This is a genomic window from Leucobacter sp. GX0328 (genome assembly GCF_053567315.1).
In genome coordinates, this window is sequence record NZ_JBSGPC010000002.1 from 55,574 (window position 1) to 166,899 (window position 111,326).

Sequence of the window (111,326 nt, forward strand, 5' to 3'; positions counted from 1 at the left end):
CGATGCGATGGCCGATCCGCCGATCATATAGACGCCATCCTCGGTGCCGCTCTTGCCGGCGGCCGCGACCCAGAGCGCGTTCTGGTAGGCGCCCGCGGCGAGCGACAGCAGGTGGCTGTGCATCTTCGTATGCGGCTCCTCCTGCCAGCCGGGCACCACCATCGGGGTATTGAACCCGAGGACGACGAGATCGGCGCCCTGCAGCGCGAGCATGCGGTAGACCTCCGGCCAGCGGCGGTCGTTGCACAGCGCCATACCGATCTTGAGCCCCTGGGACTCGAATACTCCGAAACCGAGATCGCCGACCTCGAAGTACTTCTTCTCGAGGTGCTGGTGCGGGAGCTCTGCGCGGTTGTCGTCGTGGCCCGGCAGATGGATCTTGCGATACTTGCCGGTGATGCTGCCGGTGCTGTCCACCAGGATCGAAGTGTTGTAGTGGTGGCCGTCCGGAGTGAGTTCTGCGTAGCCGAGGTAGAAGCCGCACTTCAGCTCTGCCGCCGCAGCGAAGAGCGGCGCCGTCTCGTCGCTGGGCATCTCCCGCTCGAAGTACTGGTCGGCTTCGCCCTCGTCCTCGAACCAGTAGCGCGGAAAGAACGTCGTGAGGGTGAGTTCGGGGAAGACGACGAACTCCGCTCCGCGCGCGCACGCCGTGCGCAGGTGGGCGACCAGGCGGGCCACCACATCGGTACGGCTGTCCTCAGGCTGAATGCCGCCGATCTGGACGACTCCTAATCCGAGTGTGCGTGGTGACATGTGCTTCCTCCTCGAAGCTTCGGGTTCGCGGGCCTGCGGGGCCGCCTGCACCGGTGCGGCGCGGCCGTCTGCACTGGTACGGGCAGGGGCCGCCTGGCCTAGGCGAACGATTGTGCTGCACTCACTCTAGGTACGGCGCTCGCCATAAACTCTGGTGATTCGACTAAAGTTCAGAGCAGAAAAACAGTCGATCGACCAAAGGAAGTGAATGGAGCTCATCGCGCTGGCGACACCGTTGCCGCTCGGCCGCATACTCGATGCGCTCGAGGATCTGCCGGAGCAGGTCTCGCTGCACCGGCGCCCGGCGCCCGTGCAGCGCATCGCAGTCGAGACGCGAACGCTCGCGGGTGCCGCCGAACTGCGGGATGCGTACGGGCAGGCATGCGCAGCCGGGGCGGAGCTCGTCATCGTCGTGGGCGCGAAGCCCCTGCTTCCGGAGCTGGGGCCCACGGACACCCCCGTCATGGCGGTTCGAGCCGAAGCGACACCGGCCTCGATCTCCCGCCTCGTGAAGCAGCTCAAGTACGACTCTCCGGTGCCCGGTATCCTCGAGGACGAGCAAGCGCAGAGCGAGATCGTGGATATCGTCGATCGCGCCGCGGACTCGCTACGGGGCCACATCATCGTGGAGGACCAGGACTTCCAGATGCTCGCGTACTCGCGTTTTGCGGCGCCGATCGACGAAGCGAGGCGCAACGCCATCATGCAGCGGCGCATGCCCGGATACCTGCAACAGGTGTTCAACGCGCAGGGCGTTCAGGCCAGCCTGATCCGCGGCGAGGACGTCCTTGAAGTCGCGCCCGATGCAGCCGCGGGCCTCGGGCCGAGACTGGTCGTCGCGATCCGGTCGCGCGGACGGCTGGTCGGGACGATCTGGTTCGCCCGCGCGTCGCCGGCGTTCGCCGAGGACGACACCGCGACGCTGCAGGCGGCAGCAGCGCAGATGAGCGAGATCCTCGTGGCCGACCTGCGGCGGCGCGAGGACGAGCGGATCACCCGGGACGACGCGGCGCTCGATCTGCTGGCGGGGAGACGAGTGGAGGCGGCGCTGCTGGAGCTGGGCGTCACCGGGCGCTCGTTCGGCCGCGGGGCGCACGTCATCTCCTTCACCGTTGCACCCGAGCATCCGGAAGCCCAGTCCATTCGCCTCGCCGACTTCCGCGTGCTCGTCGCCAACTCCTCATGGTCGGTGCAGAACGAGGCGGTCACGGTCGCCGACGGCGACCGCCTGCACATCGTGCACTTCGACTGCGGCGGCGACCCGCACGAATGCGACGCGACAGGCGCGCGCCTGCTCGCCGGCTACTTCGTCGAGAGTCTGCAACGCGTCGACATCGAAGTCGCCGTCGGTATCGGAAGTCATGCGAATGCCCCGCACGACGTCGCGGGATCCGCCGCCACCGCCGACCGCGTGCTGAACGCGCTGCTGCGCGAAGGGCGGAGCGGGGTCGCGACGCCGGGAGAGTTCTGGGCTCCACTGCTGCTCGATCAGCTCCTCGCCCAGCAGCTGCCGATCCGCGGCCGAGTGCCCCGCGGGCTCGAGCAGATGCTTGCGAGCAATGTCGCGAAAGACCGCGACCTGCTCGCCACCGTGCGGGTGGCGATCGATCACTGGGGCGATATCGGGCGAGCGGCGCGGCGCCTGCATGTGCACCACAACACCGTGCGATACCGGTTGCAGAGATTCGCGGATCTCACCGGTGTCGATCTCGATATCCCGGACATGCGCTTCGCCGTATGGGCGCTGCTGCGGCAGCCCGAGACGGCCCCTGCGATCGCGCCCTGAAACGGCGACGGCCGCCGGGCCTCGAACACCGAGGTCGCGGCGGCCGTTCGGCGGGCGCAGCCCGCGATGATCCCTATGCCAGCGACGCCGTCAGCGAGATGTCGACCGCGGCGAGCGCCTTCGATACCGGGCAGTTCACCTTCGCATCGTTCGCGATGCGCGCGAAGTCCTCTGCGCTGATGCCGTCGACGGTGCCGACGACGGTGAGGCGGATCGCGGTGATACCCGTGCCCGGGGTGAAGTCGACTTCAGCCGCGGCGTTCAGCTGCGTCGGGGGAGTGCCGTTCTCCGTGAGCATGTTCGAGAACTGCATGCAGTAGCAGGTCGCGTGCGCCGAGGCGATGAGCTCTTCCGGCGTGGTCGTCGAGCCCGATTCCTCACCGCGGGCCTTCCAGCTCACCGAGAACGTGCCGGCTCCCGAGGAGTCGAGGCTGGTGGTACCCGAGCCGGTGAACAGCTCTCCGTTCCAGACGGCGCTGGCCTTGTTCACGATGGTGTTCGGCATAATTCCTCCAAGCGAGAGCGTGCTGAGTTCGTGCCGGGCCCGTGGCGACGGTACCCGGTCATCGCCACGCTAACAGAAGCGGGTGGCCGAGAGGCAGACTCTTCCCCGCAATCCCGGCCGATCATGCTGTGAGCGAACCGTCGGCCGCGATTCCGGGCCCATCGTCAGTGGCGGGGGCTACCCTGGACGATATGAGCAGCTCAGCGACCGGCCCGTTCGATGCGCCGCAGTTCGACAGTGCAGGCGAAGGCGACGAGATCACGATCTCGGCGAGCGCGCTGCGGACTCTCGGCGATCAGATGCAACGGTTCCTGCTCGAGTACCGCTTCGCGATGCAGGAGGTCGAGACGAAGCTCGCGATCCTGCGCGAAGAGTTCTTGCACATGCACGAGTACAACCCCATCGAGCACGTGTCGAGCCGCGTGAAGAGCGTCGACAGCCTGGTCGAGAAGATGGACCGCCGCGGCGTCGCCACCGACTTCGACGCCATTCGCGGTCAGATCTACGACATCGCCGGCGTGCGCGTCACGTGCGCCTTCATCCGCGACGTCTACCGCCTCTTCGACCTGCTCACGCAGCAGGACGACATCACCATCCTCGAGGTCGAGGACTTCATCAAGCACCCGAAACCGAACGGCTACAAGAGCCTGCACACCATCATCTCGGTGCCGGTGTTCCTATCGAGCGGCCGCGTCGATGTGCCGGTCGAAGTGCAGTTCCGCACGATCGCGATGGATTTCTGGGCGAGCCTCGAGCACAAGATCTACTACAAGTACGCCCGGCATGTGCCGAGCACCCTGCTCGACGAGCTGAAGAACGCGGCCGACACTGCGGCCGAGCTCGACACCCGCATGGAGCGACTGCACGTGCAGGTGCACGGGCTGCCCGAAGCGGCCCCGGCGCTCTCGCTGCGCGAGGTCGAGGAGCAGGTGCACCGCACCTGAACGGACGGCGCGCAGGCGGCACGCATTACAGTCGAACTGTGACGAGCGAAGAACACCTTCCGGGAGGGTCGGGCGGAGTCTGGCGCATCCAGAACTCCGACGGCACCGTCAGCGTGCACCGGCCCGTCGGCCCATGGACGACGGCGGTGCATGCGCTGCTCGCCCACCTGCACGAGCGCGGCCTCGACGGCATCCCGCGGGTGCACGGATTCGACGACGACGGGCGCGAAGTGCTCGACTACTTGCCCGGACTCACGCTCGACCCCGAGAAGCAGCAGCCCGATGACCGCGCGCTCGCCGCAGCGGCCGCCTGGCTCAGACGGTTCCACGACGCCGTCGCCGACTTCGACGCGCGGGGCCTCGAGTGGCGCCAGGGGGCTCGCCCCCTCGACCCCGGCGAGATCATCTGCCACAACGACCCCGGCCTCTACAACTGGGTGGTCGTCGACGGGGAGTTCTCGGGCATGATCGATTGGGATCGGGCCGGCCCCGGTCGCCCGATCGACGACCTCGCCTTCCTCTGCTGGTCGGGAGTTCCGCTGTTGCGGGAGATCCCGACCGCGGAGGCCGCGGGTCGCATCGGCCTCGTCTGCCAGGCGTACGGCGGGGTGGCACCCGGTGAGCTGCTCGATGCCGTCGACACGCGCATGGCGCTCATCGCCGAGCGGTGGCGGGCGGGAATCGAACGGGGCGACGCCGGCACCATTGCGCTGCGCGACGCAGGAATCATGGACCGCCATTTCGCACGGGTCGCGGGCTTCGCAGCGCGGCGCGAGACGATCGGCCGGGCGTTCTCCTAGGCGCCCGATGCGGAATATGAGCTGTGGCAGGGTTAGGGTGGGGGCGTGAGTAAGGACCCATTCGAGGAGCTCTTCGGCCCGGCGGAGCCCGCAGCCGGCGAGTCGCAGCCCGTGCCCGCACGCGACCGGCTCGCCTTCGAGCAGGCCGAGCGCATCAAGACGTCGCCTCTGCCGACCACGAAGCCCGAGCAGCCCGAGGGCGCCCCGGGCCCAGCGCAGCCGCCGGCGAAAACTCCTCGCGGCGGAGGCAGCACGCGATCGGCGAACGCGAAGCCGTGGATCATCGTCGGCCTCGTGACGGTATTCGCACTCATCGCATCGATCGTCGTGATGAATCTCGCGCGAGCGGGCGACGATGCGGCCACGGCCGAGACCACTGCCCCGGCGAAGACTTCGGAGCCCGCGACGAGCGCGAAGCCCACGACGGAGACCGAAGGCAAGGCCGACGGCGAGAAGAAGGACACAACGAAGACCAAGGAGGCGGCCGACGAGCCGCCGGCGGTCGACCCCGGCCCGACCGGCGACATGAACGTGCCCCTGTGGGGCATCACGGCGCAGATCTCGGGCAAGTTCGGCTGGCCCCAGTACGAGATCAGGGGCGAACAGCTCGTGCTCATCGGTTCGCCGCTCATCGACCAGCTGCCCGATTCCTGCTCGGCGATGCGCGAGCAGTGGGGCATCGAGCGCACGGCGACCGGCTCGTACACGGTGCTGAAACCGGCGCACAGCTGCGCCGCGGCCCCTGAACTGTACGACGAGATCTGGGGCCTTACCGCGGCCATGGTCTCGACGATCCAGCCCGGGTAGCGATCCGCGCTACGGCGTCGGCGCCGCGAAGACGCCCGGCCACAGGGCGAGCGCGACCGCGTAGCCGGCGAAGCTCACGATGTCGAGCACCCAGTGCGCGACGATGAGGGGCAGCGATCGCCCCCATCTGCGATACGCGTAGCCGAAGACGAGACCCATCACGACGTTGCCGATGAACCCGCCGAAGCCCTGGTAGAGGTGGTAGCTGCCGCGCAGCAGCGCGCTCGCGACGATGGTCGCGAGCGGCCCGACGCCGAGCCGGCGGAGCCGGTCGAAGAGGTAGGCGACCACGATGAGCTCCTCGCCGAGGGCCGCCTTCAGCGCCTGCAGCACGAGCACGGGCACCGTCCACCAGTAGGCGTCGAGCGCCGCGGGCACCACGGTCGTGTTGATGCCGATCTGCTTCGCGAAGACGTAGAAGACGAGACCGGGGACGCCGATGATCGCGGCGAGGGCGAAGCCCGCACCGGCCTCGCTCGGCCAGCGCCACCGGCCGCCCGCGCTCGGTGCTCCGAGGCCGAGTCTCCCGAGGCGAGGCGCGCGTTCGCGCCAGAGCAGGAACACGACGAGCGCGACCGGCGCGAGCCCGAAGACGAACGAGAGCAGCTGGAAGATCAGATCGAATACCGGCCGCTCGGCGAGCGATGTGTTGATGCTCGCGGTCTGCTCGGCCAGCGCGGTGTCGCGCGTGACCCGTTCGACGATACGTACGATCGCGTACACGCCCGAGGCCCCGAACGAGAGGGCGAGCACGATAGCGACCTCCCACCGGAGGCGATTGCGGATTGCGGGTCGGTGCACTGCCCCAGCGTATCGTCGAAGCCTCGAGGAATGTCGGATTCGCACAGTTCCCGAGCGGTCGTCGGGTCGCCTTTTGCAGGGTTCTGCACAACCGAATCACGATGGAGTCACGGCTCCAGGAAGTTCGCAGGTGCGGCTCCACCGGAAAGCTAGGGTGGTCCCCGTAACAATCGATACCCATCGGCGAATAGGCGCGACAAAGACTGTCCGCCGCGACCGGATGGGGATTTCAAGGAGGAAACGAAGTGAAGCGATCACGGAAGGGTCTCGCGTTCATCGCGCTGGCCGCTGCCGGCGCACTCGCGCTGTCGGGCTGCTCATCGAGCGGTGGCAACAGCAGCGAGGGGACCTCGGGCAACGTCATCACCGTCAACAACACGGAGCCGCAGAAGGCTCTGATTCCGGCGGCCACCTCTGAAGTCGGCGGCGGCAAGGTCGTCGACGCGCTCTGGGAAGGCTTGGTCTACTACGATGCCGACGGCGCGACGCAGATGGGCGTCGCCGAGTCGATCGAGCCGATGGACGATGCGAAGACCACCTGGGAAGTCAAGCTGCGCGACGATGCCGTGTTCTCGGACGGAACCCCGGTGCTCGCCAAGAACTTCGTCGACGCGTGGAACTACTCCGCGAACATCGACAACGCGCTCGACAACCAGTCCTTCTTCGGCACGATCAAGGGCTTCAGCGAGACCGAGCCCGTCGAGGCCATGGAAGGCCTGAAGATCGTCGATGACCACACCTTCACCGTCGAGGCGAGCCCCGACTTCCCGGACCGACTGGGCTACTCGGCGTTCTACCCGCTGCCCGATGTCGCATTCGAGGACATGGAGGCCTACGGGCAGGCGCCCATCGGCAACGGACTCTACAAGTTCGCGAGCGACGACGCCTGGAAGCACGACGAGTCGATCAGCCTCGTGAAGAACGACACGTACGTCGGCCCCCGCAAGGTGGCGAACGACGGAATCGAGTTCAAGGTCTACGCATCGCTCGACGCGGCGTACACCGACCTGCTCGCCGGCAACCTCGATGTCCTCGACCAGATTCCCGACACCTCGTTCGCCGTGTTCCAGGACGAGCTCGGCGACCGGGCGATCAACCAGGCGGGCGCACTGACTACGACGCTCTCGATCTCGACGAACCTCGAGCATTTCAGACTGGACGAGGAAGGCAAGAAGCGGCGTGCTGCGCTCTCGATGGCCCTCGACCGCGAAGAGATCATCGACGTCATCTTCGAAGGCACGAACGTGCCCGCCGAAGACTTCACCTCCCCGGTGGTCGACGGCTACGCCGAGGGGCTCGCCGGCTCGGAGAAGCTCGACTTCAACCTCGACGAGGCCAAGAAGCTGTGGGCAGAAGCCGACGCGATCAGCCCCTTCGAAGGCACGCTCGAGGTCGCGACGAACTCCGACGGCCCGCACCAGGTATGGGTCGAAGCCGTAGCGAACCAGTGGTCGACGAACCTCGGTATCACCGCCGCACCGAAGCTCTACCCGACGTTCGCGGCGTTCCTCGACGATCGTGAAGCCGACACCGTCGGCGGGCCGTTCCGTGCCGGTTGGCAGGGCGACTACCCCGGTGCGTACAACTACATGCAGCCGCTCTACTACACGAACGCCAGCTCGAACCACGGCTTCTACGCGAACCCCGCGTTCGACCAGGTGCTCGACGAGGCGGTGCAGGAGAGCGACCCGGCAGCCCGCAATGAGAAGCTGAACCAGGCGCAGGAGATCCTGTTCGAGGACATGCCTTCGATTCCGCTCTGGTACCAGGGAACCACGGGCGGCTACGGCGAGAACGTCGACAACGTCACGTTCGGCTGGAATTCGGTGCCGATCTTCAACGAGATCACGAAGAAGTAGCGCACCCACCCAGAAACGGAGGCCCCGGGCGCTGAGCCCGGGGCCTCCGCGCTGGACGAGACGTCGAATCCGTCTCGTCCAGCCCACGTACCGGCGGGATCGGACAACGTCGTCCGCGGCCCGGCTCGCATAGCGATTGCGAAAGATCGACAGACATGTTCAACGACCTCACGGAGAAGGGCAGCGCAACATGCTGAGATACCTCTTCTTCCGAATTCTCCAGGTGGTCCCGGTGCTCCTCGGCACCACCTTCCTCATCTACTTCATGGTGTTCGCCATGCCCGGCGACCCGATCGCCGCGATGTTCGGCGACAAGCAGCCGAGCGAAGCGGTGCTCGAGCGCCTGCGCGAACAGTACCACCTCGACCAGCCGTTCTTCGTGCAGTACCTGCTGTACCTGAAGGGCATCCTGGTCGGCGACTTCGGTACGAGCTTCTCCGGCGAACCCGTATCCCAGATCCTCGCCCGGACGTTCCCCATAACGATCAAGCTCGCCGCGATGGCGATCGTCATCGAACTCGTGCTCGCGGTCGTGATCGGACTCTTCTCGGGACTGCGCAAGGGCAAGCTGTTCGACAACGTGAACCTGATCATCGGGCTGCTATTCCTGAGCATCCCGATCTTCGTGATCGCGTTCATCGCCCAGTTCGGGCTCGGGCTGAAGCTGGAGTGGTTCAGCCCGACCGTCGGCTCGGGCGCACCGACGCAAGACCTGATTCTGCCCGCGATCGTCCTCGGTACGAGCCTGTATGCGACGAGCATGCGACTCACACGTTCCTCGGTGATCGACACGCTCAATCAGGACTTCGTGCGCACGGCGTACGCCAAGGGCCTGAGCCAGCGACGGGTCGTTCCCGTGCACGTGCTGCGCAACTCGCTGATCCCGACGATCACGAACACCGCGACCGACTTCGGCGTCCTCATGGTCGGTGCGACCGTCACGGAGGGCATCTTCAACGTCCCCGGTGTCGGCAATGTGCTCTTCCAAGCCATCCTCAAGGGCGAGAATGCGACCGTCGTCTCATTCGTCACCCTGATGGTGCTGATCTATCTCGGCGTCAATCTCGTCGTCGACCTCCTCTACGCCGTACTCGACCCGAGGATCCGTTATGCCTGAGCCGCAGCGCCCCGCCCTCGTCCATTTCGTCGCTCCGTTCGAAGAGACCCCGGTCGACGCCGTCGACGCCGTCAAGATCGACGACAAGAAATCGAACCTGTGGCTCGATGCCTGGCGCGACATGCGCCGGCGCCCCATGTTCTGGATCTCGGCCGTGATCATCTTCGTGGTGATCCTCATCTCCCTGTTCCCCTCGGTCTTCGCTCACGTGGACCCGAGGGCCTGCACCTTGGCGAACTCGAACGGCGACCCGAGCGCCGGGCATCCGCTGGGATACAACAAGCAGGGCTGCGACGTGTACTCGCGCATCATCTACGGCACTCCCACATCGGTATCCGTCGGCCTGATCGTGATCATGATCACCTTCGTCGTCGGAACGATCATGGGCGCCCTTGCCGGATTCTTCGGCGGGCCCCTCGACTCGATCCTCTCCCGCATCGGCGATATCTTCTTCTCGATCCCGTACATCCTCGCCGCAGTCGTCGTGATGAGCGTGCTCTCGGCGCACCGCAACCCGCTCGTCATCGCGCTCGCGATCGGCGGGTTCTCGTGGCCCATCACCGCCCGCATCGTGCGAGGCGAGATCCTGCGCGTCAAGAACGCGGACTTCGTGATGGCGTCCCTAGCGCTCGGCCTGTCGCGTTTCGCGACGCTCCTGCGTCACGTGCTGCCGAACGCGCTCGCCCCGGCGATCGTCGTGACGACGCTTTCGCTGTCGTCCGCGATCGTCGCGGAATCGGTGCTCTCCTTCCTCGGCGTCGGCCTGCCGCCCGGGCAGTTCATCAGCTGGGGCAACGACATCAGCGCGGCGCAGCTCTCGCTGCGCACCGATCCGATGCCGCTGCTCTACCCCTCACTGGCGCTCTCCATCACGGTGCTCGGCTTCGTCATGCTCGGCGAAGTGGTGCGCGACGCCCTCGACCCGAAGGCGAGGGCCCAGCGATGAGCGAGACGACCGAGAACAGCAAGGGAGCCATGGTGGAACCGCTGCTCAGCGTTCGCGACCTGCGCGTCGCGTTCGGCAAGAAGAAGGACCCCAACGAGGTGCTCCACGGCGTCGGCTTCGACGTCTACCCGGGTGAGACGGTCGCGATCGTCGGCGAGTCGGGGTCGGGCAAATCGACGACCATGCACGCCGTCATCAACCTTCTGCCCGGCACCGGGCGCATCACCGACGGTTCGGTGCTCTGGAAGGGGAGCGAGATCGCGAACCTGCCGCGACGCGAGATGGAGCGGCTCCGCGGCCGCGAGATCGGGCTCGTGCCCCAGGACCCGATGTCGAACCTCAACCCGGTCTGGTCGATCGGGTTCCAGGTCGAGGAGGCGATCCGCGCCAACGGCGTCGCCACGGAGCGCAAGGAGGTCAAGCGGCGCGCCGCCGAGGTGCTCGAGCAGGCCGGTCTGCAGAACGCTGCGCAGCGGATGAAGCAGTACCCGCACCAATTCTCGGGCGGCATGAAGCAGCGCGCGCTGATCGGCATCGGTCTGGCAGCGAATCCCGACCTGCTCATCGCAGACGAGCCCACATCGGCGCTCGACGTCACTGTGCAGAAGGTGGTGCTCGACCATCTCGCGTCGCTCACCAGCGAGACCGGCACGGCAGTCGTCTTCATCACGCACGACCTCGGCCTCGCGGCCGAGCGCGCCGAGAAGCTCATCGTCATGTATCGGGGCGACATCGTCGAGTCCGGGCCGAGCCGCGAGATCCTGCAGAACCCGCAGCATCCTTACACGCGCCGACTGGTCTCGGCGGCGCCGAGCCTCGCCTCGCGCCGCATCGGAACCGAGCCGACCCTGCCGACCGCGCCCACGTCGACGTTCGACCTCGCGGCCCTCGCCGAGACCGAACGGCCGCAGGCGGGTCATGGCGAGCCCGTGATCGAGGTCTCCGGCCTCGGGAAGATCTACAAGCTGCGCAAAGGCAACTTCGGGTCCGAGGATTTCCACGCCGTCGCCGATGCCTCGTTCACCGTGAACCGCGGCGAGACGATGGCGCTGGTGGGCGAATCCGGTTCGGGCAAGTCGACCATCGCCAAGATGGTGCTGCAGATCGAGAAGCCGTCGTCGGGTTCGATCCGCATCGCGGGTCAGGAGACCGCGGGCCTCTCGGGCCGCAAGCTCTTCGATCTGCGGCGCACGCTGCAGCCGGTGTTCCAGGATCCGTACGGATCGCTCGACCCGCTGCACAACATCGGCAACACGATCATCGAGCCGTTGAAGATCCACGGCGTGGGCGACCAGACGAGCCGCAAGGCGCGCATGCTCGAGCTGCTCGACCAGGTGGCGCTGCCGCGCGAGCTCGCGACGCGCTACCCGAACGAGCTTTCGGGCGGCCAACGCCAGCGCGTCGCGGTCGCGCGCGGTCTCGCACTGAAGCCCGACATCCTCGTGCTCGACGAGGCGGTCTCGGCGCTCGACGTGCTCGTGCAGGCGCAGGTGCTCGACCTGCTCGCCGAACTGCAGCGCGATCTGGGGCTCACCTACCTCTTCATCACGCACGACCTCGCCGTCGTGCGCCTAATCGCCGACCGCGTCTGCGTCATGCAGCAGGGCCGCATCGTCGAGCAGTCGACGACCGACGAGGTGTTCGAGTCTCCGCGCACCGAGTACACGAAGAATCTGCTCGCGGCGATCCCTGGCGCGCAGATCGAGCTGGGAGCGGGTTAAGCACCCGACGAGCCGCGCACGGGGAGTGCGGGCGAGCGGCGGCGGGCGGCCCGTCGCATCGCGCCCGCATTCCCCGATTCCGGTCGAAGCTGGGAGACGAAACGCCCCGCGATCCGTTAAGATTGTACGTCGGCCTTCATTGTGCCATGCGGGAATCGATCCCCATCGCGCCCGGCATCCCGCCACGCCGACGCTCCGCCCGTCTCGTTAGGACTCCACTTCTATGGCTCTCGCAACTCGCGAAGACCTCCGTAATGTCGCAATCGTCGCACACGTCGACCACGGCAAGACCACTCTGGTCAACGCCATGCTGACGCAGACCAACTCGTTCGACGCTCACGAAGAGGTCGGCGACCGCGTGATGGATTCGAACGATCTCGAGCGCGAGAAGGGCATCACGATCCTCGCGAAGAACACGGCCATCTCGTACGAGGGGCTGCACGCGGAGAACGGTGCCATCACCATCAACGTGGTCGACACCCCGGGCCACGCCGACTTCGGCGGCGAGGTCGAGCGCGCCCTCTCGATGGTCGACGGCGTCGTGCTGCTCGTCGACTCGGCCGAGGGCCCCATGCCGCAGACCCGTTTCGTGCTGCGCAAGGCGCTCGAAGCGAAGCTCCCCGTGATCCTCGCGATCAACAAGACCGATCGCCCCGACGCCCGCATCGAGGGCGTCGAGAGCGATGCGCAGGATCTGCTGCTCGGTCTCGCCTCGGATCTCGCCGAGGATCACCCCGACATCGATATCGACTCGGTGCTCGAAGTGCCGACCGTCTACCTCTCGGGCCGCGCCGGCGCAGCGTCGCACAACCGCCCCGCTGACGGACAGCTGCCCGACAACCCCGATCTCGAGCCGCTGTTCGAGACCATCCTGGCCCGCGTGCCCGCCCCCGTCTACGATGACGAGCACCCGCTGCAGGCGCATGTCACCAACCTCGACTCCTCGCCGTTCCTCGGCCGTATCGCGCTGCTGCGCGTGCACCACGGCGAGATCAAGAAGGGCGAGACCGTCGCCTGGATCAAGCACGACGGCTCGGTGCAGAACGTGCGCATCACGGAGCTCATGCTGACCAAGGCGCTCACCCGCTACCCGGCCGAGCGCGCCAGCGCGGGCGACATCGTCGCCATCGCGGGCATCGAGGACATCACGATCGGCGACACCATCGCCGACGCCGCCGATCCGCGCCCGCTGCCCATCATCACGGTCGACGAGCCGGCGATCTCGATGACCATCGGCGCGAACACCTCGCCGCTCGTCGGCAAGGTGAAGGGTCACAAGCTCACCGCCCGCATGATCAAGGATCGCCTCGACCGCGAGCTCATCGGCAACGTGTCGCTGCGCGTGCTCGACACCGGCCGTCCCGATGCGTGGGAGGTGCAGGGCCGCGGCGAGCTCGCCCTGTCGATCCTCGTCGAGAACATGCGCCGCGAGGGCTTCGAGCTCACCGTCGGCAAGCCCCAGGTGGTCACCAAGGTCGTCGACGGCAAGACGCAGGAGCCGTACGAGCACCTCACCATCGACACCCCCGAGGAGCATCTCGGCGCGATCACCCAGCTGCTCGCGGCGCGCAAGGGCCGCATGGAGAACATGGTGAACAACGGCACCGGCTGGGTGCGCATGGAGTTCATCGTTCCGTCTCGCGGCCTCATCGGCTTCCGTTCGGAGTTCATGACCGAGACCCGCGGCACCGGCATCGCGAACGCGATCGCCCACGGCTACGGCGAGTGGGCCGGCACCATCACGACCCGCCACAACGGTTCGATCGTCGCCGACCGCGCCGGTGTCGTCACCCCGTTCGCGATGATCGCCCTGCAAGAGCGCATGAGCTTCTTCGTGGAGCCGACCGCCGAGGTGTACGAGGGCATGGTCATCGGCGAGAACTCGCGCGCCGACGACATGGACGTGAACATCACCAAGGAGAAGAAGCTCACGAACATGCGTTCGGCGAACGCCGACAACTTCGAGTCGATGACGCCGCCGCGCATCCTCACTCTGGAGGAGTCGCTCGAGTTCGCCCGCGAGGACGAGTGCGTCGAGGTGACCCCTGAGGTCGTGCGCATCCGCAAGGTCGCGCTCGACGCGACGACCCGCGCCCGCGCGGCATCGCGCCTCAAGAACCAGAAGTAGGTTTCCTCGGCCGAAGGCCCCGCACCCCGCCCGTTCGCGGCAGGGTGCGGGGCCTTCGCGCATGCTCTAGGGTCGAGTCATGGCACTGATCTACGAGACCACCATGAGCCCGTCGAAGCTCGAACTGCTGGCGGCCTGGCTGCCCGAGCAACCCTGGTTCACCGGCGATATCGCCGCGCTGACACCGGTCGGCGCCTACCGGTTCGACGACCCCGATGGCGAGGTCGGCATGGAGGGCCATCTGCTCACCGCCGGCGACGGCACCGTCTACCACGTGCCCCTCGTGTACCGCGGCGCTCCGACGGAAGCGGGGGAGCGGTTTCTGCTCGGCACCTCTGATCACGGGGTGCTCGGCGAGCGCTGGATCAGCAATGCCGTCGGCGACCCCGTGTTCCGTGCGGTGCTCGCCCGCACCATCGCGGTGGGCGGGCGCGAGGCCGACGAGGTCGGCGTGAACCCGGCAGGCGAGCATCGCGACCGCGAGATCAAGGTGAGGGTGCGCGGCTCGGGCGAGTCCGGTGCCGTCGTGCCCGACGTGACCTCCGCCCAGGTCGGTCTCGACGGCGACGTGTCGGTGCTCGAGAGCGAGTCGGCGACCCTCACCGTGCGGCGTGTGCTCGACGCGTCGTACGTCGAGCCCGAGGGCGTGCTGACGCTGCGCGCGACCTGGCCGGGGCAGGTGCTGCCGGTCGTCATCGCCACGCTGGCGGTGTAGTCGAAGGGGAGTTCCGCCTCAAGGTGCAACCGGAAGCTTGCTGCACGGCCTGTATCCAGCGCGCTCATCATGAGATCGAACCCGAAGCCGTACCTTGCTATGGTCATCGGTGATGCTAGTCTTCGCAATTCCCGTCATTATCATTTTGGTGACGCTTCTTCTGAAGATCGCGGTCCACCCAATTCGGACGCTGTTTCTCGTCTTGCGGGTACTCTTCTTCATATTCGCAGTCGGTGCGTGGGTAATGTTTTTCATTCTGCGCTCCGAGCTGGACCGGCCGGTGGTCTTTCAAGACCTGCTGCTGCCCATCTTGTTCACCATTCCCTGGCTTCTGACGTTCATTCCATCGCGCCGGCAAAAGCAGAGCCAATAGAACTGCTCGAAGCGGGTCGAAACCGATCAGTAAGCGCTGGGTGATTGCCTGCAAATTGCGTGTCGATGGCAAGCCGGGCGTTTGGCGCGAACTTTCCGACGGCGCCGGTGTCATCGGTACCTGGCAACCTGGTCAGCAACTGCACCACGGAGAGGACTGCATAATGCTCGCCTTCTATACGCACTTGAGTTGGACTGACGAGGCCGGCACGGCACACCCTCTGCCCGGCTGGGACTCGGGCCTCGGAACACTCGCCGCACCTGCCTACGTTCACGAAGACGGCAGCTACGTCTACTGCGCCGAGCGCTTCTCCGGTGGGGTCTGCGAGTGCCCGGAACCGCACGAGTGGCGAAGTATCGCTGGGCCGGGCGCACTCCTATCTCATGCCGGCGATGACTTCCCGACGACCTACACAATGCATGTCGACGCGCTGATCGCGATTTACGAGCGGGCGGACGAGTACCGCTTCCGCGCCCTCACGCTCAGCGGAGAGCCGGTCGACGCGGAGCAGCGCATCGCCGAGCTACGCGCGCTGCCAGCGGGTACGGTGGTCACAGTAGACGAATGGGATCAGTCGTAGGTTTCGCACCCCAGCGAGCACTGGTTGTAGAAGTCGACGAGTGGGCTGCCCGCCCGACAGGCGTAGTGAGCGATGCCCGAGACAAGACGAACCGATGGGCTGACATCGGTCTCTAGCCGCGCGTCGCCTGCACAGTCTTCCAAGCGTCGCGCGCGAAATCTCCGCTGATCGTATGCGTCACCGCGATGAGCAGGTCGCCGTCGATCACGATTGCGTCTACGTACCTGTGCTCCGGCGACTGGGACTGTTGGAATGCAGCTTCTGCCCCGTCTGCATCCACTTCGACGTATACGGAGTCTCGGAGGGCGGCAAGGAGCTCGGCCTTCGACGCCTCGTCTATGAGTGCGACGCCCATGTAGGCAATCGCGTCGGAGCGATCGATGCCCCACCCGCAGTATTGCGGCTCGACTCCCGCTCTGATCGTCGCCATCGTCACCGGTCCGAGCAGGCTGGCGAGCTTCTCTTCCGCCGGTGCCCCTTCCATATACAACTGCAGTTGATCGCTGTAGTCGCGCACGATCTCGAGAGGGAGAATCGCGTTGCATCCCGCTGGAACCGGCGCGCCTGCCTCCTCGGCAGAGCTGGTGGGCGCATCCGTGTTCAGCTGAGGCGGCACTTGCGTGCTCTCTGCCTGCTGCGAGATCTTGGGCCGTTGTGGATCGGGCGACGTTTCGGCGCACCCGGTGAGTGTCAGTCCGAAGAGTGCGGTCGTGGAGATCAGGGCAGATAAACCGGCTAGCCGAGGACGAGTTGCGGTCATGGCGCCAGCTTAGCGAGCTCCTCCCGCTGATTCATTCGGTCCGCGGGCGTTAATACCGAACCATTATCGGAGCCGTGCTCCGGCTCCCGGCGAAACGAGAAAAGCCCCGGAACTTCCGCATCATTCTGCGGATGTTCCGGGGCTTTCTGGTCGGGATGACAGGATTTGAACCTGCGACCCCGTCGTCCCGAACGACGTGCGCTACCAAGCTGCGCCACATCCCGATTGCGTTTTCACGCAGGCTCCAGCTTAACGGGTTTCTGTGCGAGTGAGAAATCGGTGCGGTACCGGCGGTCCGTGCGCTGCACCCCGGGCGCGTCATAGCATCACGGACTGCAGCGCATCAAGGGGCTTTCCGGTACGCGAGGGCGGCGGGAGACTCGGAGGAAGCGCCCTGCCGGCGCGGAAACCTGCAGCTCCACAGTGCGTGGAATGCGATGTCAGAGAGGAGTCGCCCATGGCGAGCAAGGCGCCGCAGATGCCACATGAGGTCTCCGATGAGGTCGGTGCTTTCGACCGTTTCGCCGAACGGGCATCGGCACTTGCGAGTAGGGCGTGGTTCTTCTGCTTCTGCGTGCTGCTCGTACTGCTGTGGGCCCCCTCGATCTTCCTGATTCGCAGCATCGACACCTGGCAGCTGATCATCAACACGGTGACGACGATCGTCACCTTTCTGCTCGTCGCGCTGCTGCAGAACAGTCAGAAGAGATCCGACCAGGCGGTGCAGCACAAGCTCAACGCGATATCGGATGCGCTGAGCGACTTCATGCACGAGGACGGGCACGAACGGGATGCCGAAGAGCTCCGAGACGCCGTCGGGATCGAGAACCGAGAGAGCTCCGGCGGTCAGTGAGCGGGCCCGGCGGATCGGAAGGAGCGGTGGGATGGCCGAAAGCGCTCGGAGCGTACGCAGCGATCGTCTCGTCGAGCAGATCGCGGAAGCGGCAGCTCGGCTCGGTGCGACGATCGCCGTCGCCGAATCGTTGACGGGCGGCCAGCTCGCCGCGGCGCTCGCCGCCGGGCGCGATTCCGGCTCGTGGTTTCGCGGGGCGGTCGTGGCGTACCACCCGGAGGTGAAGTTCGGGTTGCTGGGCGTGCCCCGCGGCCCGGTCGTGAACGAGCGCACGGCCGCGTCGATGGCACTGGCTGCGCGAGATCGGCTCGGGGCGGACTACGCCGTGAGCGCGACCGGGGTGGGCGGGCCGGGTGCCGAGGAAGGGAAGCCCGAGGGCACCGTCGTCATCGGGGTCGCGACGCCCGACGGGAGCGTCCGCTGCTCCGAATACTGCTTTCCCGGATCGCCGATCGAAGTACTGCATCGCACCATCGAGTGCGGGCTCGAACAATTGCGGATCGAGATGCGCGCCGGCGCGACGAAGGGCGAATGACGGATGCATCGAGGAGTGCCGGCCGTTCGGTTTCGGGCCGCCGGCGCCCCCACGTTGATGCGGCGAGCCTGCGGGCTACTCGGGCGCTTGCGGCACGAGAAGCGGGGTGTCTCGAGACCGATCGGTCCCGAGACACCCCGCTTCATGCTGTCCGGGCTACCTCCTGCCGATTCTGCGGGTCTCGCGGTATCCGAAGGCGAGTGCGCCGATGCCGGCGAGTACGAGCAGCGCGTCGAGCAGCAGCACCGACCCCTGCGAAGCCGAGCCCGTCGTGGCGAGCAGCCCGGGCGCCGGGGTCTTCACGACCGGGGTCGCGGCGGGCGTCACCGGCGGCGGGTTCACGGCCGGCGGGGTCGCCGGCGGCTCCACCGGGGGAACGACGGGCGGAGTGACGGGGGTCGTCGCGCTCGAGCAGTCGTTGCCGGGGTCGGTGTCGCCGCCGCCGACATCGGCGAGAGCGACCGTCGGCACGACCGGTACGGTCACGCACGCCGTGTTCGTGAGATCGGTCGTGCCCTCGGGCACCGGACCGACGACCGCTTCGAGCACGATCGACGCACTCGCGCCCGCCGCGAAGCTGCCGGAGTACGCGAATGCGATGAGCGCCCCGCCGCCGGCCGAGACCGACCAGCCGGCCGGCAGGCTCACGACCTCCCCGCTCGAAAGGCCTGCGGGGAGCAGGTCGTTCACGACCGGGTCGATCGCCGCGGCCGGGCCCGCGTTCGTGATGGTGAGGCTGTACCGGATGGTGTCGCCCTCCCAGACGCCCGCACCCTCCGCGCTCGCGGTCTTCACGATGCCGAGGTCGTACCCCTGCGGCGGCGGGCACGCTTCGACGTCGTCGCTGCCCTCGGCGAGCACGGTGCCCGAGTCGTCATCGCCCGAAGCGAGGGCCGCGGTGTAGGTGCTCGCGTCTTCGACGTAGAACGTGCGGGTGAGCTCGGAGCCCGGAGCGACGAAGGCGTCGGTCGTTACCGGGCCGTCGCTATCGCTCAGCGTCAGCGTATACGAGGCGCCCGGCTGCAGGCCGGCGAGCACGACTTCGATCGCGCGAATGCCGGCATCGGGTGCTCCCGGTGCCGGGCAGGGCCCCGTCGTCATCACGAGCGTCGGAGCATCGGGGCACGGCGCGAGGTCGACGGTGAAGGGGCTCGCCTCGATCGTGGTCGTGCGGTCCAGGAGCGTGGCGGTGTAGGTGCCCTCGCCGCTCAGCGGCAGGTCGAGGTCTCGCTGCGTGCTCTGCGCGGTGAAGCTCTCGGAGAAGGCGGGCTCGCCGTTCGGTCGTACGACGCTGACGGTGTAGTCATCGCCCACCGTCAGGTTGCGGAGCACGATCTCGCCGGTCGTCGGTAGGCCGCCGCCGGGCACGGTGCACTGATTCACGAGCAGCGCCACTACCGGGGTGCCGGCCGGAACGGGGCAGGGGGTGACGGTGAACGCTGCGCTACTGCCCTGGCCGCTCACCGCATCGGTGACGGTCGCGGTGTACTCGCCGTCGCCGCTGATGTTCATCTGCAGGGTCTCCGTCGCGCCGCTCGAGGTGAACGAGGTCGCGGAGACGACGGCACCGCCCTTCTTGACCACGACCGAGTAGGTCCGGTCGACGCTGAGACTGCTGAGTTCGAGCGTCACCGTCAGCGGCAGAGTCTCGCCCGCGGCGACGCACTGGTCGACGACGACGTCGACAGCGGGGGTCGGGATCGGGGCCGTGCAGTTGTTATTGAAGACGGCCTGGCCCGCGGCGTCCCAGTTCTGGCCGGGGAAGTGGGCCTCGACGCCGTCGTGGGTGTAGTCGAACGGCGGGATGATGTCTCGTCCGTTCTGGTGATGCGCGCCGGCGTGGCCGCTGGCGTCGCCGTTCGCATTCGGCGAGATCACGATGAAGCCGCCGTTGCCGAGAGCGTGGCAGATGGTGATCTTCTTGCCCGGGTTGTCGTTGCCCTTGTTGCCGGATGCGTCGGCGGTGCTCAGGGCGGCGGTGGTCGGGGCCTGCATCGACCGGGTCGATGCGGCCGGGTCTGCGCTCGCAGTATCGTCCGCACTGTCGGCGGTGGTCTTCTGCTCCGCTTCGGGAGCCGCCTCCGCGGGCGCCGGGGCCTCGACCGTGGGCGTCTCGGACGGCGCTGCCGGAGGCGTCTCGACGGGAGCCGGTGCGAGTTCGGGGCCCGGTGCGGGCTCGGGAACGGGGGCCGGCTCTGGTGCCGATGCGGGCTCGGGGGCTGGCTCGGGAGCCGGTGCGGGTTCGGGTGCCGGGGGCGGTTCGACCGGCGCCGTTTCGACGGCCGGTGCCGCCGCATCGGCAGCGACCGTCGCTGCAGCGGCGGGGTCTACGGGCGGCTCATCGGCGAACGCCAGCGTCGCCGGCGCGAAGGTGAGGGCGGCGGCGATGAGCGCTGCGAGGCCCAACCGCCGGTGCTTGCCTCGCGTCGACTTCGTCGTCGACCGTGGAGACGGGTCTGCGAAAGAAGACTTTCGCGCATTACGTGGCATCAGAATTCCCCTTGTTCGTGGTCCAGTGGGTTCCCCGCCGAAGTCAGTACGGCTGACCCGGTTATGCGGCACCTTAGAATTCGGTTGCCGTCGGGCTCGGGCGCTCGTCAGAAGTCCGGTACTCATTGCCAGGTGTTTCGCCAGGGATCGCCGAGCGGCGCTCGGCGGGCAGGGCAAGTCGCACGAAGAGGCGTACCCAGGAGCGGAGCCCGCCCGGGGTCAGAGCGCCGCGAGCTGCCGGCGGCTCGAGAGGCCGAGCTTGCGCAGAATATTCTCGATATGGAATGCGACGGTGCGGTAGCTGACGCCGAGCTCGTCGGCGATCTCCGCATTCGTGCGGTCGGCCTGCGCGAGCCGCATCACTTCGGTTTCGCGCCGGGTCAGCCGTGCCGAGCCGCGGCGCGGCGGCAACACGCTGACGAGCCGCAGCTCCGCGGCGACCCGGGGGTCGTGCAGTTCGCGTCGCGACGCCATGCCGAGCTTCCCGAGCACGTTCGTCATGTGGAAGCCGACGGTCGAAACGCTGATGCCGTAGCGGGCAGCGATCTCGGCGTTCGATGATCCCTGGGCCGCGAGCAGCACCACATCGCGTTCGCGGCCGGTCAGGTGCTCGGCCCCCGGCACCGAAGACATGACCTCGGCGCGCCGATGCTCGATCGGCCCGAGCGCGCTGTCGACCCCCGCGCGACTGCGATCGAGCAGCCCGCCGATGCGCACTGCGGCGGGCACCATGTTCAGCCGCGTGTACGTGTCGAGTGCGCTGCGCAGGTAGCGGCGCGCTCGCCGCAGGTCGCTTCCGACGTCGAGCATGAGCCGGCCTGCGTCGGCCGCCGCCCGAGCCGTCGCCACGGGGAAGGCCGAGTCGTGCCCCACCGAGTTCGCCGCCGCCACATAGGCGCGGATCGCCTCGCGTGTGTGCCCGTAGGCCTCTTGCACCCGGCCTTCGAGCCAGTCGAGCGACCCGTGCACCCCTTCGTAGGCGGGGGAGCGCAGCGCGCGGAGCCGGGCGAGCTCGCGATCGGCTGCTTCGGCCCGGCCCAGGGCCGCGAGCGCGTCGACCTTGAACGCGAAGATGTTCTGCGACCGCAGCAGCCGCTCCGAGAACTCCCCGTCGGCGGCGAATACCGCGAGCTGCGCCGCCGGGTCATCGGTCATGCGCGCATAGGCGACCTGCGCCCACATCTCGAACTCGGCCCCGAAGATGTCGTAGTCGGTCGTGCGCGTCTGCTCCATGAGCTGCGCCGATGCCTGCCAGCCGGCCCCATTGCCGGCCTCCGCAGCAATGACCGCGAGCAGGGCGTAGAACGACGGCCTGCTGACGGCATCCATCGCATCGAGGATCGTGGCAGAGGACTCCTGCACGATCGCGGGGATCTCGGTCGACTTGCCGAGCAGGTAGGCGCAGTAGAGGAACATCGTGCGGCCCGTGCCCTCGCCCCAGCCCGCGACACCGGCTGCGAGCATGGCCTGGGTGCACTCGAGGTCGTTGTAGGCGAGCGCGATGCGTCCCTGGCTCGCGTGCACCCCCGCTCGAATGACGTACGCATCGAAGAGCGTCGCGGTCCGTTCAGGGGCGGCCTCGATGCGCTGCGCGAGCGTGACGTATTCGAGGTGGGCGAGCTCGAAATCGCCGGCGGTGCTCGCACCGTAGAAGATCAGCCCCGTCGCGCGCAGTACGATGTCGGAGGCGCTCGGCAGCCAGCGCAGCCGTCGGTCGACGGCTGCCCAACGCGCGGCCGGCAGCGCGGCGAGCTGCAGTGCGAGCTCCCGGGCCTGACGCAGCGGAGCGAACCCGAAGTCGCTGCGCAGCGTCGCCTGCGGGGCCATCATGCCGAGGATCAGCAGCACGTGGGCGCGGATGTGCAGAGCTTCGAGCAGAGCCGTCTGCTCGGCAGGGGCAGCGCTGCGGAAACGACCGCCGCCGGTGCCGCAGAGTTGTGCGGGGAGCTCGGACAGCATGCGCGCGCCGAACTCGCGCGCCCAGGCGTAGTCGCCCCGGAATTCGCGCATGTGCAGCAGGGCGAGATCTCGCAGCGGCGACGGCGGCATCGCTTCGAGCGTCGGCACGAAAGGGAGGAGCCGGGGCAGCGCCGAGAGCGCCATGGCGAGCGTGTAGAGCTCGAGGACGAGGCCCTCGGCGATGCGCGGCGCCGGCCGGCGTGCGGCGTCGATCGCCAGCTGCATGATGCCCAACACGCGCTCGACGAGCCTGCGCTCGGCCGATTCGGTCACGACTGCGCGCAGCCGCTCGAGGGTCGGTTCGGCAGGCGCTGTGCCTGCGATCCCGTGCGCTTCGAGCGCCCAGACGAGCGCACGATACCTGCTCTCGGCATCGCTCGCGGGCAGCACTTCGGCCGCCGCCCGCAGGATGCGCGCGCGCCGGCGCGCCGACAGGCTCTTCGCGATCTCCTCGGCGAGCAGATCGTGATGCACGACGTACCCTTCGACGGTTGCATCGGCGCCGCGCCGGCCGCTGCGGCCGGCCGCCACGAGCACTCCGTCGGCGATCGCCTGTGCGGGTGAGGCACCCGCGTCGAGCGCCCCGTCGAGCTGCGCGAACGCGCTCTCGGACAACGGGGCATCGAGCACCGATGCGATCTCGACCGCTGCACGGGCTCCCGGCCGGAGCCGCTGCACGTGCTCGTCGATCGGCGACTCGAGGGCGGGCATGGCCTCGGCGATCAGTGCGTCGGTGATGTCCTCGTCGAAGCGGGGCCGCTGCACCCGCTCCGCTGCCTGCCTCCGCTGCCACACCGAATGAAGCGACGCGAGCACGTGGTCGAGCAGCAGCGGCAGCCCCCGCGACACGGCCGTCAGTCGAGTCGCGAGGGCGAGCGAGAGCTCGAGGTCGTGCACGCGCGAGATGTAGGTGCGCGCCTGCGAGGGGTCGAGGGGGAGGAAGTCGATGCGGCGCTTCGCGCCCCACGGGTGCCGCGCCGCCGTCGCGATGATCTCGCTCGTCTGCGGCGTGCGCGGCGTGCGGCCCGCGAGTACGAGGCACAGCCCGGTCGGCCAGTGCTGCGAGACCACTGCGCGCAGCACCTGCAGCGAAGCGTCGTCGATCCACTGTGCATCGTCGATGATGAGCAGCAGTCGGCGCCTGCTCGACAGTCCCTTCGTGAGCGCGCGGCGGCAGTCGTTCGCGGTGCCGTTGATCGCGGCGTCGGAATCGGGGTCGGTCTCGGCGTCGGGATCGGGGCGGGCGCCGCCCGCGGTGACGATGATGCGGCGTGCGAGCGCGAACGGCACCTGGTGGTCGTGCTTCGTCGCGCTGACATGGACGACGCGCCACCGGTCAGCGTGCGTGCGCGACCACGCCCGCGCCGCCTCGTCGAGCTGCTCGGCCCACACCGTCTTGCCCGAACCGGAGGCCCCGGTCGCGCTGAAGAGCGCGGTGCGCGCCTCGAGCGCCTCGGCGAGGACCGCTGCGGGCGCGTCCTGCCAGTGCAATGCGGGCAGTACCGCGCGATGCCGGTTCGGCTTGCGCATCGCCGCCCCGATGGGGTTCTCCACGAGCGTGGCGGCTCCCAGCGGCGGCGTCACCGTGGTTCCCATGGAAGCTCCTCTGCTTCCCCCCTGAGGTCTCCAGAGTACCTCCGAAGCATACGCCGGTCCACAGCGGAGGCTGTGAACCGGCTCTCCGGCGCTTCGGCGTGCGCCCGCAGCCTGCGATCAGATCGCTCGGCGGCGCACCGCACGCACGACGAACATCGCCGCACCGCTGAGCAGCGCGAGCAGTGCACCGCCGAGGGCCAGGCCCTGACCCGCACCGCCGGTGACGGCGAGAGCGCCCGGCTGCTTCGCGCCGGCGTTCGCTGCGGGTGCGGTCGGCGCTTCGGCGGGAGTCTCGCCCGGAGTCTCGCCTGCACCTTCGGCGGGTGCACCGCCGGCGCCGTTCGCATCGTCGGACTCGGCGGTACCGTCGTCGTCGCCGTCGCCGGGTGTCTCGCTGCCGGGCTCGGCGTGGTCGGTGGGGGTGTGGATGATGTCGACCCACTGGGCCGGGTCGCCGGCGTCGACGACGCGGTAGGTGAAGACGCCGGAGTCGAGCTGCACGATCGGGACGATGCGCTGCCAGAGCACGTCGCCGGCAGTGCTCTTCGCGTTGATCCAGCGGGCCAGCTGGCCGTTCACGATGCGCATCTCCCAATCGCCCTGGAGCTTCGGGGTGTCATCGAGATTGAACATCGTGTAGGTGCCGTCGGCGTGGAAGTACGCGTTGCCGACGAAGTTCGCTGCGCGGGGGTCGTCGAGGGCGACGTCGCTGCCGTTCTGGTCAACTGCGCCGGTGGTCGCCCACGGGGTCGCTGCGAGAGCCGCGGCCGCTGCGTCGATATCGACGGGCAGCGCCTGCGGCGCGGAGGCTTCGACGGCGGTTTCGTCTGCCGCAGCGGTTTCCGCGACCGTGCTCTCCGTGCCGGCAAGCCCGGCGATCGCCGTCTCGGTCGTCGCAGTCCCGGCACCGGTCTCGGCGGCGGACGCTCCCGCGGCGGGCAGCACGCAGAGTGCGGCGGCGAGAGCCGAGGCGGCGATGAGCGGCAGGCGCGCGGGCTTCTGGCGGTGGGTCATGTACAGTCCTTCGGTCGGAATCGGGGCAGCGCACTGCCCGGAGGGTCGATCCCAAATTACGGCCGGCGCGAGCACGGGGCATCAACCGATCGGTTGAACCGGCCCGCGGCGCGCTTCCCGGTGACGACCGGCAGCGTTCGCCGCCCGGTACGGACCCCGCTACAGGCGGATCAGCCCGCGCTTCACCGCCACCGCGATCGCGGCCTGGCGATTGTCGGCCCCGAGCTTGATGAAAGCGTGGTGCAGGTGGGTCTTCACGGTCGCCTCGCTCACGTGGATCGTGCGCGCGAGATCCCGATTCGACAGCCCGGAAGCCGCGAGCGTCAGCACCTCGAGTTCGCGGGCCGTGAGGGCTTCTTCGGCGAAGCGGCTGCGGTGCAGCAGCCGCTCGGCGATCGGCGCGGATACCGCGTCGCGCCCTTCGGCGGCGGATCGGATCGCGGCGAACAGCTCGGCCGGTCGGCTGTCTTTCACGAGGTAGCCGGCGGCACCGGCATCGAGGGCGCGCACCACGTCGGAATCGGAATCGTAGGCGGTGAACACGATGACCCGCGTCCCGGGAGAGGCCTGCACGATCGCACGGGTCGCGTCGAAGCCGTCGGGCGCATCGGCTCCGAGGTCGAGGTCGACCAGGGCGATCGCGACCTCCGCGCCCGACACCGCGGTCACCGCTCCGTCTGCGGAGCCGGCTTCGGCGACGACCTCGAAATCGGGCTGGGTGTCGAGCAGGGCTCGCACGCCATGGCGCAGCACGGGGTGGTCGTCGACGAGCAGGATGCGGATCACGGGTGCGGAACCTCCGGGACGGGAACGGGCTGCGGGGTCTCGGGCGAAGGGAGCACCGCGCCGACGACGGTGCCCCGGCCGGGCGCCGAATCGATGGTGAACTCGCCTCCGCGGCTGCGTACCCGCCACTCCATGGCGCGCAGCCCGAACCCTTCCGTCGTACCGTCGTGTTCGAAGCCCGCGCCGTCATCGGCGATGTCGACGCCGACGGCATCGGAGAAGTAGGTGAGCGTCACGTGCACGGCAGCGGACCCGGCGTGCTTGCGCGCATTGATGAGTGCTTCGCGGGTCACCCGCATGAGCGCGTGCGCCACCGGCTCCGCGACGTCGCGCTCCTCGCCGACGAGTTCGTACGCGGCACCGGCCTCGGCGGCCTGCGCCCCGAGCAGCGCCGACAGCCGCTCGGCGTCAGCGCGCGGCGACGCCAGTCCGTGCATGAGCCGGCGAGTCTCGACGAGCGCTTCGCGCAGCGCCTCGCGCACCTGCTCGATGCGCGCCGCGTCGCGCCCGCCGCCCTCCGATTCGAGCAGCAGCAGCGCGCCGGCGGTGCGCTGCACGACGGTATCGTGCAGTTCGCTCGCCACACGGCCGCGTTCGGCGAGCGCCCCGGCCTCGCGCTCGCTGCGCGCCAACTGCTCGCGGGCCTCGACCAGTTCGTCGATGAGCCGCTGCTGCTCGGACAGGGCGCGATCGAGGGCGGATTGCGCGTACGAGAGCACGAGCCCACCGAAGAACGGGCCGAGCACGAGCCCGAGATCCTGCCCCGACGACATGAGGTAGAGGCCGCAACTGACGGCGACGACGATGAGGCCCGAGACGACGAGCGCGGCCCGGCCGCTCAGCACGCGACGCACGGCGAAGAAGAGCGCGAACGCGCACCACCCGAACGACGGCGCCAGCACCACGAGCGGCAGCCAGCACGCGATCGCGACGAGCAGCCCGACCCCGAGACGGGTGCCGAGCATACCGGTCGGGTGCGGGATGCGGGGCCTGCGCGGTCCGGTCACGGCGCAGGCGTAGGCGATCCCTGTCGAAGCCGCGAGCGCGAGCACGACCGTGCCGATGCCCGCGCTCGAATGGTAGGCGAAATAGCGAATGCCGCAGACGACGAGCAGCACCGCGAAGCCGATGTCGACCGCGAGGTCCATGGCCCGCAACCGGGCGAGCGGCTGCGGGTCATGGCGCGGGTCGGTCATCGGCTCGGGCTTCCGGGATGAGCCGGGGTCAGCCTTCGGTGCGCTCGTACTGGCGGGCGCGGCCGCGGATGCCGGCGAAGCGGAACGGGGCCCGGGTCACGCGCGGGGTCTCGAAATCAGGAGCGCTCGGGTAGCTGCGGTCGTGCAGCTCGCGGTATTCGGGGATCTCGAGCGACGCGCGCGCATCGAGCGAAGCGGTCACGGCCGCGGCCGCCTCCGGGCGGAAGTAGCCCGGCTGCACGACGCCCGTGAAGAACTCGCTGACGCTGCCCGAACCGTAGCTGAAGAAGCCGAGGCGACGGCCCGCGAGGTCGGGGTCGTTGTGCAGCAGCGCGGCGAGCGCCGAGTACAGCGACGCGGTGTAGCTGTTGCCGAGGCGACGGTTGTAGATCGACCCGGTGAAGAGCCCCGTGTCGCGCGCCTCGCCCGCGGCCTCCTGCTCGGCCCGCGTGAGCGCCGCGCTGATCGGGCTCCCGGTGTGCTTCGCGAGGTGCCGCTGCCCCTTCTGCGCCATCTTCGTGAACGGCTGGTGGTAGAGCAGCCGGTCGATGTCGTCGATGCCGGAGCCGCCCTGCGCCTGCAGATCGTCCCACGAGCCGCTCAGCGCGTCGAGGTAGGCCGATACCGACAGTGCGCCCTCGACGACGGCGGTCGAGAGGTCGTTCGGCCGCCAGAAGTCGTCGACGTCGGCGGTGTAGAGCCCCGTCGCCCGTTCGATCTCGACGAGTGCCGGGTCGGCGCTGACGAGCATCGCGACCGCGCCCGCGCCCTGCGTCGGTTCGCCGGGGGAGTCGAGCTCGTACCGGGCGACGTCGGCGGCGATGACGAGCACCCGCTCCTCGGGGAATCGGCTGACGATGCCGAGCGCCGCCTGCAGCGCAGCGGTGCCGCCGTAGCAGGCCTGCTTGAACTCGGTGACGCGGACGTGGTTCGGGAGCCCGAGCAGCTTGTGCACCGAGACGCCGGCGGCCTTCGACTGGTCGACGCCCGTCTCGGTCGCGAACAGCAGCGTGCGGATCCCCTCGAAGCCGTTGCGCTCGATGATGCGCTGGGCGGCCGTGGCACCCATCGTGACGATGTCCTCATCGGGGGCCGGGAAGCCCATCTCGTCCTGCCCGAGACCGAGATGGTACTTGTTCGGGTCGGTGCCGTTCGACTCGGCGAGGCGGGCCAGGTCGATCACGTGATGCGCCGACGAGATTTCGAGGTCGTGAATGCCGATCGCGGTCATGCTGACGGCTTCTCCTTCCGCTCCATGAGCAGGTGGGCTGCCATGAGCTCACCGGGGTTGGTCTGGGCTGCGAGGAGCGACAGCTCCCCACAGAGGACGGTGGCGGCCATGAGCGCCGCGAGCCTGCGCGCATTCGCGCCGGGCTCGCGCTCCTCGCGGCAGCCGAGCCGATCGAGGTTGACGTTCACATGCTCCAGGTGCTTGCCGTTGCCCACGGTGCCGACGATGAGATGCGGCAGGGTGCATGAGAAATAGAGCCCGTCGGGGCGCTCCTCGGCGTAGGTGATGCCCTGCGACCCCTCGACGATGTTCGCCGCATCCTGGCCCGTCGCCAGATAGAAGGCGAGCAGCATGTTCGCGTAGTGGGCGTTCGCCGAGCGGATCGCGCCCGCGATCGTGCTGCCGACGAGGTTCTTGCGCACGACCAGGTCGGCGATCTGCCGGGCCGAGCTGCGCAGGCGGCGCTCGACGACCTCGTGGGGCAGCACGATCTCGGCGACGACATTGCGGCCGCGCCCGAGGATGCCGTTGACAGCGGTCGCCTTCTTGTCCGAGCAGAAGTTGCCCGAGATCGAGCCGTAGTCGATGCCGAGGCCCCACGACAGGATGCGCTCCATCAGCGCATCCGCCGACTTCGTGACCATGTTGTGGCCCGAGGCGTCGCCCGTGAGGAAGGCGAAGCGCACGAACAGCAGGTTGCCGACCACCTCGGTATGGGCCTCGAGCAGCTGCGCGTGGAGGCTGCCCGCCGAGGTGACCTCCTGCAGTTCGCCCAGGCGCGCCCGAATGGTGCGCGCCGCGGAGTCCGCGAGCACGGCGCCATCGGCGACGAAGATGACCGAACGCGTCATGCGCTCCCCGAGCACGACGGTGCGGATGCCGCCCTCGATCTCGCGCGAGATGCTCGCGCCGCGGCCGACGGAAGGCCACAGCGGCGTCTCGTACGTCGCGAGCGGCACCGAGATCTCGGCGAAGGGCTCGTCGGCGGTGATGGCGTCGCCGCTGACGCGCAGCGGGCCGACCCAGCGCGTCGGGATGAGCGTGGGCGGCGTCTCGGAGGGGCGATCTCGGTCGGTCACGGCGTCTCTCTATCTGGAAGGGTTCGGGGCATGCGGCGGGTTCGGGGCCGGCAGCGGTCGAGGGTCATGCGGTCGACCTCGTGGCGAGCGCCGCGAGGTCGATGCCGCGCAGTCGGCAGAACTCGCCGAGGCGGCCGCGTACGAGCAGGTCGGTGCGGGCGAGGTCTGCGGGGGTCTGCGCGCCGAGCAGTGCGAGGATCGCGGTCGTCTGCGCGCGCCAGCGTTCGATCGCGGTGATCAGCGCCTCGGCGCCGCCCTCGAGCACGACCTCGAGGAAGGTGCCGGCCACGCCGACCGCCCGAGCGCCCGCGGCGAGCGCTTTGACGACGTCGAAGGGGGTGCGCACGCCGCCGGAGGCGAGGAGCGCGGGGCCCTCCGTGGGCGCGTCGAGCAGGCAGGCGAGCGCCGACTGCCCGAAGCCCGAGAGCATCGAGAAGTCGTCGCCCGCGAGCTGGGCCGCGGATTCGTGGCGGGCGTTCTCGATGCGCAGGAAGTCGGTGCCGCCGCGTCCGCTGACATCGGCGTATCGGGCTCCGAGTTCGACGAGGCGCCGCAGCGTCTCGCGGCTGAGCCCGAACCCGACCTCTTTCACGACGACCGGCACCGGCGAGGCCGCGACGATCTGCTCGACCGAGCGCTGCCACGACGAGAAGTCGCGAGACCCTTCGGGCATCGCCGTCTCCTGCACCGCGTTGATGTGCAACTGCAGCGCATCGGCCTGCAGCAGTTCGACCGCGCGCACCGCGTCGTCCGCGCTGCGGCCCACGCCGATATTGGCCATGACGAAGCCGTGCGGGTTCTCGTCGCGGATCACCTGGAAGCCGGAGGCGGTCTCGGGGTGGTCGAGCGCGACCGAGACGGAGCCGCTCGCCATCGCGATGCCGGTCTCCCGTGCGGCGATGGCGATCTCGCGGTTGATGCGGGTGGTCCACTCGGTGCCGCCCGTCATGCCGTTGACGTAGAAGGGCAGCGGCCAGCGGGCGCCGTCGACGCCGGCTCCGAGCTCGACGCCGAGGTCGACGAGCGAGGCGTCGATGCCCGCGAGCGCGTGATGCACGAACTCGAGGTCGTCGAACTCGTTGAGCGAGCGGGCGTCGCCGTGCTGCGCGGCGGCCAGGCGCACGTGGTCGTCCTTGCGGGTCGCGCGGACCGCGTCGGGCGCCGCGGCGTTCGAGGCGGGCTCAATCATGCTGCCCCTCCGCACTCGCGAGCGCCGGTGCCACGGTGAGCGGCAGCCGCAGAATATCGTTCGATTCCCACTCCCGCAGGATACCGCCGAAGTCGCCGCCGGTGGAGACGAGCGCGATGCCGCAGTCGCCGCCGCCCGCGCCCGACGGCTTGGCGGCGGCGGCGTGCGTCTCCGCGGCTTCGCACAGCCGGCGCAGCTGATCGGTCTCGATCACGATGCCGCTCGTCTCGCCGAGCTGCTGCAGCAGGCGCCGCGCGCGCGACACGGCGCGCAGAGAGCGCGACGGGTCGTCGCCCGCAATGCCCGCCACCAGTTCGGCGACGCAGTCCCGGCTCTGCTCGATGAACGAGAGCTCCTGCCGGCCCGTCGCCGCGGTGCCGGCCGACCGGCCGACCTCGGCGACGAGACGGTCGGTCGAGGCGGGGGAGCCGGTCCACCCCACCAGGAGCTCGAGCGACGCCGGGGCGGCGAGCGGGGTCACCGCGAAGCCGGCCCAGGCCTCCCCCGACCGCAGCGTCGCCTCGACGCCGTGCGCCGCGCGATGCGCGCGCAGAGCGCCGCGGTCGGGGGAGCAGTAGCGCACCCATCCGCCGAACGTGCTCGCCGCGAGGTCTCCGCCCGAAGCGCGCGGCGAGATCTCGATCGTCGCCAGCAGGGCGAGCCGGCAGCGCTCCTCGAGGCCGAGGCCGAGGCCGTAGAACTCGTTCAGCACGGCGATGACCGCGACCGTGACGGCGCCCGACGAGCCGAGGCCGAACTTGCGCCCGCTCTCGTCGTCGAGCTCGCTCACGATCTCGAGATCGAAGTAGCGCGGGGCCACGCCGCGTTCGGCGCGCAGCTCTTCGACCGCGTCGATCGCCGAGAAGACGTAGTCGAGCTGCTCGCGCTCGTGCACGATGCGGCCGGTTTCGCGATCCCTGACCCAGGTCAGCGGGCTGCCCCCGTAGACCCGAGAACGCACGTGACCGGCCCCCTTCGCCTCGACGAGGCGCGCGGTGAGGGTGCGGTCGACCGCGACGAGCACGGCGGGCTCGCCCGGCTCGACGACGGCGTACTCGCCCGCGATGTAGAGCTTGCCGGGAATGCGGGCCTCGATCGTGGGGCCCTCGGTCATGCGGTCTCCGCGCCGGGCAGCAGGTGCGCCCCGCGGCCCGGGCCGACCGCGCGCACCCGGCCGTACTCGCGCAGCGCGTCGGCGACCGTCGCGGCGTCTTCCGGCTGCACCAGCACGGCGATGTTCGGGCCGGCGTCGGCGGTCGAGTATGCCTCGATGCCGCGCTCGCGCAGCCCGACGACCGCGTCGAAGATCGCGACGCTCGTCGGGGTGAGATAGCGCACGGGCGGGTCGTTCGACTGGATCACCGCGTGCATGCGCAGCGCATGCGATTCGGTGATGCGGCCGATGCGCGTGAAGTCGCGATCCCTGCAGGCCTCGAGCATCGCCGCGAGGCTCGCCTCGGTGCTCCTGACCCAGCCCTCGTAGAACGGCGAGGTGAGCGCGCTGCTGCGCATCGCCACGCGGCTCGATACGGCCTTCTGCCGCTCGTCGACCGTCACGATGACCATGTGCATCTCGGGCGCATCGACGGGCTCGGCGAACGACGTCCCATCGCCCTCGCCGGCGTGCCAGACGGCGATGCCGTCGATGACCGAACGCGCGGCCGATCCCGAGCCGCGGCGCGCCAGCCGGCTGAGCGACGGGGTATCGCCGGGAAGTCCCGCCGCTGCGGAGGCCGCCGTGGCGAGCGCCGCGAACCCCGAGGCCGACGACGCGAGCCCCGCGCCCGTCGGCGCCTCGTTCTGAGAGACGACGCGGGCGTGCGCGGTCGACCCGGCGCGCTCGCGCACGAGGTCGAGGAAGCGGGTCACGCGGCTCAGGCTGTCGCCGCTCTGCTCGACGCCGTTCAGCTCGAAGGAGTCGTGCGCCGCGCTGCCCGGCGCATCGTCGAACGCCACGGTCGTCGTCGTCGCGTAGGCGTCGAGAGTCAGCGAGAGGCTGCCGGCGGCCGGGAGCATGAGGGCCTCGTCGCGCTTGCCCCAGTACTTGACGAGCGCGATGTTCGGAAAGGCGCGGGCGGTGGCGGTGCGTGCGGCGGTCATGCGGCGGGCACCGTGGTCGTCCAGGTGCGGCGGGCACCCGCGGCGCGCAGCGCCAGTGCGATGTGCTCGGCCTGCTCGGTCGATTCCGCGAGCGCGAGCACGCAGCCGCCGAGGCCGCCGCCCGTGAGCTTCGCGCCGTCGGCGCCCGCGGCGTGCGCCGCCGCGACCAGGGCGTCGAGCTGCACCGTGCTCACGCCGAGCGAACCGAGCAGCCGGTGCGCCTCGAGCATGCGGGTGCCGAGCGCCGGGCGGTCGCCCAGGGCGAGATCGAGCACCGACCCCTCGGCGATCTCCGCCAGCTGCGAGATGGTGCGGTCGACCGTCGCCGGGTTCGCCGCGCGCAGCTCGCGCACGCCCGCGACGGCCTGCGCCGTCGACCCCGGCACTCCGGAGTCTGCGAGCACGAACGTCAGGGGCGCGCCGACCCCCGTCGGGCGCACCTCGCCGCCGTGGAACCGGATCGGCCCCGAAGCCGCCACCGCACGGGCGTCGATGCCGCTCGGGTTGCCGTGCGCAACGCGCTCGGCGCGCTGCACGACTTCGTGGAACTCGTCATCGGCGAGCTCGACGCCGCGCAGATCGGCGACCGCGCGGGTGATGGCCGCGGCGACCGCGGCGCTCGAGCCGAGACCGCGGCCGTGGGGGATCGCGCTGCGCACGAGCACCTGCACCTCTTCGCTCGCCGCTCCCGTGCTCGCGAGCGCGACGCGCACCGCGGTCACGACCGGGCGCAGCTCATCGGGTGCCGACGACGCGGTGCCCGCGAAGAGCTCGCTCTCGATGCGCATCTCGCCGCCCGGCGTCGGGCGCACGATGGCCTCGACCCCGAGCTGGTGCAGCGGCATCGCGATCGCCGGAGCGCCGTAGACGACGGCGTGCTCGCCGAAGAGGATCGCCTTCGCGTGCGCGGTGCCCGTGCCGGTGCGCGCGGGGGCGACGGCCTCGGCGGTGCCGTGGAACGCGCCGGCAACGGGCGCTTCTGCGGCGAGCGCCGCATCCGCCGCATCCGCCGCGCTCGCCGCAGGGCGCGGGCGCATCGATTGAGAGAGTTTCATGCCTATCCGTTTCGATCGACCTTCGCCCCGGTGGCGCCGCGTCGATGTGGAGGTCGACGCGGCTGCGGTGACGATGAAGGAAGAGGTGGACGGACGCGCCGTCCCTCCTCCGCAAGTCCAGCTGTCTAGTTTAGAGCATGAACCCCGAATGCGAGCATATGCTTGCCGTATGAGCACGCGAGCCGAGACCGTCGAGTTCCTCATCGACCAGTTGAGCGCCCTGCCCGGCATCCGCACCCGCCGCATGTTCGGCGAGTACTGCCTCTACTCCGACGAGAAGCCCGTCGCCTTCGTCTGCGACGACGAACTCTTCGTCAAGCCCACGGAGGCGGGCCGCGCCTACATCGGCGTGCCCGATGAAGCGCCCGCCTATCCCGGATCGAAGCTCTACTTCCGCGTCTCGGGCGACCTCTGGGAGGAGCGCGACTGGCTCTCGGGCCTCATCGCCGAGACCGCCGCGGCGCTGCCGGAGCCGAAGCCCCGCAAGCCGAAGCCCCGCAAGCCGAAGGCCGCGAACGCGGCGAAGGCGGCCAAGGCCGCCGAAGCTCTGCGAACGGAGTAGCCGCAGAAGTTCTGCACGCTGCCCGGATCGCGGAGCGGGCGCGATCGCCTAGGCGGGCGCGGCGCTGCCCGCGAGCAGTGCGGGGAAGACGAAGTCGGTGTTCAGCGGGGCGATATCGTCCCGCCGGGAGCTCGGGTCGACCCATTCGAGGTGCTCGATCTCGGCCCGCGGTTCGGCCGTGAGCGCCGCCTCGAGCAGCGGGTGCTCGAATACGGTCGCCTCGACGACGTGGCCCGGCTCGTTCGCCGCCGCGGCCCGGAAGACGCCGAGCGGGCGCAGCAGCGCGCCGTCGAGCGCCAGTCCGAGCTCCTCGGCGCACTCTCGCACCGCGGTGTCGCGCGGATGCTCGTCGGGCTCGTGCTTGCCGCCCGGCAGCATCAGCGAAGCGGTGCCGCGCTTGCGCACGTTGAGCACGCGGCCGGCGGCGTCGCGCATGACGACCGCGCTGACGCGGATGATGCGTTCGCCGCTCATGCGCGGGCCTCGGGCGCGTCCCCGGCGGCGACGGCCTCGGCGCCGGGGTCGGCCGACAGCGCCGAGTAGTCGGCGAGGGTCAGCCGGTCGGCGATCACCGGGAACTCGGCCCGCACCTCGTCCACGCGGCCCGTATCGATCTCGACGACGATGGTCTCCTCGCCGTCGCCGCACTCGGCCACGACGCGCCCCGTCGGGTCGGTGACCCGGCTGAACCCGCCGAGCTGCACGCCGCCCTGGCTGCCGCAGGCGTTGCAGGCGAGCACCCACAGCTGGTGCTCGACCGCGCGCGCCTGCGTGAGGGTGCGCCAGTGCTCGCGCCGCGCCGCGGGCCAGGCCGCCGGCACCGCGACCGCCTCGGCCCCGCGCGCGCTGATCTCCTGCCACAGGCCCGGGAACCTGAGGTCGTAGCACGTGGTGCTCGCGAGCTCGCCGATGGGGCTCGGTACGACGCTCAGCGTGCCGCCGGGGGTGAGCAGCTCGGTCTCGCGCGACTGGTATCCGAACACGTGGATCTTGCGGTAGACCTGCGCGATGCGCCCTGCCGCGTCGATGAGCGCGGTCGTATTGCTGAGCCCGCCGTCTGGGCCGCGTTCGATGAAACTGCCGAGGTGCACGGACGAGCCGAGATCCTGCGCCACCCGACGCGCCATGGTCACTGTCGGGCCGTCGAAGTCCTCCGCGAGCTCGTCGTAGCGGTCGAACGAGAAGTAGCCGGGGCTCCACAGCTCGGGCAGTACGAAGAGGTCGACGCCGTCGTGCGCGCGCAGCAGCGCCTCGACGCGCGCGATGCGGGCCTCCCGGCTCTCGTCATCGGGGCTGGCGATCTGCAGAAGGGCCACAGTGCTCGTACTCATGCTCCCAGCCTACGACCCCTGCGCTGCATTCTGCAGGGATCGCCGGCCTCTGCGGTCGGGTGCAAGAATGGCAGCATGAGCATCGACACCGCCGAGCTGCCCGAACCGGAGGGGCCCGAGGATCGCCCGTCGCCCCCGGGGAATCCCGGTTGGCTGAGCGAAGACGAGCTCGCGTTCGTGCGCGGCCGATTGCCGGTCGTGTACGTCGAGGCCGTGCCCGTGCGGCTCGACGGCCTCGGGCGGGTCGCCGAGGTCGGCCTGCTGCTGCGCGGCACCCCGGAGGGCGGCATGACGCGGGCCCTCGTCTCGGGCCGTGTGCGCTACGGGGAGACGCTGCGCGAGGCGCTCTTCCGCCACCTCGAGAACGATCTCGGCCCGATGGCGTTCCCGCAGATGCCGTCGGCGCTCGTGCCGGCGCAGGTCGCCGAGTACTTCCCGATGCCCGGCATCTCGGCGTACGTCGACGAGCGCCAGCACGCGGTCTCGCTCGTGTACGTCGTGCCGGTGACGGGGTCGTGCAGCCCGAGGCAGGATGCTCTCGAGGTGACGTGGATGTCGCCGGAGGAGGCGCTGTCGCCCGAGATGCTCGACGAGATGTCGGGCGGCCGCGGCGCGCTGCTCAGGCAGGCATTGAGCACCGTCGGCTGCTGACCCCGTGAGTTCATTCGGATTTGCGATCTCATTCGGATGGAACCCGGTCGAATCGTCCGAGTGAGCTCGCAGATCCGAGGGAACACACGGGCTGCAGCGGGTCGGCCGGCGCCGACCCTTGCTGCGAGCGGCGGACGCTCACGGCAGTGGGCGACTCCCGCGAGGGTTCGGGACCGAAACCGGGTTGGGAGCAGCGGAGAAGTCCGCGGGCATTCCCTCCCCAGCCGCCTTCGGCCCTCGGCAAGCCCTGCGGAGCCGGGCGCGGCAGCCGCACGGTTCGACCCGGCGAGGTGGAGGTTCCCTTCGAAGCGCGGAGCCGTATGCACCACCGTGAGGGGCGCAATGGTGCTTTCGGCTCCACATGAGCCGATGATCGAGCTCGTGGGGGTATTGCGCCCCTACCCCTGGTATTGCCAGGTGATGATGTGCTCGCGCGAGAACCCCTTCGTGCACTGCCCGCAGGAGGTGACGCGGGTGGGTCTGCGGAACCGGTAGTGCCGATGCCCGGAGGGGCAGAGCCCGGCCCAGGGGGCGTGCTCGTGGGCGATGTCGCCGTCGTGGGTGCGACCGCCGACATAGCCGATCTCGCCCGCCGTGCGCTTCCACTTCGCCCCGTGGCCCGCGGCATGGCCGACCATGGCGTGGGCGATCTCGTGCAGCAGCACCTGGTGGATCTCGTCGTCGTCGAACTTCGCGGTGAGGTACCGGGACACCGTGATACGCCGGTCGGTGTAGTTGCAGAGGCCCGCGCGGCGCTTCGCGTGATCGAAGTCGAACGTCCACGAGCCCTCGCCGAAGAGGGGGTCGAGGTGCATCTTGATGAGCGCCCCGGCCCAGACCCGTACCCGTGCGAGGTCAGCCACGTTCGAACAGCTCCTTCGCGGGGAGCGGCGACGCCTGCGCGGTCGCGTCGGTGACGGCCTTCGCGCCGCGCACGAAGTCGTCGAGCTCGCGACCCACGAGCATGCGGGCGGGATGCGGGCCGCCCGCGAGCAGGCGCGGCAGCCAATCGAGGGGCTCGAGCTCATCGGCGGCCGTCGTCCCCGGTGCGCCGGCGGCGACGAGCACCACGTTGCCGAAGCGGCGGCCCTTGAACACCTGCGGTTCGGCGATGGCGGCGACCGCCCCGAAGAGCGTGCGCAGGGTCGCGACCTGGCCGCGCACGAAGTGCTGCCCGGCGCCGTCGGCGGCGTTGATGACGACGACGCCGTCGGGGGCGAGGAACGGGCGCAGCAGCTCGTAGAACTCGGTGCTCGAGACGTGCGCGGGAGTCTGCGCCCCCGCGAAGATGTCGACGACGACCGCGTCCATGGCGCCGTGCATGCCGGCGGGCAGGCGCTCGAGCACGGCTCGCGCATCGCCGCGCCGCACGCGGATGCTCGCGCGGCGCGGCAGCGGGGCCGCCCCGCGCACCAGGTCGACCAGCGCGCCCTCGAGCTCGATGACCTGCTGCCGGCTGCCGGGCCGGGTGGCCTCGACGTACCGGGGCAGGGTGAGGGCCCCGCCGCCGAGGTGCATGACCGAGATCGGCTTCCCCGGGGGCGCGATGAGGTCGAGTACGTGCCCGATGCGGCGCACGTACTCGAAGAAGAGGTCGGAGGGGTCGCGCAGGTTCACGTGCGACTGCGGGGTGCCGTCGACGACGAGCTGCAGGCTGCCCGGCACCCAGCGGTCCTCTTCCATCGCCGCGACGAGGCCCGACGAGAGCACGACGGGCTCGGGGAGGTTCACTCGGGTTCCCGGCCGGCGAGCCCGAGCTCGTCGATCTGCCGCAGCATGTCGGCGTTCGAGGGTTCGACCTGGTGGCTCGAATCGGGGTAGACGATCACCGGGATGTTCGTGCGGCCGCTGATCTCCCGTGCGATCTCCGCTGCGGCGGGTTCGGCGACGAGGTCGACGTAGCGGTACGGGGCGCCCGCGCGATCGAAGATGAGCTTCGCGCGGCGGCAATCGGCGCACCAGTCCGCGCCGAAGATGATGGTCTCGGTCATGCCGTCCAGCCTACGCTCGGCCGCCGGCACGATGGTTCGGCGCTGCCAGAGCCGCGTTGCGTAGGCGGAGCAGTTGTCTGTCTGTGAGGAGGTTCCATCGCCGCCAGACGAGTTTCCCGATGATCAGCGCGATCGCTGCGGTCAGGGAGATCGCGCCGGCGACGATCGAGACGATCGTGCGGTCCGTTGCCGCGACGTCGAGTACCGCGGCGAAGGTGAAGGTCCAGATCATTCCGAGGAAGAGGAGCGTGAAGCACAGTATCGTGCTTCGTTCGAGAGGACCGCCGGATGAGAAGTCTGCGGCGAGGCGCAATGCGAGTGAGAGGCTGATGATTCTCAGGGCGGCTGAGAGCACGGCCGCCCACACGCCGACCTCATGCAGCACGATATCGAAATCGGTGCCGAGGCCGAGGGCCAGGATGCAGAGCAGCACTGCGATGCGCCTATCGGCTCGAGGGTGAGGATGACGGATGCGCCAGAAGTTCTTGACGCGCCTCCGAGCGTTCTCGTTCTCGAGAATTCCCGGGTCGCGCCAGAACGCTGTGAAGAAGCTGCACGTCTCGAAGATGAGGAAGAGCACGAATGCGAGTAGCGATAGGGCCTGCAGCCACGTTCCTTCGAGGAGGAGCGAGTAGCAGATGAATGCATTGAGCGCTGCGAAGAAGACGAGTACGAGAGTGAGGGCGAGCCCGAGGGCCCGGGCGTCCGCGTATTCGCTCTTGATGTCGAGGACATCGTCGGCGTTCGCCTGCGCAGGTGCTCGAACGATCTGCCGCCACTGCTGGAACAGCCGTTCGCAACGACCTGCCACGCGGAGCAGCGAAACCGTGATGGCGACGCCGACCGCTGCCACGCCGGCGACCGCTGACCATGCGGTGCTGTCCCGGGTCTCCGGCTCGGAGAAACCGAGCGAGGACGGATACTCGGGAATGCTCGAGTATGCGATCATCGTGAGCAGCACCGCGAGCATCAATACGATGATGGAAACGGCGATCAAAGCGGGCAGCGCCTGTCCGGGGTGCGAAGTTCGCGAGGTCATACGAGGATTCTCGCGCAATAGGTCAATTCGGTGCGCGTGCGGGCTCGAGGCGAGGGGCCGGCCGAGTCCAGAGCGCGCGGGCGAGAATCGCGGCGGCGGCGCCGAGCAGGGCGCCCCCGATCGTGTCGCTCAGCCAGTGCGCTCCGAGCGCCGTGCGGCTCCACATCATGAGCACCGCCCAGGCGACCGCGGCGACTCCAGCGGCTCTGCGGGTGCGCGCGGATACCCCTTCGGCATATGCGAGGACGAGTGCGATCGACACCGCGAGCGCTGCGGCGCCCATCGAATGCCCCGAAGGGTACGAACTTCCGTGGGTCGGGTAGAGCGCTCCGCCCGGTCGGGGTCGGAGCACGAGCGACTTGAACAGCTCGGAAGCGAGTACGCCGAAGACGAGTGCGGTCGCGAGGGCCGCCGCGTCGCGCGGGCGGCGCTTCACGAGCAGCAGCGCGGCGCCGAGTGCCCCGGTCGCGGCGACTCCGGTGGCCGCCCCGATCTCGGCGCAGAACACGGCGACGGCGTACGGTGCCGATCCCTGCGCAACCGCCGCGACGCCGCGCCACCACGAGTCGATGCCGAGCGGCGATGCGTCGACGAATCTCAGGTACGCTCCGAACGCCGCCACCGCTGCGATCGCGATGATCGCGACAGGGATCGCCGCGGCCGGGAGAGATGGGACGTGCGGGCGGGCGGGGGAGCGGTGCATGCCGACACGATAGCCCGCGGCCGGAACGCCGGGCTGGGAACAGGGGAAGCGCCGATCCCCGGCGAGCCGACCGTCGCCCGCATCTCTGCACCTGTGCCGCGCCCGCTCGGTCGGGGCCCGCGCACCGCCGCTCGGACGGGTATCGGTAGCGCGGCGCAGAATGATAACGACTCGCGCTAGACAGGTCAAGACGAGCGTGTTAGTGTTGATAGCTGCACTACGGACACCAGTGTGCCTTCATATAGCGGAGGGCCTCGGGAGCTGGCGCGAAAGCGCAGATGAGCCTCGCCCGCGTGATCCGATGCACTTCTCGCAATACCAGGTCAACCGGCCCGACGGGGCCCACGGAGGTAGTTTCCTTGGCTGCTGCGCGCAACGCATCGTCAACTGATAACCCGAAGAACGGTCGCAACCACTCGCGACTCTCCTTCGCCAAGATTTCCGACACGCTGTCGGTGCCGAATCTTCTGGCACTGCAGCTCGAGAGCTTCGATTGGCTCGTCGGCAATGATGTGTGGAAGGAGCGCGTCAAACAGGCCCAGGCCGAAGGACGCGACGACATCGCACTCAAGAGCGGACTCGAGGAGATCTTCGACGAGATCTCACCGATCGAGGACAACGCCGGCACCATGCAGCTGTCGTTCGAGAACCCGATCCTCGACGAGCAGAAGTTCACGATCGAGGAGTGCAAGGAGCGCGGCAAGACCTACGCGGCACCCCTCTACGTCGAGGCGGCGTTCATCAACGCCGAGACCCGCGTCGTGAAGAGCCAGACGGTCTACATGGGCGATTTCCCCATCATGACCGACAAGGGCACCTTCATCATCAACGGCACCGAGCGCGTCATCGTGTCGCAGCTCGTGCGCAGCCCCGGCGTCTACTTCGAGCGCGCCCAGGAGAAGACGTCGGATAAGGACGTCTTCACCGCACGCGTGATCCCGAGCCGCGGCGCATGGCTCGAGTTCGAGGTCGACAAGCGCGATCAGGTCGGCGTGCGCATCGACCGCAAGCGCAAGCAGTCGGTCACCGTCTTCCTCAAGGCGCTCGGCATGACGAGCGAGGAGATCCTCGAGGAGTTCGCCGGCTACGAGTCGATCGCGCTCACCCTCGAGAAGGACGGCATCCTCACGCAGGAGGAGGCGCTCAAGGACATCTACCGCAAGCAGCGCCCGGGCGAGCAGGTCGCCATCGAGGCAGCGCGCGCCCTGCTCGACAACAGCTACTTCAACTCGAAGCGCTACGACCTCGCGAAGGTCGGCCGCTACAAGATCAACCGCAAGCTCGGCATCGACGCGCCCATCACCGATTCGGTGCTGTCGCTCGAGGACATCGTCGCGACGATCAAGTACCTCGTCGGCCTGCACGCCGGTACCGAGACGCTTCCGGGCGTGCGCGACGGCAATGAGGTCGAGGTTCGCCTCGACACCGATGACATCGACCACTTCGGCAACCGTCGCATCCGCGCCGTCGGCGAGCTCATCCAGAACCAGGTGCGCACCGGCCTCAGCCGCATGGAGCGCGTGGTGCGCGAGCGCATGACCACGCAGGACATCGAAGCGATCACCCCGAACACTCTGATCAATACGCGCCCCGTGCTGGCCGCGATCAAGGAGTTCTTCGGCACCTCGCAGCTGTCGCAGTTCATGGATCAGAACAACCCGCTCGCGGGCCTGACCAACAAGCGCCGCCTCTCGGCGCTCGGCCCCGGCGGCCTCTCGCGAGACCGCGCAGGCGTCGAGGTGCGAGACGTGCACCCGTCGCACTACGGCCGCATGTGCCCGATCGAGACCCCTGAAGGCCCGAACATCGGCCTGATCGGCGCGCTCGCGACGTTCGCGCGCATCAACGCATTCGGTTTCATCGAGACGCCGTACCGCCGCATCGTCGAGGGCAAGGTCACCGACCAGGTCGACTACCTCACCGCGCACGAGGAGGACGAGTTCCTCATCGCCCAGGCCGGCGCTCCGCTGACCGACGACGGCAAGTTCGCCGATGCCCAGGTGCTCGCGCGCCCCCGCGGCTCCGAGGTGATGCTCGTCGATTCCGAGCGCGTCCAGTACATGGACGTCTCGCCGCGCCAGATGGTGTCGGTCGCGACATCGCTCATCCCGTTCCTCGAGCACGACGATGCGAACCGCGCGCTCATGGGCGCGAACATGCAGCGCCAGGCCGTGCCGCTGCTGCGCAGCGAGTCGCCGATCGTCGGCACCGGCATGGAGGGCTACGCCGCAGTCGACGCCGGTGACGTGATCACCGCGCAGCGCGCTGGCGTCATCGCCGAGGTGTCGGCCGACTTCGTCACCGTCCAGGAGGACGAGGGCGGCACGAAGAGCTACTTCATGCGCAAGTTCGACCGCTCCAACCAGGGCACGAACTACAACCACCGCGTCATCGTCAAGGTCGGCGAGCGCATCGAGGCCGGCGAGGTCATCGCCGACGGCCCCGCGACCGAGGACGGCGAGCTCGCGCTCGGCAAGAACCTGCTCGTCGCGTTCATGTCGTGGGAGGGTCACAACTTCGAGGACGCGATCATCCTGAGCCAGAACCTGGTGAAGGACGACACCCTCTCGTCGATCCACATCGAGGAGTACGACATCGATGCGCGCGACACCAAGCTCGGCAAGGAGGAGATCACCCGCGATCTCCCCAACGCCAGCATGGAGGCGCTGAAGGATCTCGACGAGCGCGGCATCATCCGCATCGGCGCCGAGGTCAAGCAGGGCGACATCCTCGTCGGCAAGGTCACCCCGAAGGGCGAGACCGAGCTCTCTGCGGAGGAGCGCCTGCTGCGCGCCATCTTCAACGAGAAGAGCCGCGAGGTGCGCGACACGTCGCTCAAGGTGCCGCACGGCGTCTCGGGCACCGTCACCGCCGTCAAGGTCTTCGACGCGGAGAACGACAACGACGACGACCTCGGGTCGGGCGTCAACCAGCGCGTGGTCGTCTACATCGCCCAGAAGCGCAAGATCACCGAGGGCGACAAGCTCGCCGGACGCCACGGCAACAAGGGCGTCATCTCGAAGATCCTCCCGGTCGAGGACATGCCCTTCCTGGAAGACGGCACCCCGGTCGACGTGATCCTGAACCCGCTCGGCATTCCCGGCCGCATGAACTTCGGCCAGGTGCTCGAGATCCACCTCGGGTGGATCGCGAAGCAGGGCTGGAAGATCGACGGCAACCCGGAGTGGGCGGCCAACCTCTCGGAGGCCGCGCGCCAGGCCGCAGCCGGCACCAAGGTCGCGACCCCGGTGTTCGACGGCGCGACCGAGAAGGAGATCGCTGGTCTCCTCGACTCGACGCTCCCGACCCGCGACGGCGACCGCCTCGTCGACTCCAGCGGCAAGACGCGCCTCTTCGACGGCCGCTCCGGCGAACCGTTCCCGTACCCCGTGTCGGTCGGCTACATGTACATCCTGAAGCTGCACCACCTCGTCGACGACAAGATCCACGCGCGTTCGACCGGTCCGTACTCGATGATCACCCAGCAGCCGCTGGGCGGCAAGGCGCAGTTCGGCGGCCAGCGCTTCGGCGAGATGGAGGTGTGGGCGCTCGAGGCGTACGGCGCGGCATACGCGCTGCAGGAGCTGCTCACCGTCAAGTCCGATGACATCCTCGGCCGAGTCAAGGTCTACGAGGCCATCGTGCGCGGCGAGAACATTCCGGAGCCGGGCGTGCCCGAGTCGTTCCGAGTGCTCATGAAGGAGATGCAGTCGCTCTGCCTGAACGTCGAGGTGCTCGGCGCCGACGGCCAGGCCGTGAACCTGCGCGACAACGACGACGAGGCCCACCGCACTGCGGAGGAGCTCGGAATCAACCTCTCCAGCCGCTTCGAGACCTCGTCGGTAGACGAGATCTAAGCGATCGCCAGACTTACAGTTTTCTTTTACCCCAAGGAGAAACATTGCTCGAGGGAACAGATTTTAACGAGCTGCAGATCCGCCTCGCGACCGCTGAGGACATCCGCAGCTGGTCGTTCGGCGAGGTCAAGAAGCCGGAGACCATCAACTACCGCACGCTGAAGCCGGAGAAGGACGGTCTGTTCGGCGAACAGATCTTCGGCCCCAGCCGCGACTGGGAGTGCGCCTGCGGCAAGTACAAGCGCGTGCGCTACAAGGGCATCGTGTGCGAGCGCTGCGGCGTCGAGGTCACCAAGTCCTCGGTGCGCCGCGAGCGCATGGGCCACATCGAGCTCGCCGCCCCGGTGACGCACATCTGGTACTTCAAGGGTGTGCCGTCGCGTCTCGGCTACCTGCTCGACATGGCGCCGAAGGACCTCGAGAAGGTCATCTACTTCGCCGCCTACATGATCATCGACATCGATGACGAGGGCCGCCACGAAGACATGGCTGAGCTCGAGGCCGAACTGCGCCTCGAACTCAAGTCGCTCGCCGATCAGCGCGACATCGCGATCGCCCAGCGCCAGCAGCAGGCCGAGCAGGATCTCTCCGCGCTCGAGGCCGAGGGCGCCAAGGCCGACCAGCGCCGCCGCGCCGAGCAGTCGGCCGAGAAGGAGATGTCGGCGATCCGCAAGGGCTTCGACGACGACATCGCGCGTCTCGAGCGCGTCTGGGAGGACTTCCGGGGCCTCAAGGTGGGCGACCTCAAGCCCGAGGACGCGGTCTTCGCCGACCTCATGGACCGCTACGGCGACTACTTCGAGGCCTACATGGGCGCCGAGGCGATCAAGAAGCGTCTCGAGACCTTCGATCTGGAGGCCGAGAGCGAGGCGCTGCACCTGCAGATCGCCGAGGGCAAGGGCCAGAAGAAGATCCGCGCGATCAAGCGCCTGAAGGTCGTCAACTCGTTCCTCATCACGGGGGCGAGCCCGGCCGCGATGGTGCTCGACGTCGTCCCGGTCATCCCGCCGGAGCTGCGTCCGATGGTGCAGCTCGACGGCGGTCGCTTCGCGACCTCCGATCTGAACGACCTCTACCGTCGCGTCATCAATCGCAACAACCGTCTGCGCCGCCTGCTCGATCTCGGTGCCCCCGAGATCATCGTGAACAACGAGAAGCGCATGCTGCAGGAGGCCGTCGACGCGCTGTTCGACAACGGCCGCCGCGGCCGCCCCGTCACGGGCACCGGCAACCGCGCGCTGAAGTCGCTCTCGGACATGCTCAAGGGCAAGCAGGGCCGGTTCCGTCAGAACCTGCTCGGCAAGCGCGTCGACTACTCGGGCCGTTCGGTCATCGTCGTCGGCCCGCAGCTCAAGCTGCACCAGTGCGGTCTTCCCAAGCAGATGGCGCTCGAGCTGTTCAAGCCGTTCGTCATCAAGCGCCTCATGGATCTGTCGCACGCGCAGAACGTGAAGGCAGCGAAGCGCATGGTCGAGCGCGCGCGCTCCGAGGTGTGGGACGTGCTCGAGGAGATCATCCGCGAGCGCCCCGTGCTGCTGAACCGCGCACCGACGCTGCACCGTCTCGGCATCCAGGCGTTCGAGCCGCAGCTCGTCGAGGGCAAGGCCATCCAGCTGCACCCTCTCGTCTGCACCGCGTTCAACGCCGACTTCGACGGCGACCAGATGGCGGTCCACCTGCCCCTGTCGGTCGAGGCCCAGGCCGAGGCGCGCGTGCTCATGCTCGCCTCGAACAACATCCTGAAGCCGTCCGACGGCCGCCCGGTGACCCTGCCCTCGCAGGATATGATCATCGGTCTGCACTACCTGACCACGGTCAAGGCGGATGCGGCCGGCACCGGCCGCGCCTTCGGCTCGATCTCCGAGGCGATCCTGGCGATGGACGAGGGCACCCTCGACCTGGCCGCTCAGGTGAAGATCCGCCTCGAGGGCTACGCCGACGCGTCGGGCGTCATCTCCGAGAAGCCCGTCATCGTCGAGACGACCCTCGGCCGTGCCATCTTCAACGAGGCGCTGCCCGCCGACTACCCCTACTTCGAGCGCGTGGCGGACAAGGGCAGCCTCTCCGGGCTGGTCAACGACCTCGCCGAGCGCTACCCGAAGGTGGAGGTCGCGGCGACGCTTGACCGCATCAAGGACGCCGGTTTCCACTGGGCCTCGCGCTCGGGCATCACCGTCGCCCTCTCGGACGTCGTCACGCCCAGCAACAAGGGCGAGATCATCGCGACGCACGAGAAGCGCGCCGCGAAGGTCCAGCGCGACTACGACCGCGGCATGATCAGCGATTCGGATCGCCACAAGGCGCTCACCGAGATCTGGACCGAGGCGACCGACGAGGTCGCTCAGGCCATGCGCGACGCGTTCCCCGAGGACAACACCATCTTCCGCATGGTGTCGTCGGGCGCCCGTGGTAACTGGCTGCAGATCCGAAACATCGCCGGTATGCGCGGCCTCGTGTCGAACCCGAAGGGCGAGATCATCCCGCGCCCGATCATCAACTCGTACCGTGAGGGCCTGTCGGTGGCGGAGTACTTCATCGCGACCCACGGTGCGCGCAAGGGCCTCGCGGATACCGCGCTCCGTACCGCCGACTCGGGCTACCTGACCCGTCGTCTGGTGGACGTCTCGCAGGACGTCATCATCCGCGAAGAGGACTGCGGCACGAAGCGCGGTCTCGATCTGCCGATCGCGGCGGAGGACGCCGCGGGCGTGCTCGTGCGCGACGAGAACGTCGAGAACTCGGTCTACGCGCGGACCCTCGCGGTCGACGCGGTGGCCGCCGACGGCGCCGTCATCGCGACGGGCGGCGAGGACGTGGGCGATGTGCTCATCGAGAAGCTCGTCGCCGCGGGCGTGAACGAGATCAAGGTGCGCTCGGTGCTCACCTGCGAGTCGGCGGTCGGCGTCTGCGCCACCTGCTACGGCCGCTCGCTGGCCACCGGCAAGCGCGTCGACATCGGCGAAGCCGTCGGCATCATCGCGGCCCAGTCGATCGGCGAGCCGGGCACCCAGCTGACGATGCGTACCTTCCACACGGGCGGTTCGGCATCGGCGGACGACATCACGCAGGGTCTGCCCCGCGTGCAGGAGCTCTTCGAGGCGCGTACCCCCAAGGGCGCATCCCCGATCGCGGAGGCCGCAGGCCGCATCACGATCGAGGACACCGAGAAGAGCCGCCGCATTCTGCTCACGCCGGACGACGGCACCGAGGAGAAGCAGTACCCCGTGCTGAAGCGCGCCACGCTGCTCGTCGAGGACGGCGACCACGTCGAGCTCGGCCAGCCGTTCCTCCAGGGCACGCTCGACCCGAAGGACATCCTGCAGGTCGGCTCGACCGAGGCCGGCAAGCACATCCCGGGCGAGCGCGCGGTGCAGAAGTACCTCGTCGAGGGCGTGCAGGGCGTGTACCGTTCGCAGGGCGTGCCGATCCACGATAAGCACATCGAGGTCATCGTGCGCCAGATGCTGCGCAAGGTCACCGTCGTCGATCACGGCGAGACCGACCTGCTGCCGGGCGAGCTCGTCGACCGTGCGCGCTACCAGCGTCTGAACCGCGAGGCTCTGCTCGAGGGCAAGCGCGCCGCGACCGCTCGTCCCGAGGTCATGGGTATCACCAAGGCCTCGTTGGCGACCGAATCGTGGCTGTCGGCCGCATCGTTCCAGGAGACGACCCGCGTGCTCACGCAGGCTGCGATGGAAGGGTCGAAGGATCCGCTCATCGGCCTCAAGGAGAACGTCATCATCGGTAAGCTCATCCCGGCCGGTACCGGCCTGAGCGTCTACCGCGATATCGAGGTCGCGGCCACGGAGGAGGCGAAGGCGGAGCGCTACCCGAACCGCCTGTTCTCGACCGAGGGCACCTTCGACGAGAACGATCTCTCGTTCGTCGACTTCGACAGCTTCACCGCCGACGAGTTCAACCCGGGCAACTACAGCTAGCGCTGCAGTTCTCCAGCGAAAAGGCGTCCGCACGACCGTGCGGGCGCCTTTTTCGCGCCTTGCCGACGGCGGAACACGAAATCCGGGGCGCCGCATTGTACGGTGACGGGCAGATATATGTGTTCGAGGGATCGGACGCACCGCCCGACGAGAGGTACAGCGATGAGCGAGGACCGCGACACCCCCGCGCCGACGAGGGCAGCCGAGGCGCCGGAGACCGCAGGCAATCCCGGGGCGCCGGTGGAAGAGGTCGAGGCGAGCCGCACGGAGGTGCTCGAGGCCGTCGAGCGTGCGAAGGGCGCGGGCGACACCGCGAACCCCGCCGCTGCAGATGCGGGCGAAGCCGGCGATGCGGGCGACGCCGGCGACGCGGCGGGCTCCGCCGCCGAGGCGAAGCCGGCCGAGGCCGCCGATGGTGCGCAGCATGCCGACGCCGAGCAGCGGCACCGCGAAGAGGTGTCGCAGGTCGACACGCAGTTGGACCTCGAGATGCCCGGCAAGACGGATCGGCCCCGCATCGCCGAGACCGACGAGATGCCGAGCGCAGCGGCGAGCCCGCTCGCGAAGAAGCTCGAGGAGACGCCGGTGCGCGACGGCGAGATCCGCATCAGCGCCGACCACCCGATGGCCGCCCTCTACACGCAGACCCCGGCACCGCCCGAGATCAAGGGCAACCGCGGCGCGGGCGTGCTGATCTCGGTGCTCGCCGCCATCGGCTTCGCCGTCGTCTACGCGGGCGCGACCGCACTGCTGCTCGCGACGAGCTACCCGCCGTCGACGTTCCTCGAGCAGGGGCTGCTGCCGGCGGTGCTCTCGATCGGCTTCGGCGCGGCCGTCGCCGGCTTCCTGCTCGGCATGATCGTGCTCGTGCTCATCGCGGGCCGCGCGGGCTGGTGGGTGTACGCGATCGGCGGCTTCTTCGTCGGCGTCGCGGTGTGGGCCGCCACCGCCGTGGGCACGGCGCTGCACGATCGCTTCGTGCTCGGCCAGAACGTGTCGCTCGACGTCTTCGACCTGGTGCAGGATTACGGTCTGACGATTCCGGTGCTCGTGGCCGCGGTCGTGGCGCGCGAGGCCTGCGTCTGGTTCGGCGCCTGGATCGGTGCGCGCGGCCGCCGTATGAAGGCGCGCAACGCCGAGGCGCTCGCCGAGTACGAGCAGGCGCTGGCAGAGGTCCAGGCGCAGCCGCGATGACCCCGAGCGCCCCTCGTCGTGTGACACGCGGCTATGCGGCGGCGCTCATCTTCGCAGCCGTCATCGTGGCGACCGCGCTTCTCGTCGCCGTGTGGGGGCTCCTATCGGCGTTCGCCGGCCGCGACCCGGTGACGAGCCAGGTGAGGTTCTGGGCGGCCCCGTTCATCGTGCTGCTGCTGCTCGGCGTGCTCGCGGCCGCTCTGTGGCAGCAGACGCTGGTGCTGCTGCGCGGTCGGCACCGGCCCTCCTGGGGCATCATCGTCTCGCTCGGCGGGGGCGCCTACCTGCTGTGGTGCCTGCTCGGCATGCTCTTCGGCATGGACATCGCCGATACCTGGACCAGCCCGTTCGCGGGCGCCCTGGCCGCGGTCTGGGCGTTCGCATCGCTGCTCTTCTGGGCCGTGCTCGCCAGGCGGGTGTACACCGAACGGCCGCCTCCGCGGTGGCCGTGGGAACGCGATGGGGAGAACGACCGGCCGTGACGAATGGAATCGAGGGGCGCGTCGGCGTCGCTGTCGATGCGTGGCTGCGGTGGGTGCCGGGCTGGGCTCCCGGGTCGCAGCGCACCCGCGCCAGGCTGTGCCGGCGATGCACGGGCTCGCCCGTCGTGGCCGCTGCAGGGATCGGCCGGGACGTGCCGCATCAGGTGACGCACGCGCTCGTATCGCGCATGCAGCGCATCATCGACAAGGAGGTCGACGAGTTCACGGAGCGCGAGCTGCCGACGCTGCACGCCGAACTCGCGGGGGAGGACCTGTGGCGGGCGGGCGGGTACGACCCGTCGCACGGTCTCGAGCCCGAGCTCGACGGCGTCGATCTCGACCCCGACCCCGATGAGCAGGGGCAGCCGTTCCTCTTCACGCTCGCGGGGCTCGCCGAGGATTCGAAACCCGAGCCGCCGCTGCCGCGCCCGCCGCTCAGCGCGGAGGAGAAGCGCGCACTGCGCCACGAGATCGAGCTCGCCGACGCGCACGCGGAAGACGCCGGGCGATCCCTGTGCCTCGCCCTGGTGAGCCATCGGGGCCGTATTCAGACCGCGATCGCGCGCTTCGTCGAGCCGCAGATCGAGAGCATGCTCGACGAGCTGTCCAAGCACCTCGAGCCGCCGCAGTAGGCGGGGAGCGGCGCCGCGGGCCGAGCGCGGGCGCAACGATGCGGGCACCGATCGCAACAATGCGGCCCTTGCGGCGGGATTCAGGCCCCGCGCGCGGAGGAACCTCTAAACTGGGAGGCGGTGCTCGGATCAGACCCGGCACCTCGACGAGCGAGGCGACGACGTCCAGGGCGCGCCCGCACGAACCCCAAGGAGCGCATGGTGGCATTTATCGACGCGGTGATCGCCCGCGAGATCCTCGATTCTCGAGGCAACCCGACCGTTGAGGTCGAGGTCGGGCTCGACGACGGCTCGGTCGGACGGGCAGCGGTGCCCTCCGGTGCATCGACGGGCGCATTCGAAGCCTACGAGCTGCGCGACGGCGACCAGGATCGCTACCTCGGCAAGGGCGTGACGAAGGCCGTCGACGCGGTGTTCGACGAGCTCGGACCGGCGATCGAAGGCTTCGCAGCCGACGACCAGCGCATCATCGACTCGGTGCTCATCGAGATCGACGGCACCGACAACAAGTCGCGCGTCGGCGCGAACTCCATCCTCGGCATCAGCCTCGCGGTCGCCCAGGCGGCGGCCGACGCGGCCGACCTGCCGCTCTACCGCTACCTCGGCGGCCCGAACGCATCCACCCTGCCCGTGCCGCTCATGAACATCATCAACGGCGGTGCGCACGCCGACACCGGCGTCGACATCCAGGAGTTCATGGCGGTGCCGCTCGGTGCCGAAACCTTCTCGGAAGGCCTGCGCTGGGGCGTCGAGGTCTACCACGCGCTCAAGGCGCTGCTCAAGGAGCAGGGCCTCTCGACGGGTCTCGGCGACGAGGGCGGCTTCGCCCCCGATCTGCCCCACAACTCGGCAGCGCTCGACCTGATCGTCGAAGCGATCAAGCGGGCCGGGCTCGAGCCCGGACGCGATGTCGCCGTCGCTCTCGATGTCGCATCGTCCGAGTTCCACGAGAACGGCGTCTACAAGTTCGAGGGCCAGGACCGGACGGCCGAGGAGATGACCGCGTACTACGCCGATCTGCTCGACCGCTACCCGCTCGTCTCGATCGAGGACCCTCTCGACGAGAGCGACTGGGACGGCTGGAAGCACCTCACCGACGCGCTCGGCGACCGCGTGCAGCTCGTCGGCGACGACCTGTTCGTCACGAACCCCGAGCGTCTCGCCGACGGCATCGAGAAGGGCACCGCCAACTCGCTGCTCGTCAAGGTCAACCAGATCGGCACCCTGACCGAGACGCTCGACGCCGTGCAGCTCGCGCAGCGCTCGGGCTACACCGCCATCCTGTCGCACCGCTCGGGCGAGACGGAGGACGTGACGATCGCCGACCTCGCCGTCGCGACAGACTGCGGCCAGATCAAGACCGGTGCACCCGCGCGCTCGGAGCGCGTGGCGAAGTACAACCAGCTCCTCCGCATCGAGGAAGAGCTGGGCGGCGCAGCCGAGTACGCGGGGCGCGCGGCGTTCCCGCGCTTCTCGGCCTGATCGCCGAAACGCGCAGAGGGGCGGGCGAGCACGGTGGGACGCCGAACGGATGACCTCGGGGCATGGGCCTCGAGCGTGCGCTTCAGCGGCTTCACCGTGCTCGTCGTCGCCCTGATCGCGGCCGGCGCGGTCATCATCAGCCCCAGCCTGTCGACGTACGTGCAGCAGCGGCGCGAGGTCTCAGAGCTGCGCGCGAGCGTCGAGGAGCACCGCGGAGCGGTCGAGGACGTCGATGCGGAGCGCGCGCGCTGGAAGGACCCGGCCTACGTGCGCGCGCAGGCCCGCGACCGCCTCTTCTACGTGATGCCGGGTGAGACCCAGCTGAATGTGATCGACGACATCATGATGCCGGTCGAATCGTCCGAGGAGACGAGCGCCGAGCTCTCGCGCATCGACCGCAACTGGGCCCGCACCCTCGTGGGCTCGTTCATGATCGCCGGGACGACGGATCAGGCTCCGGACGCCGCAGCAGATACTCCGGCAGCAGAGACCCCCGCCGCGGAGACCCCGGCGGCAGAGACCCCCACAGACGAGGAACCCGCACCATGACCCGCCCGCCCTACGACCCGCCGACCGAAGCCGATATCGCGGCGGTGAGCGAACAGCTCGGCCGCGAAGCCCGCGGCGTCGTCGGTATCGCCGCACGCGCCGCAGACGGGTCGCCTGCGGTCGTCGCGACCGCCCCGCGCCTGCCCGACGGGTCGCCGTTCCCGACGTTCTACTACCTGTGCCACCCCGGAGCGGTGGCCGCGGCCTCGCGTCTCGAGGCGGTGGGCGTCATGAACGAGTACAACGACATGCTCGCGGAGAGCGAGGAGCTGCGCGAGGAGTACGCTCGAGCCCATGAGCAGTACATCGCCGACCGCGACGCCGTCGGCGAGGTGCCCGAGGTGGCCGGGGTCAGTGCCGGCGGCATGCCGACGCGCGTGAAATGCCTGCATGCTCTGATCGGCCATGCGCTCGCTGCGGGGCCCGGGGTCAACCCGATCGGCGATCTCGCTCTCGAGCGCAGCGGCTGGGGCCGATAGTCTCCGCATAAGTCGGCCAGTCTTCGTCGAACCGTCGCATTTTCGTCGGAAATTCGAACGATTACCGCCGATGTGGCTTCATCGACGGCTTTCCGGGGGTACTATAACCTGGTGGGCTGTAAGGGCCCGCTTTTTTACGTGCCTGCATATTTTTCTGATCAACGCATCAACAAGGAGACCGCTTCGTGGCGAAGAAGATTCTGATCGTTGGCGGTGGCTACGCTGGTTTCTACACCGCGTGGAAGCTCGAGAAGCTCCTTCGCGCCGGTGAGGCCGAAGTGACGATCGTCGACCCGCTGCCCTACATGGCCTACCTGCCCTTCCTCCCGGAGGTCGCCGCAGGTTCGATCGAGCCGCGTCACGCGATCGTCGCGCGCCGCCGCCATCTGAAGAGCACCGCGAACATCGCGGGCAAGGTGACGGGCATCTCGCACGCCACGAAGACGGCGACCATCACGCCGAACGACGGCGAGGCATTCGACTTCTCGTACGACCACATCGTCGTCACGACCGGCTCGGTCTCGCGCACCTTCCCGATCCCCGGCATCGCCGAGAACGCGATCGGCATGAAGACCATCGAAGAGGCCGTCGCCGTGCGCGACCGCCTCGTCGGCAACTTCGAGCGGGCCGCGTCGCTGCCCCAGGGCTCGGCCGAGCGCGAGCGCCTGCTCACCGTCACCGTCGTCGGCGGCGGCTTCGCCGGCATCGAGACCATCTCGGAGCTGCGCTCGTTCGCGACCGCGCTGCTGCGCCGCTACCCCGAGATCACCTTCGACGAGACCAAGTTCCACCTGGTCGAGGCCATGGGCCGCATCATGCCCGAGGTCACCGAGGCTCTCGCCGACTGGGTGGTCGCCGACCAGACCCGTCGCGGCGTCGACATCCACCTGAACACCCAGCTCGGTTCTGCCGTCGACGGCAACATCGAGCTCTCGACCGGCGAGAAGTTCGAGTCCGACCTCATCGTCTGGACCGCCGGCGTCATGCCCCGCCCGTTCCTGCGCGGCACCGACCTGCCGATCGGCCCCCGCGGCCACGTCATCGGCAGCCCCGAGCTGCGCATCACGACCGAAGAGGGCGAAGCCCTCGAAGGCGCATGGACCGCGGGCGACACCTCGCAGACCCCCGACATCTCGTCGACCCCCGGCCCCGGCGGCTTCTGCGTGCCCAACGCGCAGCACGCCGTGCGCCAGGGCCGTCTGCTCGCGAAGAACATCGCGGCCGACATCCGCGGCGAGGGCGTCACGCAGTACAACCACAAGAACCAGGGTGCGGTCGCCGGTCTCGGCGTCAACACCGGCGTGTTCAAGTCGGGCGGCGGCTTCGCGCTCAAGGGCTACTTCGCGTGGCTCGCGCACCGCTTCTACCACGGCCTCGCGATCCCCACGTGGGAGCGCAAGTGGCGCGTGTTCGGCGGCTGGGTCGGCCACTTCTTCCTGGGCCGCGACATCGTCAACATCGAGGCGGTCACCGAGCCGCGCGCGATCTTCGAGGAGTTCGCTTCGCGCCCGAAGCCCCCGGCAGCCGACTGATCGCGGCATGAGCCTGGGCCGATCCAGGCATCGAACGGCGCCCCGCCGAGCACTTCCGCTCGGCGGGGCGCCGTCGTATCCGCGCGGGTTCCCGCCGTCGCACGGACGGGAGCGCTGCTCCCCAGTACGCTGATGGAATGACGACGAGCGAACGGACCGGGCGCGTGCGCGGCTTCTGGGTGACGCCGTCGATCCGCGCCCGCACCGTCGGGCGCGCGTATTTCGCAGTGCAGGCCGGCGCAGGGCTGCTGTGGTGGGTCGGAGTCTTCGCGGTGCCCGGAGTGCGCGAGGCGACGCTCGGCGGCATCGAGGCCGTGCCGATGGCGATCGCCGATGTGCCGCTGTTCGTGGTCGCATCGGCGATCGCCGCGTCTCTCGGGCCGCGGGGAGCACCCGTCGCGGCGGGAACGGCAGCGATCTGGACGCTGCTCGTGACCCTCGGGCTCGCCGTCTACGCGACGATCACGGGAAGCGCGGGGTGGGGCGCGCTGCTGATGGCTGCGGCGTCTATCGGCGGGCTCGGATCTTGGATGCTGCTCGTGTTCGATCGGATCCCTGCGGACCGCGTGCTCATCGGCGCGCTCGGCATCCGGACGTCGCGTTCGGCCCCGCCGGGCTTCCAGCTCGCCCGCACGCTGCTCCAGCTCCTGGCGTTCTGGCTCATCTTCCTGGCGATACTCCCCGGGGCGATCCTATTCTTCGAGCACCGGTGGGGCCTGCATGCCGACTTCCCCGACCAGGCGGGCCCCGTCGGCGCCGCACTGCTGCTGCTCGCCAGTGCGCTCGGGCTGTGGGCGGCGTTCGCGATGTCGCTGAACGGCGACGGCACGCCGCTGCCGTCGGCGACCGCGAACCGTCTCGTGATCGCCGGACCCTACCGCTTCGTGCGCAATCCGATGGCGCTCGCGGGCATCGCGCAGGCGATGGGCGTCGGTCTGCTCGTGGAGTCCTGGCTCGTCGTGCTCTATGCGCTGGCGGGCATCGCCTACTGGAACGAGCTCGTGCGGCCCTTCGAAGAGGCCGATCTCGAAGCGCGCTTCGGCGATGACTACGCGCGGTACCGTGCGCAGGTGCGGTGCTGGGTGCCGCGCGTACCGCCCACCGCCGGCAACTGAGGGAAAGCGCGTAATCGGTGGCGTCGTGCGCGACCGACTGGCATGCTGTGGGGCAAGGGATACGTGGGCGCCGCCCGGCCGAAGCGGGCCGAGCGGCGCGGCGTCCGTAGATCAGCGGGCGCAAGACCGTAAGGGGTGCGATGGATGCGATCGTCTTTCTGCTGATACTCGGGGCGACGGGCGTCGCCGTGTTCGACGACCGGAAGTGGGTCGTGCTCGGCTCGTTCGCCATCGCTTTCGTCGCGGCCGCGGCGCTCTTCATGCATCACGTCACCGACCAGCTGCCGGTGAGTCTCTGATGACCGCCGCGCAGCAGGTCGCCGTCGAGCGCACTCCGTTCGGCGCGCTCCTCGGCGCGCTCTCGTTCTGGGCGCACGTGGCATTCGTCGTGGCGTATCTCGGCATTCTCAGCACCGCGATGTTCTGGTTCCAGTTCGGCCAGGGCGAGTATCCCTGCCCGCTCTGCATCACCCAGCGCATGGCGATGATGCTCGTCGTGATCGGCCCGATCTCCGTCGTCGTCCGCGCGCTCAAGGGGCGGGGGTCGCTCCAGACGGTCGCTACGGGCGCGGGCATCTCGATCATCAGCGCAGTGCTCGGCATGGCGATGTCGTCCCGGCAGGTGCTGCTGCACATCGCCCCGGGCGACCCCGGCTACGGCACCGCCGTCATGGGCATGCACCTCTACACCTGGGCGCTCGTCACCTTCGTCGTGGTGCTCCTGTTCTGCGGCGTCGTGCTGGCCTGCGGCGAGACCTTCGTACCGGTCGCCCCGAAGTCCCCGGCGCTGCGGGGCATCGCCCGAGTCGTCATCTGGCTCTTCATGGCGACGATCCTCATCAACGCGGTCGTCGTGTTCGCGGAGTCGGGCTGGCACTGGTACCTGCCCGATGACCCGACCGGCTACCGTCTGTTCGGAGGCTGACCGGCCGCTACGCCTCGTGCGAGTGCTTCTCGAGGAACTGGTACATCTCGGAGTCGTCGACGCCCGGGAAGGTGCCGGTCGGCAGCGGCGAGAGCACATGCGCGTGCATGCGCGCGCTCGGCCAGGCCTTGCCCTGCCAGCTGTCGAGCAGGGCCGCCGAGGGGGCGCGGCAGCAGCTCGGATCGGGGCAGGTCGACGATGCGCGCACGTGCGTGTCGCGGCCGCGGAACCAGCGGGCATCGTCGAAGGCGACGCCGCACGAGATCGCGAACGGCTCGTGCTCGGCCTCTCCGGTCTGCACGCTCTCCCAGAACGTGCCGTTCGGGGTGTCGGTGTACTGGTAGAACTCGCTCGTGCGGTTGCGGCGGTCGAACGCCGTGCGGCCGCCCCACTTGCGGCAGAGCATCTCGCCCTCGATCGAGGCCGACGGGTCGGCGGGGAAGGGCATGCCGTTGTTCTCGTAGCCGCGCAGCAGCGTGCCCTCGCGGTCGGCGCGGTAGTGGTGCACCCGGAGATCGAGATGGCGCGTCGCAAGATTCGTGAAGCGGTGCGTGGCGGCCTCGTGGGTCACGCCGAACGCGTCGCGCAGATCCTCGATCGCGAGGTTTCGGTTGCGCTTGGCCTGCTGCAAGAACTCTGCGGTGCGCATTTCGGGCATGAGGCAGGCAGCGGCGAAGTAGTTGATCTGCAGCCGCTGCTCGAGGAACTCGGCATAGCTCGCGGGTTCGCGGTGGCCGAGCACGCGGTGCGCCATGGCCTGCAGCGACAGGGATCGCAGGCCGTGCCCGCCCGGGATCGACGCGGGCGGCAGGTAGATGCGCCCGTTCTTCAGGTCGGTGATGCTGCGCGTGTTCGAGGGCAGGTCGTCGACGAAGATCAGAGTGAAGCCGAGCAGCTCCGCGAGCACTGCGACCTGGCGGTGCGTCACGGCGCCCGTCGTGTGGCCGATGCGGCGCATGAGGTCGGAGGCGATGACCTCGATCTCCTGGATGTAATTGTCGCGCTCGCGCATCTGCATGCGGATGACGGTGTTCGCCCGGCGCGCCTCCTCGGAGGTCGTCGCGGCGACTCGCGTGCGGCGGGCGAGCTCGCGGTGCAGCCCGACGAGCGCCTCGAGCGTGTCATCGTTCAACGAACGCGGGGTGCGCACGTGGGGGAGCGACAGGCTCGTGTAGGCCGGGGCGCTCTGCGCGCGCTCGAGCTCGACCTCGAGTGCGCTGCGGCGGTCGGGGGCCTCGCCCTTCATGAGCTCGGTCGTCGAGATGTCGAGTTCGCGCGAGATGGCCTGCAGCAGGCTCAGCTTCGGTTCGCGGCGGCCGTTCTCGAACAGGGAGAGCTGGCTCGCGACGACCCCGACGCGTTCGCCGAGCTGATCGAGCGTGAGGCCGGCACGAGTACGGAAGTGCCGGATGCGCTTGCCGAGCAGCAGACGGTCGAGGTCCGCCGAGCTCATGGAGGGTGTCGAGTCCTGGGTCATAAATTGACTATACGGCAAGAATTCAATTTTTTCTCTAACGAAATGGTGTCTTGGGGGTGAATGGCGCCCGCAAGATAGTTCTAAAGGCACATTCTTACCAACCCAGGAGTCGCACCATGAGCACGGCAGTCCTCCAGCAGTCCATCGCAGACCTGGTCCTCGAAGACGCGCCCACCACGAACCCCGAGGTTCTGCAGTGGGTGCTCGATGTCGCGAAGCTGACCCAGCCCAGCGATGTCGTGTGGTGCGACGGCTCGCAGGCGGAGTGGACCCGCCTCACCGACGAGATGGTCGAGGCCGGCTCGCTGATCCGCCTCAACCAGAACCTGCGCCCGGGCAGCTTCCTGGCGCGGTCGCACCCCGCCGATGTCGCACGCGTAGAGGATCGCACCTTCATCTGCTCGGAGCGGGAAGAGGATGCGGGCCCCACGAACAACTGGGTCGCGCCGGCCGAGATGAAGGCGGAGCTCATGCCGCTCTTCGAGGGTTCGATGCGCGGTCGCACCATGTACATCGTGCCGTTCTCGATGGGTCCCGTCGGCGGAGCCATCACCCAGCTCGGCATCGAGCTCACCGACTCGCCCTACGCCGTGCTCAACCTGCGCATCATGACCCGCATGGGGCAGGCCGCCCTCGCCGGCATCAAGCCGGGCGTCGAGTTCGTGCGCACCGTGCACTCGGTGGGCGCGCCCCTCGAAGCCGGGCAGGACGACGACGCCTGGCCCTGCAGCGACACGAAGTACATCACGCACTTCCCCGAGACGCTCGAGGTCTGGTCGTACGGCTCCGGCTACGGCGGCAACGCCCTGCTGTCGAAGAAGTGCTTCGCTCTGCGCATCGCCTCGGTGATGGGGCGCAAGGAGGGCTGGCTCGCGGAGCACATGCTGCTGCTCAAGCTCACCAACACCGATACCGGCAAGGCATACCACCTGACCGCGGCTTTCCCGTCTGCCTGCGGCAAGACCAACCTCGCCATGCTCCAGCCCACCATTCCGGGCTGGAAAGTCGAGACCATCGGCGACGACATCGCCTGGCTGCGCCCCGGTGGCGACGGCCGTCTCTACGCGATCAACCCCGAGGCCGGCTTCTTCGGCGTCGCGCCCGGCACCGGCGAGTCGACCAACCCGGTCGCCATGGAGACGCTGTGGGGCAACACCATCTTCACCAATGTCGCGCTGACCGACGACGGCGACGTGTGGTGGGAGGGCAAGACCGACGCCGTGCCCGAGCATCTCATCGACTGGCGGGGCGATGACTGGACGCCCGATTCGGGCCGCGTCGCCGCGCACCCGAACTCGCGCTTCACCGTGCCGATCCAGCAGACTCCGACGCTCGCCCAGGAATGGTACGAGCAGCACGGCGTGCCGGTCGACGCCATCCTCTTCGGCGGTCGCCGCGCCACGAACGTGCCGCTCGTCACGCGCTCGCTCTCGTGGGAGCACGGCGTGTTCATGGGGGCGACCATCTCGTCCGAGAAGACCGCTGCTGCCGAGGGCACCGTCGGGGAGCTGCGCCGCGATCCCTTCGCGATGCTGCCCTTCTGCGGCTACAACATGGCCGACTACTGGGGGCACTGGCTCGAAGTTGGCGAGAAGCTCGGCGAGCGGGCTCCGAAGATCTTCCAGGTGAACTGGTTCCGCAAGGGCGCCGACGGCCGCTTCCTGTGGCCCGGCTTCGGCGACAACTCGCGCGTGATCGACTGGATCATCCGCAGCGTCGAGGGCGAGCATGCCGGTCGCGAGATCGCCCTCGGCACCGTGCCCGCCGCCGGCGAGCTCAACCTCGACGGCGTCGAGATGCCCGAGGCCGATCTCGAGGAGCTCTTCGCGGTCGATGCCGAGTCGTGGTTCGCCGAGGCCGACATGACCGAGGAGTACTTCGCCCGGTTCGGAGATCGCCTGCCCGCCGAGATGCGCCAGCAACTGGTGAATCTCCGGGCCCGCCTGGGCGCGTAGCGCACCGGCTCCAGAGACCGTAGACCCCGCCGTTCTGCCCGACGGCGGGGTTTACTATTCCCGCGGCGTTGCTGCAGGAGACGCCATCGAAAGTGGTTTAGGTATCTTGACCATTATTAATTTAGGCGCCTAAACTAGATGTGTGACGCATCACACCATCACCTCCGCGCACGGCGGCCCGCGCAGTCCGAAGCCGCTCCGCTTCAAGATCGGCATCGGGCTCCTCGTTCTCTATCCGTTCCTGTACCTCGTCATCCCGATCGGGCCCTTCCTGCCGATCGCAGTCGGGGCCAGAGTCGGCGTCATCGCAGGCGTGCTGGCCGCCGCAGAAGCGATCTTCGTGCTCGGAGTCGCCTGCGTGGGCAAGGAGGCCTACCGGGCGATCAAGGCCAAGCTCGGGCTCGGGAAGAAGAAGCGCGCCCGTGAAGCAGCACGGCGCCTCGCCGCGGAGGCTTCGGTCGAGACCGAGACCGAGACCGAGGTCGAGGCCGACGTCGACCGCGATGAGCCGGCGCGGGCCGCGGGCGGATTCGGGGCGTCCCGCGATACGGTGGAGAGGGCTGCCGGTGACATCGTCGAACCGGCAGCTGCTCTCGAACACCACACGGAGAACGACCATGCCACAGCAATCGCCCGAAGCCCACGCGTACGCGATGCAGATCAATCAGCTGATCGTGGAGCTCTGGATGGCGACCGAGGGGCAAGCGCCGCGGCCTGAGGATTTCGAGCTCACCGGGCAACAGCACGCGGTACTCGAACTCATCGCCGCCGACTCGTCGCTCACGCCGCGTCTGCTCGCCGAAGCCCTCGGGGTCTCGAAGGGAGCGATCAGCCAGCATCTGACCGCGTTGGAGAACGGTGCCTACATCACCCGCACGCGCAGTGCCGTGGATGGCCGGGTGCAGGTGCTCCAGCTGGGAGTGCGCGGCGAGGAGTACCGCGAGAGCATGAACCGCTATGAGCAGTACATCGCCGACACCGCCGCGGAGAAGCTCTCCGCCCGAGACCTCGCGGAGATCGTCGCGGCCCTCGAGAAGCTCAAGTCGGCCTTCGCGCCCTGACCTGCGCCGGCGCGGGTCGCGGGGCAACGCTGGCGCGTTCCCTCCCGAGCGATCCGCGCGTGGGCAGCTGCGGTGGCGGCTGGGGCCACCTCGCAGGCAAAGCGGTGCTTTGCAAGACGCGAGGTGCCCTGCCCCTCGCTGCGCTCCGTGGGCAGCCGCGGTGGCGGCTGGGGCCACCTCGCAGGCAAAGCGGTGCTTTGCAAGACGCGAGGTGCCCTGCCCCTCGCTGCGCTCCGTGGGCAGCTGCGGTGGCGGCTGGGGCCACCTCGCAAGCAAAGCGGTGCTTTGCAAGACGCGAGGTGCCCCCACAGGGATTCGAACCCTGACTGTGCCGATTTTAAGTCGGCTGCCTCTGCCAGTTGGGCTATGGGGGCGGCGGGACCATCCTCCCACATCGCGCACGATGCGATCGCACGGTCCAGAAGAGACGGCCCATGCGCCGACCCTGGGCGCTACCGGGTGCGCAGCACGGCGCGAGTGCTCGCCTCCGGGCCGAGATCGAGCCGGCGCAGCAGCTGCGCATTGAGCGCGACCACGACGGTCGAGAGCGACATGAGGATCGCGCCGACGGACATCGGCAGTACGAAGCCGATCGGCGCCAGGATCCCTGCTGCGAGCGGCACCGAGAGCAGGTTGTAACCGGCGGCCCACCACAGGTTCTGCCGCATCTTCCGATACGCCGCGCGCGAGAGCTGGATGACGGAGAGCACCGAGCGCGGGTCGGAGCTCGCGAGGATCACACCCGCCGAGGCGATCGCGACGTCCGTGCCCGCTCCGATCGCGATGCCGACGTCGGCCTGCGCAAGCGCGGGAGCGTCGTTGACTCCATCGCCGACCATCGCGACCATGCGGCCCTCCTGCTGCAGCCGGGCGACCTTCGCGGACTTGTCCTCGGGACGTACCCCGGAAAACACGCGGGCGATACCGAGCTCCTTCGCGACTTCCTGCGCCACGGCGTCGGCATCGCCGGTGATCATGACGACCTCGACGCCCAGTTCGTGCAGAGCATCGACGGCCTCGCGCGACTCGGGGCGGATCTCGTCGGCCAGCTTCAGGCCGCCGATCACCTCGCCGTCGCGGAGCACGTGCAGGATGATGGCTCCCTCCTCGCCCCACTGCGCGGCGGCGTCGATCGCGGCCCGGCCCTCCTCGTGGAGCAGATGCGGGCCGCCGACGCGGATCTCGCGGCCGCCGACCATCGCGGTGACACCGACCGCGGGCGACGAAGCGAACCCGGTCGCGGGTTCGAGCGTCAGGCTCCGGGCCGCGGCGGCGGAGACGATCGCCCGCGCGAGCGGGTGCTCGCTGCCGGCTTCTGCGGAGGCCGCGAGCGCGAGTACCGCGTTGGCCCCCAGAGCGCCGGCCGGGGCCACCTCGATGACGGTCGGGTCGCCCCGAGTGAGCGTGCCGGTCTTATCGAACAGCACCGCGTCGACGCGGCGCATCGACTCCAGCGCGAGGCGATCCTTCACGAGCACCCCTCCGCGGGCGGCGCGCTCCGTGGCGATCGATACGACCAGGGGGATCGCCAGGCCGAGCGCGTGCGGGCAGGCGATCACCAGTACGGTGATGGTGCGCACGACGGCGTCGTCGGGCTGCCCGAAGAGGGTCCACACGACGGCGGTGATCAGGGCGGCCCCGAGAGCGAACCAGAACAGCAGCGCGGCCGCACGGTCGGCGACGCGCTGCGCACGCGAGGTCGAATTCTGAGCGGTCTCGACCAGGCGGTTGATGCCGGCGAGAGCGGTGTCGTCGCCGGTGGCCGTGACGCGCAGGCGCAGACCCGAGTCGGTCGCCACGGTGCCCGCGGTGACCGGGTCGCCGACTCCCCGGGAGACGGGGCGCGATTCGCCCGTGAGCATCGACTCGTCCATATCGGCGCGACCGTCCACGATCTCGCCGTCGGCCGGAACGCCGCCGCCGGGGCGCACGATGACGATATCGCCGACACGGAGCGCACCGGGAGAGACGGTGACGACCTCATCGCTCTCGATGCGCTCGGCTTCGTCGGGCAGCAGCGCGGCGAGGGAGTCGAGCGCCGAGGCGGTGCGGGCGAGGGAGCGCATCTCGATCCAGTGGCCGAGCAGCATGATGACGATCAGCAGTGCGAGCTCCCACCAGAACTCCAGCTCGTGGTGCACGAGCCCGAGGGTCGCCGCCCAGGAGGCGATGAAGGCGACGCTGATCGCCAGCGCGATCAGCAGCATCATTCCGGGCCGCCGGCCTCGCAGCTCCGACCAGGCTCCGGTGAGGAACGGGCGACCGCCCCACACGTACATGACCGTGCCGAGCACGGGCGCGACCCAGGTCGCCCAGCCGGGCACCGAGTACCCCAGCAGCATCGCGAACATGGGGGAGAGGGAGACGACAGGGATCGCGATGACGAGGTTGATCCAGAACAGGCGACGGAACTGCGCGACGTGGTCGCCATGCCCGCTGTGCCCGCTGTGCCCGCTGTGGTCGCCGTGCATGCCGCCGTGCCCGGTCGAGTGCTCGTGCGCCGTCACCGGTGCCGTCGAACGTTCGCCGTGCGGTCGGCTATCGCTGCCATGGTGGTGCTCGTGGTGCTCGTGGTGCTTGTGCTCGTTCATCGCTCTGCATCCTCGTTCCGGCCGCCGCGTCATCGGCGATCAGTAGCTCCAACCATATACCCCTATGGGGTATTCCGGGGGCAGTGGGGCGGGAACCATTCTCGCGTCGCTGTTCCGGCTTGCCGCAGCATGCGCCCGTGACGCCATTCGCGCCGGGCGACGAGCGGCACGGCGGGGGAGCGGCGGGTGGAACCGCAGCAGTCGCCCGCTTCGCAGAACAGATCGTTAGAGTGGGCGCATGAGAACCCGCGCCTTCGCCGCCACCGCGCTCGCCGCAGCCGCAGCCGCAGCTGCTCTGATCGTGCTCGCCGTGTCGGGGTGCACGGCCGGCCCGGCCGAGACGGTGGTCGACGCGCATGCGGGCAGTGCGACGGTCGCCCCGGGCGGCGAGCTCGTCGTCGATTTCGGCGAGGTCAACTTCTCGGTGGGCGACTCCTGGGAGATCGTGACCGCGCCCGACCCGATGGTGCTGTCTCCGGGCGAGATGGAGTCGGAGTACATCGGGCCGAAGAACAGCGTCGGCGGGCCGAGCGAGATGGTGTACCGCTTCGAGGCGATCGCACCGGGCACGACGGTCATCGAATTCGAGTACCGGTTCCGCGGCGGGGTGCCCGAAGACGCAGCCGACCAGGATCGGGCCCGCATCGAGGTCGTCGTCGAATAGCGCCATATACCCGTGAAGCGCTGAGCGCAAGGGGTATCGGCAGGCGCTGCCGCTCTTCGAGACTGGAGGTTCTCGAACTGGAAGGGGCGCAGGATGGACACTCAGAAGCACGTGAAGAGGGCGGCCGCGGCGACGGCGTGGAATCCGATGCGGATGCTGAACGGATGGGGCGTGAGGAGCTCGCACGCGTACAGCCTCGGACTGATCTCGGTCGGAGTCTCGTTCCTCGCGTGGATGCTGTCGCGCGGGAAGGGCGATGCCCGACCGCAGTCAGATCGCTGGGGCCTCTTCCTCGGCGAATGGGCGCCCACATTCTTCGCGATCGGAGTGGGCCTGAAGCTTGAGGAGGAATCATGAACGGCATATTCATCGCGATCATCATCATCGCGATCATCCTGGCGCTCGTCGGCGGCTTCGTGAAGGCGGTGAACTTTCTGCTCTGGGTGGGCCTCGTGCTGCTCATCATCGCGGTGATCGCGTGGCTGCTGCGCACCATCTCCGGGCGTAACCGGTAGCGGTATCGACGCGGCCCCGAACACAGGGTTTACCGGGGCTGCGTCGATATGATTCAGGCATGTCTCCCGGATGGATTGTCGCGCTCATCGCGATCGGTGTTCTCGTACTGCTGGTCGGCTATGTCTGGATCACGTACAACTCGCTCGTCACGCTGCGCGTGCGCGTCGACGAGGCGTGGAGCGACATCACCGTGCAGCTGAAGCGCCGGGCCGATCTGATCCCGAGCCTCGTCGAGACGGTGAAGGGCTACGCGGCTCACGAGCGCGGCGTCTTCGAAGAGGTCACCCGTGCGCGAGCCGAGACGATCTCGGCTCAGGGGCCGGCTGAGGCATCTGCGGCCGAGGGCCACATGCAGTCCGCGCTGAAGAGCATCTTCGCGGTCGCAGAGGCCTACCCGCAGCTGCAGGCGAGCCAGAACTTCCTGCAGCTGCAGAGCGAGCTCGTCGACACCGAGAACAAGGTGCAGGCGGCGCGGCGCTTCTACAACGGCGGGGTGCGCGAGTACAACACGAAGATCCAGGTCTTCCCGAACACGATCTTCGCGCGCGGCATGGGCTTCACCGAGCGCGAGTTCTTCGAAGTGGACGACGTCGCGTCGATCTCGGAGCCCCCGCGCATCCAGTTCTAGGCGGTCGCCGTGTATCGCGCAATCCGACGCAACAAGGTCAACAGCGCGCTGATCATCCTGCTGTTCATCGGCATCGTGGGCGGGCTCGGGTGGCTCGCGGCATCGATCTGCCGATCTCCAGGGATCATCGTCGCCGTACTCGCCGGCGCGATCCTCTTCGCCGTCTTCCAGTACTTCATGGCCGGCCGGCAGGCGATCTCGATGAGCGGCGCTCGCCGCATCACCGAGGCGGAGCACCCGCGGCTGTACCGCATCGTCGAGAACCTCGCGATCACGACCGGCACGCCGATGCCCGAGGTGTACATCGTGAACGACCCGGCGCCCAACGCCTTCGCGACCGGACGCGACCCCGAGCACGCCATGGTCGCGGCGACGACCGGACTGCTCGACATGATGACGGACGCCGAGCTCGAGGGCGTCATGGCGCACGAGCTCGGGCACGTGCGCAACTACGACATCCGCGTCTCCATGATCGTGTACGGCCTCGTCGTCGCCGTCGGCATGATCTCCGATGTGCTCGTGCGCATGGCGTTCTTCGGTCGTAACAACAGCAACGGCAATCCGGTCGTGCTGGTGTTCGGGCTCGTGGCGATGCTCGTCGCCCCGATCATCGCCACCGTGGTGCAGCTCGCGGTCTCGCGCCAGCGGGAATACCTCGCCGATGCCACCGGTGCGCTGACGACGCGGCACCCCGAGGCGCTCGCCAGCGCACTCCACAAGCTCTCGGAGTACGGGCAGCCGATGCAGCGGCAGCAGTCGAGCATGGCGCACCTGTGGATCGCCGACCCGCTGCGCCCGGGCGTCGTGCAGCGCCTCTTCGCGACGCACCCGCCCATCCCGGAGCGCATCCGCCGCCTGCTCGACATGGGCGGTAAGTTCTAATCATGCGTTGAACGCCCGCCAGTCGAAACCGAAGGAGGCCGTCCGGTCGTGTCGAAGATGTTTCGATCCCTGTCGGAGCGCAACTACCGAATCTGGTTCGGCGGCGCTCTCGTCTCCAACATCGGCGCCTGGATGCAGGCGACGACGCAGAGCTGGGTGGTGCTCACCGAACTGACCGACAACAACGCAGCGGCCGTCGGCACGACGATGGCGCTGCAGTTCGGCCCGCAGCTGCTGCTCGTACCGTTCAGCGGGGCAGTCGCCGACCGCTTCGACCGACGCCGGGTGCTGCTCGTCACGCAGAGCCTGCTGATGCTGCTCGCGGCAGGCCTCGGCGCGCTGCTCATCACCGGATCCGCCGAACTGTGGCACCTCTACGCGTTCGCGCTCGGCCTCGGCATCGTGAACTCCTTCGATACGACTTCGCGGCAGGCCTTCGTGTCCGATCTCGTCGGCACCGACAACCTGGCGAACGCGGTCGCGCTGAACTCGGCGTCGTTCAACTCGGCGCGCCTCGTGGGGCCGGCGGTCGCCGGCGTCCTGATCGCGGCCGTCGGGTCGGGCTGGGTGTTCGTGATCAACGCCGCGTCGTTCCTCGCGGTGCTCGGCGCGCTGCTGCTGATCGACACGGTGCATGAGCGGCCGCTGCCCGGCGCGCGGCGGGAATCCCAGGCGCAGCAGCTGATGGCGGGGTTCCGCTACGTGCGCCGCAGGCACGACCTGGTCGTGATCTTCATCATCGTGTTCATCGTCGGCGCGTTCAGCATGAACTTCCCGGTCATCTCGTCGACCATGGCGGTCGAGTTCGGGAGGGGCGCGAGCGACTACGGGCTGCTCTCGTCGGTGCTCGCGATCGGATCGCTCGCAGGGGCGCTGCTCGCCGCGCGGCGCACGGATGCGCGCATGCGCGTGGTGATCCTCTCGGTCGGCGCGCTCGGCGCCGTGAGTCTGCTCGCCGCGTTCATGCCCACGTTCTGGACGTTCGCGGCGACCCTGATCTTCTTCGGCTTCGCAGTCTCGACGATGCTGACGACCGCGAACGGGTTCGTGCAGACGACCGCCGACCCGGTGGTGCGCGGGCGCGTGCTCGCGCTCTACTTCGCCGTGCTGCAGGGAGGCACGCCGATCGGTGCCCCGCTCGTCGGCGCCGCGGCCGACGCGCTCGGGGCGCGCTCGACGCTCGTGATCAGCGGCGCGGCGGGACTCATCACCTTCTGCATCGGCGTGGGGTGGCTCATCACCGAACGGCAGCTGAGATTCCATCGCCGCGGGGGCCTGCGGCTCGGGGTCACCCACGCCGGCCGGCCGGGCATCGACGACGACCCGTCTCTGCAGTCCGAGACGCTCACCGCGCCGATCTCGGTGCTGCGCCGCGCCCCCGCGTCGAGCGGCCTCGGCGATTCCGCGCCGCAGGAGGGGGCGATCACCGCGACCGGCACGATCGACCTGAACGATGTCGACACCGGACCCGTCGGCACCGGCGGAACGCGGGACTAGACTCGGTCGCCGAGCCGGGGCATCGAAGCGCGACCGGCCCTGTTCTAGACGCAGTGCGTGCTGAGCGAGCCGATGCCCTCGATGGTCACCGTGACGTCCATACCGGGCATGAGATAGAGCGGCGGCTTGCGCGACCGGCCCGCGCCGCCGGGCGATCCGGTCGAGATGACCGTGCCGGGCAGCAGCGTCAACGACTGCGACAGCGCGGCGATCAGCTGTGCGACCGGGCGGATCATGTTGCCGGTCGTCGAATCCTGCACACGCAGCCGGCCGACATCGGTCGTGAGGCGCAGCGCCTGCGGATCGGGGATCTCGTCGCTCGTAACCACGACGGGGCCGATGGGTGTGAAGCCGTCGAACGACTTGCAGCGCGACCACTGCGGCTCCTGGAACTGGATGTTGCGCGCGGTGATGTCGTTGATCGCGGTGTACCCGAAGACGTAGTCGAGTGCCTCTTCGACCGGCACGTCCTTCGCCGCCTTGCCGATGATCACGCCGAGCTCGCCCTCGTAGTCGACCTCTTCGCTGAGGTGCAGCGGGATCGTGACCTCGCCGTCGTGGCCCGCCAGCGAGTTCGGGAAGAGGGAGAAGAGCACGGGGCCGGAGTCGTTGTCGAGATTCAGCTCGCTCGCGTGCTCGCTGTAGTTCAGGCCGACGGCGAGCACGATCGGGGGTCCGGTGACCGCCGGGCCGTAACTCGCGCCCTCGAGCGCCGAGCCCGCGGAATCGGGCTGCGCTTCGTACGCCGTGCGGACGGTGGCGAGGGCCTCGGGGCCGGCCTCGATCAGCTCTTGCAGCGTGGAGAACTCTGCGCCGAGCTCGGACATCGTGAAGTAGCGGTCGCCTCGTACGGCGACGAGCAGAGCAGGCGAATCGGGGGCGATGTTCAAGTGCGCGAATCTCACACCTCAAGGGTAGCCGACCCCGGCCCGCGGGCGGGAACGCGCATGATCGACGAGTTCCCTGAGAGCGAACGGATAGACGGCGAGCGCCAAACTCGGTCAGGATGGAACGCATGAGTGAATCAACCAGCACCAAGCCCGAGATCGAGTTCCACGAGGGCCCGGCTCCCGCCGAGCTCGTGATCGAGGACATCGTCGTCGGTACGGGCGAGGAAGCCGTCGCGAGCTCGACCGTCGATGTGCACTACCTCGGCGTCGACTACGAGTCGGGCGAGGAGTTCGATTCGTCGTGGAGCCGCGGCCAATCGATCAACTTCCCGCTGCGCTCCCTGATCCAGGGCTGGCAGACCGGCATCCCGGGCATGAAGGTCGGCGGCCGCCGCAAGCTCATCGTGCCGCCGGCTCAGGCCTACGGCACCTCGGGCGGGCACCCTCTCTCGGGCCGCACCCTCATCTTCGTCATCGACCTGCTGGGCGCCAGCTGATCAGCAGAGGCGATTTCTCGCCTCTGCAAGCTGGCGCCGAGCCCGTCTCGGGCTCGGTCGTCGGAGGTCGAAGCGCAGCTTCGTCTTCCAGTGGCTGATCAGCAGAGGCGATTTCTCGCCTCTGCAAGCTGGCGCCGAGCCCGTCTCGGGCTCGGTCGTGGGAGGTCGAAGCGCAGCTTCGTCGCCCAGGGGCTCAGGAGCTGCCTCTGCGAAGGCCCGTCCGGGTTCGCCGGGCGGGTCTTCGTGCGCCTGCGGGCGTGATAACGTTCTTCATGTTTTGCAACAAAACCTGAGGGGTGGAATATAGTGGCCGAGGCACCTGGCGCGGTAGTGGCGGATAGCGAAACAGGAGCCTCCGGCCCGCCGGCGAAGCGGGCGGGTGCGGTCGACCGCTACTTCAAGATCACGGAGCGCGGCTCCAGCTTCGCGGCGGAGATCCGCGGCGGTCTCGTCACCTTCGTCACGATGGCCTACATCGTGATCCTGAACCCGATCATCCTCACGAGCAGTGCAGATGTCGCGGGCGTCACCCTCGACTTCGGTGCGGTGAGCGCGGTCACCGCGCTGACCGCGGGCGTGATGACCATCCTCTTCGGCGTCGTGTCGAAGCTGCCGTTCGGTTTCGCCGCCGGCCTCGGCATCAACGCGTTCCTCGCGTTCTCGGTCGTGGGCCAGGTGACCTGGCCCGAGGCGATGGCCATCGTCATGATCAACGGTGCGCTGATCGTGCTGCTGTCGGCGACCGGCCTGCGGCGCATGATCTTCGATGCCGTTCCCGTGCAGCTGAAGCTCGCGATCACCGTCGGCATCGGCCTCTTCATCGCGTTCATCGGCTTCGTGAACTCGGGCTTCGTCACCGCGACGAAGCAGTCGTCGCCGCCCGTCGGCCTCGGCATCGGCGGCTCCGTCGTCACTATTCCGACGCTGATCTTCGTCATCACCCTCATCCTGACCGGCATCCTCGTCGCCGCGAAGGTGAAGGGCGGCCTGCTCATCGGTCTCGTCTCGGGCACCGTCATCGCGGTCGTCGTCGAGTCGATCTGGAAGCTCGGCCTCGCCGTCGACAACCCGGGCGGGTGGGGCCTCACCGTGCCGACGCTGAACGGCTCGCCCTTCAGCACGCCCGACCTGAGCCTCATCGGCGCCGTGAGCTTCGACTTCGGCCGCGTCGGTTTCGTGACCGTCGTCATGCTCGTCTTCACGCTGCTGTTCACGAACTTCTTCGACGCGATGGGCACCATGACGGGTCTGTCGCGCGAGGCCGGCCTTTCCGACCAGCACGGCAACTTCCCGAACATCAAGTCGGCCCTCATCGTCGAGGGCGTCGGCGCGGTCGCCGGCGGCTACACCTCGGCGTCGTCGAACACGGTCTTCATCGAGTCGGGCGCCGGCATCGGCGAGGGCGCCCGCACCGGTTTCGCGAACCTCATCACCGGTGGGGTGTTCCTGATCGCGATGTTCTTCACCCCGCTGACGCAGGTCGTGCCGACCGAAGTCGCCGCTGCGGCGCTCGTCATCGTCGGTGCGCTCATGATGGCGCAGATCAAGCACATCGACCTCACCGACTTCCGCGTGCTGCTGCCGGTGTTCCTCACGGTCAGCGTCATGCCGATGACCTACTCGATCGCGAACGGCATCGGCGCGGGCTTCATCGCCTGGGTCATGCTCCACGCGTTCAGCGGCAAGGCGAAGCAGGTGCACTGGCTGCTGTGGATCGTCTCGGCCGGGTTCGTCGTGTTCTTCGCGCGCGGCCCGATCGAGGCGCTCCTCGGAGTGTAGCGCCCGACTCCCACGGCGCCGCTCCGGAGGCGCCGTGGGAGTCAGACCGACGGCAACGCGCGAGCGGCGCATCTCCGGGCGCGCTCCTACAGCAGTTCGACGACCTTCCTGGCGGTCTTTTTCGCCGAGCCCGGGTTCTGGCCGGTGACCAGCCTGCCGTCGGTCACGGTGTAGGGGACGAAGGGGAGCCTCGCCTTCTCGTAGTGCGCGCCGCGCTGCTCCATCTCATTCTCGGCGTTGTAGGGGACGAGCTCGTCGACGCGGGCGAGCACCTCCTCCTGCCAGGCGAAACCGGTGACCTTCCGGCCGGCGACGAGCAGCGAGCCGTCGGACAGCCGGGTGTTGAGCAGGCCGCAGTACCCGTGGCAGACGGAGGCGACGATGCCGCCGTGCTCCCAGATCTCGCGAGCGATGCGCTGCAGGCCGGCGCTGTCGGGGAAGTCGTACATGACGGCATGGCCGCCGGTGAAGAAGACGGCGTCGTACTCGGCCGGGTCGACCTCTTCCGGGCTGAGGGTGGTCTCGAGCAGTGTCATCCGTTCGGGGTCGTCGTGCCAGGCTCGGGCCGTCCTGTCGTAGTTGGGGAACTTCAGCGATCGCGGCTCGAGCGGGGACGCGCCGCCCATCGGGCTGACGATGGCCTGTTCGAACCCGTGCGCCGCGAACACCTTCCAGGCGTGCGCGAGCTCGGACAACCACAGGCCGGTCGGACGGGCCGGGTCGTCGTAGTGGGAGACGTTCGTGACGACGTGCAGGATCTTCGTGCTCATGGGCGGGGTCCGATCTCGGTCAGACGACCCGTCGGCGCCGGTGCAGGGGAAGCCGGGCGGCCTTCGGGCAGGATCGCGGTGATGGCGGCACGGACACGGTCGGCGACTGCATCGGCGGGCGCGGGGCGGTACTTGCCGTCGAGGTGGAGGAATGCGAGCCCGTGCGCGAGGCCCCACAGCGCAGTGGCGAGCTCGGGGGATGTCCGATCCGGTAGGAGCCGGGCGAGGGCATCGCCGAGTGTCGTGCGCAGCGCCTGCGCGGCGCGCACCCGCTCGTCGTTCTCGTCGTCGCAGGGGTTGCCGAACATCAGGCGGAACATCGCAGGCCTTCGTAGGGCGAAACCGACGTAGACGACTCCCAGCTCCGCGAGCACCTGCGCGGCATCCGACGGGGTCGCTGATGCGCCGATGGCGTCGGCGAGCGACTCGCCGAGGTCGCGGAACCCTTCGACGGCGAGGGCGGAGTCCAACGCGTCACGGTCGGCGAAGTGCCGATACGGTGCGGTCGCCGATACTCCGGCATGGCGCGCGACGGCGCGCATCGAGTACATCCCATCGGTCTCCAGCAGTGCTGCAGCGCTGGTGACGAGTGCGGCCCGCAGGTCGCCGTGGTGGTATCCCCGTGGTGATGTTGACACTGCTCACTTCTCCTCGTATCCTCGATGTAAGCACTGCAAACATACTTCGTGATCGGCTTGATGTCCAGCACGACCGAGCGGTAGGAGAGGACGAGACCGAAAATGCAGACCATTCTGGGGGCGAGCGGACAGATCGCGATCGAACTGGCGCGCGAGCTCGACCGTGCGCATGGCGGAGCACTGCGCCTCGTGAGCCGCAATCCGAGACCGGTGAACGACACGGACACAGTGATGCGGGCCGATCTCCTCGACGCCCAGCAGACCCGAGCAGCCGTCGACGGCAGCGAAGTCGTCTACTTCACCGCAGGGCTTCCCGCGCGTACGGAGCTGTGGGAGGAGCAGTTCCCGACCATGCTGAGGCATGCGCTCGACGCCGCCCGGGATGCCGGCGCCAGGTTCGCCTACTTCGACAACACCTACATGTATCCGCAGGATGATCGCGTGCAGACCGAAGAAACCCCGTTCGAACCGGTCGGTCGCAAAGGCAGGGTCCGTGCCCGGATGGCGAGCATGGTGCTCGAAGAGATGGAGCGGGGCGAGATCCCTGTGCTCATCGCACGTGCCCCCGAATTCTACGGGCCCGGGCGCACGCAGGGATTCACCAACTCGCTCGTCATCGACCGGTTGAAGGCCGGCAAGAAGCCCCTGGTGCCGGTGCGCGACGATCGCCGACGCAGCCTGATATGGACGCCCGATGCGAGCCGCGGTCTGGCGGCCCTGGGCAATGCGCCAGATGCCTACGGGCAGACCTGGCACCTGCCGGTCGACGAGAGCCGGCCCACCTACCGGCAGTTCGTCGCGATGGCGGACCGAGAGCTCGGGTCTGATGAGAAGTACACGGTGATCCCGAAGCGAGTGCTCCGCGCGGCCGGTCTCTTCTCGCCGCAGGCGCGCGAGATCCGGGAGCTGCTGCCGAGATACGCGCACGACAACGTCTTCGATGCGACGAAATTCCGAACGCGGTTCCCGGATTTCGCCGCGACGCCGATCCGCGAAGGGCTTGCGATGATCCGCAGCGAACTGGAGCGGTGAGAGGCCCGTCCCCGGATGCACCGAGTCTCTGCTCCACGGTGCCGCTACTCCACTGCGTCGCTACTTCTCCGTGCCGGTACTACTCCGTGCCGGTCGCGATCGCGCGGAGGTTCTCTGCGAGCCCCGGGCTCGCCGCATAGAGCATCTCGGTGCCCGGCGGAGTGAGGGGATCCCGTCCGATGACCGCGGCCCCCGCCTCCTTCGCGATGAGCATGCCAGCGGCGTAATCCCATGCGTTCAGTCCGCGCTCGTAGTAGGCGTCGAGCCGTCCGCAGGCGACGAGGCACAGATCGTAGGCCGCCGAGCCGATGCGTCGCAGATCCCTGACCCTCGGCAGCAGCCGCTGCACCATCTCGAGCTGCTCGACCTTGCGCTCGACGGTGTAGCCGAAGCCGGTGCCGACGAGCGAGACCGCCGGGTCCGCCGTGCCCGACGGTGCGATCGCATCGCCGTTCAGTCGCGCACCGCCGCCCTCCCATGCTTCGAAGAGCTCGCGGGTGCTCGGGTTGTACACGGCGCCCGCGATGGTGCGGAAGCGCTCGTTCGACCACTCGGGGTCGGCGACCGTCGCCGCGATGCTGACGGCGTAGGCCGGGATGTCGTAGAAGTAGTTCGTCGTGCCGTCGATCGGGTCGATGATCCAGGTGATGCCGCTCGTGCCTTCGGTGTTCGACCCCTCCTCGCCGAGCACGCCGTCGTCGGGGCGTTCGGCGAGCAGCGCCGAGACGATCATGCGCTCGGCCTCCTGATCGGCTTCCGTCACCATGTCGACGGCGCTCGACTTCAACGCGGCGACGGCGACACCCCGACGACGCAGCTCGTAGATGCGGTCGCCGGCCGCGAGAGCGATGCGGGCGGCGATGCGCGTGAGGGCTTCGGGCGACGCGACGTACTGGTCCATGCCTCGACCTTAACGCCCGGGGAGTTCGTAGGCGTATGCCTCCTCGCCGTGCGCTCCGGAGTCGATGCCCTGCTCCTCGACCTCCGGCGGAACCCGCAGACCCGTGAGGCGCTTGACTCCGAGCGCGATGAGCAGGGAGGCGACGAACGAGTACGCCGCTACCGCGGTCACCGAGATCGCCTGCACGACCAGCAGGCCGAGGTCGCCGCCGGTGAAGAGCCCGTCATCGAATGCGAAGAAGCCGAGATAAAGCGAACCGATGACGCCCGCGACCAGGTGCAGGCCCACCACGTCCAGTGAATCGTCGTATCCGAGACGGTACTTCCACTCGATGGCGCAGGCGCAGGCGCTTCCGGCGATGAGGCCGAGCAGCAGCGCCCATAGCGGCGACAGATCCGCCGCGGCGGGGGTGATCGCGACGAGGCCCGCCACTGCGCCCGAAGCGGCGCCGGTCACTCCCGGCTTCTTGCCGCGCAGCGCGTCGACGAAGATCCAGCCGATGATGCCGGCGGACGGTGAGGCGAGCGTGTTCACGAGGATCAGGCCGGCCTCGCCGGCGCCCGAGGCCAGCCCCGAGTTGAATCCGATCCAACCGAACCAGAGCAGGGCGGCGCCGATCGTGACGAGCGGGATGCTGTGCGGCCGGTGCGATCCGCGAGCGAATCCGATGCGCTTGCCTACGACGATGGCCAGGGCGAGAGCCGCAGCGCCGGCATTGACGTGAATGACGGTGCCGCCGGCGAGGTCGATGGCATCGGGCATGCCGAGCGCGCTGCCCAGGTGCTCGATCCAGCCGCCGCCCCATACCCATGCGGCGACCGGAAAGTAGACCAGAGATGCCCACACGCCCGCGAAGAGCACCCACGAACCGAGCCCGACGCGATCCGCGATCGCACCCGAGATGAGCGCCGTCGAGATCATCGCGAACACCGCGCCGAACCCGACGCCGATGAACTCGTCCGGGGGAGTGCTCAGCAGACCGAAGTCCGCAAACGGGTCGCCCGCGAAACCGGTCGCTCCCGGAGCGAAGCTGTTCATGCTGTACCCGAACAGCACCCAGAGCACGCCGACGACGCCCATCGCGCTCACGCTGAAGAGCATCATGTTGACGACCGAGCGCACCCGCACCAGCCCGCCGTAGAAGAGGGCGAGCCCCGGGGTCATGACGAGCACGAGGGCCGTGCTCGTCAGCGTCCATACGTCCTGCGGGGTGAGATCCATGGCGTCTTCCTCTCCGTCGGGGACCCGTGCTGCGGGTCGTCGCTCCAGTGTCGGCCGGCTATGTTTCGCGACGGTCGCCGAACGGTTTCCGGCCCGTCGCCGGTGCGTTTCGGGATGGGTCTCAGGGTATGGGCTTCGAACTTTCGCGGGGAGGTGCTAAGCTGTTCAGGTTGCCGTCAGAACGGCCGCGGATCAAGAGAGCCCCAGCATTCGGCTGAAGGCGCCGCGCAGCAAGAGGAAAGGGGATCCCTATGGCACTGAGTGCAGAAGCCAAGAAGGCGATCATCGATGAGTACGCGACCAAGCCCGGTGACACCGGTTCCCCTGAGGTCCAGATCGCGATGCTCTCGCAGCGCATCAAGGACCTGACGGAGCACCTCAAGTCGCACAAGCACGACCACCACTCGCGCCGCGGCCTGCTGCTGCTCGTCGGCCAGCGTCGTCGTCTGCTGGGCTACCTCCAGAACGTCGACATCAACCGGTACCGCTCGCTCATCGAGCGCCTGGGCCTTCGCCGCTGAGCGAAGCCATTCGGCTTACTGCGAAACGCCCTCGATCCGCTTTCGGATCGGGGGCGTTTCCTGTTTCCGGAGCCGTGCCCGGCCCGTTCGAGCCCACCGGGCGTTACACGACGTAACCCGAATCGAGTAGACGGTGCCGACCGCGCGAGAATTGAGCGTTTCCTTCAGAAAGGCTCTCATGAAGCTCCGTCATCTCACCCCCGCGCTCCTGGTCGCGGCCGCCGTACTGCTGACCGGTTGCGTCAACGACGACGCGGGCGCATCCTCGACGAGTCAGACCGATGCACCCAGTGCCACGGTCGCACGTTCTTGGGAAGAGATCGAGGCGTCGGGCACGCTGCACGTGGGCACCATCGTCGATTACCCGCCGAACGAATTCAAGACCGACGACGGTACGCCGACCGGTTGGGCTGTCGACCTGGTCTCGGCGATCGCCGACGAGCTGGGACTCGACGTCGAATGGGAGATCCTGCAGTTCGACGGGATCCTGCCGCGCCTCGAGACGGGGAGCATCGACATGGGCGTCGGATCATTCGGCGACACCGTCGAACGGCAGGAAGTCGTCGACTTCGTCAACTACTACAACGCGGGCTCGTTGTGGGCGGCGAAGCCGGGAAGCGGCGTGGACCCCGATAGCGCGTGCGGTCTCACCGTCGCCGTCATGACGGCCGGCACCCAGCATCTCGTCGAACTGCCCGAGCGAAGCGCGCAGTGCGAGGCCGACGGCAAAGCGCCGATCGAGATCATGCCGTTCACCGGTCAGCCCGAGGTCACGAATGCGGTCGTCGTCGGCAAGGCAGACGCCTTCTCAGCGGATTCGCCCGTCACCCTCGATGCGGTCGCACAGCTCGACGGCGACCTCGAGGTCGTGGGCGACCTCTTCGACACGATGCCCTACGGCTTCCCCATCGTGAAGAACAGCGAGCTCTCCGAGCACGTGCGCGGTGCGCTGCAGACGCTCATCGACAACGGCACCTATCTGCAGATCCTGCAGTCGGGCCACTCCGAGCTCGGCGCGATCACCGAGGCCACGATCAACGCCGGCACCGAGTAAGCGGGCAGCGGCAGGGATCAGCGCGCGGCTGCCGCCACACGCTCGGCCAGACGCGCGATATCGGTCGTCGTCACCCGGCAGCAGCCGCCGATGAGCGCGACGCCGCGCGACAGCCAGGCATCGACGTAGTCGTCGATGCGCTCCGCCGAACCCGACCAGCTGCGGGTCTCCGGGTTCCAGACCTCGCCGGTGTTCGGGTAGACGAGCAGCGGCTTCGCGGAGGCGCCGGCGAGTGCACGGAGCGCGGCGTCCGCGTCGGGGAGCGCCGAGCAGTTCACGCCGATCGCGGAGATCTCGTCGACGCCCTCGGCGAGCGCGGCGAACTCCTCGAGGGAGCGCCCGGCTCGCAGCCCGGCGGAGTCGACGGTGACGCTGATCATGCTCGATACGCCGGTGCCGGCCATCTCGGCGCAGATCGCCTCGACTTCGTCGAGCAGCGGTACCGTCTCGAAGAGCAGTACGTCGGCGCCGGCCTCGGCAAGCGCATCGATGCGCGGTCGGTGCCAGGCGCGGAGCTCGGCGACGCTCAACCCGTAGTCGCCGTCGTACTCGGTGCCGCACCCCGGGCTCGACCCGTACGGGCCGACGGAGGCGGCGACCCAGGCCTCATCGGGGGAGAGGCCGGCATCGGCGCGTGCGAGCCCCGCGAGCTGCACGCTGCGGCGCAGCAGCGCGTTCACCTCGTCACGGCTCTCGGAAGCGAACCCCTCGTAGCTCACCTGGTACGAGCATGTAGTCGCGATGCGTGCACCGGACTCGAAGAAGTCGCGATGCGCGGCGCGCACCTCATCGGGGTCGTCGCGCAGGATCTTCGCCGACCAGAGCGCCGACGCGACGGAGTTTCCACGCGCCTCCAGATGGGTGCCGAGGCCGCCATCCAATACGACGGGGCCGGCTTCGATCGCTTCGAGCAGAGTGGGCATGGAATCAGCGTAGCGAAACCGAGCGCTGCGGCCCGACACTGCGCGTCGCGGGGCGTGCGTGCTGCGGCTATCGCGGAGGGAGGCTGCGCATGCGTTCAGAATGTTCGGATGTGCTCGCGCATCAGTAGAAGAGCGGCGCGAGCAGCCCGCTGAACAGGGAGAAGACGAACGAGATGATACCGAGCCCGGCCGAGACGACCGCGCCGATCGCCGTCCAGCGCAAGCGCGGCTGGTCCTTGCGCATCAGACCGAAGAGGCCGAGCACGCCGACCACGAGGACCCAGAAGAGATTGACGGCGCCGAGGACCAGGCTGATGGCCGAACTGTCCAGGTCGAGGTCGAAGGACAGTCGGAACACGAAGGCCGGCGTGAGGACGGAGAGCGCGGAGTGCAGGGCCGCGATGCTGAGCGCGACGACGCCGAGCACGTTCACGCGCTCGGACGCCGCGTTCCCGACCAACGGCGCAACCTGCGGCTGCGCGTACGACTGATCGTACTGCGGTTGCGAGTACTGCGGCTGTGCGTACTGCGGCTGCTGCTGCTCATACTGTGGCTGTGGCTGTGGCTGTGGCTGTGGCTGTGGCTGTGGCTGTGGCTGCGGGAACTGGTGCTGCGGGTCCTGGGGCGGGTACGGCGCGCTCATGGGCCCAGCATAGCCCTCGGTGGAGACGGCAGGGGCCGTGCGCATCGATGGAACGATACGCACGGCCCCTGCCGTCCGCGAAGACTAGATCTTCGAGGAGGCGTCCTTCAGCACGCTGCGGAGGATGCCGCCGATCTCAGCGAACTCCGCCGGACCGATGGTCAGCGGGGGAGCGAGCTGGATGACGGGGTCTCCGCGGTCGTCGGCGCGGCAGTACAGACCGGCTTCCCACAGCGCGGGCGTCAGGTAGTCGCGCAGCAGACGATCCGACTCCTCGTCGTTGAACGTCTCCTTGGTGGCCTTGTCCTTCACCAGCTCGATGCCGAAGAAGTAGCCCTCGCCGCGCACGTCGCCGACGATGTCGATGTCGAGCAGCTTCTCGAGCTCGGCGCGGAACAGCGGGCTGTTCTCGCGCACGCGGCCGTTCAGATCCTCTTCCTCGAAGATGTCGAGGTTCTCGAGCGCCGCGGCAGCCGCTGCCGGGTGACCGGCGAAGGTGAAGCCGTGGTAGAACGTGTTCTCGGTCGAATTGAACGGCTCCGAGACCTTGTCCGAGACAATCATCGCGCCCAGGGGCACGTAGCCCGAGGTGATGCCCTTCGCCGAAGTGATGATGTCGGGCTCGTAGCCGAGGGCCTTCGAAGCGAAGAACTCGCCGACGCGGCCGTAGGCGCAGATGACCTCATCCGAGACGAGCAGCACGTCGTACTGGTCGCAGATCTCGCGCACGCGCTTGAAGTAGCCGGGGGGAGGCGGGAAGCAGCCGCCCGAGTTCTGCACCGGCTCGAGGAAGACGGCGGCGACGGTCTCGGGGCCCTCGAAGAGGATGGCCTCTTCGATGCGGTTCGCGGCCCACTGGCCGAAGGCCTCGAGGTCGTCCGAGGGTGCGCCCATCTCGGCGGCGCGGTAGAAGTTCGTGTTCGGCACGCGGTGACCGCCCGGGGTCAGCGGCTCGTAGAACTTCTTCATGTCGGGGATACCGGTGATCGCCAGGGCGCCCTGCGGGGTGCCGTGGTACGCGACCGAGCGCGAGATCACCTTGTGCTTCATCGGCTGGCCCTTGATCTTCCAGAAGTGCTTGGCCAGCTTGAATGCGGACTCGACGGCTTCGCCGCCGCCGGTGGTGAAGAACACCTTGTTCATCTCGCCGGGGGCGTACGACGAGAGGCGCTCCGACAGCTCGATCGCTGCCGGGTGCGCGTACGACCAGATCGGCATGAAGTCGAGCTGCTGCATCTGCTTGGCCGCAGCCTGCACGATGCGCTCGCGGCCGTGGCCGGCGTTCACGACGAAGAGGCCCGCGAGCCCGTCGATGTACTCCTTGCCGGCGGCGTCGTAGATGTGGTGGCCCGATGCCTTGGTGATGACGGGGATGCCGTCGTTCAGCACCTTGCGGTTGGTGAAGTGCGGCCACATGTGGCGCTTGGCCGAGGCCTGAAGGGCGGCGGTGTCGACCGCTGCTGTCGGATCGAATGACATGGTTATCGTGTTCCCCAGTCGTATTTCTGTTTGTTGAGTTGGAGGTAGACGAAGGTCTCCGTCGAAGCAACGCCGCTGATGGTGCGAATCTTCTCGTTCAGCAGCTCGATGAGGCCGTCATCGTCCTCGCAGACGACCTCGACGAGGATGTCGAACGTTCCGGCGCTCAGTACGACGTAACTGATCTCCGGAATCTCGGCGAGGCGGTCTGCGACGATTCGGGTATCGCCGGATACGCGGATGCCGAGCATCGCCTGCCTGCTGAAACCGAGCCGCATGGGATCGGTGACGGCGACGATCTGCATCACTCCGGCGTCTGTGAGCTTCTGCACGCGCTGGCGCACCGCGGCCTCGCTGAGGCCGACGGCTTTGCCGATCTCGGCGTACGAACGGCGGCCATCGATCTGCAATTGCTCGATGATCGCCTTCGACGTCGAGTCGAGTGTCGGAGTACTTCGTTTTGTGCTCACGCAACTGATTCTTACAGCAAGAGAGTGAAAAAGCAAAGGATTCCGCAGAAATTGATATTCAATACTTTGCATATGCGCACTTCTGGCGCAATTCTGAGGCGAAGGAATGTGTCTGCTGCGGGCTTCGGCGTGAGTTTCTTAAACCGAAGCCAAAATGCGACTCGGCAGTGCTTTTCGGCTTAAAAAGAAAATTTTGACACTGATTTCTAGAGATTGTATGCAGAAAACGACGAAAGGGCTATGCCGGTGGAGTGAGATGTGCCATATTTCCTCTATCGGTTCGTGACGGCGCGGTCGAAGCGTCGACGAGGCGCGCCGCAGGTTCTTAAAGGAGAGAGCATGACGAGTACCAAGACGGGTGTAGCGCGCGGCGCCTCCCTGAAGCGCAATCTCGGGCTCTGGGCCATCGTCGGCCTGGGGCTGGGATACATGACCCCGACAGTGGTCTTCGATACCTTCGGCATGGTCGCCCGCGACACCAACAACGTCGTGCCGCTCGCGTACCTCGTGGCGCTGATCGTGATGGTCTTCACCGCGATCAGCTACGGCAAGATGTCGGGCGCCATCCCGAGCGCGGGCTCCGCCTACACCTACGTGCGCGAGTCGATCCACCCGAACGTCGGCTTCCTGGTCGGCTGGACCTCGCTCATCGACTACATGCTGCTGCCGATGGTGAACTGCCTGATCATCCGCAGCTACCTCGAGGCCGTGTTCCCGTCGGTGCCCGGCTGGATCTGGGTCGTGCTCTACTGCATCCTCACGACGGGCATCATCTACTTGACCATGCGCGGCACTTCGAACGTGAACATGATCCTGCTCGTCTTCTCGATCGTCGTCATGACGGTGTTCGTCATCATGGTGTGGGCGCAGCTCGCCGGCGGCGAGGGCGTCGGCACGGTGGCCTCGATGCAGCCGTTCTTCCACGACGGCGTCACCGCAGGAGCGGTGCTCATGGGAGCGACGATCGTCTGCTTCTCGTTCATCGGCTTCGACGCGGTCACGATGTACGTAGAGGAGGCCCGCACGCCGAAGATCGTTCCGCGCGCACTGATTCTCACCGTGCTGATCGGCGGCGCCATCTTCCTCATCGCCGGGTACTTCACCCAGCTGCGCTTCACCGATTGGAATTTCTTCGCCCCCGGCGGCGACATGCAGTTCGTCGAGGATTCGACGCTGCCGATGATCGGCGACGCCGTCGGCGGCCCGGTGCTCATGGCCGTGCTGACCGCCGCGGGTTTCTGCGCGACCCTCGCCTCGGGCCTCGCCTCGCACGCCTCGGTCTCGCGCATGCTGCTCGTCATGGGCCGCAACGACGTGCTGCCCAAGAAGTTCTTCGGCTACATCAACCCGAAGACGCACACTCCGACGTTCAACATCGTGCTCACCGGCATCGTCTGCCTGACGGCCGTGGTGTTCACGCTCGAAATGATCGCCGCGTTCATCAACTACGGCGCCCTCATCGCGTTCTCGTTCGTGAACATCTCGGTGATCGCCTGGTTCGCGATCCGCCAGGGCCGCCGCAAGACGCCGAAGGACATCTTCAACTTCATCGTGCTGCCGCTCATCGGCGTCGCCATGACCGGTCTGCTCTGGGCGAACCTGCACGCCGATGCGCTCATCGGCGGTGTGATCTGGACGCTGCTCGGGCTCGTCTACCTCGTCTTCCTCACCAAGGGATTCAAGAAGAAGGTCGCCGCCTTCGACGAGGATCAGGCCGTCACCGGCTACAACAAGGTCGTCGGCTCCGACACCGAATAGCACCGCCACCGGTGCCCGTCACGAACGGCCCGTCGTCTCGGCCGGAGAGCGCAGGCTCTCCGCGCCCGGGGCGGCGGGCCGTTCGGCCTTCCGCCCGTGGCGCTCCGCATCGAAGAGGGGCAGGGTGATGCTGCAGAGCGGGCCGATGAGGAGGGCGAATGCGACGGTGCCCACGCCGGCGTTGCCGCCGAGCAGCCAGCCGATCGCGAGCACGGTGAGCTCGACCGACGTTCGGCCGGCCCAGACCGGCATACCGAATCGGGCATGCAGTCCCGTCATGAGGCCGTCGCGCGGGCCCGGCCCGAGTCGAGCCCCGATGTAGACGCCGCTCGCGATGGCGAGCAGCAGCATGCCGGTCGCGAAGAAGAGTACGCGCGCCCAGAGCGTTCCGGGCGAGGGGAGCAGCCAGAGCCCGAGGTCGATGCCCGGGCCGACCAGCAGGATATTGAGCACGGTGCCGAGCCCGGGCTTCTGGCGCAGCGGGATCCAGAGGAGGAGCACCGCGAGCCCGATGAGGTTCGTGAGGAGCCCGATGCTGAGCCCGGTATGCAATGAGACGCCCTGCGCGAAGACGGTCCAGGAGTCGACACCGATCGCCGCACGGATCATGAACGCGTCGGCGATGCCGTAGAGGAGCAGACCGGGAACGAGGCGGGCGAGACGGAAGAGCATAGTGATCAGTCCACTTCAGTTTGGACTGGTGAACAAGATGCCAATCTGCATATAGTGGCCATATGATCTCGCAACGACTCTCAGCACGTCGGTTCGCGCGGCTGCTCGGAGACTGGCGCGGAGACGGCTTCGGATACCAGGAGCTCGCCGACAGCGTCGTGCTGCTGATGCGCGACGGAGCGATCGCTCCGGGAACGTCGCTGCCCGCCGAGCGCGGGCTCGCGGAGGAGCTCGGCATCAGCCGCACCATGGTCGCGGCGGCCTATCGCATGCTCCGCGAATCGGGCCTGGCGCTCTCGAAGCAAGGGTCGGGAACCATCGTACGGGCGCCCCGCCGGGCGGATCTGGACGCGGCGGACGCAGCGGGAAGTGCGGCGATCGACCTGTCGACGGCGTGCCCCGAACCCTGGCCGGGCATGGAGGCCCTCGCCGCGCAGTCGCTGCACGCGGCCCCCGGGCTGTTCGCGCAGTCGGGCTTCGACACCATCGGCAGGCCCGATCTGCGCGCGGCGCTCGCCGACCGCTATACGAGGCGCGGCCTCGTCACGACGCCCGATCAGATCATGGTGACGCTCGGCGCCCAGCATGCCATCCACCTCGTCGCGCGCACACTGCTCGGACGCGGCGATCGCGCCCTGATCGAATCGCCGAGCTACCCCCACGCGCGCGAAGCGCTCGCGAGCACCGGCGCCCTCGTCGCCGAACTGCCGGTGTGGCAGCGCGAATACGACGCCGCGGGCATGCTCGACATCGCCGCTCGCGTGGCACCCCGCCTCGCATACCTCATCCCCGACCACCACAACCCGACCGGGCAGAGCATGCCGCGCGGACTCCGCACGCGTCTGATCGCAGCGCTCAGCGCGTCGGGCGCGCACATGCTGGTGGATGAGACCACCGCAGAGCTCATGCTCGGCGAGCACCGGCTCGTCGAACCCTTCGCGGCGGCCGCCGAGCAGCCGCATCAGCGCGACGCCATCATCACCGTCGGGTCGCTCGGCAAGACCGTCTGGGGCGGGCTGCGCATCGGCTGGATCCGGGCGACGCCCGACCTGATCGCACGCCTCGAAGCCGCTCGACGTGTCGGCGATCTGGGAACCGCCTCGTGGGAGCAGGTGGCCGCGGCTCTCGCACTCGAACGGTACGACGAGATCCTCGACTTCCGCACGCGCGAGCTCACGAAGCGGCACCGAGTACTCACGGAGCAGCTCGCCGCCCGGCTTCCCGACTGGCGAACGACCGCGGCAGTCGGAGGCGTCTGCCTCTGGGTCGACATCGGCGAGCATCGGAGTACGGCCCTCAGCCGCGAGGCCGCGCGTCGCGGAGTACGGCTGCCGCCGGGCCCCCGCTTCGGCAGCCCCGGGATGTTCGAACGGTTCGTGCGGCTGCCGTTCTCGTTGCCCGAAACCCGGCTGATCGATGCCGTGGCCGTGCTCGGCGAGGCCCGCGAAGCCGCGCCGTCGACGAGAACGGAGCCGATCGAGATGGACGCCGTCATCTGACCGGGACGGTAGAGTTGGTGCATCATGCTTGATCTCGATTTCAACGCCCGCTTCAAGGCGCTGCGCGCCACATACGCCGACATCGCGGCGGTGTCAGACCTGCCCCGCCTCGATCGCGAGATCGCGGAGCTCGAGGAGCAGGCCGCCGCCCCCGGCCTCTGGGACGACCCCGCCGCCGCCCAGAAGGTGACGAGCGGCCTGAGCCACCGCCAGGCCCGCGTGAAGCGCCTGCGCGGCGTCGAGAGCCGCCTCGACGACCTCGAGGTGCTCGTCGAGCTCTCGCAGGAGATGGAGGACGCGGATTCCGAAGCCGAAGCGACGCAGGAGCTCGCCGACCTCGAAACCGTGCTGCAGGATCTCGAGGTGCAGACCATGCTCTCGGGGGAGTACGACGAGCGCTCCGCCGTCGTCACCATCCGTTCGGGCGCGGGCGGCGACGACGCCACCGACTTCGCCGAGATCCTGCTGCGCATGTACCTGCGCTGGGCCGAGCACCACGACATCCCGACCAAGGTGCTCGACACCTCGTACGCCGAGGGCGCCGGTATCAAGTCGGCGACCTTCGAGGTCGACGCGCCCTACGCGTTCGGCAAGCTCTCCGTCGAGGCCGGCACGCACCGCCTCGCCCGCATCAGCCCGTTCGGCTCCGCAGACAAGCGGCAGACCAGCTTCGCCGGCGTCGAGGTCATCCCGCTGCTCGAAGAGGCGACCGAAGTGGACATCCCCGAGACCGACATCCGCGTCGACGTCTACCGCTCCTCGGGCCCCGGGGGCCAGTCGGTGAACACGACCGACTCCGCGGTGCGCATCACCCACCTCCCCACGGGCATCGTCATCTCGATGCAGAACGAGAAGTCCCAGATCCAGAACCGCGCCGCGGCGATGCGCCTCCTGCAGACCCGCCTGCTCCTGCTGCAGAAAGAACAGGAAGCGGCGAAGAAGAAGGAGCTCGCGGGCTCCGTCACCGCCAGCTGGGGCGACCAGATCCGCTCCTACTTCCTTTACGGCCAGCAGCTCGTGAAGGATCTGCGCACCGGCCACGAATCCTCGCAGCCCGATGCCGTGTTCGACGGCGATCTCGACGGTTTCATCGCCGCCGGCATCCGCTGGCGATCCCTGTCGAAGAACGACTGAATCGCCGCTGAGATCGCCCCGCTCCGCGCGCCGCCGCGGCCCCTCCCTGCGACTTCCCGCAGAATGGCTGCAGAAGCGCCGCGTGGCTGCGTGTCGCGCGCAGACCAGAGAGTAGGGTCGAACCCGTCATGATCCTCTTCGAGAACGTCACCAAGAAATATCGCGGCACGGCGAAGCCCGCGCTCGACGGCATCGACCTCAAAATCGATCGCGGCGAGTTCGTGTTCATCGTCGGCGCTTCGGGCTCAGGCAAGTCGAGCTGTCTGAGACTCATTCTGCGCGAAGACCAGCCGAGTGCGGGCAAAGTGCACGTGCTGGGGCAGGACCTCAGCAAGATCTCGTCGCGCAAGGTGCCCTACTTCAGACGCAACCTCGGCACGGTCTTCCAGGATTTCCGACTGCTGACCAATAAGACCGTCTACGACAACGTCGCCTTCACGCTGCAGGTCATCGGCAAGTCGCGCGGATTCATCCAGGAGGCCGTGCCCGACACCCTCGAGATGGTCGGGCTCGCGAACAAGGCCAAACGCTACCCCCACGAGCTGTCGGGCGGCGAGCAGCAGCGCGTCGCCATCGCGCGCGCGATCGTGAACAAGCCCGCCATCCTGCTCGCCGATGAGCCGACGGGCAACCTCGACCCGGCCACCAGCCTCGGCATCATGCAGCTGCTGCGCGCGATCAACGCGGCCGGCACGACCGTCGTCATGGCGACACACGAAGCCGCATTCGTCGACATCATGCAGCAGCGCGTCGTCGAGCTGTCGCAGGGCGTCGTCGTGCGCGACGAAGTCGGCGGCGGCTACGGCGAGACCGCATCGATCCCTGTCGCCGATCTCTCGGCCGAAGGCATGCAGGTGCTGCGCACCACCGAAGCGGTCGTGCGCGCCGCCCTCGCCCCGGACGATGCAGCGGCCGCAGCGGCAGCCGCGGAAGCCGTCGCGGAGAGCACCGCGACGGTGGAGGCCGCGGCCTCGGCCGTCGCCGCCGAAGTTCTCGCAAGCGCTGATCGGTCGCAGCCCGTCGACGGGAACGACCGCATCGAAGCCAGCGTCTTCGAGGAGCCGAACCCGTTCGACGACCAGCACGACGACGAGGACGACTTCGACGACACCCGCCGGGCGGGGGACGAGAGGCGCATTCCCGCCTTCCTCGAACCCGCCGATGCCGCGGACGAGCAGGCGAACCGGAAACCCCGCGGCCCGCTGCCGCCCATGGACCCCGTGCGCATGTCCGAGACCGGCAACCTCGCCGAAGCACTCGGGCTCAACCGCAAGGACAATGGCGATCAGACTGATGTGGGGCCGGTGCGATGAGATTCGGTTTGGTGATCGGCGAGGTCTGGAACGGCCTGCGCCGCAATATGTCCGTCGTCATCTCGGTGGTGCTCGTGACCTTCGTGTCGCTCACCTTCGTCGGCGCTGCCATCATCATGCAGCTGCAGATCCAGCAGATGAAGACCTTCTGGTACGACCGCGCCCAGGTGGCCGTCTACCTGTGCACCGAGTACGACGAGAGCGCGACCTGCTCGGGCACCGACGCCGGCGAGGCCGAGATCACGGCGGTCGAGGATGCGCTGAACTCCGAGACGCTGCAGCCCTACGTCGACGACTACTTCTTCGTGGATCACGAGCAGGCGTACGACGAGTTCACGAAGCAGTTCGCAGGCAACCCGATCGTCGACATCACGAAGCCCGAGCAGCTCAACCAGACCTTCTGGCTGAAGCTCAAGGACCCGTCGCGCTCCGAGATCATCCAGGAGACCTTCTCGGGCATCCCCGGGGTGCAGAGCGTCTCCGATCAGCGCAGCCTGCTCGACCGCATCTTCCTCTTCCTCGGCGTAGCGAGCTACACCGCGATCGCGATCGCGGGCCTCATGCTCATCGCGGCGATGCTCCTGATCTCCACGACCATCCGCCTCTCTGCATACTCCAGGCGCCGCGAGATCGGCATCATGCGGCTCGTCGGCGCCTCCAACAGGTTCATCCAGACGCCGTTCATCATCGAAGGCATCATCGCGTCGCTCGTCGGCGCCGTGCTCGCGAGCGCGGCATCGGTGTCGATCGTGAAGTTCTTCGTACAGGATTTCCTGGTGCAGGAGATACCGTTCACGAGCTACATCACCGTCGAACAATCGCTCATCGTGCCCCCGGTGCTCATCGTGCTCGGCGTCGCGCTCTCGGCGATCGCGGCGAAGATCGCGATCACCCGGTACCTGCGCGTATAGCGGGACTGCCGTCCGCATGCGATCTGCCGAGAATCTGACTTCTGCCGCGATCCGGCCCCAGATACTCGGCAGATCGCATATCGACGGGCGGGCGTTCGCCCGGCGCCGGCCGGGCCCGCCCGGGGAGTCGGGGCGCGTCGGTGCGGTATGCTGATGGACTGCGCTACCGGGAGAGGATGTGACATGAGCCCCAAGGAAACCGGTGAGAAGCTCGTCGCCTCGAACAAGAAGGCGCGGCACGAGTACCTCATCATCGACACCTACGAGGCCGGAATGGTGCTGACCGGCAGCGAGGTGAAATCGCTGCGCATGGGGCGGGCATCGCTCGTCGACGGCTACGTGTTCATCGAACGCGGTGAGGCCTGGCTCGATGCCGTCTACATCCCCGAGTACCTGAACGGTTCGTGGACCAACCATGCGCCGCGCCGCAAGCGCAAGCTGCTGCTGCACCGGCAGCAGATCGACAAGCTCTTCCAGAAGACTCGCGACGGCGGAATGACGATCGTCCCGCTGCGGCTCTACTTCCTCGATGGTCGCGCGAAGGTCGAGATCGCGCTGGCCAAAGGCAAGAAGGAATACGACAAGCGCCAGACACTGCGCGAGCGGCAGGACAAGCGCGAGGCCGAGCGGGCCATGCGCACCAAGAACCGAATGGGCGAGTAGCGCTCGGAGAGAACGCCCATTTCTGGGCGTTCTCGCGCTACTCGCCGGGGCCGTCTCGGCCCGGGGTCTAGCTCAGAGGAAACAGCCGTTTCTGGCTGTTTCCGCGTCACTCGCCGGGGCCGTCCCGGAATCGGACGTCGATACTGCACCAACTGCGCGCGGCCAGGCCGATGCACCTGCTACATTGCGTGCTAGGGGCCCGCGCGGGCGGAGCTCCGCGACGTGCGAGCGTCGGCGACCGTCGGCTTCGATGCGAGGGGGCATACGATGACGGATACCGGGATCAGCGGACCCCCGGCCGAGACTGCTCCAGTGGGGGAGTCGAAGCCCAGACGGGCGGCTTCAGCGCTTGTCATCGTGCTGGCCGCGCTCTGCAGCATTCTGCTCCTCGCATCCGTCGGCCTTACGGTCGCCGTGGTCGCGGTCGCGCAGGATCGTGCGAGGCAGACGGCCGAGCTGAGCAGCGTACGGCAGGAGCTGAGCGAGCGCACCCACGGTACGGTGCACGAGGTCGACGGCATCGAGATCCGAGTGATCTCGGACCTCGAATTCGAGTCGCCGTCCATCATCCAAACGGAGGAGTCGGAGTACTGGTCGCTCGTCACTCTGGTCGCGAACGCCGACGAGCAGCAGGCGGCGGAGGCGTTCTTCGATGTCACCGCGTACGACGAGAACGGCGCCATCCTCGACCGGGTGCCGGCGATCAACTATCTGCTGCCCGGTCAGCGGTCGGTCTTCGAGGGGGCGTTCACCTCGGAGTCGCTCGAAGCTGCGTCCATCGTGATCGAGCAGACCCGCCTCGAATTCGGTGAACCGAGCGTGCCCGGCGGCTATTCGGTGGGGGAGTTCTCGGGGACTCCGCAGGGCAGGGTCGAGGTCGAGATCACCTCGTCGCTCGGCGCGGTCGCAGAGTTCACGAGCATCTACATCGTCGGTTTCGTCGGCGACGAGATCTTCGCCGTGTGCGATGACTATCAGGATGTTCCGGCGGAGGGCGCCTTCACTGCAACGTGCGTGCTGGACATCAGCAAGGAGGTCCCGATGGCGGAGGGGGCAGACGGGCCGGCGATTCCGGAGAACGCGGAGTTCGGGGCATACCTCGCGCTCGACCTGCCGTTCTGAACGCGAACCCGCGGAACCCGCAGAGGCCGCCCGGTGCGGAATGCGTTGGGCGGCCTCTGCAGATTCCGCAGTGCGTGATGCGAATAGCTCGGTGGAGCCGCGGGGAATCGAACCCCGGTCCACTTCGACGATTCCGTGCCTTCTACGAGCGTAGTTCGTGAAAACGTTCTACTCGGCCCCGTTCTTTGTCGCGAACACCTAGAACGACAGGCCCAGCCTCAGTGAAAGTCCCGGCGCGCCCTGAGACACGACGCACCAGCAAGCCCCCTAGATGACGCCAGGAAACCGGGGCGGAGGCCCACCCGACCTGACGGACTCGGTCTCGTGCTTAGGCAGCGAGAGCGAAGTCGGTGCGCTTAGCGTTGGCACCTATGATTTGCGAAGGGCGTTAACGAGATAACTCCGCATCCTCGGCCCGCTTCTCACAGTCTCAAATCGACGTGTCGAAACCGATCGGCCCCGTGCACTGCGCCGGTGAGGGCCCAGTCGAGGTATTCGCATCACGCACTGTGGAATTGTCAAACCAGGGCGAACCCCGGCCCTACAGGATACCTCTTCGCGCGGGCAAAACCAAGCCCGGCAGGAAACCGCTCCGTGCGCAGGCGGTAGACTGGTTCACCGTGAGACGGGTGGCGGTGGTGGTGCTTGAGGGGGCGAAACCTCTCGACGTCGGCATTCCGGCGCAGGTGTTCACGACCCGCGCGAGCATGCCCTATACGGTCGATGTCTGCGGCGTGCGCCCGGGCCTCATCGCGGGCGGCGACGGGCTCTCGTACCATGTCGAGCACGGGCTCGAAGCGTTGGAGATCGCCGATCTCATCTTCGTGCCCGGGTACCGCGTGCCCGACCAGGATCCGCCCCCGCAGGTGCTGTCCGAGGCGCTCGGCCGCGCCCACGCTCGGGGGGCGCGCATTGCGGCGATCTCGACCGGCGCGTTCGCGCTCGCGGCGGCCGGGCTGCTGAACGGGCGGCGCGCGACCACGCACTGGCACTATTCGCGTACGCTCGCCGAGAAGTATCCCGAGATCAATGTCGATGAGCGCGTGCTCTTCGTGGATGAGGGATCGGTGCTGACCTCCGCCGGCGCGGCGTCGGGCATCGATCTGTGCCTGCACATCCTGCGCAAGGAGGCGGGGATGGCGGTGGCGAACCATGCTGCGAGGCGCCTCGTGGCCGCGCCGTACCGCAGCGGCGGCCAGGCCCAGTACGTGCCCCACAGCGTGCCCGAGTCGCACGGCGAGCGGTTCACGCACACCCGCGACTGGGCGCTGCAGCACCTCGCCGAGCCGCTCGCGATCGAGGAGCTCGCGGCGCACGCGCGGGTCTCGCCGCGGACGCTCTCACGCCGATTCCGCGACGAGACCGGGTACACGCCGATGCAGTGGATCATGCGCGCGCGGCTCGACCGGGCGCGCGAGCTGCTCGAAGAGACCGATCTGAGCGTCGAACTGATCGCGGTGCAGGTCGGCCTCGGCACGGCCACGAACCTCCGCCGCTACTTCCGCCGTGTGCTCGGCACGACGCCGACCGAGTACCGGCGTACGTTCTCCGACGCATGAGCGGCTCGGCACCGACCCGTTCCCCATCGGATACCGCGCGTTCAGAGTTTGGCGCGAATCGTTTGCACTGTGGCATTACTGCCACTGGTGATCGGTGGAGGATCGCGAGAAACTTGAACCAGAATCAATCCAGTGTTGTCGAAAGGGACTGAACTCCATGACTGGACGTATTGCGATCAACGGCTTCGGGCGCATCGGCCGCGGCGTGCTCCGCGCCATCCTCGCGCAGGATGCCGACATCGAGGTCGTAGCGATCAACGACCTCACCGACGGTGCGACCCTCGCTCACCTGCTCGAGTGGGACAGCGTGTACGGCCGCCTCGGCACCGAGGTCTCGTACGCCGACGGTGAGCTGCACGTCGGCGATCGCAGCATCAAGGTCTACGCCTCGGCCAACCCGGCCGAGCTGCCCTGGGGCCAGCTCGGCGTCGACGCCGTGCTCGAGTCGACGGGCCGCTTCACCAAGGCCGCCGATGCGAACAAGCACATCGAGGCGGGCGCTCGCCGCGTACTCATCAGCGCCCCCGCGACCGGTGCCGACCTCACCGTCGTCGTCGGTGTGAACGACCACCTGTACGACCCCGAGAAGCACACGATCGTCTCGAACGCATCGTGCACCACGAACGCCTTCGCGCCGCTCGCCGACGTGCTCGACAAGCTCGCGGGCATCGACCACGGCTTCATGACCACCGTGCACGCCTACACGCAGGATCAGAACCTCATCGACGGGCCGCACAGCGACCCCCGTCGTGCGCGCGCTGCGGCGCTCAACATCGTGCCGACGACGACCGGCGCCGCGAAGGCCATCGGCCTCGTGCTGCCCCAGCTCGACGGCAAGCTCGAGGGCACTTCGATCCGCGTTCCCGTTCCCGTCGGCTCGATCGTCGAGCTCAACGCGACCGTGTCTCGCGACGTGACCCTCGAAGAGGTGCTCGCGGCATACCGCCAGGCCGCCGACCACGGGCCGCTCAAGGGCATCATGCAGTACTCGGAAGACCCGCTGGTCTCCTCCGATATCGTCGGAAACCCCTACTCGTCGATCTTCGACTCCGACCTCACGCAGGCCGGCGGCCGCTACGTGAAGGTCGTCGCCTGGTACGACAACGAGTGGGGCTTCTCGAACCGAGCAGCCCACATGCTCGAAAGGCTCTCGGCCTAAGCGTTTAGTCCGAGAACACGAAACCCCCGAGGGCAGTCGGGGGTTTCGTCATTTTCGGGGCCCGTTCCGGAGCTCGGGCGCTGAGCGCCCCGCGTGCTACTCCGCGCGGCGGCCGCGCAGTCGCAGTGCGAGCAGCGCGATGGCGCGCCATCCGATGAACAGCACTCCGATCGCTCCGGTGGCGACGAGTACGAAGGGGAGCGCGGTGCCGGCCCCCGATACGAGGCGCAGCAGCATGCCGATGAGCACGGTGCCGAGCCAGAGCGGGATGCCGATGCGCACGATGCTCAGCGGGCGTCGCCAGGCGAGCAGCACGAGCCACATGAGGCCGAGGCCTGCCAGAAACGGCCAGGCGGTCTGCAGCAGGCCGACGAGTGTCGCGTCGCGCGCATGGCTGCGGCGTCCGGACGCGGCGAAGACCAGCACGAGCGCCGCATCGCACAGCAGTGCGAGGAGTGCTGTGCGGGCCGTGGGCACGGCGCGGCCGGCGTTCGCAGTGCTCATCGCGCGCCCTCGGCCCGGGCTCGCGCGATGGTCGTGATCACCGCGTCGTGCAGTGCACCGTTCGTGGCGAGCGAGCTGCCGTTCCAGGCGCTCTCGGCGCCCGTGACGTCGGTGAAGCGGCCGCCGGCCTCGCGCACGATCGGGATGTGGGCGGCGAGATCGTAGGCCTTCACATCGAACTCGGCGACGATATCGAGGAGGCCCTCGGCGAGCAGCATGTACGACCAGGCGTCGCCGTAGGCGCGGTCGCGCCACACCCGCTCTTCGAGGGCGAGCAGCGACGGCAGGTGGCCTGCGAGGCGCCATTGCTCGATCGACTGGAAGCTGAGCGAGGCGTGCTCCAGGTCGGCGATGCCGCTGACGCCGATGCGCCGGGGTGCGGTGGCGGCTCCCGTGGCGCGGTGATCCTGCCGCCACGCGCCGCCGCCGGTCTCCGCGAACCAGCGCGATCCCATGGCGGGCATGCTCACGACGCCCGTCTCGACGACGCCGTCGACTTCGAGGGCGATGAGGGTCGCCCAGTTGGGCACGCCGCGCAGATAGTTGGAGGTGCCGTCGATGGGGTCGAGGATCCACCGGCGCGCGCCCTTCTCGGTGCGGCCCGACTCCTCGCCGAAGAAGCTGTCGTCGGAGCGGTGGTGTTCGATGCGCTCGCGCAGTGCGTCTTCGACCGCCTTGTCGGCGTCGGTGACGAAGGTGCGGTCGGGCTTCGTCTCGATGGTCAGGTCTGCCGCGCGGAATCGCGGCAGCGAGATGGAATCGGCGAGATCGGCGAGTTCCAGGGCGAACGCGAGATCTGCGGAGGGGAGTGGGGGAGCGACTGCCATCATGACCTTCCCGCAAGGACCCGGACGTGCTCCGGATACAAGAAAAGCCCCACTGGTCAGTGGGGCTTTTCTCTTGCTGTGCGCCCTCACGGGCTCGAACCGTGGACCCGCTGATTATGGGTCGATAAGAGAAAAGCTTGATTTCAGCATACCGGACTACATCCCGGCATGGATGGTGGAGGAGGTCGGAGCATGACACTCGATGAACAGCGCGAGGAGCGCCTCGCCGTGCTCGAGAAGCGGTGCCGCGCACGCATAGGTCGGGCCGAGGGTGCCGAGCAGATGCGCCTAGGTCAGCGGTGGACGCGAGTGTTCTCGGCGCTCGTGGACCTCGCTATCGCGAACGACGAGGCTCGACGGCCCCGGCGGTGAGAGCCGATGATTCGGGTATGCATCCGACACTCATAGCGCCGCCACCGTGGGCTGCGCTCATCGTAATCTGGCTCGACTATCTGCGCTCGTGCGACGCTTCGGCGGCGACCGTGAAGCTACGTGGTTATCAATTGCGGCGGCTCGCCGTCGCGCTGCCCGAGGTCGACCCGCTCGAGGTCGGCCTCGATGCGCTTGCGTCATGGCTTGGCGGTAACGACTGGTCGCCTCAGACGCGCCGGTCGGCACGGTCGGCGCTGCGCGCGTTCTTCGGGTGGATGCAGATGACCGGCCGACGGCCCGACAATCCCGCGCTTGCGCTGCGCGGTCGCCCCGTGCAACCGGGCACGCATCGCCCCGCCGACGAGATGAGCGTGCGCCGCATCCAGGGATCGAGCGACCGCCGCCTCGCGCTTATGGGTAAGCTCGCCTCTATCGAGGGCTTGCGGGCGGTCGAGATCTCGCGGGTGCACACTGACGACGTGCTCGAGGATCTCCTCGGGCATTCGCTCATCGTGCATGGCAAGGGCGGTAAGACACGTACGATCCCGCTCGACGAGGCGCTCGCCCGCGAACTCCTCGACAGGCCCCGCGGGTGGATCTTCCCTGGCCGGATCGATGGACACCTCTCGGCACCCTACGTGTCGAAGCTTCTCAGCCGTGCGCTACCGCCCGGCGTCACCGGGCACATGCTGCGGCACCGTGCGGCCGGGCACTACTACCGCGGCACCGACTGGGATCTGCGCGCGACTCAGAAACTCCTCGGGCACGCGAGCGTCGCGACGACTCAGGTCTATACGCCCGCCCGCGACGACCAGATGCGACGAGGCATCGCGGCCGCCGCGAGCGCGTAGATCACTCGGGCGTCGGGTTTGCGAGGGCCGTGCCGGTCGTGCCGAGCACGGCGGCCGCGAGTGCCAGTAGCGGCACGGTCTGGTCGCCCGACACGAGGCCGTAGGACACTGCCACGGGAACGGCGGCCGCGGCGAGGCCGTACAGGTAGCGGCGGCGGCGGAGCGTCCACCAGGTGCCGCGTGCGCCGCGGTCTCGGCGGCGTCGGGGGGTCGGTGTAGTCATGAGGTCACGTCCTTTGCGGTCGGAGGGGGTGGGAGGTCGGGGGCGTCGGCGCGGCGGTGCCGGTAGTAGAGATCCGCGATCGCGCGCGCCCACCACCACACGGCGCGGCCGTCGGCCTCGAGGTGGGTGATGCGCCGCCACATGAGGCCGAGGATCACGCCGACGGCGGTGATCGCGGCCGCGCCGAGCACGCCGAGGAGCGCGAGCACGGCCGCGAGGGTCTCGTTCACCGCTTGCCCTTGGGGCCGTGCACGAGGATCTCGACCTCGTTGCCGGTGAGATCCGCGACCGGGATCGGCCGGTCGATCGCGGCATATGCGCCCTCTATTGCCTTCTTCTCGGACATGGTGAGGCGTCGGGCGGTGCCGGTCGACGTGTCGACGGCCCACAGGTCGGAGTAGAGCGTGCCGTCGTAGCGGCGATCGTTACCGGCCCAGATACGGGCGGGCTTGCCGTCGGGGAGCGGCGACGAGTTGCCGGTCGCGCGTACATAGATGGTGGTCACGGGGTCCTCCTCGGGGATCACGGGTAAGGGGTCGGGGGTGGTGTAGGGGCGGAGCACGCCGAGGAGACCGTCGAGGGTGAGATCTTCCATGCGGGATGCGCCGGGGTTCTGTGTCATGCAGAGCACCGTGCCGCCGTTCGCGGGGGCGAGCGCGACCGCGATATGCGAGGCGGGATACGCTCGCGATCGCGCCCAGATGAGCACGTCGCCCGCTTGGATCGTCGCGTACCGGTCGAGGCGCTCGAAGTAGTCGACGATGCCGGGGTGCACGGGCCAGTAGAGCCACATCGACGAGACGAGGGTGTGGTCGGGGCTGTCCTCGTCGTAGAGCGTCCAGAAATAGGCGAGCGGGCACCCGACGACCCTCTCGGCATAGTCGGCGGCGAGATCCCAGCATTGCGCCCCGTAGGCGCGATCGCGGTCGATAAGGCGATAGTTCACCTGTGCGGCCCATGTGGTGAGGGCGACGAGGAGTGCGGCCGCGGTCACGAGTTACTCACATAGATGAAGTTGCCGTAGAGCACGGTCGCGCCCGCGATGGGGACCGTCACGTCGGTTTGTAGCTGCCCGCTCGAGGCTAGGATGATATGCCCGACCTGACCGGACCCGAACCACGACGCGAGGGGGCGCTGCTGTTTCCCGCCGTAGGGCTGCGGAAGCCATGCGAGGCCCGACGACGCGACGAATGCGCCGGTGGTGCGGGTGAGGTGGAGTTGCACGTGCACGAGTCGGCCGAGCTTGGTCACGAGCATGTTCGATCCGATCGCGCTACCGGCCGCCGCCGTCGGCGTGTAGTCGGTCGGGGTGCTGAGGTCGCGGAGATTCTGGATTTCGTTGCGCACAAGCCCGAGCTGCGCGCTGATCGACGCCCCGGGGAGGTTGAACAGGTCGGAGGCGAGGGGGCGTTCGTCGGCCTCGCCGAGCATGTAGACGCCTTGCGCGTCGGTGAAACCGGGTCCGGTTGCCATGGGGTTATGCCTCTCGTGTTTCGACGGTGATCTCGGCCGCGGGGAGCGCGATCGTGACTGCGGTGATGGTTGCGGAGCGGGGGCCGCCGCTGCCGGTGATGGTGAGGGTGTCGAGGGGGCGCACGTCGAGATCGAGCGGCGCGACGTAGCGGTGCTGTTCGCCCTTGCGCCGGTAGCGGGCGAGTATCTCGTTGGCGTATCCCGCACCCTTGGGCTGCCCGTTCACGTCGACGTTGAGCACCTTGGTCCATGAGGTCGACCACGTCGACGGCTCGCGAAATAGCTTCTTGACCGGCTCGCCCGTCACGGGGTCCGGTTCTTCCCAGTGCCACCACACCTCTACGGCGTCATACCAATCGGAGCGGCTGAGATCTCGGCCGAGTTCCTTGAGGCCCGCGAGGGTGACGGGCGGGCGGGCGCGGGTGGTCGATCGGTTCACGATGCGCCATAGGCCCCGCTCATCCCAGATGAGGCGGTGGTCGATCTCGTCGAGCCACTTGTGCAGCGTGTCCCAGGCGGTTTCGCGCTCCTCCCATTGGGGCGGGTTGTAGATCGTGAGGCCCTCGCCCGCGCCGAGGGTGCCGAGGCCGACGGCGACGAGGGCCTCGTTCACGGCGTCGCGGAGGCGCGGCCCGAGGAGGTAGGCCGACTTCGGGGCGGTGTATTCCTGTAGGCGTAGCTCAGCGCCGCCGATCGTAAGCTCGAGGATGCCCGCCCCGTCGTCGGTGTGGAGTTCGTCGACGGTGAGGGCGAGGCGCATCGACTGACCGGATACGGGCGCGCCGTTGTAATGGGTTGCGTGCGCGGTTCCCCACGACATTTTGCGTGCGCCGAGCGTCGTGAACTCACTGACCTTGGCGGTCGGTGCGAGCGCGCGGGCGGTCCATCGGGCGAGCGTGTTGTCGGCGCTGCCGAAGCTGCGCACGATCTCGACATCGACGCGGGGCGGGATCGCGGCGCGCGGGTCGAGCGCTTGCACGACCGATTCGGCCGGGAGCTTGCACGTGAGCGATCCGCGCACGTAGGGTGCCCACGTGTCGGACAGCGTGACGGTCAGCGCCTCGACCTCGAGCGGGGTGCCGTCGGCGAGTGTCGCGCGGATCTCGAACCGGTCGATCATGCCGCCACCTCTTGCACGGGCACGGATAGGAGCACGACGCCAGTGTCGGTGTCGGTGTGCTGCGAGATCTCGCCCGCGACGATGAAGCGCATGTTGAGATCGGGGCGGGCCGTGTCGGCGAGGGTGATCGGGCGGGCGGCCGCGAACAGGGCGAGACCGGTCGCCGCCTCGGCGGGCGTCTTGCAGACGATGCCGAGGTCGCCCGCGCGCACGAGCGTCGGGAGGAACGTTACGGCGGGGGCTGCGGCGCCGAGTAGCTCGTGCACGATCGCGCGGGCGCGGCGGCCGAGCTTGTCGTCGGTGACGAGCGTTGGGGTCCATGCGGGCATACCGGCCGCGGTGAACGTGGTGGTGGTCATTACGGTACTTCCTGCCCTCGTTGGTCGACGACCCGCGCACGGATCGTGATGCTACGGTCGCGGTTCATGAAGTTTGCGAGCGCGAGATCTGCGCCCGACGTGTTCGCGTAGGTGTTGATCGTCGCGGTGCGGGATCGGGTCGCGGTCGCGTCGAGCGCGGCGTCGGCGGCTTTCGTGTCGGCTTTCGCGTCGATCGTCGCGGTGCGCTTCTTCGCGGCGACAGCATCGAGAGCGCTCGAGGCGGTCGCGGTTTCGGGCTTCGCGGCGACGGTGCTCGTTCGGTCGGTTGCGGCGGCGTCGATCGCGGCCGATGCGGCGTCGGTCTGCGCCTCGACCGGGATCGTCGTGCTCGTGCCGTCAATGATGCTTTGCCCGCCGTCGAGCATTGACCGCACTTGCGTCGCATATTGTTCGCCCATACCGGCGTTCATGATCGACTGCAGCATCGGCGCAAAGTCGACGCCCTGGTCGAGGATCGATTGCACCTCGTCGGCGGTGAGGCCGAACTGTTGCGCTAGGGTTTGCACGTTGCTGTTGAAATTGGCGGTGGCATCCATGCGGGCTTGCATGTTCGCGAGGTATGCGGCCGGGTCGGTCGCGCCGGTCTCGGCGTCCTGATAGTCGGACCACGACCCCATCGCGTCGTCGAGTTCGCCCTGTAGGGTGTCCATCTGTTCGGCGCGGGCCTCCATCGCGGCACCGCCCGACTCGATCCACAGTCGCTCAATCTCGGCGGCCTCGGCCTGTTGCTTCTTGAGCTTCTCGACAGAGTCGATTACTGCGGTGTAGTCCTTGATTTTGTCCTTGGTGGCGGAGGATGCGCGACCGTAGGAGTCGGTCATAGCGTCCTGTGCGCGCGCGACCTGTCGCTCAGCCTCGGCGGTCTCGATGGCTTTCGTACCGTACTCGTCGAGCGCGTCGGCCGAACCGGCGTAGGCGGCCGCGAGGCCCTCGACCTCGACCCCGACCGCTTTGGCTTCACGTGCAACGTCGGTGAGCTTCTTTTTCCCGTCGTCGGTCTCGAGGGCGAGGCCCTTGATTCCGTCGGCGATGCGGCGCACGCCCTCGGCACCCTCGCCGCCGCCGTCGATGAGCGCCTCGGCGAGTTCGGCGACCGACTCGCGAAACTCCTCCTCGGCCTTCTGCGCCTTCTCGTATGCGCCCATGATGAGACCGATGCCGATAGCACCGGCCGCGCCCGCGGCCATGCCGATAGGGCCGAGGTTTGAGATCACGCCACCGAACGTGTCTTGCACGATGCCGACGAGATCCTCGGCGTCACCGCGGAAGCTCGAGAACGTCTCCGCCACGTTCTGTTTCGCCTCGTCGCCCCACTCGCGCACCGCGTCGCTCGCGCCGGTGGTGCCCTCGCGGACCCCGGCGTCGAAGTCTTTGCCCTTGCGCCCGGCCGCGACGATCTCGTCGCCGAGCTTCTCGACATCGACGCGGGTGCGGTCGCTTTCGCGCTGCGCTTCACGCATCGCCCGCTCGAGTTGCTCGCCGGACTTCTTGCCCGCTTTGCCGACATCCTCGAGGCCGTCGCCGGTATCCTCGCCCGACTCGCCGAGCTTCTTGAGTTCCTTCTGCGCGTCCTCGAGGGGCGGGATCACATCGGACTCGATGCCCTGACGGAATGCCCGACCCTCGGACGCGAGGCCGATCTCAATAGGCGGTTTCGCCATTAGTTCACCTTCTCGAGTGATTCATGTACGGTGCGCACCGCGGTCTGTACCCACAGTGCGGCGACGCGGGGGATCGCCTCGGATGAGGCCGGGTAGGCGACGTATCCGCGGGATCGGGGGAGCCGGAAACCGCCGCCCATGCGGCGCGTGTACGGGGTGCCCTTGCGCGATCGGGTCGCGACTTTCGTGTCGGGGTGTGCACCGAACTCGATCGCGAGGGCGAGCCTCGAGAGCGGTGTCGCCCCGATCTTGCCGGTGCCGCCCGCGCGGAAGAACACGTTGCGTGTCGTGACGCCCGCGCGGGCGGATGCGGCGAGTCGGGTCTGTAGCCTCGTGGTGACTTGCGCGCGCGTAACCTCAGACCATATGGGCTGTGCGGCGGCTTTGGTGTGCCGCCCGATCTGCGTGCGCACGTCCTTGTCGAGGCCGCTCATCGCTTGCATGAGCGTCGAGAGCGGCGACTCGACAAGGAGGCTAATCGACCCGGCCACTTAGGGCACGATCGGCTCAAGGACGGGCTTACCGACGACGCCGAGCGCGACGGTCGAGGTCGCGATCGCGTCGACATCGCCGCCGATCGATCCGGGCTGAGCGACGATGGTCGCGGTGATCGCGGGGCCGCCCTTCTTCGGCTCGAACGTCACATCAACCTCCTCGCCGGTGTGCTCGAACAGGTAGCGCGATAGCGACGCGGGCGTGTTCCAGTCCTGCGCGAACGTGAGGTTACAGACCCACGTCGGCGCGCCGGTGAACGTGAACGAAGCATTCGGGGTGAGGCCCTTGAACGTCGACGAGGCCGAGGTCGGCGCGAACTCGACTTTCGACACGTGCGCCTCATAGTTATCGGCCTCGACCGTGAACAGGCAGTCGGTGAGCTGGAACGGGGAAACGGCGATTGCGGGCATTATGCCTCCTGGGGGATCTCGGCCGCGGGTGCGGCCGTCGGGTCGGGGGTGGTGGCGGTGATGACGGTGAGCGTCATTTCCCAGCCGGGATACTGCTCGTTCGGGTGCACGACCTTCTGAGCTTCGGTCCAACTGATATGCGGGTGCGCGTCGACCGCGGCGAGCACCTCGGCGACAGCCTCGTCGAGGCGGGCCTCGGCCTTCGCGAGATCCTTGTTTGGGATGAACACGCCGAGGATGATCTCGTGCTGCTGGTTCCCGCGAGGGGCCGCCGCGAGGCGCTCCACCCGGTTGTGCTTCACGACGAGAGTCTCGCGGTCGATCACGTCGGGCAACCGCTGTTCGGGCACGACCTTCCACGTACCGGGCACCTGGATCTCGGCGAGCACGTAGGCGCGGGCGCTAGCGAACACGGGGCCGCCCTCCTCTCGGTCGAATGATCTGCTTGACGTGCCAGTCGAGCGGGTGCGGGGTGAGCGTGAACGACTCGCCGTCGCCGAGGCCGCCGTCGGGCGATACGCTGCCCGCGGCCCACAGGTTTTGTGCCTGTCGGAGCTGCGCGAGCCGGTACGCGACCGGCACCTCGGTCGAGTCGGCCGCGACGGCCGGGTCGGCCTTCTTGTGGGGCGAGTAGGCGACGACCTGACCGCGAGCGACCTCGAGGAGTTCCCCGAGGCGCTCGTCGTCGTCGGGTGCGTCGTCCCACGCGTGCGCGGCCGACTCGACGTCATGCCATACGGTCATGGCTTAACCTGCTGCCGGGGGAGTGACGAGCGCGAGGGCCTTGGCGTTGTGCGTCACATCGCCGATGTAGCCATACAGGGCGGGTTCGATCTGCCCGTTTGCGGGCACGAGGCCCTCGACGCGGATCGGCGAGCCGGGAAGCTCGTACATCGTGCGGGCCTCGCGTGCACCGACGAGCACCTTGCCGGTGCCGACGGGGCCGGGGAGGATGCGGAAACCGCCCGCGCTGCCCTCCTCGAGGCCGAAGGATGCCGACAGGTAGCCGAGTACCTCGTCGCGGCCGGTGAGTACGATGTCGCGCCACAGTTCGGGCGACACGACTGCGAATGCGGGCGAGTTCTCGGTCGCGATGATCGCGAGCGCGCCGTCGACGACCGCGGCGAGGGCCGGGGCGACATTGGCCGGCACCGCGGCCGCCGTCACTGCGGTCGCGGCGGTCACCATCGTCGACAGGGCGTCGAGGTCGGAGACACGTGCATACGATTCGACCATCGAGTCGAAGTACGCTTGCCAGAAACCCTGATCGGGGAAGTCGGTGAAGCGGCGGTCGATGCGGTGCCCGCCCGCGATGCGGCGCGCGGTCGCCTTGACCGGCTCAGTGTCGACGGCGTTGGAAGGGATCTCGGCACCGTTGCCCGCGTAGGCGGCGACAACCGGCTCCTTGCCCTCGGCGAACTTCCACCCGTTGATCTCGAAGCTCGTGAGGGTCTCGGTGCCACACAGCGGGAAGAACCGGCGCTCGTACTTCTTGCGGTTCCACAGCTGCCCGATGTAGGCGGGCTGCGCGATGTCGTCGGAGATCGTCGCACCCGACGGCCCGGCATGGTTGATATTCGCGATCGCGAACGCGGCTTCGCCCGCGAGGTAGTCCTCGAGGCCGGACCGGTCGCCGGTGCGGCGCGCGGTCGTGAGCGCGGCGAACAGGCCGACCGCGGTCGTCGAGTCGGCGGGGGCCTTGCCGGGAGTGCGGAGGGTGGAGGGTACGGATGCGGTCATGGTTTCCTCTTTCGGGGCGGGATCGGTGGGGGTGTCGGTGTCGGTGTCGGTGCCTTCGGTCTCGAGGGCCTTGAGCACGGCGGCGGTCACGTCGGCGACGAGGGTGTCTTTCGCGTCGTCGTCGAGATCCTCGGCGGGGGCCTCGTCCTCGAGCACCTCGACGGCGGCGTCGACGGCGGAGAACATCGCGGCCGACGCGAATGCGCCCTGCGAGCACGCGGCCGCGCCGGTGAGGCGTGCTTTCACGGCCTGAGCACCGCGACGCACGAGACCGGCGATTTCGGCCGACAGGCGGGGCCGGGCGGTGAGGTCGGCGCTCGTCGCGCGGGCGAGGAGCTTGTCGCCCTCGGCGGTGCGGGCGATCGCGAACTCGGCGACGATGCCCTCGGCGGTCTCGACGATCTCGGTCGCGCGGCCGACGTTCGCGAACTGCGAGTGATCTTTGAGGCCGTAGTCGCTGCCCGAGTTGATCGACACGATCGACGGGTCGGCGGGGAGTTCGACGGTGCCCGCCGAGAACATGATCGGGTCGGTGCCGTCGACCGACGGGGCCGAGAGTTCACCGAACGGGAGGAGGAGGCCGCGAACGGTGCGCGCCTCAGCGTCTGCGAACAGGGCGGTAGACGCCGAGAACATGGCGGTGATGGTCGGGGTGGTCATGGGGTTAGTCCTCTACAGGGTCGGAGATAGCGGGGGTTTCGGTGGCGGTGAGGCTCGTGAGGTCGAAGCGGATGCGGCGGCCCGGCTCGCACACGTCGTCCATCGACAGGCGCGCCTCGATCGGGCGGAGCCATGTCGGGAGCGTGTAGTCGATGAACTCGTTGCGCTTGCCCTCCTGCGTCGAGTAGGTGAGGGTCGCCGACGACATCGACCCATCGAGGAGCGCGGCCGGGAGCGCGGTGATGCGGGCGATGTCGAGCACGATCGCGTTGCGGCCCTCCTCGAACAGGTCGGTAGACACGGCACCGTGCACGCGGAGTTCGACGCGGTGGTCGGTGAAGCCGACGGCACCGGTCGGCGAGGTGCGGGCGGCCGACCAGTCGGCGAGCATCTGGTCGATTTCGTCGTCCTCGAGTTCGTCGTCGCCGAGTTCATGCAACTCGACGAGGGGGATCGGGTTTTGCGCCCGGCCAATCCATGCCTGTTGCAGGGCGTGCGCGCCGCGGATCGTGTCGGCCCCGGCCTCGAGGATGCCCTCGAAGCTGCCCGGGATGAGGATGACCTCGGACGCGCGAGCGGGCTTACCGTTCACGGTGATCTCGCCGGTCGTCGAGTTCACGGACCACACCTCGAACGGCACCCGGGCGGCGTCGACGATCTGCCCGGCCGCGTCGCGCTCGACGGCCCACAAGCTCCACCCGTGGAAGAACAGGTCGTCGAGGGTCCATGCGAGGCGGTGCCAGGGCGACACGTCGCCGCTCGAGCGGTAGAGCCACGGCTGATCGACGGGGGCCTCGCCCTCGAGTTCGACGAGGGGGAGCGATGCGATGATTCCGGCGAGCACGTTACGCGCCTTCGCGAGTGCCGGTATCCGCATCGCGCCGTTGCGGTTCACGACGCCGGTCGCGCCTTGGAAGTGCTCAGACCATGCGATGCGGCTCAGCGCGGCCGACTCGTGCGGCGACACGAGGCCGACCGCGGCCGGTGTCGCGTAGCTCGTCACGGCTTGTGTACGTCGGAAGATGTCGAAGATGCCCACGCCTCTACCCTGCGGAGGGGGGTGGGACATTCTGTGAACCGGTCGGCTCGAGCACCGCCCGCATTGTAGATACCCTCAGAGCCGGCGGCGGGCCGGCTACAGGGGTTCCTACAATGCGGCGCGGTGGCGCTGCCGGTACTTCCGGGCGGCGTCGCGGGCTTGCCGCGATTCGGGGTGGTACACCTTCTCGTGGTTCACGGCGCACTCGTGCGCCTCGTCGCGGTCGAGGCGGATCGCCGACCAGAACGGGCACTCAGTGCAGGTGATGACGACCGATGAGCGGCGGCCGTTGCTGTCGAAGTCGATCATGTCGTTACACGTCCTCGGTGGGTCTTGGTGCGGGGTTTCGATTCGTCGAACGCGAGGAGGGCGAGCGCGCCCGCCTCGATCGCGGTGATGTCGTGTTCTGGGTGCTTCGGGTCGCGGCCGAGTGCCCACGCACTCGGACCCGCTTTGCGCTTCACGACCTTCTTGGCGGCGTCGTCGAGTTCGGGCTGCCGGTAGTGGATCACGCGGCCTTCGTCGACCTCATCGACGATGAGCGTCGCGGCCTTCTTCACGTCCATGAAACCGCGGCCGTCGATCTTCGGGCGGGGGCGGAGGCGCTGCCAGCCGGGAAGGAAGCGGGCGATGACGGGCGACGCCGTGTCGAACGTGAGCGCTCGAGTGTATTTGCGGGCGTAGTAGGGGCCGGACTTCTTGAGCCACTCGACGCCGCGCTTGTGGTCGAGGAGGAGGAGGACGGCGCGGCCCTCGTCGTCGCGCCATGCGGCGACGATCGCGGCGCACGTCTGATCGGGGTGCACGGCGATCGCGATCGCGAACTCTTCGGGCGGCGTCGGGAGATCCGCGCCGGTGCCCGCCTCGGCCCACTTGATCGGGTCGAGGAGGCCGGTCGCTTCACCGATCGTGCCGAATATGTTGCCGTACTCGCGGGTGAACTTCTCGCGGCTGAACTCGTCGAAGTTCTCTTTGATCGACTCGAGCGTCGTGAGGGTGCCGACGCCGGGATGATGTAGCTCGATGAGTTCCCGCGCGCGCCCGGCCGGGTTCTCCTCGGTCGGTTCCCAGTCGGAGACCTCCTCTTCGGTGATGTCCTCGGGGAAGTGCCAGAGCGCGCCGCCGCCCTGTCCGGCGCGGAGCGTCGAGATCGCATCCCATAGCATGTTCCCGGACCGGAAGCGGCCCGCGGTGCCGATCGACACGACTTGTGCGCCGGGCCGGGTGTCGAGCGTCGGGAGCACCGCGGCGCGCACCTCGGCGATGTACTCGGGATCGTTCGGCTCGCCGGACTCGTCGAGGATGAACAGGTCGAAGGCTTCGCCGCGCACGTCGTCGAGGGTCGACAGCCAATCGACGGTGCCGCCGCCCGCGACGGTGAAGTCGAGGCCCTCCATGCCCGCGATGCGCGACACCTTGAACGGGCGCGTGCGCTTGTCACGGTAGAGCGCCTCGACCGGCGCGGCCACGTCTTTAAGGAACCGCTTGCGCCCGGCTTTGCCCGAGGTGAGGGTGAGGATGCCGACACGGTAGTCCTCGCGGTGCGCGGCACGGCCGACCGCGATCGCGTTGAACGTCGTTGACTTTGACGAGCGGCGAGGCACGAGGAACGCGTTACGTTGGTGTCCGGCGTTGAGGATGTCGGCGAGGAATAGCTGCTGAGGTTGCGGGGTGCGGGCGGCGATTGCCCGCTCGCCGTCGAAGCGGAGGAGGCGGGCACCCTCGAGGAACTCGCGGCGCGACGCCTCGGTCGTCTTGAGATCCGAGTGAGTCGTCGGGAGGAGCACCCGGTCTCGGTGCTCGATCCATGCGGCTTCGCCCGTCAGAAATTCCCCGGCGTGATCGGGGGGAAACGCGCCTTGGTGAGCCTTAGCGGGGGAGGCACCGGCACGACTCAAAGCAACTTTTTCGACGCGCTCGACCTCGACGAGGGGCGGGGTGTAGGTCGGCGCGACGAGCGACACGAGGCGCTCGAGCTTGGCGAGGTCGACGCCGGACTCGAGGAGGCGGGCGAGGGTCTCGGCCGTGGTGTCGTTCACCATCGCGGCAGTCTCCTCGCCCGCCGTGATGCGGCGTTCGTCTTGGCTGCGCCCGCGCGGCCGCCGTCGCTGCGGTTGCACGAGCGGTGCGCGCCGCCGAGGTTGGATAGGTCGACGGTGCCGCCCTTGTCGGCGTCGACGATATGCCCGACATCGAACCGCTGCCCGGACACGATCGGCCGACCACAGTTCACGCACGGCACGAATTCGCCGCGGGCGAGCCGGGCGTTAATGACCGTGCGCACGACGCGGCGGGCGCGGTGCCATTCGGGGGTGCGGTGGTGGTGGCTCATCGGCTGCGGCCGCTCCAGATGATGCGGATGATGACGCCGACCCCTGCGGCGAGCATGAGGCTCGAGCCGAGGCCGGTCGAGGTGAGGAGGTCGATCATTGGGTGTTCCTGTTCGCGCGGAGGCGGCGGGCGCGGCGCTGCGCGCGGGTGCCGCGTCGGATGACTGCGAGCATGTCGCCCGAGATCGGGTACTCGTTGAGGTGCGGGAAGATCTCGTGCATGTCGACGAGCATCGCGAGATCCTCGCGGGCGTAGACGGCCGCGCACCGTTCGGCCTTCACGTCGGAGGCGCTCATCGTCGGGCCTCGCGTCGGGTCGCCCGCGATGCGTGCACGTCGTCCATGAGTTCCGCGTCGAGGTTGTGCAGTAGGCGGTAGGCGTCGAGCATCGCCTCGGGCCACGAGTGATGCGCCGTCATGAGGGCCTCGTCGATCCCACCGCTAGGCATGTTGTCCTCGCCGACGGGGCGAGCGACTGCGGCCCACGGCCGGGGGAGGGTGGGATCGAGGAGGCGGAACACGCGGGCGCGGATCTTGGTACTCATCGGAAGCTCGCAAGGAGGGCGGCCGACGTGATGAGCGCGGCGGCGGTGAGACTGAGGATCACGAGGAACTGCCCGGGCTTAATCGGAGTCATGCGCTCATTACCTTGAGTGCGAGCCGGGCGGATGCGAGCGCGCCGTCGGCGTCGGCGATCATGCGGGCGACAGGCATCGGTGCGGTTTCGGGGTGGCGTGCCGTGCGGTAGATCATGCCCGTGAGCGCGAAACCGGCCGCGAGGATGTTCTCGGGCGCGCCGTGCTCGCCCATCCTGTCGAGCGCGTCGCCGAGGTCGTCGGCGAGCTTGTTGAGGGTGTCGGCGGTCGGGGTGGTGGTCATGAGTTGTTGTCCTGTCGGTTGAGGGCGTCGGTGCCGCATCGGAGACACACGGTCGCGGTTGCTGGGATGAGGTGGAGGCCGCCCGACTTCGGGCATTGGGTCTTGTCGAGGTCGGCGACTGCGAGATCTTCGACGAGGGTGCGGGGCCGGGGTCGGGGCGGGTTGTAGTAGCTGCGGGTGCGGGCGGCTCGAGCGGCGTCGGCGGCGGTGCTCATCGTCGGGTGCTCCTGTTCTCGTTGCTTCGATGGTGGGAGGGGTTGAGGTCGTCACGCCCTGATACGCACCCCGTGAGGGGCGCAATATCAAGGGCGTACGCTTCGACGGAGCCGGGGGCTTCGGACTTGCACGCTCGAGCGGGTGAGGCTCGAAACGACCGGGATACTCGCGGCGTCGGTTGGGTGGTGGGGGTGCGCGCCCGGGTGTTCCTTGACCGCGCCCGACGCCGTGATCGGGGTGGCGACTTGTTCCGCGGTAGCCTCCCGCGTATCCCCGATGGGTTGCCTCGGTAGCGTCGTCTGTTCAGTTGTTCCCGGCCGGGCATGGTGGTGAGCGTGGATTAGTTAACTTATGCGAGTTCATAAGTTAAATAATCCCCACGGCTCATAAGGTTTCTAATATTGAATGCGGCGTGTCGAAGAAAACTTATATTTCGGGTTATGCTTGAGCCATGACTCCACCACTCGCGACAGATGTTCTGTCATTCGCAGACCTGATCAAGACGGTTCGCGCCGAGCGCGACCTAACACAGACCGATGTTGCGCGGCTTCTGGGTGTGACACAGGCGACCGTGGCGAATTGGGAGTCTGGCAAGCACGATATGAAGCTGCCGCAAGCGGTCGAGTTCGCCGAGCAATTGAGCGTGCCGGTCGAGTGGCTTATCGAGGCCGTAAAACGCGAAAAGGCCTCCACCCCGAAGGGTGGAGGCCAATCGTGCGCCCTCACGGGCTCGAACCGTGGACCCGCTGATTAAGAGTCAGCTGCTCTACCAACTGAGCTAAAGGCGCCTGCTGCTCCCTGAGCAACAGAACTAAGTTAGCACAGCTTTTCGGGAGGGCTCAAATCGTGGCCGGATGCGCGGTTCGCCGGGTGTGTCGGTGCACCCGCCCGGTCGCGGATCGCTACTTCTGCTTGCGCTTCGGACGCACGAGGAGCGTCGCGGCGACGACGATGGAGAGGAGCGAGCCGACCATGACCGCGAGCGCACCGGTGTCGGCGTGGGTCTCGTCGGTGAAGCTCAGGTCGGCGACGAGCAGTGCGACGGTGAAGCCGACACCCGCGAGCGCCGCGACGCCGATGAGCTGGCTCCACTTCACCGAATCGTCGAGGCGCGCCCGCGTGAACTGGGTCACGAGCCAGGTCGTGAGCGTGATGCCGATCGGCTTGCCGAGCACGAGGCCCGCCATGATGCCGAGGGCGATCGGGCTGAACGGGAACTCGGAGTTGCCGCTGATGGCCACGCCGGCGGCGAAGAACGCGAACACCGGCACCGCGATGCCGGTCGACAGCGGGCGGAAGCGGTGCTCGAGCGTCTCGGCGAGTGCGACGCCCTTGCCGCGCACGGGTACGAGGAAGGCGAGGATGACGCCGGCGATGGTCGCGTGGATGCCCGAGGCGTGGAAGAGGCCCCAGGCGACGATGCCGATCGGCAGCAGCACGAGCCACGGCCCCCACATCGAGCCCGCGAGCTGCTGCGGCAAGCGGCGGGCGACGAAGGCGTAGAGGGCCATCGGGATGAGCGAGAGCAGCAGGGGGACGAAGTTCACACCGCCGGTGTAGAAGATCGCGATGATGGCGATCGCGATGAGGTCGTCGACGACGGCGAGGGTGAGCAGGAACATGCGCAGGGCCGCCGGCACGCCGGGGGCGATGAGGCCGAGCACGGTGACGGCGAAGGCGATATCGGTGGCGGTCGGGATCGCCCAGCCGTGGGCCCCCGGGCCGCCCGCGTTGAACGCGACGTAGATGAGCGCCGGCACTGCGACACCGCCGAACGCCGCGGCGACCGGCACGATCGCGGTCGAGAACCGGCTCAGCGCGCCCTCGACGAACTCGCGTTTGAGTTCGAGGCCCGTCATGAAGAAGAAGATCGCGAGCAGGCCGTCGGAGGCCCAGGTGCCGACGGTGAGGTCGAGGCCGAGCGACTCGGGCCCGATGCGGAAGTCGCGCAGCGCGAAGAACCACTCCGCGAGCGGGGAGTTCGCGGCGAGGAAGCCGAGCAGCGCCGCGCCCATGATGATGACGCCGCCGATGAGCTCGGCGCGCAGCAGACGCGCGACGCGGTTGGCCTCGCGCCGGTTCACCAGGGTGAAGATGCGGATCGTCCGTGTACGGGTGCTGGGCGCACCGGGCAGATGGATCGGTGAAGTTTCATTACGGTTCATTAATCTTGTCCTCTTCGACGGGGCTCTGAAACGCTCGTCGACCAGACTTCCCGACACACCGTGTTCACATAGTACGGCATCGACGGCGCCCGAGAACCATCGACAGGGATCGGCGGTCGCAGCGACGCGCGATCCCTGGAGGCCCGGCGCCGAGGCGACGCCCGGAGCGTGCTGCAGCGCTAGCGGCCAGAGCCCTCCGCGGCGTACTCCTCGTCCTGCTCCTGCATGGCGACGCTCGCGACGGCGAGTGCGAGGCCGGCGAGCCAGACGCCCCAGACGAGGAAGCGGCGCCAGTCGTTGCGCATCGACTTCGTGCGGCGCGCGGTCGTCATCGCGCCGAAGGCCGCGCCGATGACTCCGGGGTTGGTGACGTACTTGCCGATCTGCACGACGTGTCCCTCATTCCTATTCGCTGGTGCTCGCGTCTTCGGGCTTCCCACCACACTACCCGTGGCCGGTGCATCGTCGTGGGGCATCGGGAGAGGGATAGACTGGACGACATGGCAGAAATCGATATCAAGCCGCGAAGTCGCGACGTCACCGATGGCATCGAGAAGGCCGCAGCGAGGGGCATGCTCCGCGCGGTCGGCATGGGAGACGAGGACTGGGATAAACCCCAGATCGGTATCGCGAGCTCGTGGAACGAGATCACGCCGTGCAACCTCAGTCTCGACCGTCTCGCCCAGGGCGCCAAGATGGGCGTCCATGCGGGCGGCGGCTACCCGATGGAGTTCGGCACCATCTCGGTCTCGGACGGCATCTCGATGGGGCACGAGGGCATGCACTTCTCGCTCGTGTCGCGCGAGGTCATCACCGACTCCGTCGAGACCGTCGTCATGGCGGAGCGTCTCGACGGCACCGTGCTGCTCGCGGGCTGCGACAAGTCGCTGCCGGGAATGCTCATGGCGGCCGCGCGCCTCGATCTGTCCTCGGTCTTCCTGTACGCCGGTTCGATCGCGCCCGGCTGGGTGAAGCTCTCGGACGGCACCGAGAAGCAGGTCACGATCATCGACGCGTTCGAGGCCGTCGGCGCCTGCGTCGCGGGTACCCTCAGCGAAGAAGACCTGAAGCGCGTCGAATGCGCGATCGCGCCGGGCGAGGGCGCCTGCGGCGGCATGTACACCGCGAACACGATGGCGTGCGTCGCCGAGGCGCTCGGCATGAGCCTGCCGGGTTCGGCCGCGCCCCCGAGCGCGGACCGCCGCCGCGACTACTTCGCCCACCGCTCGGGCGAGGCCGTCGTCGAGCTGCTGCGCCGCGGCATCACCGCGCGCGACATCCTCACGAAGGAAGCCTTCGAGAACGCGATCACCGTGGCGATGGTGCTGGGCGGTTCGACGAACGCCGTGCTACACCTGCTCGCCATCGCGCGGGAAGCCGAGGTCGAGCTCACGCTCGAGGACTTCACCCGCATCGGCGCGACGACGCCGCACCTCGCCGACATGAAGCCGTTCGGCCAGTACGTCGCCGAGGACTTCGACCGCGTCGGCGGCATGCCGGTCATCATGAAGGCCCTGCTCGATGCCGGCCTGCTGCACGGCGATGCGCTCACCGTCACGGGCAAGACCGTCGCCGAGAACCTCGCCGACGTCGACACCGCGATCGACGGCAAGGTGATCCGCCGACTCGACGACCCGCTGCACGCCAACGGCGGGCTCACGATCCTCTCGGGCTCGCTCGCGCCCGAGGGCGCCGTCGTGAAGACCGCGGGCTTCGACGCCGAGCACTTCGAGGGCCCCGCACGCGTCTTCGAGCGCGAACGCGCCGCGATGGACGCCCTCGAGAACGGGAGCATCCAGAAGGGCGACATCGTCGTCATCCGCTACGAGGGGCCGAAGGGCGGCCCGGGCATGCGCGAGATGCTCGCGATCACCGCGGCCATCAAGGGCGCGGGCCTCGGAAAAGATGTACTACTATTGACGGACGGACGATTCTCAGGCGGCACAACCGGCCTGTGCATCG

General features: G+C 68.4%; 113 protein-coding genes, 3 tRNA genes and 1 other RNA gene (2 of these 117 running past the window's edge). 54 read left to right on the forward strand and 63 right to left on the reverse strand.

Annotation, left to right across the window (positions count from 1 at the left end):
* A protein-coding gene (locus tag ACUYTF_RS08400; protein WP_449279614.1) for an N-carbamoyl-D-amino-acid hydrolase crosses the window boundary here: on the reverse strand, positions 1 to 753 show its 5' portion. Its footprint begins 192 nt before the window's first position; only the first 753 of its 945 coding nucleotides appear in the window; the start codon lies at positions 751 to 753; its stop codon lies off the left edge, out of view.
* Positions 754 to 961: 208 nt separating this feature from the next.
* Between ACUYTF_RS08400 and ACUYTF_RS08405 the strand changes: the two genes are divergently transcribed.
* On the forward strand, positions 962 to 2,539 hold the full coding sequence (locus ACUYTF_RS08405; protein WP_434142353.1) for a helix-turn-helix domain-containing protein: 1,578 nt from the start codon (positions 962 to 964) through the stop codon (positions 2,537 to 2,539).
* 73 nt (positions 2,540 to 2,612) lie between these two features.
* Here the strand turns inward: ACUYTF_RS08405 and ACUYTF_RS08410 are convergent, their stop codons facing one another.
* Complete coding sequence (locus ACUYTF_RS08410; protein WP_434142355.1) at positions 2,613 to 3,044, reverse strand: OsmC family peroxiredoxin; 432 nt, start codon at positions 3,042 to 3,044, stop codon at positions 2,613 to 2,615.
* 299 nt (positions 3,045 to 3,343) lie between these two features.
* On the opposite strand from ACUYTF_RS08410, the gene ACUYTF_RS08415 reads away from it, so the two are divergent.
* From ACUYTF_RS08415 to ACUYTF_RS08425, 3 genes are read left to right on the forward strand one after another with little or no spacing between them, the layout of a single operon-like run.
* The gene (locus ACUYTF_RS08415; RefSeq protein WP_434142766.1) at positions 3,344 to 3,988 is read left to right on the forward strand and encodes a GTP pyrophosphokinase; all 645 of its coding nucleotides are present in this window, start codon (positions 3,344 to 3,346) and stop codon (positions 3,986 to 3,988) included.
* A 38-nt stretch (positions 3,989 to 4,026) separates the two neighbouring features.
* Positions 4,027 to 4,788, forward strand: coding sequence for a phosphotransferase (locus ACUYTF_RS08420; protein ID WP_434142356.1), 762 nt, complete (start codon positions 4,027 to 4,029; stop codon positions 4,786 to 4,788).
* Between the two features lie 45 nt (positions 4,789 to 4,833).
* Entirely contained in the window at positions 4,834 to 5,595 is a 762-nt protein-coding gene (locus ACUYTF_RS08425; protein WP_434142357.1) for a hypothetical protein, read from the forward strand.
* 9 nt (positions 5,596 to 5,604) lie between these two features.
* On the opposite strand, the gene ACUYTF_RS08430 is transcribed toward ACUYTF_RS08425, so the two are convergent.
* A complete protein-coding gene (locus ACUYTF_RS08430) occupies positions 5,605 to 6,396 on the reverse strand; it encodes a CPBP family glutamic-type intramembrane protease (RefSeq protein WP_434142358.1) in 792 nt (263 codons plus the stop codon).
* Positions 6,397 to 6,641: 245 nt separating this feature from the next.
* Between ACUYTF_RS08430 and ACUYTF_RS08435 the strand changes: the two genes are divergently transcribed.
* The 6 genes from ACUYTF_RS08435 (at position 6,642) to ACUYTF_RS08460 (ending at position 14,882) form a co-directional block, all read left to right on the forward strand.
* Positions 6,642 to 8,255 (forward strand): ABC transporter substrate-binding protein, encoded by a 1,614-nt coding sequence (locus ACUYTF_RS08435; RefSeq protein WP_434142360.1) that lies wholly within the window; start codon positions 6,642 to 6,644, stop codon positions 8,253 to 8,255.
* 190 nt (positions 8,256 to 8,445) lie between these two features.
* On the forward strand, positions 8,446 to 9,372 hold the full coding sequence (locus tag ACUYTF_RS08440; RefSeq protein ID WP_434142361.1) for an ABC transporter permease subunit: 927 nt from the start codon (positions 8,446 to 8,448) through the stop codon (positions 9,370 to 9,372).
* Positions 9,365 to 10,318, forward strand: coding sequence for an ABC transporter permease subunit (locus ACUYTF_RS08445; protein ID WP_434142362.1), 954 nt, complete (start codon positions 9,365 to 9,367; stop codon positions 10,316 to 10,318). Before ACUYTF_RS08440 ends, ACUYTF_RS08445 begins: the two co-directional genes overlap by 8 nt.
* The gene (locus ACUYTF_RS08450) at positions 10,315 to 12,039 is read left to right on the forward strand and encodes a dipeptide ABC transporter ATP-binding protein (RefSeq protein ID WP_434142363.1); all 1,725 of its coding nucleotides are present in this window, start codon (positions 10,315 to 10,317) and stop codon (positions 12,037 to 12,039) included. The genes ACUYTF_RS08445 and ACUYTF_RS08450 overlap by 4 nt, the downstream gene beginning before the upstream one ends.
* Positions 12,040 to 12,262: 223 nt before the next feature.
* The gene (typA, locus tag ACUYTF_RS08455; RefSeq protein ID WP_434142364.1) at positions 12,263 to 14,167 is read left to right on the forward strand and encodes a translational GTPase TypA; all 1,905 of its coding nucleotides are present in this window, start codon (positions 12,263 to 12,265) and stop codon (positions 14,165 to 14,167) included.
* Positions 14,168 to 14,246: 79 nt separating this feature from the next.
* Positions 14,247 to 14,882 carry a maltokinase N-terminal cap-like domain-containing protein gene (locus tag ACUYTF_RS08460; protein WP_434142365.1) on the forward strand — a complete coding sequence of 212 codons (636 nt, stop codon included), beginning with the start codon at positions 14,247 to 14,249 and terminating at the stop codon, positions 14,880 to 14,882.
* Between the two features lie 115 nt (positions 14,883 to 14,997).
* On the opposite strand, the gene ACUYTF_RS08465 is transcribed toward ACUYTF_RS08460, so the two are convergent.
* Positions 14,998 to 15,309 carry a hypothetical protein gene (locus tag ACUYTF_RS08465; RefSeq protein ID WP_434142366.1) on the reverse strand — a complete coding sequence of 104 codons (312 nt, stop codon included), beginning with the start codon at positions 15,307 to 15,309 and terminating at the stop codon, positions 14,998 to 15,000.
* Between ACUYTF_RS08465 and ACUYTF_RS08470 the strand changes: the two genes are divergently transcribed.
* The gene (locus ACUYTF_RS08470; protein ID WP_434142367.1) at positions 15,296 to 15,835 is read left to right on the forward strand and encodes a hypothetical protein; all 540 of its coding nucleotides are present in this window, start codon (positions 15,296 to 15,298) and stop codon (positions 15,833 to 15,835) included. The genes ACUYTF_RS08465 and ACUYTF_RS08470 overlap by 14 nt on opposite strands.
* Before the next feature lie 112 nt (positions 15,836 to 15,947).
* Here ACUYTF_RS08470 and ACUYTF_RS08475 read toward each other — a convergent pair whose 3' ends face one another.
* Both ACUYTF_RS08475 and ACUYTF_RS08480 read right to left on the reverse strand, forming a co-directional pair.
* Positions 15,948 to 16,595: a hypothetical protein gene (locus ACUYTF_RS08475; RefSeq protein ID WP_434142368.1), complete on the reverse strand. Its 648-nt coding sequence runs from the start codon at positions 16,593 to 16,595 to the stop codon at positions 15,948 to 15,950.
* Between the two features lie 147 nt (positions 16,596 to 16,742).
* Positions 16,743 to 16,819, reverse strand: a tRNA-Pro gene (locus ACUYTF_RS08480).
* 233 nt (positions 16,820 to 17,052) lie between these two features.
* On the opposite strand from ACUYTF_RS08480, the gene ACUYTF_RS08485 reads away from it, so the two are divergent.
* Both ACUYTF_RS08485 and ACUYTF_RS08490 read left to right on the forward strand, forming a co-directional pair.
* Positions 17,053 to 17,448, forward strand: a complete 396-nt coding sequence (locus ACUYTF_RS08485) for a low affinity iron permease family protein (RefSeq protein WP_434142369.1) — start codon at positions 17,053 to 17,055, stop codon at positions 17,446 to 17,448.
* A gap of 31 nt (positions 17,449 to 17,479) precedes the next feature.
* Complete coding sequence (locus ACUYTF_RS08490) at positions 17,480 to 17,983, forward strand: CinA family protein (protein ID WP_434142370.1); 504 nt, start codon at positions 17,480 to 17,482, stop codon at positions 17,981 to 17,983.
* Between the two features lie 156 nt (positions 17,984 to 18,139).
* Here ACUYTF_RS08490 and ACUYTF_RS08495 read toward each other — a convergent pair whose 3' ends face one another.
* The 11 genes from ACUYTF_RS08495 to mvk all read right to left on the reverse strand — a co-directional run bounded on the left by ACUYTF_RS08495 (position 18,140) and on the right by mvk (position 33,678).
* Positions 18,140 to 20,389: a hypothetical protein gene (locus ACUYTF_RS08495; RefSeq protein WP_434142371.1), complete on the reverse strand. Its 2,250-nt coding sequence runs from the start codon at positions 20,387 to 20,389 to the stop codon at positions 18,140 to 18,142.
* Between the two features lie 303 nt (positions 20,390 to 20,692).
* Positions 20,693 to 24,028, reverse strand: a complete 3,336-nt coding sequence (locus ACUYTF_RS08500; protein WP_434142372.1) for a LuxR C-terminal-related transcriptional regulator — start codon at positions 24,026 to 24,028, stop codon at positions 20,693 to 20,695.
* A 117-nt stretch (positions 24,029 to 24,145) separates the two neighbouring features.
* Positions 24,146 to 25,042, reverse strand: a complete 897-nt coding sequence (locus ACUYTF_RS08505; RefSeq protein WP_434142373.1) for a DUF4822 domain-containing protein — start codon at positions 25,040 to 25,042, stop codon at positions 24,146 to 24,148.
* 159 nt (positions 25,043 to 25,201) lie between these two features.
* On the reverse strand, positions 25,202 to 25,828 hold the full coding sequence (locus ACUYTF_RS08510) for a response regulator (protein WP_434142374.1): 627 nt from the start codon (positions 25,826 to 25,828) through the stop codon (positions 25,202 to 25,204).
* Complete coding sequence (locus ACUYTF_RS08515) at positions 25,825 to 27,024, reverse strand: ATP-binding protein (RefSeq protein ID WP_434142376.1); 1,200 nt, start codon at positions 27,022 to 27,024, stop codon at positions 25,825 to 25,827. The genes ACUYTF_RS08510 and ACUYTF_RS08515 overlap by 4 nt, the downstream gene beginning before the upstream one ends.
* 28 nt (positions 27,025 to 27,052) lie before the next feature.
* Positions 27,053 to 28,255 carry a hydroxymethylglutaryl-CoA synthase gene (locus ACUYTF_RS08520; RefSeq protein WP_434142378.1) on the reverse strand — a complete coding sequence of 401 codons (1,203 nt, stop codon included), beginning with the start codon at positions 28,253 to 28,255 and terminating at the stop codon, positions 27,053 to 27,055.
* Positions 28,252 to 29,334, reverse strand: coding sequence for a hydroxymethylglutaryl-CoA reductase (locus ACUYTF_RS08525; protein WP_434142379.1), 1,083 nt, complete (start codon positions 29,332 to 29,334; stop codon positions 28,252 to 28,254). Before ACUYTF_RS08525 ends, ACUYTF_RS08520 begins: the two co-directional genes overlap by 4 nt.
* 64 nt (positions 29,335 to 29,398) lie before the next feature.
* Entirely contained in the window at positions 29,399 to 30,523 is a 1,125-nt protein-coding gene (fni, locus tag ACUYTF_RS08530) for a type 2 isopentenyl-diphosphate Delta-isomerase (RefSeq protein WP_434142381.1), read from the reverse strand.
* Positions 30,516 to 31,637, reverse strand: a complete 1,122-nt coding sequence (locus tag ACUYTF_RS08535) for a phosphomevalonate kinase (RefSeq protein WP_434142383.1) — start codon at positions 31,635 to 31,637, stop codon at positions 30,516 to 30,518. Before ACUYTF_RS08535 ends, fni begins: the two co-directional genes overlap by 8 nt.
* Positions 31,634 to 32,623: a diphosphomevalonate decarboxylase gene (mvaD, locus tag ACUYTF_RS08540; RefSeq protein WP_434142385.1), complete on the reverse strand. Its 990-nt coding sequence runs from the start codon at positions 32,621 to 32,623 to the stop codon at positions 31,634 to 31,636. Before mvaD ends, ACUYTF_RS08535 begins: the two co-directional genes overlap by 4 nt.
* Entirely contained in the window at positions 32,620 to 33,678 is a 1,059-nt protein-coding gene (mvk, locus tag ACUYTF_RS08545; RefSeq protein ID WP_434142386.1) for a mevalonate kinase, read from the reverse strand. Before mvk ends, mvaD begins: the two co-directional genes overlap by 4 nt.
* 169 nt (positions 33,679 to 33,847) lie before the next feature.
* Here mvk and ACUYTF_RS08550 point away from each other — a divergent pair, with 169 nt between their 5' ends.
* The gene (locus tag ACUYTF_RS08550; protein WP_434142388.1) at positions 33,848 to 34,240 is read left to right on the forward strand and encodes a TfoX/Sxy family protein; all 393 of its coding nucleotides are present in this window, start codon (positions 33,848 to 33,850) and stop codon (positions 34,238 to 34,240) included.
* Between the two features lie 48 nt (positions 34,241 to 34,288).
* Here ACUYTF_RS08550 and ACUYTF_RS08555 read toward each other — a convergent pair whose 3' ends face one another.
* Both ACUYTF_RS08555 and ACUYTF_RS08560 read right to left on the reverse strand, forming a co-directional pair.
* Positions 34,289 to 34,714 (reverse strand): NUDIX domain-containing protein, encoded by a 426-nt coding sequence (locus ACUYTF_RS08555; protein WP_434142390.1) that lies wholly within the window; start codon positions 34,712 to 34,714, stop codon positions 34,289 to 34,291.
* Positions 34,711 to 35,571: a nitrilase-related carbon-nitrogen hydrolase gene (locus tag ACUYTF_RS08560; protein ID WP_434142392.1), complete on the reverse strand. Its 861-nt coding sequence runs from the start codon at positions 35,569 to 35,571 to the stop codon at positions 34,711 to 34,713. The genes ACUYTF_RS08555 and ACUYTF_RS08560 overlap by 4 nt, the downstream gene beginning before the upstream one ends.
* Positions 35,572 to 35,646: 75 nt before the next feature.
* On the opposite strand from ACUYTF_RS08560, the gene ACUYTF_RS08565 reads away from it, so the two are divergent.
* On the forward strand, positions 35,647 to 36,222 hold the full coding sequence (locus ACUYTF_RS08565; RefSeq protein WP_434142393.1) for an NUDIX hydrolase family protein: 576 nt from the start codon (positions 35,647 to 35,649) through the stop codon (positions 36,220 to 36,222).
* Between the two features lie 398 nt (positions 36,223 to 36,620).
* Here the strand turns inward: ACUYTF_RS08565 and ACUYTF_RS08570 are convergent, their stop codons facing one another.
* From ACUYTF_RS08570 to ACUYTF_RS08590, 5 genes are read right to left on the reverse strand one after another with little or no spacing between them, the layout of a single operon-like run.
* Positions 36,621 to 37,085 (reverse strand): SprT-like domain-containing protein, encoded by a 465-nt coding sequence (locus tag ACUYTF_RS08570; protein WP_434142394.1) that lies wholly within the window; start codon positions 37,083 to 37,085, stop codon positions 36,621 to 36,623.
* Positions 37,078 to 37,905 carry a fused MFS/spermidine synthase gene (locus ACUYTF_RS08575; RefSeq protein WP_434142768.1) on the reverse strand — a complete coding sequence of 276 codons (828 nt, stop codon included), beginning with the start codon at positions 37,903 to 37,905 and terminating at the stop codon, positions 37,078 to 37,080. Before ACUYTF_RS08575 ends, ACUYTF_RS08570 begins: the two co-directional genes overlap by 8 nt.
* Positions 37,906 to 37,949: 44 nt before the next feature.
* Entirely contained in the window at positions 37,950 to 38,213 is a 264-nt protein-coding gene (locus ACUYTF_RS08580; RefSeq protein ID WP_434142395.1) for a glutaredoxin domain-containing protein, read from the reverse strand.
* A 10-nt stretch (positions 38,214 to 38,223) separates the two neighbouring features.
* Positions 38,224 to 39,252, reverse strand: a complete 1,029-nt coding sequence (locus ACUYTF_RS08585) for a hypothetical protein (protein ID WP_434142396.1) — start codon at positions 39,250 to 39,252, stop codon at positions 38,224 to 38,226.
* 22 nt (positions 39,253 to 39,274) lie between these two features.
* Positions 39,275 to 39,955: a phosphatase PAP2 family protein gene (locus ACUYTF_RS08590; RefSeq protein WP_434142397.1), complete on the reverse strand. Its 681-nt coding sequence runs from the start codon at positions 39,953 to 39,955 to the stop codon at positions 39,275 to 39,277.
* A gap of 359 nt (positions 39,956 to 40,314) precedes the next feature.
* Between ACUYTF_RS08590 and rpoB the strand changes: the two genes are divergently transcribed.
* From rpoB to ACUYTF_RS08650, 12 genes are all read left to right on the forward strand, one after another.
* Positions 40,315 to 43,812, forward strand: a complete 3,498-nt coding sequence (gene rpoB, locus ACUYTF_RS08595) for a DNA-directed RNA polymerase subunit beta (protein WP_434142398.1) — start codon at positions 40,315 to 40,317, stop codon at positions 43,810 to 43,812.
* Positions 43,813 to 43,856: 44 nt separating this feature from the next.
* Positions 43,857 to 47,750, forward strand: a complete 3,894-nt coding sequence (locus tag ACUYTF_RS08600; protein WP_434142399.1) for a DNA-directed RNA polymerase subunit beta' — start codon at positions 43,857 to 43,859, stop codon at positions 47,748 to 47,750.
* 162 nt (positions 47,751 to 47,912) lie between these two features.
* Positions 47,913 to 48,944: a hypothetical protein gene (locus ACUYTF_RS08605; RefSeq protein WP_434142401.1), complete on the forward strand. Its 1,032-nt coding sequence runs from the start codon at positions 47,913 to 47,915 to the stop codon at positions 48,942 to 48,944.
* Positions 48,941 to 49,426: a hypothetical protein gene (locus tag ACUYTF_RS08610; RefSeq protein ID WP_434142403.1), complete on the forward strand. Its 486-nt coding sequence runs from the start codon at positions 48,941 to 48,943 to the stop codon at positions 49,424 to 49,426. Before ACUYTF_RS08605 ends, ACUYTF_RS08610 begins: the two co-directional genes overlap by 4 nt.
* Positions 49,423 to 50,058 carry a spermidine/putrescine ABC transporter substrate-binding protein gene (locus tag ACUYTF_RS08615; protein WP_434142404.1) on the forward strand — a complete coding sequence of 212 codons (636 nt, stop codon included), beginning with the start codon at positions 49,423 to 49,425 and terminating at the stop codon, positions 50,056 to 50,058. Before ACUYTF_RS08610 ends, ACUYTF_RS08615 begins: the two co-directional genes overlap by 4 nt.
* Positions 50,059 to 50,259: 201 nt before the next feature.
* Complete coding sequence (eno, locus tag ACUYTF_RS08620; protein WP_434142406.1) at positions 50,260 to 51,540, forward strand: phosphopyruvate hydratase; 1,281 nt, start codon at positions 50,260 to 50,262, stop codon at positions 51,538 to 51,540.
* Between the two features lie 33 nt (positions 51,541 to 51,573).
* Positions 51,574 to 52,089, forward strand: a complete 516-nt coding sequence (locus tag ACUYTF_RS08625) for a septum formation initiator family protein (protein WP_434142408.1) — start codon at positions 51,574 to 51,576, stop codon at positions 52,087 to 52,089.
* On the forward strand, positions 52,086 to 52,568 hold the full coding sequence (locus ACUYTF_RS08630) for a DUF501 domain-containing protein (RefSeq protein ID WP_434142409.1): 483 nt from the start codon (positions 52,086 to 52,088) through the stop codon (positions 52,566 to 52,568). Before ACUYTF_RS08625 ends, ACUYTF_RS08630 begins: the two co-directional genes overlap by 4 nt.
* 185 nt (positions 52,569 to 52,753) lie before the next feature.
* Positions 52,754 to 54,100 carry an FAD-dependent oxidoreductase gene (locus tag ACUYTF_RS08635; RefSeq protein WP_434142410.1) on the forward strand — a complete coding sequence of 449 codons (1,347 nt, stop codon included), beginning with the start codon at positions 52,754 to 52,756 and terminating at the stop codon, positions 54,098 to 54,100.
* Positions 54,101 to 54,237: 137 nt separating this feature from the next.
* The gene (locus ACUYTF_RS08640; RefSeq protein WP_434142412.1) at positions 54,238 to 55,215 is read left to right on the forward strand and encodes a methyltransferase; all 978 of its coding nucleotides are present in this window, start codon (positions 54,238 to 54,240) and stop codon (positions 55,213 to 55,215) included.
* 140 nt (positions 55,216 to 55,355) lie between these two features.
* Positions 55,356 to 55,514 carry a DUF5993 family protein gene (locus ACUYTF_RS08645; RefSeq protein WP_434142413.1) on the forward strand — a complete coding sequence of 53 codons (159 nt, stop codon included), beginning with the start codon at positions 55,356 to 55,358 and terminating at the stop codon, positions 55,512 to 55,514.
* On the forward strand, positions 55,514 to 56,140 hold the full coding sequence (locus tag ACUYTF_RS08650) for a disulfide bond formation protein B (RefSeq protein WP_434142415.1): 627 nt from the start codon (positions 55,514 to 55,516) through the stop codon (positions 56,138 to 56,140). Before ACUYTF_RS08645 ends, ACUYTF_RS08650 begins: the two co-directional genes overlap by 1 nt.
* 7 nt (positions 56,141 to 56,147) lie before the next feature.
* Here ACUYTF_RS08650 and ACUYTF_RS08655 read toward each other — a convergent pair whose 3' ends face one another.
* A complete protein-coding gene (locus ACUYTF_RS08655) occupies positions 56,148 to 57,617 on the reverse strand; it encodes a helix-turn-helix domain-containing protein (protein WP_434142416.1) in 1,470 nt (489 codons plus the stop codon).
* Between the two features lie 116 nt (positions 57,618 to 57,733).
* Between ACUYTF_RS08655 and ACUYTF_RS08660 the strand changes: the two genes are divergently transcribed.
* From ACUYTF_RS08660 to ACUYTF_RS08670, 3 genes are all read left to right on the forward strand, one after another.
* The gene (locus tag ACUYTF_RS08660) at positions 57,734 to 59,572 is read left to right on the forward strand and encodes a phosphoenolpyruvate carboxykinase (GTP) (protein ID WP_434142417.1); all 1,839 of its coding nucleotides are present in this window, start codon (positions 57,734 to 57,736) and stop codon (positions 59,570 to 59,572) included.
* 142 nt (positions 59,573 to 59,714) lie between these two features.
* Entirely contained in the window at positions 59,715 to 60,290 is a 576-nt protein-coding gene (locus ACUYTF_RS08665) for a transporter suffix domain-containing protein (protein ID WP_434142418.1), read from the forward strand.
* Complete coding sequence (locus ACUYTF_RS08670; RefSeq protein ID WP_434142419.1) at positions 60,259 to 60,633, forward strand: MarR family transcriptional regulator; 375 nt, start codon at positions 60,259 to 60,261, stop codon at positions 60,631 to 60,633. The genes ACUYTF_RS08665 and ACUYTF_RS08670 overlap by 32 nt, the downstream gene beginning before the upstream one ends.
* Positions 60,634 to 60,933: 300 nt before the next feature.
* On the opposite strand, the gene ACUYTF_RS08675 is transcribed toward ACUYTF_RS08670, so the two are convergent.
* Positions 60,934 to 61,007: transfer RNA gene (locus ACUYTF_RS08675), tRNA-Leu, on the reverse strand.
* 78 nt (positions 61,008 to 61,085) lie between these two features.
* Positions 61,086 to 63,224 carry a copper-translocating P-type ATPase gene (locus ACUYTF_RS08680; protein WP_434142420.1) on the reverse strand — a complete coding sequence of 713 codons (2,139 nt, stop codon included), beginning with the start codon at positions 63,222 to 63,224 and terminating at the stop codon, positions 61,086 to 61,088.
* Between the two features lie 238 nt (positions 63,225 to 63,462).
* On the opposite strand from ACUYTF_RS08680, the gene ACUYTF_RS08685 reads away from it, so the two are divergent.
* From ACUYTF_RS08685 to ACUYTF_RS08710, 6 genes are all read left to right on the forward strand, one after another.
* Positions 63,463 to 63,888, forward strand: a complete 426-nt coding sequence (locus tag ACUYTF_RS08685) for a protease inhibitor I42 family protein (protein WP_434142421.1) — start codon at positions 63,463 to 63,465, stop codon at positions 63,886 to 63,888.
* A gap of 93 nt (positions 63,889 to 63,981) precedes the next feature.
* A complete protein-coding gene (locus ACUYTF_RS08690) occupies positions 63,982 to 64,245 on the forward strand; it encodes a hypothetical protein (protein WP_434142422.1) in 264 nt (87 codons plus the stop codon).
* Positions 64,242 to 64,403 (forward strand): hypothetical protein, encoded by a 162-nt coding sequence (locus ACUYTF_RS08695; RefSeq protein ID WP_434142423.1) that lies wholly within the window; start codon positions 64,242 to 64,244, stop codon positions 64,401 to 64,403. Before ACUYTF_RS08690 ends, ACUYTF_RS08695 begins: the two co-directional genes overlap by 4 nt.
* Positions 64,404 to 64,462: 59 nt before the next feature.
* Positions 64,463 to 65,032, forward strand: a complete 570-nt coding sequence (locus ACUYTF_RS08700) for a LemA family protein (protein WP_434142425.1) — start codon at positions 64,463 to 64,465, stop codon at positions 65,030 to 65,032.
* Positions 65,033 to 65,041: 9 nt separating this feature from the next.
* Entirely contained in the window at positions 65,042 to 65,914 is an 873-nt protein-coding gene (locus tag ACUYTF_RS08705; protein ID WP_434142427.1) for a M48 family metalloprotease, read from the forward strand.
* A 57-nt stretch (positions 65,915 to 65,971) separates the two neighbouring features.
* Complete coding sequence (locus ACUYTF_RS08710; protein ID WP_434142770.1) at positions 65,972 to 67,411, forward strand: MFS transporter; 1,440 nt, start codon at positions 65,972 to 65,974, stop codon at positions 67,409 to 67,411.
* 44 nt (positions 67,412 to 67,455) lie between these two features.
* Here ACUYTF_RS08710 and ACUYTF_RS08715 read toward each other — a convergent pair whose 3' ends face one another.
* Positions 67,456 to 68,316, reverse strand: a complete 861-nt coding sequence (locus ACUYTF_RS08715) for a fumarylacetoacetate hydrolase family protein (RefSeq protein ID WP_434142428.1) — start codon at positions 68,314 to 68,316, stop codon at positions 67,456 to 67,458.
* A gap of 110 nt (positions 68,317 to 68,426) precedes the next feature.
* On the opposite strand from ACUYTF_RS08715, the gene ACUYTF_RS08720 reads away from it, so the two are divergent.
* Both ACUYTF_RS08720 and ACUYTF_RS08725 read left to right on the forward strand, forming a co-directional pair.
* Positions 68,427 to 68,798: an FKBP-type peptidyl-prolyl cis-trans isomerase gene (locus ACUYTF_RS08720; protein ID WP_434142429.1), complete on the forward strand. Its 372-nt coding sequence runs from the start codon at positions 68,427 to 68,429 to the stop codon at positions 68,796 to 68,798.
* Positions 68,799 to 69,128: 330 nt separating this feature from the next.
* Entirely contained in the window at positions 69,129 to 70,577 is a 1,449-nt protein-coding gene (locus tag ACUYTF_RS08725; protein ID WP_434142772.1) for a solute carrier family 23 protein, read from the forward strand.
* A gap of 86 nt (positions 70,578 to 70,663) precedes the next feature.
* On the opposite strand, the gene ACUYTF_RS08730 is transcribed toward ACUYTF_RS08725, so the two are convergent.
* Both ACUYTF_RS08730 and ACUYTF_RS08735 read right to left on the reverse strand, forming a co-directional pair.
* The gene (locus tag ACUYTF_RS08730; RefSeq protein ID WP_434142430.1) at positions 70,664 to 71,347 is read right to left on the reverse strand and encodes a DJ-1/PfpI family protein; all 684 of its coding nucleotides are present in this window, start codon (positions 71,345 to 71,347) and stop codon (positions 70,664 to 70,666) included.
* Positions 71,344 to 71,985 carry a WHG domain-containing protein gene (locus tag ACUYTF_RS08735; protein ID WP_434142431.1) on the reverse strand — a complete coding sequence of 214 codons (642 nt, stop codon included), beginning with the start codon at positions 71,983 to 71,985 and terminating at the stop codon, positions 71,344 to 71,346. The genes ACUYTF_RS08730 and ACUYTF_RS08735 overlap by 4 nt, the downstream gene beginning before the upstream one ends.
* 102 nt (positions 71,986 to 72,087) lie before the next feature.
* Between ACUYTF_RS08735 and ACUYTF_RS08740 the strand changes: the two genes are divergently transcribed.
* Positions 72,088 to 73,017 carry an NAD-dependent epimerase/dehydratase family protein gene (locus ACUYTF_RS08740; RefSeq protein ID WP_434142432.1) on the forward strand — a complete coding sequence of 310 codons (930 nt, stop codon included), beginning with the start codon at positions 72,088 to 72,090 and terminating at the stop codon, positions 73,015 to 73,017.
* 79 nt (positions 73,018 to 73,096) lie between these two features.
* On the opposite strand, the gene ACUYTF_RS08745 is transcribed toward ACUYTF_RS08740, so the two are convergent.
* Both ACUYTF_RS08745 and ACUYTF_RS08750 read right to left on the reverse strand, forming a co-directional pair.
* A complete protein-coding gene (locus ACUYTF_RS08745; RefSeq protein WP_434142433.1) occupies positions 73,097 to 73,918 on the reverse strand; it encodes an inositol monophosphatase family protein in 822 nt (273 codons plus the stop codon).
* Positions 73,919 to 73,927: 9 nt separating this feature from the next.
* Positions 73,928 to 75,139, reverse strand: a complete 1,212-nt coding sequence (locus ACUYTF_RS08750; protein ID WP_434142434.1) for an ammonium transporter — start codon at positions 75,137 to 75,139, stop codon at positions 73,928 to 73,930.
* Between the two features lie 251 nt (positions 75,140 to 75,390).
* On the opposite strand from ACUYTF_RS08750, the gene rpsO reads away from it, so the two are divergent.
* On the forward strand, positions 75,391 to 75,660 hold the full coding sequence (rpsO, locus tag ACUYTF_RS08755) for a 30S ribosomal protein S15 (protein WP_434142435.1): 270 nt from the start codon (positions 75,391 to 75,393) through the stop codon (positions 75,658 to 75,660).
* Positions 75,661 to 75,838: 178 nt separating this feature from the next.
* Entirely contained in the window at positions 75,839 to 76,714 is an 876-nt protein-coding gene (locus ACUYTF_RS08760) for an ABC transporter substrate-binding protein (protein WP_434142436.1), read from the forward strand.
* A gap of 17 nt (positions 76,715 to 76,731) precedes the next feature.
* Here the strand turns inward: ACUYTF_RS08760 and mmuM are convergent, their stop codons facing one another.
* The 4 genes from mmuM to ACUYTF_RS08780 all read right to left on the reverse strand — a co-directional run bounded on the left by mmuM (position 76,732) and on the right by ACUYTF_RS08780 (position 80,229).
* Positions 76,732 to 77,637 carry a homocysteine S-methyltransferase gene (gene mmuM, locus ACUYTF_RS08765; RefSeq protein WP_434142437.1) on the reverse strand — a complete coding sequence of 302 codons (906 nt, stop codon included), beginning with the start codon at positions 77,635 to 77,637 and terminating at the stop codon, positions 76,732 to 76,734.
* A gap of 121 nt (positions 77,638 to 77,758) precedes the next feature.
* Entirely contained in the window at positions 77,759 to 78,280 is a 522-nt protein-coding gene (locus tag ACUYTF_RS08770) for a hypothetical protein (RefSeq protein ID WP_449279615.1), read from the reverse strand.
* Positions 78,281 to 78,364: 84 nt separating this feature from the next.
* Positions 78,365 to 79,759: an aspartate aminotransferase family protein gene (locus ACUYTF_RS08775; protein ID WP_434142439.1), complete on the reverse strand. Its 1,395-nt coding sequence runs from the start codon at positions 79,757 to 79,759 to the stop codon at positions 78,365 to 78,367.
* A 2-nt stretch (positions 79,760 to 79,761) separates the two neighbouring features.
* Positions 79,762 to 80,229, reverse strand: a complete 468-nt coding sequence (locus ACUYTF_RS08780) for an Lrp/AsnC ligand binding domain-containing protein (RefSeq protein WP_434142440.1) — start codon at positions 80,227 to 80,229, stop codon at positions 79,762 to 79,764.
* 339 nt (positions 80,230 to 80,568) lie between these two features.
* On the opposite strand from ACUYTF_RS08780, the gene ACUYTF_RS08785 reads away from it, so the two are divergent.
* A complete protein-coding gene (locus ACUYTF_RS08785) occupies positions 80,569 to 81,987 on the forward strand; it encodes an amino acid permease (protein ID WP_434142441.1) in 1,419 nt (472 codons plus the stop codon).
* A gap of 18 nt (positions 81,988 to 82,005) precedes the next feature.
* Here ACUYTF_RS08785 and yczE read toward each other — a convergent pair whose 3' ends face one another.
* Positions 82,006 to 82,659, reverse strand: coding sequence for a membrane protein YczE (gene yczE / locus ACUYTF_RS08790; RefSeq protein ID WP_434142442.1), 654 nt, complete (start codon positions 82,657 to 82,659; stop codon positions 82,006 to 82,008).
* Positions 82,660 to 82,721: 62 nt separating this feature from the next.
* Here yczE and yczR point away from each other — a divergent pair, with 62 nt between their 5' ends.
* From yczR to ACUYTF_RS08820, 6 genes are all read left to right on the forward strand, one after another.
* Positions 82,722 to 84,158, forward strand: coding sequence for a MocR-like transcription factor YczR (gene yczR, locus ACUYTF_RS08795; RefSeq protein WP_434142443.1), 1,437 nt, complete (start codon positions 82,722 to 82,724; stop codon positions 84,156 to 84,158).
* Positions 84,159 to 84,182: 24 nt separating this feature from the next.
* A complete protein-coding gene (gene prfB, locus ACUYTF_RS08800) occupies positions 84,183 to 85,292 on the forward strand; it encodes a peptide chain release factor 2 (protein WP_434142444.1) in 1,110 nt (369 codons plus the stop codon).
* Positions 85,293 to 85,420: 128 nt separating this feature from the next.
* The gene (gene ftsE, locus ACUYTF_RS08805) at positions 85,421 to 86,605 is read left to right on the forward strand and encodes a cell division ATP-binding protein FtsE (protein ID WP_434142445.1); all 1,185 of its coding nucleotides are present in this window, start codon (positions 85,421 to 85,423) and stop codon (positions 86,603 to 86,605) included.
* The gene (gene ftsX, locus ACUYTF_RS08810; RefSeq protein WP_434142446.1) at positions 86,602 to 87,516 is read left to right on the forward strand and encodes a permease-like cell division protein FtsX; all 915 of its coding nucleotides are present in this window, start codon (positions 86,602 to 86,604) and stop codon (positions 87,514 to 87,516) included. The genes ftsE and ftsX overlap by 4 nt, the downstream gene beginning before the upstream one ends.
* 183 nt (positions 87,517 to 87,699) lie before the next feature.
* On the forward strand, positions 87,700 to 88,179 hold the full coding sequence (smpB, locus tag ACUYTF_RS08815; protein ID WP_434142447.1) for an SsrA-binding protein SmpB: 480 nt from the start codon (positions 87,700 to 87,702) through the stop codon (positions 88,177 to 88,179).
* Between the two features lie 267 nt (positions 88,180 to 88,446).
* Positions 88,447 to 89,301, forward strand: coding sequence for a hypothetical protein (locus ACUYTF_RS08820; protein ID WP_434142448.1), 855 nt, complete (start codon positions 88,447 to 88,449; stop codon positions 89,299 to 89,301).
* An 89-nt stretch (positions 89,302 to 89,390) separates the two neighbouring features.
* Here the strand turns inward: ACUYTF_RS08820 and ssrA are convergent.
* Positions 89,391 to 89,762: a transfer-messenger RNA gene (ssrA, locus tag ACUYTF_RS08825) on the reverse strand.
* A 159-nt stretch (positions 89,763 to 89,921) separates the two neighbouring features.
* Between ssrA and ACUYTF_RS08830 the strand changes: the two genes are divergently transcribed.
* Both ACUYTF_RS08830 and gap read left to right on the forward strand, forming a co-directional pair.
* Positions 89,922 to 90,860, forward strand: a complete 939-nt coding sequence (locus tag ACUYTF_RS08830) for a helix-turn-helix domain-containing protein (protein WP_434142449.1) — start codon at positions 89,922 to 89,924, stop codon at positions 90,858 to 90,860.
* 157 nt (positions 90,861 to 91,017) lie between these two features.
* Positions 91,018 to 92,019, forward strand: a complete 1,002-nt coding sequence (gene gap, locus ACUYTF_RS08835) for a type I glyceraldehyde-3-phosphate dehydrogenase (protein WP_434142450.1) — start codon at positions 91,018 to 91,020, stop codon at positions 92,017 to 92,019.
* Between the two features lie 96 nt (positions 92,020 to 92,115).
* Here the strand turns inward: gap and ACUYTF_RS08840 are convergent, their stop codons facing one another.
* Positions 92,116 to 92,523 carry a DUF3054 domain-containing protein gene (locus tag ACUYTF_RS08840; protein ID WP_434142452.1) on the reverse strand — a complete coding sequence of 136 codons (408 nt, stop codon included), beginning with the start codon at positions 92,521 to 92,523 and terminating at the stop codon, positions 92,116 to 92,118.
* The gene (locus ACUYTF_RS08845; RefSeq protein WP_434142454.1) at positions 92,520 to 93,350 is read right to left on the reverse strand and encodes an inositol monophosphatase family protein; all 831 of its coding nucleotides are present in this window, start codon (positions 93,348 to 93,350) and stop codon (positions 92,520 to 92,522) included. Before ACUYTF_RS08845 ends, ACUYTF_RS08840 begins: the two co-directional genes overlap by 4 nt.
* Positions 93,351 to 93,542: 192 nt before the next feature.
* On the opposite strand from ACUYTF_RS08845, the gene ACUYTF_RS08850 reads away from it, so the two are divergent.
* Together ACUYTF_RS08850 and ACUYTF_RS08855 are read left to right on the forward strand one after the other, a co-directional pair.
* The gene (locus ACUYTF_RS08850; protein ID WP_449279616.1) at positions 93,543 to 93,722 is read left to right on the forward strand and encodes a hypothetical protein; all 180 of its coding nucleotides are present in this window, start codon (positions 93,543 to 93,545) and stop codon (positions 93,720 to 93,722) included.
* Positions 93,723 to 93,739: 17 nt separating this feature from the next.
* Complete coding sequence (locus ACUYTF_RS08855; protein WP_449279617.1) at positions 93,740 to 94,573, forward strand: tyrosine-type recombinase/integrase; 834 nt, start codon at positions 93,740 to 93,742, stop codon at positions 94,571 to 94,573.
* A gap of 1 nt (position 94,574) precedes the next feature.
* Here ACUYTF_RS08855 and ACUYTF_RS08860 read toward each other — a convergent pair whose 3' ends face one another.
* The 20 genes from ACUYTF_RS08860 to ACUYTF_RS08955 form a co-directional block, all read right to left on the reverse strand.
* Complete coding sequence (locus ACUYTF_RS08860; RefSeq protein WP_449279618.1) at positions 94,575 to 94,796, reverse strand: hypothetical protein; 222 nt, start codon at positions 94,794 to 94,796, stop codon at positions 94,575 to 94,577.
* Positions 94,793 to 95,026, reverse strand: a complete 234-nt coding sequence (locus tag ACUYTF_RS08865; RefSeq protein WP_449279619.1) for a hypothetical protein — start codon at positions 95,024 to 95,026, stop codon at positions 94,793 to 94,795. The genes ACUYTF_RS08860 and ACUYTF_RS08865 overlap by 4 nt, the downstream gene beginning before the upstream one ends.
* Positions 95,023 to 95,790: a hypothetical protein gene (locus tag ACUYTF_RS08870; protein WP_449279620.1), complete on the reverse strand. Its 768-nt coding sequence runs from the start codon at positions 95,788 to 95,790 to the stop codon at positions 95,023 to 95,025. The genes ACUYTF_RS08865 and ACUYTF_RS08870 overlap by 4 nt, the downstream gene beginning before the upstream one ends.
* On the reverse strand, positions 95,787 to 96,269 hold the full coding sequence (locus tag ACUYTF_RS08875) for a hypothetical protein (RefSeq protein ID WP_449279621.1): 483 nt from the start codon (positions 96,267 to 96,269) through the stop codon (positions 95,787 to 95,789). The genes ACUYTF_RS08870 and ACUYTF_RS08875 overlap by 4 nt, the downstream gene beginning before the upstream one ends.
* A gap of 4 nt (positions 96,270 to 96,273) precedes the next feature.
* Positions 96,274 to 97,389: a hypothetical protein gene (locus ACUYTF_RS08880; protein WP_449279622.1), complete on the reverse strand. Its 1,116-nt coding sequence runs from the start codon at positions 97,387 to 97,389 to the stop codon at positions 96,274 to 96,276.
* A complete protein-coding gene (locus tag ACUYTF_RS08885) occupies positions 97,386 to 97,748 on the reverse strand; it encodes a hypothetical protein (protein ID WP_449279623.1) in 363 nt (120 codons plus the stop codon). The genes ACUYTF_RS08880 and ACUYTF_RS08885 overlap by 4 nt, the downstream gene beginning before the upstream one ends.
* Positions 97,748 to 99,430: a hypothetical protein gene (locus ACUYTF_RS08890; RefSeq protein WP_449279624.1), complete on the reverse strand. Its 1,683-nt coding sequence runs from the start codon at positions 99,428 to 99,430 to the stop codon at positions 97,748 to 97,750. The genes ACUYTF_RS08885 and ACUYTF_RS08890 overlap by 1 nt, the downstream gene beginning before the upstream one ends.
* Positions 99,430 to 99,921, reverse strand: a complete 492-nt coding sequence (locus tag ACUYTF_RS08895; protein WP_449279625.1) for a hypothetical protein — start codon at positions 99,919 to 99,921, stop codon at positions 99,430 to 99,432. The genes ACUYTF_RS08890 and ACUYTF_RS08895 overlap by 1 nt, the downstream gene beginning before the upstream one ends.
* Positions 99,922 to 100,335 (reverse strand): hypothetical protein, encoded by a 414-nt coding sequence (locus ACUYTF_RS08900; RefSeq protein ID WP_449279626.1) that lies wholly within the window; start codon positions 100,333 to 100,335, stop codon positions 99,922 to 99,924. It abuts the gene before it with no gap.
* Positions 100,335 to 100,748, reverse strand: a complete 414-nt coding sequence (locus ACUYTF_RS08905) for a hypothetical protein (RefSeq protein ID WP_449279627.1) — start codon at positions 100,746 to 100,748, stop codon at positions 100,335 to 100,337. The genes ACUYTF_RS08900 and ACUYTF_RS08905 overlap by 1 nt, the downstream gene beginning before the upstream one ends.
* Positions 100,738 to 101,079 (reverse strand): hypothetical protein, encoded by a 342-nt coding sequence (locus tag ACUYTF_RS08910; protein WP_449279628.1) that lies wholly within the window; start codon positions 101,077 to 101,079, stop codon positions 100,738 to 100,740. The genes ACUYTF_RS08905 and ACUYTF_RS08910 overlap by 11 nt, the downstream gene beginning before the upstream one ends.
* 3 nt (positions 101,080 to 101,082) lie before the next feature.
* The gene (locus ACUYTF_RS08915; protein ID WP_449279629.1) at positions 101,083 to 102,735 is read right to left on the reverse strand and encodes a phage major capsid protein; all 1,653 of its coding nucleotides are present in this window, start codon (positions 102,733 to 102,735) and stop codon (positions 101,083 to 101,085) included.
* A gap of 4 nt (positions 102,736 to 102,739) precedes the next feature.
* Positions 102,740 to 103,774 carry a phage portal protein gene (locus tag ACUYTF_RS08920; RefSeq protein ID WP_449279630.1) on the reverse strand — a complete coding sequence of 345 codons (1,035 nt, stop codon included), beginning with the start codon at positions 103,772 to 103,774 and terminating at the stop codon, positions 102,740 to 102,742.
* Positions 103,775 to 103,882: 108 nt separating this feature from the next.
* Positions 103,883 to 104,083: a hypothetical protein gene (locus tag ACUYTF_RS08925; RefSeq protein ID WP_449279631.1), complete on the reverse strand. Its 201-nt coding sequence runs from the start codon at positions 104,081 to 104,083 to the stop codon at positions 103,883 to 103,885.
* A complete protein-coding gene (locus ACUYTF_RS08930) occupies positions 104,080 to 105,816 on the reverse strand; it encodes a hypothetical protein (protein WP_449279632.1) in 1,737 nt (578 codons plus the stop codon). Before ACUYTF_RS08930 ends, ACUYTF_RS08925 begins: the two co-directional genes overlap by 4 nt.
* Complete coding sequence (locus ACUYTF_RS08935; RefSeq protein ID WP_449279633.1) at positions 105,810 to 106,106, reverse strand: HNH endonuclease; 297 nt, start codon at positions 106,104 to 106,106, stop codon at positions 105,810 to 105,812. Before ACUYTF_RS08935 ends, ACUYTF_RS08930 begins: the two co-directional genes overlap by 7 nt.
* 94 nt (positions 106,107 to 106,200) lie before the next feature.
* Positions 106,201 to 106,401: a hypothetical protein gene (locus tag ACUYTF_RS08940; RefSeq protein WP_449279634.1), complete on the reverse strand. Its 201-nt coding sequence runs from the start codon at positions 106,399 to 106,401 to the stop codon at positions 106,201 to 106,203.
* Positions 106,398 to 106,649 carry a hypothetical protein gene (locus tag ACUYTF_RS08945; protein WP_449279635.1) on the reverse strand — a complete coding sequence of 84 codons (252 nt, stop codon included), beginning with the start codon at positions 106,647 to 106,649 and terminating at the stop codon, positions 106,398 to 106,400. Before ACUYTF_RS08945 ends, ACUYTF_RS08940 begins: the two co-directional genes overlap by 4 nt.
* An 88-nt stretch (positions 106,650 to 106,737) precedes the next feature.
* Entirely contained in the window at positions 106,738 to 106,983 is a 246-nt protein-coding gene (locus ACUYTF_RS08950) for a hypothetical protein (RefSeq protein WP_449279636.1), read from the reverse strand.
* Entirely contained in the window at positions 106,980 to 107,198 is a 219-nt protein-coding gene (locus tag ACUYTF_RS08955) for a hypothetical protein (RefSeq protein ID WP_449279637.1), read from the reverse strand. The genes ACUYTF_RS08950 and ACUYTF_RS08955 overlap by 4 nt, the downstream gene beginning before the upstream one ends.
* Positions 107,199 to 107,650: 452 nt before the next feature.
* Here ACUYTF_RS08955 and ACUYTF_RS08960 point away from each other — a divergent pair, with 452 nt between their 5' ends.
* On the forward strand, positions 107,651 to 107,953 hold the full coding sequence (locus ACUYTF_RS08960; RefSeq protein WP_449279837.1) for a helix-turn-helix transcriptional regulator: 303 nt from the start codon (positions 107,651 to 107,653) through the stop codon (positions 107,951 to 107,953).
* Here the strand turns inward: ACUYTF_RS08960 and ACUYTF_RS08965 are convergent.
* From ACUYTF_RS08965 to ACUYTF_RS08975, 3 genes are all read right to left on the reverse strand, one after another.
* Positions 107,915 to 107,987, reverse strand: a tRNA-Lys gene (locus ACUYTF_RS08965). The two genes, ACUYTF_RS08960 and ACUYTF_RS08965, sit on opposite strands and share 39 nt — an antisense overlap.
* A 114-nt stretch (positions 107,988 to 108,101) precedes the next feature.
* Entirely contained in the window at positions 108,102 to 109,364 is a 1,263-nt protein-coding gene (nhaA, locus tag ACUYTF_RS08970) for a Na+/H+ antiporter NhaA (RefSeq protein ID WP_434142455.1), read from the reverse strand.
* 179 nt (positions 109,365 to 109,543) lie between these two features.
* Positions 109,544 to 109,753: a hypothetical protein gene (locus ACUYTF_RS08975; protein WP_434142456.1), complete on the reverse strand. Its 210-nt coding sequence runs from the start codon at positions 109,751 to 109,753 to the stop codon at positions 109,544 to 109,546.
* Positions 109,754 to 109,864: 111 nt separating this feature from the next.
* On the opposite strand from ACUYTF_RS08975, the gene ilvD reads away from it, so the two are divergent.
* On the forward strand, positions 109,865 to 111,326 hold the 5' portion of the coding sequence (gene ilvD / locus ACUYTF_RS08980; protein WP_434142458.1) for a dihydroxy-acid dehydratase. It continues 230 nt past the right edge of the window; the window shows 1,462 of its 1,692 coding nt (coding positions 1-1,462); its start codon is at positions 109,865 to 109,867; its stop codon lies off the right edge, out of view.

Coding starts and splice junctions, on each gene's coding strand:
- ACUYTF_RS08405 (WP_434142353.1), top strand. CDS start 962: ATGGAGCTCATCGCGCTGGCGACACCGTTGCCGCTCGGCCGCATACTC.
- ACUYTF_RS08410 (WP_434142355.1), bottom strand. CDS start 3,044: ATGCCGAACACCATCGTGAACAAGGCCAGCGCCGTCTGGAACGGAGAG.
- ACUYTF_RS08415 (WP_434142766.1), top strand. CDS start 3,344: ATGCAACGGTTCCTGCTCGAGTACCGCTTCGCGATGCAGGAGGTCGAG.
- ACUYTF_RS08440 (WP_434142361.1), top strand. CDS start 8,446: ATGCTGAGATACCTCTTCTTCCGAATTCTCCAGGTGGTCCCGGTGCTC.
- ACUYTF_RS08445 (WP_434142362.1), top strand. CDS start 9,365: ATGCCTGAGCCGCAGCGCCCCGCCCTCGTCCATTTCGTCGCTCCGTTC.
- ACUYTF_RS08450 (WP_434142363.1), top strand. CDS start 10,315: ATGAGCGAGACGACCGAGAACAGCAAGGGAGCCATGGTGGAACCGCTG.
- typA (WP_434142364.1), top strand. CDS start 12,263: ATGGCTCTCGCAACTCGCGAAGACCTCCGTAATGTCGCAATCGTCGCA.
- ACUYTF_RS08460 (WP_434142365.1), top strand. CDS start 14,247: ATGGCACTGATCTACGAGACCACCATGAGCCCGTCGAAGCTCGAACTG.
- ACUYTF_RS08475 (WP_434142368.1), bottom strand. CDS start 16,595: ATGACCGCAACTCGTCCTCGGCTAGCCGGTTTATCTGCCCTGATCTCC.
- ACUYTF_RS08485 (WP_434142369.1), top strand. CDS start 17,053: ATGGCGAGCAAGGCGCCGCAGATGCCACATGAGGTCTCCGATGAGGTC.
- ACUYTF_RS08490 (WP_434142370.1), top strand. CDS start 17,480: ATGGCCGAAAGCGCTCGGAGCGTACGCAGCGATCGTCTCGTCGAGCAG.
- ACUYTF_RS08500 (WP_434142372.1), bottom strand. CDS start 24,028: ATGGGAACCACGGTGACGCCGCCGCTGGGAGCCGCCACGCTCGTGGAG.
- ACUYTF_RS08505 (WP_434142373.1), bottom strand. CDS start 25,042: ATGACCCACCGCCAGAAGCCCGCGCGCCTGCCGCTCATCGCCGCCTCG.
- ACUYTF_RS08515 (WP_434142376.1), bottom strand. CDS start 27,024: ATGACCGACCCGCGCCATGACCCGCAGCCGCTCGCCCGGTTGCGGGCC.
- ACUYTF_RS08520 (WP_434142378.1), bottom strand. CDS start 28,255: ATGACCGCGATCGGCATTCACGACCTCGAAATCTCGTCGGCGCATCAC.
- fni (WP_434142381.1), bottom strand. CDS start 30,523: ATGATTGAGCCCGCCTCGAACGCCGCGGCGCCCGACGCGGTCCGCGCG.
- ACUYTF_RS08535 (WP_434142383.1), bottom strand. CDS start 31,637: ATGACCGAGGGCCCCACGATCGAGGCCCGCATTCCCGGCAAGCTCTAC.
- mvaD (WP_434142385.1), bottom strand. CDS start 32,623: ATGACCGCCGCACGCACCGCCACCGCCCGCGCCTTTCCGAACATCGCG.
- mvk (WP_434142386.1), bottom strand. CDS start 33,678: ATGAAACTCTCTCAATCGATGCGCCCGCGCCCTGCGGCGAGCGCGGCG.
- ACUYTF_RS08550 (WP_434142388.1), top strand. CDS start 33,848: ATGAGCACGCGAGCCGAGACCGTCGAGTTCCTCATCGACCAGTTGAGC.
- ACUYTF_RS08555 (WP_434142390.1), bottom strand. CDS start 34,714: ATGAGCGGCGAACGCATCATCCGCGTCAGCGCGGTCGTCATGCGCGAC.
- ACUYTF_RS08560 (WP_434142392.1), bottom strand. CDS start 35,571: ATGAGTACGAGCACTGTGGCCCTTCTGCAGATCGCCAGCCCCGATGAC.
- ACUYTF_RS08565 (WP_434142393.1), top strand. CDS start 35,647: ATGAGCATCGACACCGCCGAGCTGCCCGAACCGGAGGGGCCCGAGGAT.
- ACUYTF_RS08575 (WP_434142768.1), bottom strand. CDS start 37,905: ATGGAAGAGGACCGCTGGGTGCCGGGCAGCCTGCAGCTCGTCGTCGAC.
- ACUYTF_RS08580 (WP_434142395.1), bottom strand. CDS start 38,213: ATGACCGAGACCATCATCTTCGGCGCGGACTGGTGCGCCGATTGCCGC.
- ACUYTF_RS08585 (WP_434142396.1), bottom strand. CDS start 39,252: ATGACCTCGCGAACTTCGCACCCCGGACAGGCGCTGCCCGCTTTGATC.
- ACUYTF_RS08590 (WP_434142397.1), bottom strand. CDS start 39,955: ATGCACCGCTCCCCCGCCCGCCCGCACGTCCCATCTCTCCCGGCCGCG.
- ACUYTF_RS08605 (WP_434142401.1), top strand. CDS start 47,913: ATGAGCGAGGACCGCGACACCCCCGCGCCGACGAGGGCAGCCGAGGCG.
- ACUYTF_RS08610 (WP_434142403.1), top strand. CDS start 48,941: ATGACCCCGAGCGCCCCTCGTCGTGTGACACGCGGCTATGCGGCGGCG.
- ACUYTF_RS08630 (WP_434142409.1), top strand. CDS start 52,086: ATGACCCGCCCGCCCTACGACCCGCCGACCGAAGCCGATATCGCGGCG.
- ACUYTF_RS08640 (WP_434142412.1), top strand. CDS start 54,238: ATGACGACGAGCGAACGGACCGGGCGCGTGCGCGGCTTCTGGGTGACG.
- ACUYTF_RS08645 (WP_434142413.1), top strand. CDS start 55,356: ATGGATGCGATCGTCTTTCTGCTGATACTCGGGGCGACGGGCGTCGCC.
- ACUYTF_RS08650 (WP_434142415.1), top strand. CDS start 55,514: ATGACCGCCGCGCAGCAGGTCGCCGTCGAGCGCACTCCGTTCGGCGCG.
- ACUYTF_RS08655 (WP_434142416.1), bottom strand. CDS start 57,617: ATGACCCAGGACTCGACACCCTCCATGAGCTCGGCGGACCTCGACCGT.
- ACUYTF_RS08660 (WP_434142417.1), top strand. CDS start 57,734: ATGAGCACGGCAGTCCTCCAGCAGTCCATCGCAGACCTGGTCCTCGAA.
- ACUYTF_RS08670 (WP_434142419.1), top strand. CDS start 60,259: ATGGCGACCGAGGGGCAAGCGCCGCGGCCTGAGGATTTCGAGCTCACC.
- ACUYTF_RS08680 (WP_434142420.1), bottom strand. CDS start 63,224: ATGAACGAGCACAAGCACCACGAGCACCACGAGCACCACCATGGCAGC.
- ACUYTF_RS08685 (WP_434142421.1), top strand. CDS start 63,463: ATGAGAACCCGCGCCTTCGCCGCCACCGCGCTCGCCGCAGCCGCAGCC.
- ACUYTF_RS08690 (WP_434142422.1), top strand. CDS start 63,982: ATGGACACTCAGAAGCACGTGAAGAGGGCGGCCGCGGCGACGGCGTGG.
- ACUYTF_RS08695 (WP_434142423.1), top strand. CDS start 64,242: ATGAACGGCATATTCATCGCGATCATCATCATCGCGATCATCCTGGCG.
- ACUYTF_RS08700 (WP_434142425.1), top strand. CDS start 64,463: ATGTCTCCCGGATGGATTGTCGCGCTCATCGCGATCGGTGTTCTCGTA.
- ACUYTF_RS08710 (WP_434142770.1), top strand. CDS start 65,972: ATGTTTCGATCCCTGTCGGAGCGCAACTACCGAATCTGGTTCGGCGGC.
- ACUYTF_RS08720 (WP_434142429.1), top strand. CDS start 68,427: ATGAGTGAATCAACCAGCACCAAGCCCGAGATCGAGTTCCACGAGGGC.
- ACUYTF_RS08730 (WP_434142430.1), bottom strand. CDS start 71,347: ATGAGCACGAAGATCCTGCACGTCGTCACGAACGTCTCCCACTACGAC.
- ACUYTF_RS08740 (WP_434142432.1), top strand. CDS start 72,088: ATGCAGACCATTCTGGGGGCGAGCGGACAGATCGCGATCGAACTGGCG.
- ACUYTF_RS08745 (WP_434142433.1), bottom strand. CDS start 73,918: ATGGACCAGTACGTCGCGTCGCCCGAAGCCCTCACGCGCATCGCCGCC.
- ACUYTF_RS08750 (WP_434142434.1), bottom strand. CDS start 75,139: ATGGATCTCACCCCGCAGGACGTATGGACGCTGACGAGCACGGCCCTC.
- rpsO (WP_434142435.1), top strand. CDS start 75,391: ATGGCACTGAGTGCAGAAGCCAAGAAGGCGATCATCGATGAGTACGCG.
- ACUYTF_RS08760 (WP_434142436.1), top strand. CDS start 75,839: ATGAAGCTCCGTCATCTCACCCCCGCGCTCCTGGTCGCGGCCGCCGTA.
- mmuM (WP_434142437.1), bottom strand. CDS start 77,637: ATGCCCACTCTGCTCGAAGCGATCGAAGCCGGCCCCGTCGTATTGGAT.
- ACUYTF_RS08770 (WP_449279615.1), bottom strand. CDS start 78,280: ATGAGCGCGCCGTACCCGCCCCAGGACCCGCAGCACCAGTTCCCGCAG.
- ACUYTF_RS08775 (WP_434142439.1), bottom strand. CDS start 79,759: ATGTCATTCGATCCGACAGCAGCGGTCGACACCGCCGCCCTTCAGGCC.
- ACUYTF_RS08785 (WP_434142441.1), top strand. CDS start 80,569: ATGACGAGTACCAAGACGGGTGTAGCGCGCGGCGCCTCCCTGAAGCGC.
- yczE (WP_434142442.1), bottom strand. CDS start 82,659: ATGCTCTTCCGTCTCGCCCGCCTCGTTCCCGGTCTGCTCCTCTACGGC.
- yczR (WP_434142443.1), top strand. CDS start 82,722: ATGATCTCGCAACGACTCTCAGCACGTCGGTTCGCGCGGCTGCTCGGA.
- prfB (WP_434142444.1), top strand. CDS start 84,183: ATGCTTGATCTCGATTTCAACGCCCGCTTCAAGGCGCTGCGCGCCACA.
- ftsE (WP_434142445.1), top strand. CDS start 85,421: ATGATCCTCTTCGAGAACGTCACCAAGAAATATCGCGGCACGGCGAAG.
- ftsX (WP_434142446.1), top strand. CDS start 86,602: ATGAGATTCGGTTTGGTGATCGGCGAGGTCTGGAACGGCCTGCGCCGC.
- smpB (WP_434142447.1), top strand. CDS start 87,700: ATGAGCCCCAAGGAAACCGGTGAGAAGCTCGTCGCCTCGAACAAGAAG.
- ACUYTF_RS08820 (WP_434142448.1), top strand. CDS start 88,447: ATGACGGATACCGGGATCAGCGGACCCCCGGCCGAGACTGCTCCAGTG.
- gap (WP_434142450.1), top strand. CDS start 91,018: ATGACTGGACGTATTGCGATCAACGGCTTCGGGCGCATCGGCCGCGGC.
- ACUYTF_RS08840 (WP_434142452.1), bottom strand. CDS start 92,523: ATGAGCACTGCGAACGCCGGCCGCGCCGTGCCCACGGCCCGCACAGCA.
- ACUYTF_RS08845 (WP_434142454.1), bottom strand. CDS start 93,350: ATGGCAGTCGCTCCCCCACTCCCCTCCGCAGATCTCGCGTTCGCCCTG.
- ACUYTF_RS08850 (WP_449279616.1), top strand. CDS start 93,543: ATGACACTCGATGAACAGCGCGAGGAGCGCCTCGCCGTGCTCGAGAAG.
- ACUYTF_RS08855 (WP_449279617.1), top strand. CDS start 93,740: ATGCATCCGACACTCATAGCGCCGCCACCGTGGGCTGCGCTCATCGTA.
- ACUYTF_RS08860 (WP_449279618.1), bottom strand. CDS start 94,796: ATGACTACACCGACCCCCCGACGCCGCCGAGACCGCGGCGCACGCGGC.
- ACUYTF_RS08875 (WP_449279621.1), bottom strand. CDS start 96,269: ATGGCAACCGGACCCGGTTTCACCGACGCGCAAGGCGTCTACATGCTC.
- ACUYTF_RS08880 (WP_449279622.1), bottom strand. CDS start 97,389: ATGATCGACCGGTTCGAGATCCGCGCGACACTCGCCGACGGCACCCCG.
- ACUYTF_RS08885 (WP_449279623.1), bottom strand. CDS start 97,748: ATGACCACCACCACGTTCACCGCGGCCGGTATGCCCGCATGGACCCCA.
- ACUYTF_RS08890 (WP_449279624.1), bottom strand. CDS start 99,430: ATGGCGAAACCGCCTATTGAGATCGGCCTCGCGTCCGAGGGTCGGGCA.
- ACUYTF_RS08900 (WP_449279626.1), bottom strand. CDS start 100,335: ATGCCCGCAATCGCCGTTTCCCCGTTCCAGCTCACCGACTGCCTGTTC.
- ACUYTF_RS08910 (WP_449279628.1), bottom strand. CDS start 101,079: ATGACCGTATGGCATGACGTCGAGTCGGCCGCGCACGCGTGGGACGAC.
- ACUYTF_RS08915 (WP_449279629.1), bottom strand. CDS start 102,735: ATGACCACCCCGACCATCACCGCCATGTTCTCGGCGTCTACCGCCCTG.
- ACUYTF_RS08925 (WP_449279631.1), bottom strand. CDS start 104,083: ATGATCGACTTCGACAGCAACGGCCGCCGCTCATCGGTCGTCATCACC.
- ACUYTF_RS08930 (WP_449279632.1), bottom strand. CDS start 105,816: ATGGTGAACGACACCACGGCCGAGACCCTCGCCCGCCTCCTCGAGTCC.
- ACUYTF_RS08935 (WP_449279633.1), bottom strand. CDS start 106,106: ATGAGCCACCACCACCGCACCCCCGAATGGCACCGCGCCCGCCGCGTC.
- ACUYTF_RS08940 (WP_449279634.1), bottom strand. CDS start 106,401: ATGAGCGCCTCCGACGTGAAGGCCGAACGGTGCGCGGCCGTCTACGCC.
- ACUYTF_RS08945 (WP_449279635.1), bottom strand. CDS start 106,649: ATGAGTACCAAGATCCGCGCCCGCGTGTTCCGCCTCCTCGATCCCACC.
- ACUYTF_RS08950 (WP_449279636.1), bottom strand. CDS start 106,983: ATGACCACCACCCCGACCGCCGACACCCTCAACAAGCTCGCCGACGAC.
- ACUYTF_RS08955 (WP_449279637.1), bottom strand. CDS start 107,198: ATGAGCACCGCCGCCGACGCCGCTCGAGCCGCCCGCACCCGCAGCTAC.
- ACUYTF_RS08960 (WP_449279837.1), top strand. CDS start 107,651: ATGACTCCACCACTCGCGACAGATGTTCTGTCATTCGCAGACCTGATC.
- nhaA (WP_434142455.1), bottom strand. CDS start 109,364: ATGAACCGTAATGAAACTTCACCGATCCATCTGCCCGGTGCGCCCAGC.